This window comes from Paraburkholderia phenazinium (genome assembly GCF_900142845.1).
GTDB classification, from domain to species: Bacteria; Pseudomonadota; Gammaproteobacteria; order Burkholderiales; family Burkholderiaceae; genus Paraburkholderia; species Paraburkholderia phenazinium_A.
In genome coordinates, this window is sequence record NZ_FSRU01000001.1 from 512579 (window position 1) to 627921 (window position 115343).

At 63.3% G+C, this 115343-nt stretch carries 95 protein-coding genes (2 of these 95 running past the window's edge); 58 read left to right on the top strand and 37 right to left on the bottom strand.

Annotated elements, in window-relative coordinates; translation table 11 throughout:
* The 6 genes from BUS12_RS02325 to BUS12_RS02350 form a co-directional block, all read left to right on the top strand.
* Positions 1–889: the 3' portion of a DUF1254 domain-containing protein gene (locus BUS12_RS02325; RefSeq protein WP_074294060.1), read on the top strand. Its footprint begins 527 nt before the window's first position; 889 of the gene's 1416 nt are visible here — the last part of the coding sequence; its start codon lies off the left edge, out of view; its stop codon occupies positions 887–889.
* Between the two features lie 278 nt (positions 890–1167).
* Complete coding sequence (locus BUS12_RS02330) at positions 1168–5082, top strand: DUF748 domain-containing protein (RefSeq protein WP_074294061.1); 3915 nt, start codon at positions 1168–1170, stop codon at positions 5080–5082.
* 446 nt (positions 5083–5528) lie between these two features.
* Entirely contained in the window at positions 5529–6590 is a 1062-nt protein-coding gene (locus BUS12_RS02335; protein ID WP_074294062.1) for an OmpA family protein, read from the top strand.
* A gap of 28 nt (positions 6591–6618) precedes the next feature.
* On the top strand, positions 6619–7254 hold the full coding sequence (locus BUS12_RS02340; RefSeq protein ID WP_074294063.1) for a response regulator transcription factor: 636 nt from the start codon (positions 6619–6621) through the stop codon (positions 7252–7254).
* Positions 7255–7367: 113 nt separating this feature from the next.
* The gene (locus BUS12_RS37745) at positions 7368–8828 is read left to right on the top strand and encodes an ATP-binding protein (protein WP_171991581.1); all 1461 of its coding nucleotides are present in this window, start codon (positions 7368–7370) and stop codon (positions 8826–8828) included.
* 14 nt (positions 8829–8842) lie between these two features.
* The gene (locus BUS12_RS02350) at positions 8843–9721 is read left to right on the top strand and encodes a hypothetical protein (protein ID WP_083640206.1); all 879 of its coding nucleotides are present in this window, start codon (positions 8843–8845) and stop codon (positions 9719–9721) included.
* Positions 9722–9826: 105 nt separating this feature from the next.
* Here the strand turns inward: BUS12_RS02350 and acnA are convergent, their stop codons facing one another.
* From acnA to BUS12_RS02380, 6 genes are all read right to left on the bottom strand, one after another.
* A complete protein-coding gene (gene acnA, locus BUS12_RS02355; protein ID WP_074294065.1) occupies positions 9827–12544 on the bottom strand; it encodes an aconitate hydratase AcnA in 2718 nt (905 codons plus the stop codon).
* A gap of 40 nt (positions 12545–12584) precedes the next feature.
* A complete protein-coding gene (locus BUS12_RS02360) occupies positions 12585–14036 on the bottom strand; it encodes a bifunctional 2-methylcitrate dehydratase/aconitate hydratase (protein WP_074294066.1) in 1452 nt (483 codons plus the stop codon).
* A gap of 20 nt (positions 14037–14056) precedes the next feature.
* Positions 14057–14578, bottom strand: a complete 522-nt coding sequence (locus BUS12_RS02365) for a hypothetical protein (protein WP_074294067.1) — start codon at positions 14576–14578, stop codon at positions 14057–14059.
* 103 nt (positions 14579–14681) lie between these two features.
* Positions 14682–15869, bottom strand: coding sequence for a bifunctional 2-methylcitrate synthase/citrate synthase (gene prpC, locus BUS12_RS02370; RefSeq protein ID WP_074294068.1), 1188 nt, complete (start codon positions 15867–15869; stop codon positions 14682–14684).
* A 25-nt stretch (positions 15870–15894) separates the two neighbouring features.
* Positions 15895–16911: an HpcH/HpaI aldolase/citrate lyase family protein gene (locus BUS12_RS02375; RefSeq protein WP_074294069.1), complete on the bottom strand. Its 1017-nt coding sequence runs from the start codon at positions 16909–16911 to the stop codon at positions 15895–15897.
* 99 nt (positions 16912–17010) lie between these two features.
* Positions 17011–17994, bottom strand: a complete 984-nt coding sequence (locus BUS12_RS02380) for a malate dehydrogenase (RefSeq protein ID WP_074294070.1) — start codon at positions 17992–17994, stop codon at positions 17011–17013.
* Positions 17995–18505: 511 nt separating this feature from the next.
* Here BUS12_RS02380 and BUS12_RS02385 point away from each other — a divergent pair.
* From BUS12_RS02385 to gltA, 7 genes are all read left to right on the top strand, one after another.
* Positions 18506–19309 carry a GntR family transcriptional regulator gene (locus BUS12_RS02385; RefSeq protein WP_074294071.1) on the top strand — a complete coding sequence of 268 codons (804 nt, stop codon included), beginning with the start codon at positions 18506–18508 and terminating at the stop codon, positions 19307–19309.
* Positions 19310–19502: 193 nt separating this feature from the next.
* Positions 19503–19919, top strand: coding sequence for a succinate dehydrogenase, cytochrome b556 subunit (gene sdhC, locus BUS12_RS02390; RefSeq protein ID WP_074294072.1), 417 nt, complete (start codon positions 19503–19505; stop codon positions 19917–19919).
* Positions 19920–19923: 4 nt separating this feature from the next.
* Positions 19924–20292: a succinate dehydrogenase, hydrophobic membrane anchor protein gene (sdhD, locus tag BUS12_RS02395; protein WP_074294073.1), complete on the top strand. Its 369-nt coding sequence runs from the start codon at positions 19924–19926 to the stop codon at positions 20290–20292.
* Between the two features lie 4 nt (positions 20293–20296).
* The gene (gene sdhA / locus BUS12_RS02400) at positions 20297–22072 is read left to right on the top strand and encodes a succinate dehydrogenase flavoprotein subunit (RefSeq protein WP_074294074.1); all 1776 of its coding nucleotides are present in this window, start codon (positions 20297–20299) and stop codon (positions 22070–22072) included.
* A gap of 24 nt (positions 22073–22096) precedes the next feature.
* The gene (locus BUS12_RS02405; protein ID WP_074294075.1) at positions 22097–22801 is read left to right on the top strand and encodes a succinate dehydrogenase iron-sulfur subunit; all 705 of its coding nucleotides are present in this window, start codon (positions 22097–22099) and stop codon (positions 22799–22801) included.
* A gap of 1 nt (position 22802) precedes the next feature.
* A complete protein-coding gene (locus BUS12_RS02410) occupies positions 22803–23072 on the top strand; it encodes an FAD assembly factor SdhE (protein WP_074294076.1) in 270 nt (89 codons plus the stop codon).
* Positions 23073–23144: 72 nt separating this feature from the next.
* Positions 23145–24446: a citrate synthase gene (gltA, locus tag BUS12_RS02415; protein ID WP_074294077.1), complete on the top strand. Its 1302-nt coding sequence runs from the start codon at positions 23145–23147 to the stop codon at positions 24444–24446.
* A 144-nt stretch (positions 24447–24590) separates the two neighbouring features.
* Here the strand turns inward: gltA and BUS12_RS02420 are convergent, their stop codons facing one another.
* On the bottom strand, positions 24591–25676 hold the full coding sequence (locus BUS12_RS02420) for a helix-turn-helix domain-containing protein (RefSeq protein WP_074296999.1): 1086 nt from the start codon (positions 25674–25676) through the stop codon (positions 24591–24593).
* 198 nt (positions 25677–25874) lie between these two features.
* Here BUS12_RS02420 and BUS12_RS02425 point away from each other — a divergent pair, with 198 nt between their 5' ends.
* From BUS12_RS02425 to BUS12_RS02505, 18 genes are all read left to right on the top strand, one after another.
* Positions 25875–27134 (top strand): DUF1479 domain-containing protein, encoded by a 1260-nt coding sequence (locus BUS12_RS02425; RefSeq protein ID WP_074294078.1) that lies wholly within the window; start codon positions 25875–25877, stop codon positions 27132–27134.
* 193 nt (positions 27135–27327) lie between these two features.
* Positions 27328–28737 (top strand): 3-isopropylmalate dehydratase large subunit, encoded by a 1410-nt coding sequence (gene leuC, locus BUS12_RS02430; RefSeq protein ID WP_074294079.1) that lies wholly within the window; start codon positions 27328–27330, stop codon positions 28735–28737.
* 78 nt (positions 28738–28815) lie between these two features.
* Complete coding sequence (gene leuD, locus BUS12_RS02435; protein WP_074294080.1) at positions 28816–29466, top strand: 3-isopropylmalate dehydratase small subunit; 651 nt, start codon at positions 28816–28818, stop codon at positions 29464–29466.
* 75 nt (positions 29467–29541) lie between these two features.
* A complete protein-coding gene (gene leuB, locus BUS12_RS02440) occupies positions 29542–30609 on the top strand; it encodes a 3-isopropylmalate dehydrogenase (RefSeq protein WP_074294081.1) in 1068 nt (355 codons plus the stop codon).
* 157 nt (positions 30610–30766) lie between these two features.
* On the top strand, positions 30767–30895 hold the full coding sequence (locus tag BUS12_RS39595; protein ID WP_290439557.1) for a hypothetical protein: 129 nt from the start codon (positions 30767–30769) through the stop codon (positions 30893–30895).
* An 83-nt stretch (positions 30896–30978) separates the two neighbouring features.
* Positions 30979–32100, top strand: a complete 1122-nt coding sequence (asd, locus tag BUS12_RS02445) for an aspartate-semialdehyde dehydrogenase (RefSeq protein ID WP_074294082.1) — start codon at positions 30979–30981, stop codon at positions 32098–32100.
* 183 nt (positions 32101–32283) lie between these two features.
* Positions 32284–34839 carry a FimV/HubP family polar landmark protein gene (locus BUS12_RS02450; RefSeq protein WP_367117592.1) on the top strand — a complete coding sequence of 852 codons (2556 nt, stop codon included), beginning with the start codon at positions 32284–32286 and terminating at the stop codon, positions 34837–34839.
* The gene (gene truA / locus BUS12_RS02455) at positions 34839–35660 is read left to right on the top strand and encodes a tRNA pseudouridine(38-40) synthase TruA (protein WP_171991582.1); all 822 of its coding nucleotides are present in this window, start codon (positions 34839–34841) and stop codon (positions 35658–35660) included. Before BUS12_RS02450 ends, truA begins: the two co-directional genes overlap by 1 nt.
* On the top strand, positions 35636–36385 hold the full coding sequence (locus tag BUS12_RS02460; protein ID WP_253189985.1) for a phosphoribosylanthranilate isomerase: 750 nt from the start codon (positions 35636–35638) through the stop codon (positions 36383–36385). Before truA ends, BUS12_RS02460 begins: the two co-directional genes overlap by 25 nt.
* Positions 36386–36442: 57 nt before the next feature.
* On the top strand, positions 36443–37636 hold the full coding sequence (trpB, locus tag BUS12_RS02465) for a tryptophan synthase subunit beta (RefSeq protein WP_074294084.1): 1194 nt from the start codon (positions 36443–36445) through the stop codon (positions 37634–37636).
* 11 nt (positions 37637–37647) lie between these two features.
* Complete coding sequence (locus BUS12_RS02470; RefSeq protein WP_074294085.1) at positions 37648–38616, top strand: DNA-methyltransferase; 969 nt, start codon at positions 37648–37650, stop codon at positions 38614–38616.
* Positions 38617–38733: 117 nt separating this feature from the next.
* Positions 38734–39549, top strand: coding sequence for a tryptophan synthase subunit alpha (gene trpA, locus BUS12_RS02475; RefSeq protein ID WP_074294086.1), 816 nt, complete (start codon positions 38734–38736; stop codon positions 39547–39549).
* Positions 39550–39632: 83 nt separating this feature from the next.
* On the top strand, positions 39633–40505 hold the full coding sequence (gene accD / locus BUS12_RS02480; protein WP_074294087.1) for an acetyl-CoA carboxylase, carboxyltransferase subunit beta: 873 nt from the start codon (positions 39633–39635) through the stop codon (positions 40503–40505).
* A 170-nt stretch (positions 40506–40675) separates the two neighbouring features.
* Complete coding sequence (gene folC, locus BUS12_RS02485; RefSeq protein WP_074294088.1) at positions 40676–41986, top strand: bifunctional tetrahydrofolate synthase/dihydrofolate synthase; 1311 nt, start codon at positions 40676–40678, stop codon at positions 41984–41986.
* Between the two features lie 29 nt (positions 41987–42015).
* Positions 42016–42936, top strand: a complete 921-nt coding sequence (locus BUS12_RS02490) for an SPOR domain-containing protein (protein ID WP_074294089.1) — start codon at positions 42016–42018, stop codon at positions 42934–42936.
* Between the two features lie 7 nt (positions 42937–42943).
* Positions 42944–43438, top strand: a complete 495-nt coding sequence (locus tag BUS12_RS02495; protein WP_074294090.1) for a CvpA family protein — start codon at positions 42944–42946, stop codon at positions 43436–43438.
* 111 nt (positions 43439–43549) lie between these two features.
* Entirely contained in the window at positions 43550–45097 is a 1548-nt protein-coding gene (gene purF / locus BUS12_RS02500; protein ID WP_074294091.1) for an amidophosphoribosyltransferase, read from the top strand.
* 333 nt (positions 45098–45430) lie between these two features.
* Positions 45431–46621 carry an O-succinylhomoserine sulfhydrylase gene (locus tag BUS12_RS02505; protein ID WP_074294092.1) on the top strand — a complete coding sequence of 397 codons (1191 nt, stop codon included), beginning with the start codon at positions 45431–45433 and terminating at the stop codon, positions 46619–46621.
* A gap of 12 nt (positions 46622–46633) precedes the next feature.
* Here the strand turns inward: BUS12_RS02505 and BUS12_RS02510 are convergent, their stop codons facing one another.
* Together BUS12_RS02510 and BUS12_RS02515 are read right to left on the bottom strand one after the other, a co-directional pair.
* Complete coding sequence (locus BUS12_RS02510; RefSeq protein ID WP_074294093.1) at positions 46634–47431, bottom strand: helix-turn-helix domain-containing protein; 798 nt, start codon at positions 47429–47431, stop codon at positions 46634–46636.
* A 16-nt stretch (positions 47432–47447) separates the two neighbouring features.
* Entirely contained in the window at positions 47448–47789 is a 342-nt protein-coding gene (locus BUS12_RS02515; RefSeq protein WP_074294094.1) for an FKBP-type peptidyl-prolyl cis-trans isomerase, read from the bottom strand.
* A gap of 211 nt (positions 47790–48000) precedes the next feature.
* Between BUS12_RS02515 and BUS12_RS02520 the strand changes: the two genes are divergently transcribed.
* The 3 genes from BUS12_RS02520 (at position 48001) to BUS12_RS02530 (ending at position 51109) form a co-directional block, all read left to right on the top strand.
* Positions 48001–48798 carry a sensor histidine kinase gene (locus tag BUS12_RS02520; protein WP_074294095.1) on the top strand — a complete coding sequence of 266 codons (798 nt, stop codon included), beginning with the start codon at positions 48001–48003 and terminating at the stop codon, positions 48796–48798.
* A 130-nt stretch (positions 48799–48928) separates the two neighbouring features.
* On the top strand, positions 48929–50272 hold the full coding sequence (locus tag BUS12_RS02525) for a hemolysin family protein (protein ID WP_074294096.1): 1344 nt from the start codon (positions 48929–48931) through the stop codon (positions 50270–50272).
* Positions 50273–50386: 114 nt separating this feature from the next.
* Positions 50387–51109, top strand: coding sequence for a sulfite exporter TauE/SafE family protein (locus BUS12_RS02530; RefSeq protein ID WP_074294097.1), 723 nt, complete (start codon positions 50387–50389; stop codon positions 51107–51109).
* 26 nt (positions 51110–51135) lie between these two features.
* Here the strand turns inward: BUS12_RS02530 and BUS12_RS02535 are convergent, their stop codons facing one another.
* Positions 51136–52626: a dipeptidase gene (locus BUS12_RS02535; RefSeq protein ID WP_074294098.1), complete on the bottom strand. Its 1491-nt coding sequence runs from the start codon at positions 52624–52626 to the stop codon at positions 51136–51138.
* A gap of 111 nt (positions 52627–52737) precedes the next feature.
* On the bottom strand, positions 52738–53394 hold the full coding sequence (locus BUS12_RS02540; protein WP_074294099.1) for a TetR/AcrR family transcriptional regulator: 657 nt from the start codon (positions 53392–53394) through the stop codon (positions 52738–52740).
* 136 nt (positions 53395–53530) lie between these two features.
* Here BUS12_RS02540 and BUS12_RS02545 point away from each other — a divergent pair, with 136 nt between their 5' ends.
* On the top strand, positions 53531–53995 hold the full coding sequence (locus BUS12_RS02545) for a nuclear transport factor 2 family protein (RefSeq protein ID WP_074294100.1): 465 nt from the start codon (positions 53531–53533) through the stop codon (positions 53993–53995).
* Positions 53996–54022: 27 nt separating this feature from the next.
* Here the strand turns inward: BUS12_RS02545 and treY are convergent, their stop codons facing one another.
* The 8 genes from treY to BUS12_RS02585 form a co-directional block, all read right to left on the bottom strand.
* The gene (gene treY / locus BUS12_RS02550; RefSeq protein ID WP_074294101.1) at positions 54023–56875 is read right to left on the bottom strand and encodes a malto-oligosyltrehalose synthase; all 2853 of its coding nucleotides are present in this window, start codon (positions 56873–56875) and stop codon (positions 54023–54025) included.
* Positions 56872–59067: a 4-alpha-glucanotransferase gene (gene malQ / locus BUS12_RS02555; protein WP_074294102.1), complete on the bottom strand. Its 2196-nt coding sequence runs from the start codon at positions 59065–59067 to the stop codon at positions 56872–56874. The genes treY and malQ overlap by 4 nt, the downstream gene beginning before the upstream one ends.
* Positions 59064–60986: a malto-oligosyltrehalose trehalohydrolase gene (gene treZ, locus BUS12_RS02560; protein ID WP_074294103.1), complete on the bottom strand. Its 1923-nt coding sequence runs from the start codon at positions 60984–60986 to the stop codon at positions 59064–59066. Before treZ ends, malQ begins: the two co-directional genes overlap by 4 nt.
* A gap of 48 nt (positions 60987–61034) precedes the next feature.
* Positions 61035–63251, bottom strand: a complete 2217-nt coding sequence (glgX, locus tag BUS12_RS02565) for a glycogen debranching protein GlgX (RefSeq protein WP_074294104.1) — start codon at positions 63249–63251, stop codon at positions 61035–61037.
* A 70-nt stretch (positions 63252–63321) separates the two neighbouring features.
* A complete protein-coding gene (gene glgB / locus BUS12_RS02570; protein ID WP_074294105.1) occupies positions 63322–65538 on the bottom strand; it encodes a 1,4-alpha-glucan branching protein GlgB in 2217 nt (738 codons plus the stop codon).
* Positions 65531–68986 (bottom strand): maltose alpha-D-glucosyltransferase, encoded by a 3456-nt coding sequence (gene treS / locus BUS12_RS02575; protein WP_074294106.1) that lies wholly within the window; start codon positions 68984–68986, stop codon positions 65531–65533. The genes glgB and treS overlap by 8 nt, the downstream gene beginning before the upstream one ends.
* The gene (locus tag BUS12_RS02580; protein WP_074294107.1) at positions 68986–72429 is read right to left on the bottom strand and encodes a maltotransferase domain-containing protein; all 3444 of its coding nucleotides are present in this window, start codon (positions 72427–72429) and stop codon (positions 68986–68988) included. The genes treS and BUS12_RS02580 overlap by 1 nt, the downstream gene beginning before the upstream one ends.
* Positions 72430–72838: 409 nt before the next feature.
* The gene (locus BUS12_RS02585) at positions 72839–73498 is read right to left on the bottom strand and encodes a DUF1345 domain-containing protein (protein ID WP_074294108.1); all 660 of its coding nucleotides are present in this window, start codon (positions 73496–73498) and stop codon (positions 72839–72841) included.
* Between the two features lie 278 nt (positions 73499–73776).
* On the opposite strand from BUS12_RS02585, the gene BUS12_RS02590 reads away from it, so the two are divergent.
* The 4 genes from BUS12_RS02590 (at position 73777) to BUS12_RS02605 (ending at position 78398) form a co-directional block, all read left to right on the top strand.
* On the top strand, positions 73777–74358 hold the full coding sequence (locus BUS12_RS02590) for a sugar dehydrogenase complex small subunit (RefSeq protein ID WP_074294109.1): 582 nt from the start codon (positions 73777–73779) through the stop codon (positions 74356–74358).
* Positions 74359–74461: 103 nt separating this feature from the next.
* The gene (locus BUS12_RS02595; RefSeq protein ID WP_074294110.1) at positions 74462–76063 is read left to right on the top strand and encodes a GMC family oxidoreductase; all 1602 of its coding nucleotides are present in this window, start codon (positions 74462–74464) and stop codon (positions 76061–76063) included.
* A 22-nt stretch (positions 76064–76085) separates the two neighbouring features.
* The gene (locus tag BUS12_RS02600; protein ID WP_074294111.1) at positions 76086–77507 is read left to right on the top strand and encodes a cytochrome c; all 1422 of its coding nucleotides are present in this window, start codon (positions 76086–76088) and stop codon (positions 77505–77507) included.
* Positions 77508–77660: 153 nt separating this feature from the next.
* Positions 77661–78398 (top strand): metallophosphoesterase, encoded by a 738-nt coding sequence (locus BUS12_RS02605; RefSeq protein ID WP_083640209.1) that lies wholly within the window; start codon positions 77661–77663, stop codon positions 78396–78398.
* 29 nt (positions 78399–78427) lie between these two features.
* On the opposite strand, the gene BUS12_RS02610 is transcribed toward BUS12_RS02605, so the two are convergent.
* Together BUS12_RS02610 and BUS12_RS02615 are read right to left on the bottom strand one after the other, a co-directional pair.
* Positions 78428–79129 (bottom strand): RES family NAD+ phosphorylase, encoded by a 702-nt coding sequence (locus tag BUS12_RS02610; RefSeq protein ID WP_074294113.1) that lies wholly within the window; start codon positions 79127–79129, stop codon positions 78428–78430.
* The gene (locus tag BUS12_RS02615; RefSeq protein WP_074294114.1) at positions 79126–79563 is read right to left on the bottom strand and encodes an MbcA/ParS/Xre antitoxin family protein; all 438 of its coding nucleotides are present in this window, start codon (positions 79561–79563) and stop codon (positions 79126–79128) included. Before BUS12_RS02615 ends, BUS12_RS02610 begins: the two co-directional genes overlap by 4 nt.
* A gap of 133 nt (positions 79564–79696) precedes the next feature.
* Here BUS12_RS02615 and BUS12_RS02620 point away from each other — a divergent pair, with 133 nt between their 5' ends.
* Positions 79697–80095, top strand: a complete 399-nt coding sequence (locus tag BUS12_RS02620) for a hypothetical protein (protein WP_074294115.1) — start codon at positions 79697–79699, stop codon at positions 80093–80095.
* 9 nt (positions 80096–80104) lie between these two features.
* On the opposite strand, the gene BUS12_RS02625 is transcribed toward BUS12_RS02620, so the two are convergent.
* Positions 80105–80959, bottom strand: a complete 855-nt coding sequence (locus BUS12_RS02625) for a LysR substrate-binding domain-containing protein (protein ID WP_074294116.1) — start codon at positions 80957–80959, stop codon at positions 80105–80107.
* Positions 80960–81057: 98 nt separating this feature from the next.
* On the opposite strand from BUS12_RS02625, the gene BUS12_RS02630 reads away from it, so the two are divergent.
* Positions 81058–81447, top strand: a complete 390-nt coding sequence (locus BUS12_RS02630; RefSeq protein WP_074294117.1) for a tautomerase family protein — start codon at positions 81058–81060, stop codon at positions 81445–81447.
* A 25-nt stretch (positions 81448–81472) separates the two neighbouring features.
* Here the strand turns inward: BUS12_RS02630 and BUS12_RS02635 are convergent, their stop codons facing one another.
* A complete protein-coding gene (locus BUS12_RS02635) occupies positions 81473–82366 on the bottom strand; it encodes a transcriptional regulator GcvA (RefSeq protein ID WP_074294118.1) in 894 nt (297 codons plus the stop codon).
* Positions 82367–82525: 159 nt separating this feature from the next.
* On the opposite strand from BUS12_RS02635, the gene BUS12_RS02640 reads away from it, so the two are divergent.
* Positions 82526–83119: a LysE family translocator gene (locus BUS12_RS02640; RefSeq protein WP_253189986.1), complete on the top strand. Its 594-nt coding sequence runs from the start codon at positions 82526–82528 to the stop codon at positions 83117–83119.
* 141 nt (positions 83120–83260) lie between these two features.
* Positions 83261–84919: a CHAD domain-containing protein gene (locus tag BUS12_RS02645; RefSeq protein ID WP_074294119.1), complete on the top strand. Its 1659-nt coding sequence runs from the start codon at positions 83261–83263 to the stop codon at positions 84917–84919.
* A gap of 89 nt (positions 84920–85008) precedes the next feature.
* Here BUS12_RS02645 and BUS12_RS02650 read toward each other — a convergent pair whose 3' ends face one another.
* A complete protein-coding gene (locus tag BUS12_RS02650) occupies positions 85009–85719 on the bottom strand; it encodes a phosphatase PAP2 family protein (RefSeq protein WP_074294120.1) in 711 nt (236 codons plus the stop codon).
* Positions 85720–86133: 414 nt separating this feature from the next.
* Here BUS12_RS02650 and BUS12_RS02655 point away from each other — a divergent pair, with 414 nt between their 5' ends.
* Complete coding sequence (locus BUS12_RS02655) at positions 86134–87324, top strand: extracellular catalytic domain type 1 short-chain-length polyhydroxyalkanoate depolymerase (RefSeq protein WP_074294121.1); 1191 nt, start codon at positions 86134–86136, stop codon at positions 87322–87324.
* Positions 87325–87466: 142 nt separating this feature from the next.
* Positions 87467–87643 (top strand): DUF3563 family protein, encoded by a 177-nt coding sequence (locus BUS12_RS02660; RefSeq protein WP_074294122.1) that lies wholly within the window; start codon positions 87467–87469, stop codon positions 87641–87643.
* Positions 87644–87703: 60 nt separating this feature from the next.
* Here the strand turns inward: BUS12_RS02660 and BUS12_RS02665 are convergent, their stop codons facing one another.
* From BUS12_RS02665 to BUS12_RS02680, 4 genes are all read right to left on the bottom strand, one after another.
* Positions 87704–89203, bottom strand: coding sequence for a cryptochrome/photolyase family protein (locus BUS12_RS02665; RefSeq protein WP_074297006.1), 1500 nt, complete (start codon positions 89201–89203; stop codon positions 87704–87706).
* An 81-nt stretch (positions 89204–89284) separates the two neighbouring features.
* Positions 89285–90091 (bottom strand): BPSS1780 family membrane protein, encoded by an 807-nt coding sequence (locus tag BUS12_RS02670; RefSeq protein ID WP_074294123.1) that lies wholly within the window; start codon positions 90089–90091, stop codon positions 89285–89287.
* Positions 90082–91077, bottom strand: a complete 996-nt coding sequence (locus BUS12_RS02675) for a homoserine kinase (protein WP_074294124.1) — start codon at positions 91075–91077, stop codon at positions 90082–90084. Before BUS12_RS02675 ends, BUS12_RS02670 begins: the two co-directional genes overlap by 10 nt.
* A 172-nt stretch (positions 91078–91249) precedes the next feature.
* Positions 91250–91645 (bottom strand): hypothetical protein, encoded by a 396-nt coding sequence (locus BUS12_RS02680; protein WP_074294125.1) that lies wholly within the window; start codon positions 91643–91645, stop codon positions 91250–91252.
* A gap of 199 nt (positions 91646–91844) precedes the next feature.
* Between BUS12_RS02680 and BUS12_RS02685 the strand changes: the two genes are divergently transcribed.
* Entirely contained in the window at positions 91845–93371 is a 1527-nt protein-coding gene (locus BUS12_RS02685) for an AMP nucleosidase (protein ID WP_074297008.1), read from the top strand.
* 46 nt (positions 93372–93417) lie between these two features.
* Here BUS12_RS02685 and BUS12_RS02690 read toward each other — a convergent pair whose 3' ends face one another.
* The 5 genes from BUS12_RS02690 to BUS12_RS02710 form a co-directional block, all read right to left on the bottom strand.
* On the bottom strand, positions 93418–94038 hold the full coding sequence (locus BUS12_RS02690; protein WP_074294126.1) for a flagellar biosynthesis sigma factor: 621 nt from the start codon (positions 94036–94038) through the stop codon (positions 93418–93420).
* Complete coding sequence (locus BUS12_RS02695; protein ID WP_074294127.1) at positions 94038–95048, bottom strand: DUF2515 family protein; 1011 nt, start codon at positions 95046–95048, stop codon at positions 94038–94040. The genes BUS12_RS02690 and BUS12_RS02695 overlap by 1 nt, the downstream gene beginning before the upstream one ends.
* A gap of 280 nt (positions 95049–95328) precedes the next feature.
* Entirely contained in the window at positions 95329–95721 is a 393-nt protein-coding gene (locus BUS12_RS02700; RefSeq protein WP_074294128.1) for a hypothetical protein, read from the bottom strand.
* Positions 95722–96233: 512 nt separating this feature from the next.
* Entirely contained in the window at positions 96234–96764 is a 531-nt protein-coding gene (locus BUS12_RS02705) for a chromate transporter (RefSeq protein WP_074294129.1), read from the bottom strand.
* Positions 96761–97342 carry a chromate transporter gene (locus BUS12_RS02710; RefSeq protein ID WP_074297011.1) on the bottom strand — a complete coding sequence of 194 codons (582 nt, stop codon included), beginning with the start codon at positions 97340–97342 and terminating at the stop codon, positions 96761–96763. The genes BUS12_RS02705 and BUS12_RS02710 overlap by 4 nt, the downstream gene beginning before the upstream one ends.
* Before the next feature lie 98 nt (positions 97343–97440).
* Here BUS12_RS02710 and BUS12_RS02715 point away from each other — a divergent pair, with 98 nt between their 5' ends.
* A complete protein-coding gene (locus BUS12_RS02715; RefSeq protein WP_074294130.1) occupies positions 97441–98349 on the top strand; it encodes a transcriptional regulator GcvA in 909 nt (302 codons plus the stop codon).
* Between the two features lie 80 nt (positions 98350–98429).
* Here the strand turns inward: BUS12_RS02715 and BUS12_RS02720 are convergent, their stop codons facing one another.
* Positions 98430–99173 carry an LOG family protein gene (locus BUS12_RS02720; protein ID WP_074294131.1) on the bottom strand — a complete coding sequence of 248 codons (744 nt, stop codon included), beginning with the start codon at positions 99171–99173 and terminating at the stop codon, positions 98430–98432.
* Between the two features lies 1 nt (position 99174).
* Between BUS12_RS02720 and polA the strand changes: the two genes are divergently transcribed.
* The 3 genes from polA to BUS12_RS02735 all read left to right on the top strand — a co-directional run bounded on the left by polA (position 99175) and on the right by BUS12_RS02735 (position 104534).
* Positions 99175–101940, top strand: a complete 2766-nt coding sequence (gene polA / locus BUS12_RS02725; protein ID WP_074294132.1) for a DNA polymerase I — start codon at positions 99175–99177, stop codon at positions 101938–101940.
* A 164-nt stretch (positions 101941–102104) separates the two neighbouring features.
* A complete protein-coding gene (locus tag BUS12_RS02730; protein WP_074294133.1) occupies positions 102105–103457 on the top strand; it encodes an NAD(P)/FAD-dependent oxidoreductase in 1353 nt (450 codons plus the stop codon).
* Positions 103458–103661: 204 nt separating this feature from the next.
* Complete coding sequence (locus tag BUS12_RS02735; RefSeq protein ID WP_074294134.1) at positions 103662–104534, top strand: dienelactone hydrolase family protein; 873 nt, start codon at positions 103662–103664, stop codon at positions 104532–104534.
* Positions 104535–104600: 66 nt separating this feature from the next.
* Here BUS12_RS02735 and BUS12_RS02740 read toward each other — a convergent pair whose 3' ends face one another.
* On the bottom strand, positions 104601–105470 hold the full coding sequence (locus BUS12_RS02740) for a sulfurtransferase (protein ID WP_074294135.1): 870 nt from the start codon (positions 105468–105470) through the stop codon (positions 104601–104603).
* Positions 105471–105648: 178 nt separating this feature from the next.
* Positions 105649–106755, bottom strand: coding sequence for an aromatic ring-hydroxylating oxygenase subunit alpha (locus tag BUS12_RS02745; RefSeq protein ID WP_074294136.1), 1107 nt, complete (start codon positions 106753–106755; stop codon positions 105649–105651).
* Positions 106756–107042: 287 nt separating this feature from the next.
* Between BUS12_RS02745 and BUS12_RS02750 the strand changes: the two genes are divergently transcribed.
* From BUS12_RS02750 to folE2, 4 genes are all read left to right on the top strand, one after another.
* Entirely contained in the window at positions 107043–107351 is a 309-nt protein-coding gene (locus tag BUS12_RS02750; RefSeq protein WP_074294137.1) for an exodeoxyribonuclease VII small subunit, read from the top strand.
* Positions 107348–108229 carry a polyprenyl synthetase family protein gene (locus BUS12_RS02755; RefSeq protein ID WP_074294138.1) on the top strand — a complete coding sequence of 294 codons (882 nt, stop codon included), beginning with the start codon at positions 107348–107350 and terminating at the stop codon, positions 108227–108229. Before BUS12_RS02750 ends, BUS12_RS02755 begins: the two co-directional genes overlap by 4 nt.
* A gap of 85 nt (positions 108230–108314) precedes the next feature.
* Positions 108315–110213 carry a 1-deoxy-D-xylulose-5-phosphate synthase gene (gene dxs, locus BUS12_RS02760; protein ID WP_074294139.1) on the top strand — a complete coding sequence of 633 codons (1899 nt, stop codon included), beginning with the start codon at positions 108315–108317 and terminating at the stop codon, positions 110211–110213.
* 275 nt (positions 110214–110488) lie between these two features.
* Complete coding sequence (folE2, locus tag BUS12_RS02765; protein ID WP_074294140.1) at positions 110489–111298, top strand: GTP cyclohydrolase FolE2; 810 nt, start codon at positions 110489–110491, stop codon at positions 111296–111298.
* A 150-nt stretch (positions 111299–111448) separates the two neighbouring features.
* Here the strand turns inward: folE2 and tsaD are convergent, their stop codons facing one another.
* Positions 111449–112477, bottom strand: a complete 1029-nt coding sequence (gene tsaD / locus BUS12_RS02770; RefSeq protein WP_074294141.1) for a tRNA (adenosine(37)-N6)-threonylcarbamoyltransferase complex transferase subunit TsaD — start codon at positions 112475–112477, stop codon at positions 111449–111451.
* Positions 112478–112622: 145 nt separating this feature from the next.
* Here tsaD and BUS12_RS02775 point away from each other — a divergent pair, with 145 nt between their 5' ends.
* From BUS12_RS02775 to dnaG, 4 genes are all read left to right on the top strand, one after another.
* Positions 112623–113852, top strand: coding sequence for a BaiN/RdsA family NAD(P)/FAD-dependent oxidoreductase (locus BUS12_RS02775; RefSeq protein WP_083640210.1), 1230 nt, complete (start codon positions 112623–112625; stop codon positions 113850–113852).
* A gap of 94 nt (positions 113853–113946) precedes the next feature.
* A complete protein-coding gene (rpsU, locus tag BUS12_RS02780) occupies positions 113947–114159 on the top strand; it encodes a 30S ribosomal protein S21 (protein ID WP_074266548.1) in 213 nt (70 codons plus the stop codon).
* Positions 114160–114395: 236 nt separating this feature from the next.
* A complete protein-coding gene (locus BUS12_RS02785) occupies positions 114396–114842 on the top strand; it encodes a GatB/YqeY domain-containing protein (RefSeq protein ID WP_074294143.1) in 447 nt (148 codons plus the stop codon).
* An 81-nt stretch (positions 114843–114923) separates the two neighbouring features.
* On the top strand, positions 114924–115343 hold the 5' portion of the coding sequence (dnaG, locus tag BUS12_RS02790; RefSeq protein ID WP_074294144.1) for a DNA primase. 1446 nt of this gene lie beyond the right edge of the window; 420 of the gene's 1866 nt are visible here — the first part of the coding sequence; it begins with the start codon at positions 114924–114926; the stop codon falls past the right edge of the window.

Consider the following 115343-nt stretch of genomic DNA (forward strand, 5'->3'; position numbering starts at 1 on the left):
ACCGACCCGCAACGCGTGGGTGACGGTGCGAATCCAGTCGAACGCCGGGCGTGACATGACCTTGGTCCGCAAACTGCAACGCGGCATTCGCCTCGTGCCGCTGAGTGCCTACGCGAGCGATGCGCGCTCGGCGATCGCGCCGGGCGGCAATGCCGCGGCCGCTGCGGCGTTGGCGGCATCCGGCTCGCCGGCTGCGCAGGTCGCTGCGCTCGACGCGGGCGGTTTCTTTAGCCGGCTGGCGGAGGGCATGCAGGACAACCCGCCGGTGCCGGACGATCCGCACGCGCTCAAGTTCCTCGCCGACCTCGGCGTGAAACCGGGCGAGCCGGTCAAACTGCCCGACGCCAGCGACGCGATTACGTCGGGCCTCAGCGATGGCCGCGAGCGGGTGGTGACGCCGCCGCCCAATCTGCTGAGCGTCAATGGCTGGAGCTGGTTCGGCGACGGTGTCGGCAACTACGGCCCGGACTACGCGCTGCGTGCCTATGCGGCGTACGCGCAGCCGGGCATCGGCACAAAAGACGACGAAGTGCGTGCCACCTTGACGCTGGATAGCGACGGCCATGCGCTGAACGGCGCGAACCGCTATGTGATCCACTTCGCGCCGAACCAGTTGCCGCCGGTACGCGGCTTCTGGTCCATCACCGCTTATACGAAGGAAGGCGCGCTCGGCGAAAGTGCGCCGGCGCGGCTGGCGGTGGGCGATCGCAACGGTGCGCACCGCAATCGCGACGGCTCGCTTGACGTGGTGGTGTCGTCGGTGCGGGTGCGGGCCGCTAACTGGCTACCGGCGCCGCGCACCGACCTGCAGCTTGTGCTGCGCCTGTATGCACCGAAGCCGCAAGCCACGGATGGCACCTGGCAGCCGCCGGCGGTCGTGCGCCAATAGTGACGGAGTGTGCGTCGCGCGAATGCGACGCACACCGTTGCGGGCGCAAAGGCCCGCAAGGCGATTGTTTCCGAATCCGCAACGCGGGTTCGCGGCGTTGCAGCGAGCGTCACAAAACGCGCCACCTCTGCTCGTTTCACACTCTGTTCATGCGCGTCGGGTGATTGTTTGCTTTCCGCTTACATTCCTATCCCGTACACGCCTCAAGACATATACTTGCCCGAGGCAAGACTTTAGTTATCGCGGCGGGCTTGCCGCCGCATCACCCATGACCGAGCATGGCAAGCCTCAATAAAGCAACCTTGGCATCTTCCCTGCAGGCCGTGCGCGGTGTCGCGCAGGCTCGTCGTACGCGACGTGTTGTGATCGGCCTGCTGATCTTCCTCGTCGTATTCGGTTTGCTCGGCTTTTTCGCGGCGCCGCCGCTGATTCGCCATATTGCCGAGCAACAACTCAGCAAGCAGCTCGACCGGCCCGCCACCATTGGCCGCATCGCGCTCAATCCCTATACGCTCAGGCTCGAAGCGGATCGCATCCATGTCGGCGAGCGCGGCGGCCAGGGCGACTTCGTCGATATCTCGCGGCTGATCGTGAAGCCGTCGTGGAGCTCGCTGTTCCGCGGCGCGCCGATCGTCGATGAGGTGCAGCTCGATTCGCCGCGTTTCAACATCATTCGCTATGACGCGCAGCGCTTCAATTTCACGGACCTGATCGAGAAGTTCGCCAGGCAGCCGTCCAAACCGGATAGCAAGCCGACGCTGTTTTCGGTGTCGAACATCCGTCTCGAGAACGGCCAGATTACCTTCGACGACCGTTTGCTCGGCGTGAAGCACGTGATCGATCAGTGGAAGCTCGGCATTCCGTTTATCGCCACGCTGCCGTCGAAGACCGATATCTTCGTCGAGCCGCTGTTGCGCGCGCGCATCGACGGCAGCCCGCTCGCGATCGACGGCAAGACCAAGCCGTTTGCTGCTTCGCGTGAGTCGGAAGTGTCGCTGCGTTTCGACGGGCTCAATGTGCCGCAGATCCTGTCGTACGCGCCGGCGAAACTGCCGGTGACGGTGCAGACGGGCAAGCTGTCGACCGACCTGAAGCTCAATTTCGTCGTGTCCGACGACGCGCCGTCGCTGCGCGTGACGGGGACCGTCGATCTGAACGATATCGATGTGCTCGACGAGAACAAGCAGCCGTTCTTTGCTGCGCACGCGTTGCATGTCGCGGCGGCGACGCTCGAGCCGCTGAAGAGCGTGTATCACTTCGACGAGATCCTGCTTGATACGCCCACCGTCAATCTGGCGCGCGACAAGGACGGTGTGCTGAGTGTGGAGCGCACGTTTGCGCCGGCGGTAGCGCCTGCGGCGACCAGTGCAACGGCGCAGCCCAGTGCAGCGGCATCGGCAAGCGAGGCTTCGTCCGCCGCGAGTAGTGCGAGTGCGGCAGGCGCGGCAAGTGCGCCGGAGGGGGCATCGGCCGCAACCGGCACAGCGGCGAAGGCTCCGGCGCCGCTCGACCTGGCAATCAAACGCTTCGCGCTCAATGACGGGACCATCAACGTTCAGGACGACGCGGCGGCGAGGCCCGTTGCGTTGGGTTTGAAGGGCCTGGCGGTCTCGCTCGCGGACTTCTCGACGATTGCCCCGGCGCCCGCTCACTACACGGTGAGCACGCAATTCAAGGACAACCCCGGCTCGCTCGATGCAGCGGGTTCGCTCGGTCTGGTGGCAAAGAGCGCCGATTCGAAGCTCGACCTCAAGACGTTGTCGCTGCCGATGTTGCAGCCGTATCTCGACAGCGTGACCGCTGCCCAGGTGACCGACGGTGCACTCTCCGCGACGGCCAACGTCAGCGCGAACTGGTCGAAATCGCCGCCGGACATTCAGGTCGGCGAGAGTCAACTGGACCTGCAATCGTTGAAGCTGGCGGCGCGCGGCAACAAGGAGCCGGTTGTCGCGCTTGCGCAAGGCCAGGTGAGCGTGAAGGCTGTCGACGTCTCGGGCCGTAATGCGGACATCACCGGCGTCGACGCCACAGGCCTCGTGATCAATGCGCAGCGTCTGAAGGACGGCAGCATCGATCTCGCCGCGCTTGCCGGACCCCACCAGGAAGCGCAGCAACGCACGGCGATCCATGCAGTCAAGAAGGCCGAGGAACAGGGGCCGGCCTGGCACTACAAGATCGGCGAACTGAACCTGAAGGACGCGACAGCCAACTTCACGGATAACACAACGCCGCGTCCCGTCAAACTCAACATCGCCCCGCTGCAGTTGAAAGTGCAGCAGATCAGCGACGATCTGAGCAAGCCCCTGCCCATCGATCTGCAAGCGACGCTGAATCGCAAGGGCACGTTGGGCGTAAAGGGCGACGTCACGGCCACGCCGCTCAAGCTCGCCCTGAAAGTGGACGCCAACCGGCTCGACGCGGCGGCGTTCGAACCGTACTTCGGCGGCAAGCTCAATGCGACGATTGCCAGCGCGCTGCTGAACATGAACGGCGATCTGGCGGCGTCCCAGGTGTCGAAGGCGTTCAAGGCGTCGTATCGCGGTAACGTGGCGCTCGTCGACGTGCGCATGCTCGACAAGGTGACGTCCGACTCGTTTGCAGGATGGGGATCGCTCGCCCTGACGAACCTGAAGGCGAACTATGACGAACACGGCACGGATGTCGACGCTGCACGCGTCACCTTTTCGAACTTCTACGGCCGCGTGCTGCTGGACCCGCAGGGCAAGCTGAACCTCACGGACGTGGTCGCCCATGAGGGCGATTCCAAGCAGTCGCTCACGCGCAGCAAGAGCACCACGGAACCGGTGCCGCTGACGCCGGGGACTGGCAGTGCTGCCGGCGCTGCCGCGGTCGTGCCGGGCTCGGCTGCTGATGCGGTGCCTCCTGTTGCCATTGCTGAGGCCTCCGCGCCTGTGGCCGCTTCTGCGCCGTCTGCTGCAGCCTCTGCTTCAGGCGCTTCCGCGAAGGCGAGCACGGCCTCCGCTGCTGCGCCTCCGTCTGCTCCGGTGAAACTGCACTTCGGCCAACTGGTGCTGCAGCAAGGCCGCGTGACCTACACCGATAACTTCATCAAGCCGAACTTCACGGCTAACCTGGTCGGCATTCAGGGGACCATTGGCGCGTTCGGCACACAATCGACGACCTCCGCGCCGGTGGACGTGGCCGCCAAGCTCGCCGCGAATGGACCGCTGTCGATCCGTGGATCGGTCAACCCGCTGATTGCCAAGCCGGCGCTCGACCTGACGGCGAGCGCCCATGACATCGAACTGACCAACCTCACGCCGTACTCGGCGAAGTACGCGGGCTATCCGATCACGAAGGGCAAGCTCAACGTCGATCTGCACTACAAGCTGGATAACGACCAACTGACCGCGAACAACCACATCTTCATCGATCAGTTGACGTTCGGCGATCACGTGGACAACGACACGGCGACCAAACTGCCGGTGCGTTTCGCGATTTCGCTGCTGAAGAATTCGAAGGGCGAAATCGACGTGAACATTCCGGTGTCGGGTTCGCTGTCGAATCCGGAGTTCAGCATTGGCGGGCTGATCTGGCATGCGGTGCTGAATCTGTTGGAGAAGGCCGTGACGGCGCCATTCTCGTTGCTGGCGAACGCGTTCGGCGGCAACAGTGAGGAGATGGGCTACGTTGAGTTCGACGCAGGGTCGGCAAAACTGTCGGATGCCGACAATCAGAAGCTCGATACCATCGCCAAGGCGTTGGCCGACAAGGCGTCGATTCGCATCGATCTGATCGGGCGCGTCGATCCGGCTGTCGATGCGCCTGCTTTGCGCACGGCATACGTCGAAAAGCTGGTCAAGCAGGAGAAGGTCAAGGACGTGGTGGGCAATGGCGCGAGCGTCGATCTCTCGACGGTCAACGTCGATCCCAAGGAGTACGACAAGTACCTGGCCAAGGCTTATAAAGATGCCGACTTCAAGAAGCCGCGCAATTTCGTGGGGCTGACGAAATCGCTACCCGCCGATGAGATGAAGAGCGCGCTGGCGGAACACGCGCCTGTCGACGATGCCAGTTTGCGTGAGCTGGCGCAGCAGCGTGCACAGAGTGTGCAGCAATACTTTGACGGCAAGATCGACAGCAGCCGGGTGTTCATCGTCGCGCCGAAGCTCGATGCGCAAGGTATCAAAGATAAGGGCGCAACGACGCGGGTGGATTTTGGGTTGAAGTGAAGGGGGAGGGTGCGTACGATGCTCGCGTGTCGCGCTCTGCGCCTTACCCGCTACGTGGAGAACCGCTGCCGCAAGGCGGTCACGACGCGTGCCAGCACGTCGTCCCAGTTACCGCGCTGTGCCTGCGTGAAGAGTTGAACGGCCAGGCAAGCGGCCATGACATTCTGCAGGGCGTGTGGAACACGTCGGCGGTAACGCGATCGCTATCGATCGCCGATTATCCTGTTTGATCGGGTGGCTGGACTCTAGGAATGTTCCGAAACGAAAAATGCCGGGAGCGCGATGTCCTTCGCGCTGCGCTCGTTCACGAGCTTTGCCGTATGCGGTGCCGGTCACATCGACAACCATTTTGATACCACTCTAAGAATTTTCCCATTCCAGTCCTGGACGCCTCTCCCCATACTCTCGGCTCTTACAGCGAGAATGCGTTTTAACGCAGGGAAGAGATGAAATTTCAGCAAACGATGGTGGCGTGCGCGCTGGTCTTAGCCGGCTGTGCGAATCAGGCCCAACGTGACCGACTGGGCATCGAAGATCCCACCTTATTGAAGACTGGCATTGGCGCGGCGCAAGATACCGCCTCCGGCGCAGTTACGCCGCAATGGTTGAGTACCTACGCTCCGATCGCGAGCGGTGGCGAGGCGCTTGCAGCGCTGCAACAGCGGCTCGACAAATTGCCTGTCGGCCAGAACACCTATTTCCATGCGAAAGCGCAATGCTGGATCGACGCCGCGCAAACGGAGTGGCGCGCCCATGATCAGTGGGGCTTCGTCGAGGAGGCGATCGGGCAGGCTGCGATGATCACCTTCGGTCTGGAGAACGATGCGTCGCTGTCCGCCGCGAATCCGGAACTGCGCACGGTGTCGACCGTACGTCCGGATTTGTGGAAGATCGTTAATGTCATCAAGAGCGATCCAGCCACCGCACGGTGCCCGGAGGCACAAGTGCCGCTGGCCTGTGCCGAAGTCGAACTTATGCTGGCCGGACACTACGCGTGGAGGCATGATTTCTCTGCTGCTGAGAAGGCGTTACCCGGTATTCAGGGCAACTTACGCAAGGCGGCGGAGGCGGGCTTGCAGTGCGCCCAGCCAAACATTCCGACACCCACCACGCCGACGCACACACCCGCACCGGACATCACGTTAAGAGCTGATTCGGCCTTCCGCTTCAATGGCAGCGACCTCGCCGCTTTATTGCCGAACGGCAAGAACCAACTCAACGCGATAGCGGCTGGATTGCAAAAAGTGAAGGGTATCCGGCAACTCAACATCAGCGGTTACACAGATCGTCTCGGCAGCGATGCGTACAACCAAAATCTTTCACTTCAACGCGCACTGACGGTGAAGGCATATCTGGTCAAACGCGGTGTGACGGTGCCGATCACCGTTACAGGGATGGGCAAAACCAAACCAGTGGTGGAATGTGATCAGAAGGACCGCAGTGCACTGGTGCAATGTCTCGCGCCAAACCGGCGTGTTGAAATCGATTTTGTTCGTGGTAGCGAGTGATTCGATATATGTTTAGGAGAACATCAGAATGACCACCATTATGATCGTGGACGACCACCCCGCGTTTAGGCTTGTTACCAAGACGCATATTGTGCAGCTCCTCGGCGTATCTGATGTCTTCGAGGCCGAGAATGGGCAGGCGGCTGTCGAGTTGGCCCGGCTGCATTTGCCGGATCTCGTCATTCTCGATCTCGACATTCCGCGTATCAACGGACTCGAAGTCATTCCGCGTCTGAAGCTGGCTCACGCTGGTGTCCGCGTTCTGGTGCTATCAGGCCAGGACCCCTCGGCCTTCGCCCCACGCGCCATGCGTTCAGGGGCGCAGGGTTTTGTCGCCAAGTCGCAGGAAATGAAGGAGATCATGCGCGGGGTCGAAGCGGTGCTGGCTGGCTATACCGTATTTCCGATGAATGTTGGCGGTGCCGGAGCAGGTTCGTCTATATCCGCTGACCAAGAAGAAGAAAGCCTCAAGCTGCTCTCCGATAAAGAGTTGATGATCCTGCAAATGCTGTCGAAAGGAATGTCAAATAAGGCGATCGGGGACGCGCTTTTCATGAGCGACAAGACGGTGAGTACGTACAAGAGTCGCATCCAGGAAAAACTTGGCTTGTCCTCGCTCGCCGCGCTAATCGAATTTGCATCGCTGCAAAAGCTTATCGATTGAGTCCGGCAAGTATGAACATGACTACCCAGCCTGATTCCCGGGCGGGTGCGCGCGAATTCGCGCACTGGTCCTCGCGCTCGGCGCGAACGGGTTCGATCCGGTGCGCAACTGCATTGGCTAGCATCGTCGCATTCGCGTTGCTGGGCCCCCTTTCGATGCGTGCAGACGCAGCAACTGCAGTTGACGTTGGCCAAGGGGACTCTGGCGTTTCTCTAAGTGACGTGGCTTGGCATACTTCGGTGGGTGCGCTGTTCGCGCTAGCCGCACTGTTAGTTGTCGCGCTTGGTGGATGGTGTCGCGCACGCATCGCATTCGATCGGGTCATCATAAGACTGGTCGGAGTCGAGAGCGAGTGGCAACGTCGCTATGCTGCCGTCGAGGCCCGGGAGCAGGCCGCACACGCATTGGCCGCCGCACATGCTGAGGCCGCTGCCGGGCGTGAGCGCGACCGCATTCAAAGCGCAATGCGCTATTTCATAAGCGGACCGCTGTCCGCATTAACCTCCTTGTTGGGGACGCTCCATAGCGTCGCTCTAACGCCGAACGAACGTTCCTTGGCCGGCAAGATCCACTTAGGCATGCGTACCACGCTTCGTGCACTGGAAGACGTGCTCTTGAGCTCGCATGTCGAATCACGCGCTATTCTTCTCGCCAAAAATGTGGTGAATGTGCGTGAACTTATCGAAGGCGTTGCTGCGTTGTTCGCTCCTACCGCCGCGCGGAAAGGCTTGCATCTGAGCGTGAGTATCGACCGGTCGATCGACACGCGCGTTCTTGCCGATAGTGATCGGCTCGGTCAAATGGTCTTCCATATGCTGAGTCGCGCGATTCGTTGCGGTGAAAGCAGTGTGATCACGATTGTCGCGCGGGCGGAGTGGCTGAATGCCGGATCGCAGCGGATTTCTATCAGCGTGAGGCACGTCGCGTCGGGAGAGACCGAATCAGCAAGTTCTCTACAAGAGCAGTTTCCTTGGTGGTTCAGCACGAACGCCCAATCAGCGGAAGTTTGCGAGGACGTCGAGTCAGGTCTGTCGCTTTGTCGGCTGCTCGCGCAACATATGCGAGGAGAACTTACGGTTGAGAACGCGTTGGGCTTCGGCTCGCGATGCACATTTAGCGCGCCGTTCACTATTGAGAGCGTGCACGCACCCGTGTCGCCGGCCAACGCTCAAGACTCGGCGGCTGGCTTTGCTCTCGCGGAGCGACAGATTGCTCATTCGCCACAAGCAGCGACCGAGTCCTTCGACCGAGCCTATCTCGAGGCGCTGTCGAATGAGGGAATCGATCTCCGTACGTTCGTAGGTAGTTGGTGCCAATCGGTGCAGGAAGACTTGCAGCGGATGCGCGGCTTGCGCGAGTTGCCTGACGCCGGCGCTCTGCGGGGTGTACTGCACAGACTGAGCGGCGCTGCAGGACTAGTTGGCGCTCGCGGTCTGATGGAGGCGCTGCAGCGTTCCAGCGTAGCCCAACCTGAACCCGAAGCAGACGCACTCGACATGCTCGAAAAGCGCAGCGAAGCGCTGATGAAGCAACTCTGCGAAGCGATCGATCTACACGGGAGCAATCTGCCATGACTCGACCGCTAGCGTTGATCGAAGGCGATCTGACCATTCCGTTGCCGCGTCCTTTCGACGGTTTGCCGCCGCCTTTCGGCGTGCGTCGGCGTCTGTTGCGTGAGGCGGTACATCAGGCCATTGAGGAACCCGCTCAACCGGCCTGGCGGCCCGGCATGGTTCCGCCTGGAGTGAAGCACATTCTCTCCTACAAGATTCCACAGAGGAAAGTCGATACGTACAAAATCGACGTCGCATTGGCGGAGGCCAAGCGTTATCTGGAAATGAGTACGGTTCGTCCACGTTCGTCGCGGTCCGATCATGTGCTCGCGGCGTCAATTTTCGCGGGTTGCACAATAGCGCTGACGTGGTTGCTAGTGACCTGCTCGATAAAAGACGCCGAAAGCACGAAGGCCGTTTTGGTGAAGCATCCGGTGCTTGTCGCCGACAGTTCGCGTAGCGGCCAACCGGGAGCCACGCCCCAAACCGCGACCGGGAATACACGGACGGAAATCGCAGTGAAGACGATTTCAAACCCTGTTGCAAGCGCTTCGAGCGTTGCACCAACTGTGCTAGCGGGAACCAAAAACGCGCCAGTTGCAACCAGGCGTGTTCACGTGACGAGCCTTGGCGAAGTGCATGTGAAGGAACGTGTGAAATTGAGTCAGGCGACCCGCCCGGCAGTGCGTCCCACGGTGTCGGTGCAGCCCGAGTGGCGCGCCGGCGTGTCGCGTCCGGATGTGGAAGCCTCGGTGGACGACGCACCTTGGCTGAATTGGGCGGCGCAGCGACATAGCTTACCCGCGACTACGCGCGCAACCACGCCAATCGACAATAGCTGGAACGGTCATATGATCCAGCGTCGCATCACCGACGATCCCGCCGCGTTCCACGTGGACCGCCGCGGTCAATAAAAAAAGCCCGACCAAAGTCGGGCTCTCAAATCGGCTGCGTCCTTTTGCAAGGACGCAGCACCTGCAAACCAGCTTAACTCTACCGTTTGCGCTAACAGAACAGCCTTAAGCCGCCAGCAGCGAACGCAGCACGAACGGCAGAATCCCGCCGTGCTTGTAGTAGTCCACCTCAATCGGCGTATCGATACGCAGCAGCACGGCCACACGCTTTTCCTTGCCGTCCTTGCCACGAATCACCAGCGTCACTTCTTGTTGCGGCTTGAAGTCAGCGCCAAGGCCTTCGATGTCGTACGTTTCTTCGCCGGTAATCCCCAGCGATTGCACGCTATCCGAACCCTTGAACTGCAGCGGCAGCACGCCCATACCCACCAGGTTCGAGCGGTGGATCCGCTCGAAGCTGCGTGCGACCACAGCCTTCACGCCCAGCAGTTGCGTGCCCTTCGCCGCCCAGTCGCGCGACGAGCCCGTACCGTACTCTTCACCCGCGAACACGATCGTCGGCGTACCTGCGTCGATGTACTTCATCGCTGCATCGTAGATCGACTCTTGTTCACCGCTCGGCTGGTGAATCGTCAAACCGCCTTCAACACGCGTGCCGTCAGCCTTCGCCGGGATCATCAGGTTCTTGATCCGGACGTTGGCGAATGTGCCGCGCATCATCACGTCGTGGTTGCCGCGGCGCGAACCGTAGCTGTTGAAGTCGGCCTTCTGCACGCCGTTTGCCTTCAGCCACTTGCCTGCCGGCGAGTCTTCCTTGATCGAGCCTGCCGGGCTGATGTGATCGGTCGTGACCGAGTCACCGAAGATGCCCAGTGCACGCGCGTTCTTCACGGCGGCGATGCTGTCTGCCGGCGTCATGGAGAAGTCCTTGCCGAAGAACGGCGGCTCAGCGATGTAGGTCGACTTCGGCCAGTCGTACACTTGACCTTCTTCGCCTTCGATCTTGCTCCACAGGTCGCCCTTTTTGGTGAGCTGTGCGTAGTTCTTGCGGAACGCGTCGGCGTCCAGCGCGAACTTGAGCAGGGCGTTGACTTCGTCGCTGGTCGGCCAAATGTCGCCCAGGTAGATGTCCTTGCCGCCCTTGCCCTTGCCGACCGGCTCGGTCATCAGGTCGCGCGTGATGTTGCCGGCAATCGCGTAAGCCACAACCAGCGGCGGCGAAGCCAGGAAGTTGGCGCGGATGTTCGGGTGAATACGCGCTTCGAAGTTACGGTTGCCCGACAGCACAGCCGCCGCGACGATGTCGTTCTTCGTGATCGCTTCGTTCAGTTCCGGCGTCAGGTCGCCCGCGTTACCGATACAGGTCGTGCAGCCATAAGCCGCCAGTTCGAAGCCCAGCTTCGACAGGAATGGCAGCAGGCCGGTCTTTGTCAGGTACTCGGTGACGATACGCGATCCCGGCGCAAGCGACGTCTTGATGTGCGGCGCAACCGTCAGGCCGGCTTCCACCGCCTTCTTCGCCAGCAGGCCGGCGGCCAGCAGCACGCTCGGGTTCGACGTGTTCGTGCACGACGTGATAGCCGCGATCAGGATGTCGCCGTTCTTCACGTTGACGCCGTTGGACGTCGTGTATTGCGCGTCCAGATCCGCCGCCTTCTTCGCAAAGCCGTTTTCGCCGACCGGCTTCGAGAACAGGTCGCCGAAGGTCGACTTCACGTGACCGATTTCGATACGGTCTTGCGGACGCTTCGGACCTGCCAGCGACGGCGTCACCGTGCCGAGATCCAGCGTGACGACCTTGGTGTAGTCGATCTGGCCAGCCTTCGGAATACCGAACAGGCCTTGTGCCTTGAAGTAGTTTTCGAAGGCGGAGATTTCTGCGTCGGTGCGGCCTGTGCCCTTGAAGTAGTCGATGGTTTTTTCGTCGACCGGGAAGAAGCCCATCGTTGCGCCGTATTCCGGCGCCATGTTGCCGATCGTCGCGCGATCCGGCAGCGACAGCGACTTCGTGCCTTCGCCGAAGAACTCGACGAACTTGCCGACAACCTTTTCCTTACGCAACAGTTCGGTCACGGTCAGGACCAGGTCGGTCGCCGTCAGGCCTTCGCGCAGCTTGCCCTTCAATTCGACGCCCACCACGTCCGGCGTCAGGAAGTACACCGGCTGGCCGAGCATGCCGGCTTCCGCTTCGATGCCGCCCACGCCCCAGCCCACCACGCCGATACCGTTGATCATCGTCGTGTGGCTGTCCGTGCCGACCAGCGTATCGGGGTAGTACACGGTGTCGCTGCCGTCAGCCTTCTTGTGCACGCCGCGTGCGAGGTACTCGAGGTTCACCTGGTGAACGATACCCACGCCCGGCGGCACGACCTTGAACGTGTCGAATGCCTGCATGCCCCACTTCATGAACTGGTAGCGCTCGTTGTTGCGCTGGAATTCCAGTTTCATGTTCAGGTCGAGTGCATCCTTTTGACGGAAGTAATCGATCTGCACCGAGTGGTCAACCACCAGATCAACCGGGACCAGCGGTTCGATCGACTTCGGGTTCTTGCCGGCGCGTTGCGCGACACCGCGCATCGCTGCGATGTCGGCGAGCAGCGGCACGCCGGTAAAGTCCTGCAGCACGACGCGCGACACCACGAACGGGATTTCGTCGACGCGCGCGGCGGTCGGCTTCCAGTTCGCCAGTTGCGTGATGTGTTCTTCGGCGATCTTCTTGCCGTCGTAATTGCGCAGCACTGACTCCAGCACGATACGGATCGAAACCGGCAGGCGGTCGATCTTGATGTTCAGTGCCTTGCCGAGTTGCGGCAGCGAATAAAACTTGCCTTTGCCGGAACCGCTGTCGAATTCCTTGAGCGTTTTGTGGAGGTTGTGGGCCATGGTGTTTTCCTTGGTTTGATCGCGGAACTACAGTACTGAACTAGATGACAAACAGATCGACGTATTCATTGACCGGCATGGCTTCGAGCCTTGCCTGATCCAGCGACACATCGAGAATCGCTTGTTGCTGCTTGACCGGAAACTTGCGCGCGAGGTTGGTCCTGAACTTCTCGACCAGCAACGGGATGCCGTCTGCACGGCGGCGCTTGTGTCCGATCGGGTATTCGACCACTACCTCGTCGAATGTCGACCCGTCGTTGAATTCAATCGTCAGTGCATTGGCGATCGAACGCTTCTCCGGATCGTGATAATCCTTCGTGAACTGCGGGTCTTCCACGCAGGTCATCGTGTTGCGCAGCGCGTCGATGCGCGGGTCCTGCGCGACGGAATCTTCGTAGTCCGCGGCCGTCAGTCGGCCGTAGATCAGCGGCACCGCGATCATGTACTGGATGCAGTGGTCGCGGTCGGCCGGGTTGTTCAGCGGCCCTGTCTTGTCGATGATACGGATCGCCGCTTCGTGTGTGCGAATCGTGATCTTGCTGATGTCTTCCACCGTCTTGCCGGCCGCGCGCAGTTGCGCATGCAGCGTCATGGCTGCTTCCACCGCGGTTTGCGAGTGGAACTCGGCGGGGAACGAAATCTTGAACAGCACGTTTTCCATGACATACGAACCGTACGGGCGCTGGAATTTGAACGGCTGGCCCTTGAACAGCACGTCGTAGAAGCCCCACGTCTTCGCGCTCAGCACCGACGGATAGCCCATCTCGCCGGTCTTTGCGATCAACGCAAGACGCACGGCCCGCGAGGTGGCGTCGCCCGCGGCCCACGACTTGCGCGAGCCGGTGTTCGGCGCGTGGCGGTAGGTACGCAACGCCTGGCCGTCGACGAGCGCCAGGGAAATGGCATTGATCAGCTCGTCGCGCGTGAGGCCCAGGAGCCGGCCAACAACGGCGGTCGAGGCGAGCTTCACAAGCAGTACGTGATCGAGCCCAACCTTGTTAAACGAGTTTTCCAGCGCAATGCAGCCCTGGATCTCGTGCGCCTTGACCACGGCAATCAGGACGTCTTTCATCGCCAGCGGCTTTTTGCCGGCGGCGATGGCGGTCCGCGAGAGCCAGTCGGCCGTGGCGAGAATGCCGCCGAGGTTGTCCGACGGGTGGCCCCATTCGGCGGCGAGCCACGTGTCGTTGAAGTCCAGCCAGCGGATCATGGCGCCGATATTGAAGGCGGCCTGAACCGGATCGAGCTGGAACTGCGTGCCAGGCACCCGGGCGCCGTTGGGGACGATCGTGCCGGGCACGATTGGTCCCATCAGCTTGGTGCAGGCGGGATAGGTGAGCGCCTCGAGTCCGCAGCCGAGCGTATCGAGCAGGCAATGACGCGCCGTTTCCAGCGCGAGCGTGCTGTCGATCGGGAAATCCAGTACGTAGTCGACCATATCGACCAGGACTGAGTCCGGGTCGGGCCGTACGTTGGATATCGGAGCGGACATCGAAGTTTTCCTGGTGAAAATCAGTTCTGCGGGTTCTTGATCAGCTCGTTCGACTGCGTCGGAGCCGGTGCGCCTTGCGACATCTCAGCCGTCTTGCACTCGTCAGCCAGACGCGAACCGTCGTTGTCCGAGAACAGCATGGCCTTGGTCGGGATCACGACCAGGTCCAGACCCGAAGCGGCGTCGTGGAAGCGGTCAGCACCCGTCGTGGTGGTTTCGCGCGGCAGGTTGTAGTTCTTGTTCGCCCAGTGAACCGTGACGATCTGGTCGCGCTTCATGTCACCCTTCAGGTCGAACGCCAGGCCTTCGTTACACGACCACTTCACCGCGCCGTCCGGTACCGGATCGACCTTGGCTTCCTTGGCCGGATTCGGCTTGCGCTTGATCAGGCGCTTCGGAGCCGGCCGTTTCGCCACGGCCTTCTTGGCGGGGGCCGAGGTCGCGGCGGTGCCCGACGCCGTTTGCGCGGAAGCGTCCGTCGCGGCGATCAGCATTGTCGAGGACAAGGCGCCGACTACGGCGGCGATCAGCAGCTTTTTCATGGAGTTTGCCTTTCTATCTAATATTGGTTGAACAGTGCGCGGCTGCTGGTGGGGGCAGCCGCCAGGGTGGAACTGCACGCGCCCTGAAAGCGCACAGCGGACGCTATTTTCTCCTATTTAGCGCCACGAACTTCAAATTCTCTGGACCGGTGTAATTCGCGCTCGGCCGGATGATCTTGTTGTCGATCCGCTGCTCGATGATGTGCGCGCTCCAGCCGGCTGTGCGGGCAATCACGAAGAGCGGCGTGAACATCGCGGTGGGCACGCCCATCATGTGATACGAGACCGCGCTGAACCAGTCCAGGTTCGGGAACATCTTCTTGGCGTCCCACATCACGGTTTCGAGCCGCTCGGCGATGTCGAACAGCTTCGTGCTGCCGGCTTCCTTCGAGAGCTGCTTCGCCACTTCCTTGATCACCTTGTTGCGCGGGTCCGAGATCGTGTACACCGGATGGCCGAAGCCGATCACGACTTCCTTCGCCTCGACGCGGCGGCGGATATCCGCCTCAGCCTGGTCGGGCGTCTGGTAGCGCGACTGGATTTCAAACGCCACTTCGTTGGCGCCGCCGTGCTTCGGGCCGCGCAGCGCGCCGATCGCTCCGGTGAGCGCCGAGTAGATGTCCGAGCCCGTGCCGGCGATCACGCGGCCGGTGAAGGTCGAGGCGTTGAATTCGTGTTCGGCATACAGGTTCAGCGACGTATGCATCGCCTCGACCCACGACTTCGACGGCTCCACGCCGTGCAGCAGATGCAGGAAGTGGCCGCCGATCGAATCGTCGTCGGTTTCCACCTCAATGCGCTTGCCATTGTGCGAGTAGTGGTACCAGTAGAGCAGCATCGAGCCGAGCGAGGCCATCAGCTTGTCGGCGATATCGCGCGCGCCGGGCAGGTTGTGGTCGTCCTTCTCGGGCAGCACGGTGCCGAGCACCGAGACGCCGGTGCGCATCACGTCCATCGGATGGGCGGCCGCCGGGATCCACTCCAGCGCGGCCTTGACGTTGGCGGGCAGGCCGCGCAGCGCTTTCAGCTTCGTTTTGTAGGCAGTCAGTTCGGCCTGGGTGGGCAGTTTTTCGTGCACCAGCAGGTAGGCGATTTCCTCGAATTCGCAGGTGCTGGCGATGTCCAGAATGTCGTAACCGCGGTAGTGCAGGTCATTGCCGGTCTTGCCGACTGTGCACAGCGCGGTGTTACCCGCCGTCACGCCCGACAGCGCCACGGATTTCTTCGGTTTGAATGCGCCTGGGGCTCCGCTCTCGCCTGGTGCGCCTGCGGCTTGCGTCTTGTCGCTCATCTCCAGCAGTCTCCTGTATGTCCGCTCATGATGCGGACTCTTGGGTGGAACCGGTTGTAGCAAAGAGCGGCGCGGCCTCGGCAGGCACCGCACGCCCGGTCGAGCGCGCGCGGCGCAGCACCGACCAGTAGTAGCGGTAGCTCGCGCGGTCATGCAGCGTGTCGCGATGGCGCGTCGGGCCCCATTGGGCGGACTGCGCGGCCAGCAGGATCTCGGTCGCGGTGACGATCTCGTCTTCGCGCGGCGCGAAGGCCGCGACGATGGCCGGCACCTGCGCCGGATGGATGCTCCACATGCGCGTGTAGCCGAACTCGTTGCGGGCGCGTGTGGCGTCGTTGGCCACCACGCTCATATCGCGCACTTCGGTGCTGACGTTGTGCGACGGCACTTTGCCGTGCGCGTGGCAGGCTGCGGCGATTTCCAGCTTCGCGCGCCGCACCAGCGGGTGATCGAACTGGCCGGGCGAGCGCATGGCGCTGTCGGGAATCGCGCCGTCGTGCGCGGAGACGAAATCCATCAGGCCGAAGCTGAGTGCTTCGACGCCCGGCAGGGCGGCAAGATCGAAGGCCCGCGCCAGCGCGCCATGGGTTTCGACCAGCAACTGCACCGGCACGGGTTGAGTCATGCCGAGTTCGCGCCGCGTCGCTTCGATGTACGCGCACATTTCGGCGGCATCGGGGACGTTGCGGATCTTCGGCAGGGTAATGAAGGCGGGCGCGCGTTTGGCGGCGCGCAGGATCAGGCGCACGTCGTCGCGCCAGTGCGTATGATTGAAATCGTGAATCCGCACACCGACGCGGCCAAAGCGGTCGTGCTCGCTGCCCAGAAGCGACGCCACCAGCTCCGCATGCTCCGCCTCGTGGCCGACCTGGGCGCCGTCTTCGCAATCGAGCGTGATGTCGAATACCGGTCCCAACTCCTGCTGCAAAGCGAGCGATTTCAGCATCAGCTTCTCGCTGCCGGCGTAGTGATCGCAGGCAGGCAGGACTGTGGGCGGCGCTTCGCCGTCAAACAGCACTTCGGCGGGTGTCAGGGCGCGCATCTTCGGCGTCAGGGGTGTGGGTTCTCGTTGAGGAATCGGATGTAAAAAGCCGGAACCCGTCGGCAAGCAACGGAGTCCCGGCTGGTCTGCATCGGGCGCTTAGCCGAGCAGGTGCTGAACGCCTTCGCGCTCTTCGAGCAGTTCGTTCAGCGTAGCGTCCATCTTTTCGCGCGAGAACGCGTCGATTGCCAGACCTTCGACACGCTTGTACTCGCCGTTTTCGCACGTCACCGGCACGCCGTAGATGATGTCTTCCGGAATGCCATACGAGCCGTCCGACGGAATACCCATCGTGACCCACTTGCCGTTCGTGCCGAGCACCCAGTCACGCACGTGGTCGATCGCTGCGTTCGCCGCCGACGCTGCCGACGACAGGCCGCGCGCTTCGATGATCGCTGCGCCGCGCTTGCCGACGGTCGGGATGAACGTGTTGCGGTTCCATTCGTCGTCGTTGATCAGCTTGGTCAGGTCTTGACCTTCTGCCGTTGCAACGCGGAAATCCGGGTACATCGTCGGCGAGTGGTTGCCCCACACTGCCAGCTTTTCGATCGAAGCGACCGGCTTGCCCGATTTGGCCGCCAGTTGCGACAGCGCGCGGTTGTGGTCCAGACGCAGCATGGCGGTGAAGTTCTTCTTCGGCAGATCCGGTGCCGACTTCATCGCAATGTAAGCATTGGTGTTGGCCGGGTTGCCGACCACCAGCACCTTGACGTCGCGGCTGGCGACTTCGTTCAGCGCCTTGCCTTGCACCGTGAAGATCTCGGCGTTGGCCGACAGCAGATCTTTACGTTCCATGCCTTTCGAACGCGGGCGTGCGCCGACCAGCAGGGCCACGTCTGCATCCTTGAATGCGACCTTGGGATCGTCGGTGATCACGACGCCCTGCAGCAGCGGGAATGCGCAATCATCCAGTTCCATCACGACGCCTTTGACGGCGCCTTGCGCTTGCGGCAGATCGAGCAGTTGCAGGACCACCGGTTGATCCTTGCCGAGCAGGTCGCCATTGGCGATGCGGAACAGCAGGGAGTAAGCGATTTGACCTGCGGCGCCGGTGACGGCAACGCGCTTTGCGGGCTTAGCCATTGAGAATTCTCCAGGACGATGCGTTAGACGCTAGGGAAAACGCCATTCTATATGCGCGTTAGGCGAAGCGTTGTGAAACACGGCGGAATTCACTGTTACGCGGGGCCTCAAGCTGAAAGCCGGGGCCGGAAAGCGCGTTGCGGCAAGACCGCCATGCCGGAAACCTGTGCAGCGGAACGAGGTGCGCGGGGCACTGCTGGCCGCTGCATGGTGCCGGGCGCCTGCAAGGGTGTGTTTCCGAAGCGTCTGACGGGACAAAGACCGGCGAATCGAAAGCGGGACCGCGAGAGACAACAGCATGGTGCAGAGCGGCTTTCGGTGCATGGCGGCCTGCCAGGAGTACCCATGGATACTCGGGAAAAGCCGTCGGATTTGCCCCCGAACCCTTGCTCGCCCTGGAGTGTAGGATTCGGCCCACACAAAGTCAACAGTATCTTATGTCTTATATAAGACATATCTATTGCAGGGAAAGCTCTGGACGCCGGACAGGCCTTTATGATGAAATGCGCGGATGAATTCGAACCCGGCGAGCACTGCGAATCCTATCGTCCCTGGGGGACCAGGCGAGGGTGCGCCCGCTGCTGCTGCGCCCGCTACATCGCCCACTTTCAGCCCCTTGTATCAGCAGATCAAGGGGTTGATTACACAGAGCCTCGAGTCGGGTGAATGGAAGCCGGGTGAAATCATTCCCAGCGAGGTCGAACTGGCCGCCCGTTTCAAGGTGAGTCAGGGGACGGTGCGCAAGGCGATCGACGAACTGGCCGCGGACAACCTGCTGGTGCGCCGCCAGGGCAAGGGTACTTTTGTTGCGACGCACAATGAAGACCGTGCCCAGTTTCGCTTCCTCAGGTTACTTGCCGATGACGGCGCCGAACATCCCCACGTCAGCCGCCTGCTTGAATGCCGCCGCCTGCGCGCGTCGGCCGATATCGCGCGTCAGCTCGACCTGAAGCCGGCCGACCCGGTGGTGCTCATCAAGCGGCTTTTGCAGTTTGATGGTGAAATCACGGTGCTGGACGAGATCTGGTTACCCGGCATGGTGTTTCGCGGGCTCACGCTCGAGCGGCTTTCGGAGTACAAGGGGCCGCTCTACGCGATGTTCGAAACGGAGTTCGGAACCCGTATGATCCGGGCCACCGAGAAGATCCGGGCGGTGGCAGCCGACCCCACGGTCGCCGATCTGTTGCAGGTGCCGGCCGGATTTCCGTTGCTATCGGTGGAGCGCGTGTCCTATACCTATGGAGACCGTCCCGTCGAAGTGCGGCGTGGATGGTATGTCACAACTGGGTACTACTATCAGAACGATCTGAGCTGAAACCGGGTTGTCGGAGACCCGCATGGTCAGGCTGGATCAGTGTGCTTAAGGGTGAGCGGCGTAGCGCGCGGCACCCTCTTGAAGCCGCCATTATCGCGTGAGCAGTAAAGGACCTGTGGGGTTTTTCGCTGCAGCGCGATATAAAAAGGCGCTAAAATTGCGGATTAGTGTTACTACATAGTAGGGGTCTAGCATGGCTGAAGCCGTAAAAAAACCGAGACCGGAGTTCCGGAACATCGGTATCGGGCAAATATTGACGGCGTATCGCCTCCCACTAGCGGGGCGTGTGTCGATTCTCCATCGCCTAAGCGGTGGGCTGCTGTTTGTTTTTCTTCCGTTCCTGCTGTACCTCTTCGATCAAAGCCTTACGTCAGAGCTCAGCTTCGATGTGTTCAAGGGCTTCCTCTCCAACATCATCGTCAAGCTCATCACGCTGGTTCTCGCGTGGGCCTTCCTGTTCCACTTCTGCGCCGGTGTACGTCACCTGTTCATGGACACGAGCCACAGCCTCACGACTAAAGAGAAGGGCAAGCAAACCTCCATCATCGTGCTGGTCGTCTCGTCGCTTCTGACGATTGCATTCGCGCTCAAACTCTTCGGAGCATTCTAAAAAAATGGCAGCTAACAACCGAATCGGCCCGAAGCGTCTCGTCGTCGGCGCGCACTACGGTCTGCGCGACTGGCTCGCACAGCGCATCACCGCCACCATCATGGCGATCTACACGATCATCCTGCTCGTGTGGTTCTTCGGCGCACAAGATTTCTCGTATGACGGCTGGGCGTCGATCTTCGCGACGCAATGGATGAAGCTCGCCACCTTCGTGACGCTGCTGTCCCTGTTCTACCACGCGTGGGTGGGTATTCGCGACATCTGGATGGACTACATCAAGCCCGTCGGTGTGCGCCTCACCCTTCAGGCCCTGACGATCGTCTGGCTGCTGGCGTGTGCCGGCTACGCTGCGCAGATTCTCTGGAGAGTATAAAAGAATGGCTGCAATCAAGAATTCTCTGCCGCGTCGCAAGTTTGACGTGGTTATCGTCGGCGCAGGCGGCTCGGGAATGCGCGCCTCGCTGCAACTCGCGCGCGCCGGTCTGTCGGTTTGCGTGCTGTCCAAGGTGTTCCCCACGCGTTCGCACACAGTGGCGGCTCAGGGCGGCATCGGCGCTTCGCTCGGCAACATGAGCGAAGACAACTGGCACTATCACTTCTACGACACGATCAAGGGTTCCGACTGGCTCGGCGACCAGGACGCGATCGAGTTCATGTGCCGCGAAGCACCGAACGCCGTCTACGAACTGGAACACATGGGCATGCCGTTCGACCGCAATGCGGACGGCACGATCTATCAGCGCCCGTTCGGCGGCCACACGGCCAACTACGGCGAAAAGCCGGTGCAACGCGCTTGCGCGGCTGCTGACCGGACCGGTCACGCGCTGCTGCACACGCTGTACCAGCAGAACGTTGCAGCGAAGACGCAGTTCTTCGTCGAATGGATGGCGCTGGACCTGATCCGCGACGCCGAAGGCGACGTACTCGGCGTGACCGCGCTGGAAATGGAAACGGGCGACGTCTACATCCTCGAAGGCAAGACCACGCTGTTCGCTACGGGCGGCGCAGGCCGGATCTTCGCAGCTTCCACCAACGCGTTCATCAACACTGGTGACGGCCTGGGCATGGCTGCGCGTTCGGGTATCGCACTGCAAGACATGGAATTCTGGCAATTCCACCCCACCGGCGTGGCCGGCGCGGGCGTGCTGATTACCGAAGGTGTGCGCGGCGAAGGCGGCATTCTGCGTAACTCGAACGGCGAGCGTTTCATGGAACGCTACGCGCCTACCTTGAAGGATCTGGCGCCGCGCGACTTCGTTTCGCGTTCGATGGACCAGGAAATCAAGGAAGGCCGCGGCGTAGGTCCGAACAAGGATCACGTGCTGCTCGACCTGTCGCACATCGGCGCCGAGACGATCATGAAGCGTCTGCCGTCGATCCGCGAAATCGCACTGAAGTTCGCGAACGTCGATTGCATTAAAGAGCCGATCCCGGTTGTGCCGACCATCCACTATCAGATGGGCGGTATTCCTACGAACATTCACGGCCAGGTGGTGGGCACGTCGAAGGGTCACGAAGATCCGGTCAACGGCTTCTACGCGGTCGGCGAATGCTCGTGCGTGTCGGTCCACGGCGCGAACCGCCTAGGCACGAACTCGCTGCTCGACCTGGTGGTGTTCGGCCGCGCGGCCGGCAACCACATCGTCAAGCACGTGAAGGAAATCAAGGATCACAAGCCGCTGCCGGCCGATGCGGCTGACTTCGCGCTGTCGCGTCTGGACAAGCTGGACAAGTCCTCGTCGGGCGAATACACGCAGAACGTCGCGAACGACATCCGCGCCACGATGCAGGCGCACGCCGGCGTGTTCCGTACCTCGAAGCTGCTGGCTGAAGGTGTGGAGCGCATCCGCGAAGTGGCTGAGCGCGTCGACAACATCCATCTGAAGGACAAGTCGAAGGTCTTCAACACGGCACGTGTCGAAGCGCTGGAACTGGCGAACCTGATCGAAGTGGCACGCGCCACGATGGTGTCGGCAGAAGCGCGTAAGGAAAGCCGTGGTGCGCACGCACAAGACGACTTCGAACATCGTGACGACGAAAACTGGCTGCGCCATACGCTGTGGTTCAGCGAAGGCGATCGCCTCGACTACAAGCCGGTTCACATGCAACCGCTGACCGTCGAATCGGTGCCGCCGAAAGCGCGTACCTTCTAAGGCACAAGTCAAAGGAATTCAGAAATGGCCAAGCGTACATTTGAAATCTACCGCTACGATCCGGACAAGGACGCAGCACCGCGCATGCAATCGTACGAGATCGAAATCGACTCGCACGAACGTATGCTGCTCGACGCGCTGCTCAAGCTGAAAGCAGTGGATGAAACGCTGTCGTTCCGTCGCTCGTGCCGTGAAGGCGTGTGCGGTTCGGACGCAATGAACATCAACGGCAAGAACGGTCTGGCGTGCCTGACCAACATGAACGACCTGCCGCAGAAGATCGTGCTGCGTCCGCTGCCGGGCCTGCCCGTCGTGCGCGACCTGATCTGCGACTTCACGCAGTTCTTCAACCAGTATCACTCGATCAAGCCGTACCTGATCAACGATACGCCGCCGCCGGAAAAGGAACGTCTGCAGTCGCCGGAAGAACGCGAAGAGCTGGACGGCCTGTACGAGTGCATCTTGTGCGCAAGCTGCTCGACGTCGTGCCCGAGCTTCTGGTGGAATCCGGACAAGTTCGTCGGTCCGGCAGGCCTGCTGCAAGCCTATCGCTTCATCGCGGATAGCCGCGACGAAGCGACCGGCGAACGTCTCGACAACCTGGAAGACCCGTACCGTCTGTTCCGTTGCCATACGATCATGAACTGCGTCGATGTGTGCCCGAAGGGCCTCAACCCGACGAAGGCGATCGGCAAGATCAAGGAATTGATGGTTCGCCGTGCAGTCTGAGATGGAGCAATCGCATCAAGCCGACCCGCTTCGGCGGGCGCGCCTTCGCTGGCGCGCCCGGCGTGGCCTGCTGGAAAACGATCTGATTTTCGAGCGTTTTTTCGGCAAATACGAGCATGACCTCAGCGACGCCGATGTAGGTGCCCTCACGCGCCTGCTTGAGCTGAGCGATAACGACCTGATGGACTTGCTACTCGCGCGCAAGGAACCGGAAGGCGACCTTGCAGACCCGGATGTGATCCGGGTGCTGGAGCTGCTGCGAACTGCTTGAGAGAAGCCAGTCCGTTGTTCCACGCGTGCAATTATCGAAACCCTGTTTCCATACTTCGATTGAGGATGTGCCATGACCCCGTCAGATGTTAAAGCCACGCTATCGTTCAGCGACAACTCGCCGAGCGTTGAAATGCCGATCTACAAGGGCACGATGGGCCCGGACGTGATCGACATCCGCAAACTGTACGGCCAGACCGGCAAGTTCACGTACGACCCGGGCTTTATGTCGACGGCGGCGTGTAACTCGGCTATTACGTACATCGATGGCGACAAGGGCGAGCTGCTGTACCGCGGCTACCCGATCGACGATCTCGCGCAGAACGCGGACTTCCTCGAAACCTGCTTCCTGCTGCTGAAGGGCGAACTGCCGAACGAAGCGCAGAAGAAGGAATTCGTCGACACCGTCACGAAGCACACGATGGTGCACGAGCAGATGCACTTCTTCTTCCGCGGCTTCCGTCGCGACGCGCACCCGATGGCGATTCTGGTGGCTGCAGTCGGCGCGCTGTCGGCGTTCTATCACGACTCGCTGGACATCAATAATCCGCGTCACCGTGACGTGTCGGCCATTCGCATGATCGCGAAGCTGCCGACGCTGGTGGCGATGGCGTACAAGTACAGCATCGGTCAGCCGTTTGCGTACCCGAAGAACGAACTGTCGTACAGCGCGAACTTCATGCACATGATGTTCTCGAACCCGTGCGAAGAGTACAAGGTCAACGACGTGCTGGTGCGCGCGCTGGACCGTATCCTGATCCTGCACGCGGACCACGAACAGAACGCGTCGACTTCGACGGTGCGTCTGGCCGGCTCGTCGGGTGCGAATCCGTTTGCATGTATCGCAGCCGGTATCGCCTGCCTGTGGGGCCCGGCACACGGCGGCGCAAACGAAGCGGCACTGAACATGCTGGAAGAGATCGGCTCGGTCGACAACATCCCTGAGTTCATCAAGCAGGTGAAGGACAAGAACTCGGGCGTGAAGCTGATGGGCTTCGGTCATCGTGTCTACAAGAACTACGACCCGCGTGCGAAGCTGATGCGCGAAACCTGCCACGAAGTGCTGGAAGAGTTGGGCCTGCATGACGACCCGCTGTTCAAGCTGGCCATGGCGCTGGAAAAGATCGCGCTGGAAGACGAGTACTTCGTGTCGCGCAAGCTGTACCCGAACGTCGACTTCTACTCGGGCATCGTGCAGCGCGCGCTGGGCATCCCGACCTCGATGTTCACGTGTATCTTCGCGATGGCGCGTACGGTGGGCTGGATTGCGCAGTGGAACGAAATGATTGCCGATCCGGAACAGAAGATTGGCCGTCCGCGTCAGCTGTTCGTCGGCGATACGCCGCGTGAAGCGAAGCCCATTTCGGCACGCTAAGCGGTTGATGGCCGCTGCATTTGCGTAGGACGTCGTGGCGGTTTAGGCCGCTGTGAGTTGTGCGTGAGGCTGCCGCTGAGGTTAAAAGGAAACGCCCCAACGGGTTGAACGTTGGGGCGTTTTTTTATGGAGCGCACAAAGGCGCTAGCTGGATCGCATTCCGGGGCGCGTCTTCGCCTTCACCTTCACCTGCTCCAACGACGGTGGTCTCGTTTGCAACCCCGGCTGAGCGACGGCCTGCGGCGCATGCCCATGGGTTTCGAAGAAGCCGCGATACGCTCTAGGCGTCATCCCGCGCGCCGACAAAAACAGACGATTGAAATTGGCGAGATTGGGAATCCCGGCTCTGACGGCGATGACTGAAATCGGCCACGTCGTATCGGTCAGTTGCCGCGTTGCATAGCTGATGCGCAGCCTTGTCAGATGCCGGCCGACGCTTTCGCCGACGTGACGCACAAAATGCCGATGCAATGAGCGTTCCGACAGATTCGCAACCGCGCACAACTCTGCGATCCGCAATGGCTCGCTAAAGCGCCGGTCGAGCAAATCGAGTACACGATTCAGGCGCTCCGCTTCGGAGGCCGTGCCGCCCGCCCTAAACGCCGTGGAGGAGGCGTTGCGTGGTCGGGGCGTCGTGCCGTCCCCCGCTTCGTCGCCGAGGCCACGCACAGAGCCAACGCCGATCTCGCGCGACCCGGCGCGCGGGGCAGCCTTCAAATGCGCCGACGGAGACGCTAGCGGTTCCGCCCCCGCCTCGGCCAGTTGCGCCAAAATCTCCAGCACGGCCGCCAGCCGCACCCGCGGTTCCGCATCCAGCAGTCCGTGGACCTTCGCACGCACCGACGCAGTGGCGTCCCGACCAAAGTGCAGTCCGGGCGCGCCACGCCGCAACAGCTTGCGCAGCAGCGCGAACTCAGGACAGCAATCGGCCATTCGCCTCGCCCAATCACCGCTGAACCACACCACGATCGCCACCTGAGGCGACTCAGAATCGATCGGGTCAGACGACGCCCACGTGTGCGGCATGTCCGGCGGCACCAGCACCAGATCGTCGCCCGCGTAATCGGCGATATGGTCGCCCACGAAACGACGGCCGCGGCTATTCATCGTCAGCGTCAGTTCGTATTCGGGGTGGTGGTGCCATTCGAACGGAATCTGCGCGAGCTGGCGGTGATACACGCGCACTGAGCAGCCGTCGGGGATCGTGACGCGTTCGTATTGGGGTTTCATGGCAAGCACCCGGCCGCGGAGGGGAGACGGCGATGTCTGAATTGTATCGATAGTTGGCCGAATGGTATGCGCTGCCGGGGCCGAAGCTGCCTAATCTACCCAAACGCGCTACCCAAACGCGCTACCCAAACGCGCTACCCAAACGCGCTACCCAAACGCATTACCCATACGCGCCAAACAAACCCAAGGAGACAAGCCATGCCGCTGATCATCGACGACCTGCCCGAGGCGATCCGTACGACCAAACGCGCCCTGCGCGCCGCGTTGCCGAACTACGCGCAGGTGTTTCGCGAAGTCGAAGGTGCAATCAGGCAGCAGGTCGACGCCATCCACCGCGATCGCAACATGCAGCACGATGCGATTCCCGTGTTCGGCTACAAGTCGATTGTCTCCAACGACGTGGATCAGCGAACCATCGAACAGATCAAAACGCGCGGCGCATGTGTGGTGCGACGTGTGTTCGATCCGGGCCAGGCGAGCGACTGGAACGATGAAATCGCGCACTACGTGGAGCGGAACAACCTCGACGACAAGCTCGCGCATCGCGCGGAGGACAAGTATTTCGGCAGCCTGTCCTCGAGCAAGCCGCAAATCTACGGTGTGTACTGGTCGAAGCCACAGGTCGCCGCACGGCAGTCCGAGCCGCTGACCCACACACGCGTGTTTCTGAACCGCCTGTGGCGCGCAGAAAGCGAAGGACGCCAGCATTTCGATCCGCAGCGCGTGCCTGCCTACGCGGACCGCGTTCGCCGTCGGCCGCCGGGTTCGGAGTCGCTTGGTTTGTCGCCGCATGTGGACGGCGGTTCGGTCGAGCGCTGGCTCGATCCGAATTTCCGCCAGGTGTTTCGTCATGTGCTGTCGGGCAACTGGCGCGCCTACGATCCGTTCGACGCCGCCTTCCGTCCCGATGTGCAGGAAATTCCCTCGCCCGCCGTGTGCTCGATGTTCCGCACGTTTCAGGGCTGGACGGCGCTCACGCCGCAAGGCCCGGGCGACGGCACGCTGCAATTGATCCCTATCGCGAACGCCATGGCCTATGTGGTGCTGCGCGCGCTGCAAGACGACGTCCCTGAAGACGAACTGTGCGGTGCACAACCGGCGCGTGCGTTGTCGATCAAACCTGAATGGCACAGCCTGTTGCTGGAAGCCGTCACGCCGATTCCGCACATGCAGCCCGGAGATGCCGTGTTCTGGCACAGCGACGTTGTGCATTCGGTGGAAGACGTGCATCGCGGCAGCGGCTACAGCAATGTGATGTACATCGCGTCCGCGCCGTGGTGTGCGAAGAACGAAGCTTACTTAAAGCGGCAATTGCCAAGCTTCCTGCGCGGCGAGAGCCCGCCGGATTTTCCTGCGGATCACTTTGAAACGGACTTCGTGGGACGCGCGCAGGAGAGCGATTTGACGGCGTTGGGGCGTACGCAACTTGGCTTTGCAGCGGGCCAGGATTTCGAATGACGGGCCAGGCATCAACGGCAGTTTTGCCACCTTCCCCGGTTAACGGGCACCCCCGATACAGGTATCGCTACTACCACCCAACTCCCTGTTTTTTCTGGGTTTTTCCGCTAAACAGCGCGCAAAAAACGGGATCAGCGTGGCATAATCGATCGCACACACAGCTTGCCCGCAGTCACCACAACCCCCGCATACCATGGCACAGACTCTCTACGACAAATTGTGGAACACGCACGTGGTCCACACGGAAGAAGACGGTACGACGATTCTTTATATCGACCGTCACCTGCTGCACGAAGTGACGAGCCCGCAGGCGTTCGAAGGCCTGAAGCTGGCTGAGCGTCCGGTGTGGCGTATCAGCGCGAATCTGGCCGTTTCCGACCACAACGTGCCCACCACCGACCGTAGCCATGGCATCGCCGATCCGGTGTCGAAGCTGCAAGTGGACACGCTCGATTCGAACTGCGACTCGTACGGCATCACGCAGTTCAAGATGAACGACCTGCGTCAAGGCATCGTGCACATCATCGGGCCGGAGCAGGGCGCCACGCTGCCGGGCATGACCATCGTCTGCGGCGACTCGCATACGTCCACGCACGGCGCGTTCGGCGCGCTCGCGCACGGCATCGGCACCTCGGAAGTCGAGCACGTGCTGGCCACGCAAACGCTCTTGCAGAAGAAAAGCAAGAACATGCTGGTGAAGGTCGAAGGCCAACTGCCGCGCGGCTGTACCGCGAAAGACATCGTACTCGCCATCATCGGCAAGATCGGCACGGCGGGCGGTACGGGTTATGCCATCGAGTTCGGCGGTTCGACAATCCGCGCGCTCACCATGGAAGGCCGCATGACCGTCTGCAACATGGCGATCGAAGCGGGCGCGCGCGCCGGCATGGTCGCGGTTGACGACACCACCGTCGAATACCTGAAAGGCCGGCCGTTCTCGCCGGAAGGCATCGAGTGGGAGCACGCGGTCGAATACTGGAAGCAGTTCAAGTCGGATGACGGCGCGAATTTCGATCGCGTCGTCGAACTGAACGCTGCGGAAATCGTGCCGCAGGTAACGTGGGGCACGTCGCCGGAAATGGTGACCGCAATTGACGGCCGCGTGCCGGATCCGGAACGCGAAAAAGATCCGGTTAAACGCGACGCCATGGAACGTGCGCTCAAGTACATGGCGCTCGAACCGAATCTGCCCATTGAATCGATCAAGCCGGACAAGATTTTTATCGGCTCGTGCACCAACGCGCGTATCGAAGATCTGCGCGCAGCGGCCTACGTCGTGCGCAAGCTGGGCCGCCGCGTGGCGCCGAGCATCCGTCTCGCGATGGTGGTGCCGGGCTCGGGCCTGGTGAAGGCGCAAGCCGAGCGTGAGGGCCTCGACAAGGTGTTCACCGACGCCGGCTTTGAATGGCGCGAACCGGGCTGCTCCATGTGCCTCGCCATGAACGCCGACCGGCTCGATCCGGGCGAGCGTTGTGCGTCGACTTCGAACCGCAACTTCGAAGGCCGTCAAGGCGCAGGTGGGCGTACCCACCTCGTGAGCCCGGCCATGGCAGCGGCTGCCGCCATCGAAGGTCACTTCGTCGATATTCGCAAGCTCGGCTAAGCCCGCGCTACTTTCGAATCCACCGGCGGCGCGCATTGCGTCGCAGCCGCCGGTCTCTACTCTGGTGGGTGATGGGCCATGGATAAATTCATCGTACATACCGGCGTCGTGGCGCCGTTGGATCGCGAGAACGTCGACACGGACGCGATCATTCCGAAGCAGTTCCTGAAGTCGATCAAGCGCACCGGCTTCGGCCCGAATGCGTTCGACGAATGGCGTTACCTCGACCACGGCGAGCCGGGTCAGGACAACTCGAAGCGTCCGCTGAATCCGGATTTCGTGCTGAACCAGCCGCGCTATAAGGGCGCGTCGGTCCTGCTGGCGCGCAAGAACTTCGGCTGCGGCAGCTCGCGTGAGCACGCGCCGTGGGCGCTGCAGCAATACGGCTTCCGCGCCATCATTGCGCCGAGCTTCGCGGACATCTTCTACAACAACTGCTTCAAGAACGGCCTGCTGCCGATCGTGCTGACCGAGCAACAGGTCGATCATCTGTTCAACGAGACCTACGCGTTCAACGGCTTCGAGCTGACCATCGATCTCGAGGCGCAAGTCGTGCGCGTCGGCGCCGGCACGGAGTATCCGTTCGAAGTCGCGGGCTTTCGCAAGTACTGCTTGCTGAACGGTTTCGACGACATCGGCCTCACGCTGCGCCACGCCGACAAGATCCGCCAGTTCGAAGCAGAGCGTCTGACGAAGCAGCCGTGGCTCGGCCACCGCATCGTCGGTTAAACACGCGTTGTTCGCGGCGGGGTTGAGTTTGTGCGCTCAGCGCCGCTTCAAGAGAAAACAATCAAGGAAATTCGCATGAAGATCGCAGTGTTGCCCGGCGACGGCATCGGTCCGGAAATCGTCAAGGAAGCCGTCAAGGTTCTGAATGTGCTCGGCGAAAAGTTCGAGCTCGAAGAGGCGCCCGTCGGTGGCGCGGGTTATGAGGCGAAGGGTCATCCGCTGCCCGATTCGACGCTCGCATTGGTGAAAGAAGCCGATGCGATCCTGTTCGGCGCCGTCGGCGACTGGAAGTACGATTCGCTCGAACGCGCCCTGCGTCCTGAACAGGCCATTCTGGGTCTGCGCAAGCACCTGCAACTGTTCGCGAACTTCCGTCCGGCGATCTGCTATCCGCAACTGACGGCCGCTTCGTCGCTGAAGCCGGAAATCGTCTCGGGCCTCGACATCCTGATCGTGCGCGAACTGAATGGCGACATTTACTTCGGCACGCCGCGCGGCGTGCGCGAGGCGCCGGACGGTCTGTTTGCCGGTGCGAAGGAAGGCTTCGACACGATGCGTTATTCGGAGCCGGAAGTGCGCCGCATTGCGCACGTCGCGTTCCAGGCGGCGCAAAAGCGCAGCAAGAAAGTGACCTCGGTGGACAAGGCCAACGTGCTGGAAACGTCGCAGTTCTGGCGCGACATCATGATCGACGTGTCGAAGGAATACGCGGATGTCGAGCTGTCGCACATGTACGTCGACAACGCCGCCATGCAGCTTGTGAAGGCGCCGAAGTCGTTCGACGTCGTGGTGACCGGCAACCTGTTCGGCGACATCCTCTCGGACCAGGCCGCCATGCTGACGGGTTCGATCGGCATGCTGCCGTCGGCTTCGCTCGACAAGAACAACAAGGGCCTGTACGAGCCGTCGCACGGTTCGGCGCCGGATATCGCCGGCAAGGGCGTGGCCAATCCGCTGGCTACCATCCTGTCCGCCGCGATGATGTTGCGTTTTTCGCTGAACAAGGCCGAGCAGGCTGACCGCATCGAAACGGCGGTGAAGAAGGTGCTCGAGCAAGGCTTGCGCACCGGCGACATCCTCACGCCGGGCTGCCAGCAGGTCGGTACCGTGGCGATGGGCGATGCCGTCGTCGCCGCGCTTTAAGGTCGTTGCGGCGGTGTTGTCAAAGCGCCGTACAGTGTCGCGGCGCTTTGTGAGTTGAACAGGGTAGTCAAGCGTGAATGGGCTGCAATCCGGCCCATTCACGCGCAAAAGCGGTCAATCAGACCGCCTAAATCCGGTTTTCGTGTAGACTGTGCCGATGGCGACGATTCCCCAAATCACCTCGATTTCTATCCACCACGGCAAAACGGCCCGTGTGGTTGAGCTCGCCATCAGCATCAAAACGCTCGTCAAAACGATTACCCCGAAAACGATCACGATTCGCTGATCGTCCGTCGTGCCCGCCCATCTTCCCCGCGCGGTCACTGCGGGCAAAGATGCGGGGAAGCCTCCACTCGAAGGGTAAGTGTCATGAACGTAGGTCTCGTAGGTTGGCGCGGCATGGTCGGCAGCGTCCTGATGCAACGTATGCAACAGGAAGGCGATTTCGATCTGATCGAACCGGTGTTTTTCAGCACCAGCAACGCGGGCGGCAACGCGCCGTCGTTCGCTAAAAACGAGACCAAGCTCAAAGATGCCTCGAGCATCGACGACCTGAAGAAGTGCGACGCCATCATTTCCTGCCAGGGCGGCGACTACACCAATGACGTGTTCCCGAAGCTGCGCGCAGCGGGCTGGAACGGTTACTGGATCGACGCGGCTTCGTCGCTGCGCATGAAGGACGACGCGGTCATCATTCTCGATCCGGTCAACCTCGACGTCATCAAGAACGCGCTGGTGAAGGGTCAGAAGAATTTTATCGGCGGCAACTGCACGGTCAGCCTGATGCTGATGGCGCTGGGCGGTCTGTTCCGCGAAAACCTCGTCGACTGGATGACGGCCATGACGTATCAGGCCGCATCGGGCGCGGGCGCGCAAAACATGCGCGAACTGCTGCAGCAGATGGGCACGCTGTACGGTTCGGCCAAGGAAGATCTGGCGGATCCGTCGTCGGCGATTCTGGACATCGACCGCCGCGTGCTGGCTGCCATGAACAGCGACCGCATGCCGACCGATCACTTCGGCGTGCCGCTCGCCGGCTCGCTGATTCCGTGGATCGACAAGGACCTCGGCAACGGCATGTCGAAGGAAGAGTGGAAGGGCGGCGCGGAAACCAACAAGATCCTTGGCAAGCCGGCTATGGGCACACCGGGTTCGATTCCGGTGGACGGCCTGTGCGTGCGCATCGGCGCCATGCGCTGCCACTCGCAGGCGCTGACCATCAAGCTGAACAAGGACGTGCCGCTCGACGAAATCAACAGCATCCTCGCCTCGGCCAACGACTGGGTCAAGGTGGTGCCGAACGAGCGTGAAGCGTCGATCCGCGATCTGTCGCCGGCCGTGGTGACGGGCACGCTGACGGTGCCGGTTGGGCGCCTGCGCAAGCTCGCGATGGGCGGCGAATATCTGTCGGCATTCACGGTTGGCGACCAGTTGCTGTGGGGTGCTGCTGAACCGCTGCGTCGGATGCTGCGCATTCTGCTCGACAAGTAAAGTAAACTACGCGCCTAAGACGCGTAAAAACTCAAAAAGCGTCGCGCTCGCGCGGCGCTTTTTTCATTGTGTGCTCCGAAAATCTTGTCCCAATTCAACTGCAAACAAGGGCTGAGCGCTGACGCGCCTGTCGTCCCGATGATCGTTCGACTCTCTTCCCTTCACGCTACGTCACGTGGCCGTGTGTGCCGGATCGCAGCTGCGGCGGCGCTTGCATGGACCTTGACCGGTGGATCCGGCGCGCAGGCCGCGACGGCGGACGCGGCGAGCGCGGCGGCCGCAGTTGCGGCCTCGGCGCCGCTCGAAGCCGGCAGCCAATATACGATTCGCCCGGGGCAGTCGCTCAACGACGTGGCGATTGCCGCCACGCAGTCGCACGACCGTGCGACGTTGGCGCGCGCTTCCAAGGCCTTGTTCGATGCGAATCCCAATGCGTTCATGTCGCACGATCCGAGCCGCTTGCGGTTGGGCGCGGTGCTGACGATTCCGGTGCTGGATGCGACGGGTGCGGCGGTGGGGGCTTCGGGTGCGGCGGCCGGTTCGGGGGCTGCGGTGGGTTCGACGGCTGCGGCGGCGCCTGCATTGTCGGCTGCGGCTACGGCTACGCCGGCCAGTGCCGTGGCGCAGTCGGTTGCGGCGGCTCAGGCGAATGGTGCAAGTGCTGTGACGCACGCGGCTCCGGCTGCGACCGTTGTTGCAAGCGCACCGCTTCAGGCGAGTTCGGCGACGGCCGCTGTCGCGAGCGCGCCGCTGGCGGGCAGTGCGCCGGGTGCGGTCGCTGAAGGTGCTGTTTCGGCGGCTGCGTCTACGCCTGTAGCTGCCTCGTCAGCGGTGCCTGCTACCGCGTTGCCGCCAGCGCAAGCAAGTGGCGCGCACGTCTGGACGGGCGCTATCCAACCTTCGACTAGCGCGCCGGCGGCGGGTGCATCGGCGGCGCTGCCGTCCGCGCCTTCCGCAGCCGCGCCGGTGGCGCAAGCTCCGACTCAGGTTTCCAGTCTCCAGCAGTTGCTGGCGCTGAAGAGCCGGGTGCTGATGGAATTGCAAAAGCACGGCATCGGCGGCAAGCCGGCGCAGCCCGCGCAAGCGGGCGGTGTGGCGACGGCAGGTACTCAGGCAACAAGTGCTGCCGCAGTGACAGCCCCCGCCTCCAGCTTGCCGGGCAATGGCGGCATGGCGACTTCGCATGTGACCGTGGGCAATGTGGACTTGTCCCCAGTGGACTTGGGTTTTGCTGCGGCAATCGGGGCGGCCTTGGTGGCGTTGCTCGCCGCGTTCGGACTGCGTCGGCGTAAGAAACGCGTGACGCCGGCGGAGGCTGTTGCCACCGCACGCGCTGGAGGCGATGGATCTGATGCGGTTGTTTCGCGAGACGACGTAGCGCCGCATGAAGACATTGGCGCGCATGAGCGCGCCCTGGCCGATGACGAGGATGCGCGCGACGTAGCGGCCGTGGCCGCGGTATCGCCGGAAGCGGCGGCTCGTGAAGCGGCGGAGCGTGAGGCGGCCGCGCGGGAGGTGGCTGCGCGGGAAGCGGCTGCGCACGAATCGTCCGTGCAGGAGGCGGCGGAGCGAGAAGCCGCTGCACGTGACGCAGCGCTGCGTGGCGCGACGCTGGACCAGCAACCGGCCCCGCTTCCACACGACGCACCGGCCCACGAAACCTCGTTCGTCAGCGAAAGCGCGCCGCAGACGCACGGCGATGCATCCGATCTGGACGCACTAGCCGCGCCGTCGGCATTCGAGGCCGCTGAGTACGCGTCCTCCGAAGCGTCGCCGTCGCAGTTCGACCACGCGGCCGAACAAGCCGCCGAACAATCGAGCCACGCCACGCCGTCCGACGCTGACCAATGGAACCCGGCCGCAGCCCATTCGCCTGAGGAAATTCCCGACGGCCAGCAGGAAGCAAGCCACAACCCGCCGCTGCCGCAAATGGATTTCGGCGCGCCGGCGCCGCTTGGCGAGCCGCAAATGGATTCCCCGTTCGACGAAACCCTCCGTGACGAGCCGGCGTTCAACCCCACGTCGTACGAGCACTTCGATACGACTGCGGCGCATTTGGAAGCACCGGAAGCACCCAGCGCGCTCGACCCGGCACCTCACACAGAAGCCCCTTCGCAAGAACCTGCCGCTCCGCACGCCGCTGACACCGCTTTCCCGTCGGCACCAGAACCGGAGCCGGAGCTCGGGGCCGAGGCAGAAGCAAACGCACAAGCGCCGTTCACGGACATCCCCGCTGAACCGACCGCGACAAACAGCTTCCCGCGCGCCGCAGTCGACGCATTCAGCAGCCTCGACATGGGCTTGCCGCCCCGCATCGAGCCGCCAGCGCCGTTGACCCCGCCGGCCTCGCTCTCGACGCAACCGGTCGTCGAACCCGAGATCACGGCCCAGCAGGCCGTCCCGCCGCAACCCGCCGAGCCTCGCCATGCTGGCGACGAAATCGCTGCCGGCACCGCAGGCTCGGCCGCAGTCGCCGGGCTGGGCGCGGCGCACTTCGGCGCGCTGAATCTGGACTTCGATCTGGAATTGCCGCCAAGCCCCGCGCAGCCGTTGCCGTCGTTCACGCCGCAGGATCTCGTCAGGATTGCCCGCAACAAGCTCGATCTGGCCTCGGAATACATCGAACTGGGCGATCTGGCCGGCGCGCGGGCGCTGATCAACGAAGTCATCGCTGCGAACGACGCCGCCACGCGCACCGAAGCGCGCGCGTTGCTGTCGACGCTGTCGCCCCTGTCGTAATGCCGGCCGTGACGCGGATTGCGCTAGGGATCCAGTACGACGGCTCGGCCTTTTGCGGCTGGCAGTCGCAGCCGCATGGCAAGACGGTTCAGGACGCGCTGGAGCGGGCGCTGCGCGAATTCGCGCAGACGCCTTTGCAGACGGTGGTGGCCGGTCGTACGGATACCGGCGTGCATGGCCTCGGCCAGGTGGTGCATTTCGACACCGAACTCGATCGCACGGATTTTTCGTGGGTGCGCGGCACCAACGCGTTTTTGCCGAAGACAGTCGCGGTGCAGTGGGCCAAGCCCATGCCGGACACGTTCCACGCGCGCTTCTCGGCGTTCGAGCGGACCTACTACTACGCGCTGTATGTCCACCCGGTGCGCTCGCCTATGCTGGCCGCCCGTGCCGGCTGGATACACACGCCGCTCGACGTCGAAGCAATGCGCGCCGCAACCGGCCACCTGATCGGCGAGCACGACTTTTCCGCGTTCCGCTCGTCGGAATGCCAGGCGAAGACACCGGTCAAGCACCTCCACCAGATCGACGTGCGGCAGCAGGGCGACTTCATCCACTTCCGTTTTCGCGCCAACGCGTTCCTGCATCACATGGTGCGCAACCTGATGGGTTGCCTGGTGGCGGTCGGGCGTGGCCGGCATCCGGCCGCATGGATGGCCGAGGTGCTGGCGAGCCGCGACCGCAACCAGGCAGCGCCCACTTTCATGCCCGACGGCCTGTATCTCGCGCAGGTGGGCTATCCTGAGGAATTCGCGGTGCCCGCCGCGCAGTCGGGAAGTGTGCCGTGGAGCACCGTATGGACCGAGTCACCGGAATCATGAATACAAGCAATCTGATCCAGCCGGCCGCAGCCGGCGCGCCCCAGCAGCAGGACACGCCGCGCGTCGCGGCGCCGCATCGGACCCGCATCAAACTATGTGGGCTCTCGAAGCCCGAAGACGTGGCGCACGCCATCGACCTCGGTGCGGATGCGATCGGCCTGGTGTTCTATCCGCCCAGCCCGCGCTCGGTCAGCGTCGCGCAGGCGGTGGAACTGGTGCGGGACGTGCCGCCGTTTCTGTCGGTGGTGGGCTTGTTCGTGAATGCGTCACCCGAATGGATCCGCGAGGTGGTCAGCAATATTCCGCTCACCCTGCTGCAGTTCCACGGCGACGAGACGCCCGAGCAGTGCGAGGCGCTCGCCAATGTTGCGGGTTTGCCTTGGTTGCGCGCTTTGCGCGTTGGGGCTGATACTCAGCAAGCCGATTTGGTAAAATCGGCGCTTAACTATGCGGCAGCCAGCGGCCTTCTGTTCGACACCCATGTCGAAGGCTATGGCGGCGGCGGGAAGGTTTTCGATTGGTCACTTATTCCAGCAGAGCTCGCGCGTCGGGCCGTTTTGAGTGGTGGGTTGAACGCGCAAAACGTCAGTGATGCGATTCATCGCGTGCGCCCGTACGCGGTCGATGTCTCGAGCGGCATCGAAGTAGCGGGCGCGAAGGGCGTCAAAGATCACGCCCGGATGGCGGCGTTCGTACGCGCAGTGCGCGCGGCGGACGCAGAGTGATTCAGCCGGCGGCAGGCTCCGAACGGAGCCGCCCGGCACACTGAGAAGAGTGACATCATGTATAACTTGCCCGATGAACGAGGCCATTTCGGCCAATTTGGCGGCGTATTCGTCGCTGAAACGCTAGTCCACGCACTCAACGAGCTGCGTGAAGCCTACGAAAAATTCCAGAAAGATCCCGAGTTTGTCGCCGAATACGAGCGCGAACTGAAGTATTTCGTTGGCCGCCCGTCCCCCATTTATCACGCACAGCGTTGGAGCGAACTGCTCGGCGGCGCGCAGGTGTTCCTCAAGCGTGAGGATCTGAACCACACCGGCGCCCACAAGATCAACAACGTGATCGGCCAGGCATTGCTGGCCAAGCGCATGGGCAAGCCGCGCGTCATCGCGGAAACCGGCGCGGGGCAGCACGGCGTCGCCACGGCGACGATCGCCGCGCGCTTCGGCATGGAATGCGTGGTCTACATGGGTTCGGAAGACGTGCGCCGCCAGGCCGCCAACGTCTACCGCATGAAGCTGCTGGGCGCGACGGTGGTGCCGGTCGAGTCGGGCTCCAAAACGCTGAAGGACTCGCTTAACGAGGCGATGCGCGACTGGGTCACCAACGTCGAAAACACCTTCTACATCATCGGCACGGTTGCGGGTCCGCATCCATATCCGATGATGGTGCGCGATTTCCAGCGCGTGATCGGCGACGAGTGCAAGGTGCAGATGCCGGAACTGGTTGGCCGTCAGCCGGACGCGGTGATTGCGTGCGTGGGTGGCGGATCGAACGCAATGGGCATCTTTTACCCGTATATCGACGATAAAGACGTGCAGTTGATCGGCGTTGAAGCGGCCGGCGATGGTCTGGATACGGGCCGCCATGCGGCTTCGCTGATCGGCGGCAGCCCGGGCGTGCTGCACGGCAACCGCACCTATCTGCTGCAGGACGAAAACGGCCAGATCATCGAGACACATTCGGTGTCGGCGGGGCTGGACTATCCGGGCGTCGGTCCCGAGCATGCCTGGTTGCACGAAACCGGCCGTGCGCAATACGTCGGCATCACGGACGAAGAGGCGCTCAAGGCGTTCCACGATTGTTGCCGGATCGAAGGCATCATTCCGGCGCTCGAATCGAGCCATGCGCTGGCCTACGCGGCCAAACTCGCGCCGACCTTGCCGAAGGACAAGTGCCTTCTGGTGAACCTGTCGGGCCGCGGCGACAAGGACATGCACACGGTCGCCGAGCGATCGGGTATCACGTTCTGAGCGCCGCGACGATGCGCGACGAGTTCGACGAGCCGCAACCGGCAATCGAAGGCACCGAGGCTGAAACGGCCGAAGCCACGACGGCGCAAGCCGTGATGGCCCAGGCCGGAGAAGCCGCCCAGATCGAAGCCACCGAAGCGCCCGTACCGGCGCTTTCGGCGGCGTTGCCTGTGGTGCCTGCCGGTATTCAGCTCTTGAACCGCGATTTTCTGACCGATGTGGCGAACCTGCCGGACGGTTCGATCGACCTGATTCTTGCCGACCCGCCGTATGGGCTCGGCAAGGACTATGGCAACGACTCCGATATGCGCTCGGGCGACGACTTTATCGCCTGGACGCGTAGCTGGCTCGAGCTGGCGATCCCGAAGCTCAAGCCGTCCGGTTCGCTGTACATCTTTTGCACGTGGCAGTACGCGCCGGAGATCTTCTGCTTCCTGAAGACCCGCCTCACGATGGTCAACGAGATCATCTGGGACCGGCGCGTGCCGAGCATGGGCGGCACCACCCGCCGCTTCACGTCCGTGCACGACAACATCGGCTTTTTCGCGGTGTCGAAAGATTATTATTTCGATCTCGATCCCGTCCGCATCCCGTACGATGCCATCACGAAGAAGGCGCGTTCGCGCAAGTTGTTCGAAGGCAGCAAGTGGCTGGAGCTTGGCTATAACCCGAAGGACGTCTGGTCGGTGTCGCGGCTGCATCGGCAACATGCCGAACGCGTCGATCATCCGACCCAGAAGCCTCTGGAAATCGTCGAGCGGATGGTGCTCGCGAGCTGCCCGCCGGGCGGCCGCGTGCTCGACCCGTTCATGGGGAGTGGCACCACCGCAGTTGCTTGTGCACGTCAGAAGCGCGAATTCGTCGGCTATGAAATCAATGAAAGTTACTGCGCGATAGCGCGCGAACGCGTCAGCGCGGCCGCGCAGGCTGCGCCAAACGAAACCGTCGCGCCGGTCGCCTCTGTGGCTGCTGAAACCTGAGCAAGGCAGGGTGAAGCGCCGAACGGCGTCGAACCTGGTCAAAAAACGCTCCAAGTAGCAGCAAATGCGCAGCAAACAGCGGCGAACGCGCAGTAAACCATTTTCGAGAGAATTTCCATGTCCCGTATCAAGAGCACGTTTGCAACCCTGGCTGAGCAGGGCAAGAAAGGACTGATCCCGTTCATGACGGCTGGCGATCCGGACCCGGCCCGCACCGTCGAATTCATGCATGCGCTCGCCGCCGGCGGCGCGGATGTGATCGAACTCGGCGTGCCGTTTTCGGACCCGATGGCCGACGGCCCGGTGATTCAGGCGTCGTCGGAACGCGCGCTGGCGCACGGCGTGTCGCTGCGTCACGTGCTGGCTGACGTGAAAAAATTCCGCGAGCGCGACGAAAAGACGCCGGTGGTGCTGATGGGCTACGCCAATCCGATCGAGCGAATGGGCGTCGATGCATTCGCGGCCGCGGCTAAGGACGCCGGTGTGGATGGCGTGCTGGTGGTCGATTACCCACCGGAAGAGTCGGTGGTTTTCGCCGAAAAGATGCGATCTTCCGGTATCGATCCGATCTTCCTCCTTGCCCCCACCTCGACCGACGAACGCATCGCCGAAGTCGGCAAAATCGCCAGCGGCTACGTCTACTATGTGTCGCTCAAGGGAGTCACCGGAGCGGCAAATCTGGACGTTTCCAGCATCGCGAGTAAAATCCCGGCCATCAAGTCGCGCGTTCCCCTGCCGGTGGGCGTCGGTTTCGGCATCCGTGACGCCCAGACGGCGCGTTCGGTGGCCGAAGTCTCCGATGCCGTCGTGATCGGCAGCCGTATCGTGCAATTGCTCGAAAAAGCCTCGCCGGACACCGCCGCCGAAACCCTCACGGGTTTCATCGCGGAAGTGCGCGAGGCGCTGGACAGCATTGGCGCGACCGCCCGATAACCGTTACTTTTTGTCTGCTGTAGGCTTGCGGCGGGGTTTCGTCCCCGCCGTTATGCGTATCGAAGACCCAGGAAGGAATCAATATGAGCTGGCTCGACAAGCTGCTGCCGCCCAAAATCAAGCAAACCGATCCGAAAAACCGTAAAGGGATTCCGGAAGGCCTGTGGATCAAGTGCCCGTCGTGCGAAGCGGTGCTGTACCGCAACGACGTCGAGGCCAATCTACACGTTTGCCCGAAGTGCGACCATCACATGCGCATTGGCGCGCGTGAGCGGCTCGACGGCCTGCTCGATCCGGAAGGCCGCTACGAAATCGGCCAGGAAATCGTGCCGGTCGACGCGCTCAAGTTCAAGGACAGCCGCAAGTATCCTGACCGTCTGAAAGAGGCGATGGAAGAAACCGACGAAACCGACGCCATGGTCGTCATGGGCGGCGCGATTCACACGCTGCCGTGCGTGGTGGCCTGCTTCGAGTTCTCGTTCATGGGCGGCTCGATGGGTTCGGTGGTCGGCGAGCGCTTTGCGCGCGGCGCGCAGAACGCGCTCGAGCAGAACGTGCCGTTCATCTGCTTCACCGCTTCGGGCGGCGCGCGGATGCAGGAAAGCCTGTTGTCGCTGATGCAGATGGCCAAAACCACCGCAATGCTGACCAAGCTGTCCGACGCCAAGCTGCCGTTCATCTCGGTGCTGACCGATCCGACCATGGGCGGCGTGTCGGCGAGCTTCGCCTTCCTCGGCGACGTGGTGATCGCGGAACCGAAGGCGCTGATCGGCTTTGCCGGCCCGCGCGTGATCGAGCAGACCGTGCGCGAAAAGCTGCCGGAAGGTTTCCAGCGCGCCGAATTCCTGCTGACGAAGGGCGCGGTCGACATGATCGTCGACCGTCGCAAGCTGCGTGAGGAAATCGCTCGCCTGATGGCGCTGATGTCCCGCCAGCCGGCCGACGCGGTAGCCTGAGCGCCGTCCGCACCACCTCAGCATTGACGCCGTGCTCCAACGCACGGCGGAGCAAAAAACAGCGCGCCGCGAGAGGTCATCAAGCGGCGCGCAGTCATTTCCGGGATAATCGCGGTCTCGCCGCGATGCGATCCGCGCAACCCAGCCTCACCGCCTAACCGACTCATCCGATGACCTCATTCCCCACTCTCGACGCGTGGCTCACGCACCTTGAATCCGCGCATCCGGTCGGTATCGACATGGGTTTGACGCGGATCGGCAAGGTGCGCGACGCGCTGCAACTGTCGTTCGACTGTCCGGTGATCACGGTGGGCGGCACCAACGGCAAGGGCTCGACCTGCGCGATCCTCGAAACGATCCTGCTGCGCGCCGGCTACCGCGTGGGCTGCCATACTTCGCCGCACCTGCTGTCGTTCAACGAGCGCGCGCGCGTGAACGGTGCCGTGGCCAGCGACACCGACCTGCTGCCGCATTTCGAAGCGGTCGAGGCGGCCCGTCTGAGCCTGGCCGAACCGGTCACCCTGACGTATTTCGAATTCACGACGCTGGCGATCATGCATCTGTTCGCCTCGCGCGGCCTCGATGCGGTGATTCTAGAGGTGGGTCTCGGTGGCCGGCTCGACGCGGTCAATATCCTCGATACCGACTGCGCGATCATCACGAGTATCGACATCGATCACACCGAATACCTCGGCGATACGCGCGAGAAGATCGCTTTTGAGAAGGCCGGCATCTTCCGCCCCGGCAAGCCGGCGATCTGCGCCGACCCCGTGCCGCCGCAGACGCTGATCGACCACGCGGAGCAGATCGGCGCCGATCTGTGGCTATTTGGCCGCGATTTCCGCTACGAAGGCCAGGCGGGCAGCGAGCGTCAGCAGTGGAGTTACGTGGGCCGTACCATGCGCCGCTCGGCGCTTGCGTATCCGGCGCTGCGCGGCGCGAACCAGCTCATCAACACCTCGGCGGCGCTGGCGGGCCTCGAAGCCTTGCGCGACCGTCTGCCGGTTTCCGCGCAGGACATTCGCCTCGGCCTCGCCAACGTCGAACTGGCGGGCCGCTTCCAGGTGCTGCCGGGCAAGCCGGCGATCGTGCTCGACGTCGGCCATAACCCGCATGCCGCCGCCGTGTTGTCGCAGAATCTCGGCAATATGGGCTATTTTCCGTACACGTACGCCGTATTTGGCGCGATGCACGACAAGGACATTGCCGGCGTGGTCGAACACCTGAAAGGCGAGGTCGACCACTGGTGCGTCACAGACCTGCCCAGCCCGCGAGCGGCGTCCGCGCAGGATCTCGAAGCGATTTTGCGGGAATCTGGCGTGTCCGATGGCGCGGATAGCAGCGTCACGCGCTACGTTTCACCCGCGGAGGCTTTTCAAGACGCGCTAAAACGAGCCACGGAGAATGATAGAATCGTGGTTTTCGGCAGTTTCTATACGGTAGCCGGCGTGATGGCCTACCGTAAATCGCAGCAACACTGAACGGGCGGCAGCCTCGAACCAAGCCATTCATGGGAATTTTCTCGTTCGGCAAGAAAGACGACGCGCCTACCCGGCGTAGCGCAAACACCAGTTCCACCCGGGCCGCCCGTGGCGAGCGCGTGGAGCGGCGAACCCGCCGCACGGAACGGCCCGACGCCGATGCGATGCTGCTCGACCCCACGCTGCCCGAAAAGCAGCGCGCGCGCCGCCGCCTGGTAGGCGCCATCGCGATGGTGGTCGCCGCCGTGGTGATTCTGCCCATGGTGCTCGATTCGCACCCGAAGCCCGTTACGGACGATATCGCTATCGATATCCCCAATCGTCCGGCGCCCAAAGCGGCCGCCGACGATGTAGACACCCAGGCGGGTGTCGCCCCCGACAATCCGGCGCCGGACAACGCCAATAGCTCGCTCGCAGCCTCTGGCGTGGCCCCAGCCCCGGCAGCCCCGGCCACCGCGAATGCGATGACGCAGCAAGGTACGGCTGCGGCGCCGGCCGGCAAGAGCAGCAAGCCGCAAGCCCCGGCAATCGCCGCGAACAAGTCGCCGGCTGCAACGGCAGCGTCCGCTTCGGCCAAGGCCGCGAAACCGGTCAAGACACCGCCCGCGCCGGTCCAGAGCGCCGCCAACCAGACCAGCGCCAACACAGCCAACAGCACCGATGCCGCCGCCGCAGATGCCGATTCCGGCACGCCGGCGTCGCCGCCGGGCAGCCGTTTCGCCGTACAGTTGGGCGCGTTCCCGGACGACGCCAGCGCAAAAGCCTGGGCGGTCAAGTTGAAAGCGGCGGGCGTGCCCGCATATACCGAACGTCGGAAGCAGACGGATGGGACAACCCAGACACTGCTGCGCGCCGGCCCGTTCGCCGACCGCGCGGCCGCGACGGCGGCCATTGCGAAGGTTCGCGCAGCCGGGCTGACGTCCGGCGCGAACAGCGGCTTGGCACAGTAAGTCAGCGATGTTCACTGCCTTCGACTACGCTGTAATGGCGGTGATCGGTTTGTCGGCCCTGCGGGGCACCTGGCGCGGTTTCCTGTCCGAGGTATTCGGGCTGATCGGCTGGGTTGCAGCGTTTTTGATCGCGTGCCGTTTCGTCGGCTATGTGGTGCCGTATATGCCGGCCAGGTGGCCGGGCGGTGCGCTGACCCAATGGCTGCTGGCTTTTGCTCTGCTGGTCATCGGCGTGATGCTGGTGGTGGGCGTCGCCAACGCGCTGCTGAGCCGGCTCGTGCAGGCCTCCGGTTTGAGCGGTGTGGACCGCTCGCTGGGTTTGATGTTCGGCCTCGTACGCGGGGTCATCCTGGTGCTGATTCTGGTCGCCCTCGCAGGCCTGACCGAACTGCCCCAGCAGGAATTCTGGCGCAACGCCTTGCTGCGGCCCTACGCGGTCGAAGGCGTGCACGAACTGAAACCGCTGCTTCCCGAGACACTCGCTGCTTACGTCCGTGTGTGACGATTACAGGCAAACGAGCTGTTCAGGGCAACACGCAGGACATCGGCGCGACCCGGATGCTTCCCCGGCACCGGCCGCCGTGATGAATTTCGTACCTTTGAAGGACATGCCATGTGCGGCATCGTAGGCGTAGTTTCCCAATCCCCGGTCAATCAGCTGATCTATGACAGCCTGCTGCTCCTGCAGCACCGCGGTCAGGACGCAGCCGGCATTGCGACGGCGAACGGTAGCAATTTCCACATGCATAAGGCCAACGGCATGGTGCGCGACGTGTTCCGCACGCGCAACATGCGCAGCCTGCCCGGCACCAGCGGTATCGGCCAGGTGCGTTACCCGACGGCCGGTTCCGCGTCGAGCGAAGAGGAAGCCCAGCCGTTCTACGTGAACGCGCCGTTCGGCATCATCCTTGCCCACAACGGCAACCTGACCAACTGGCAGCAACTGAAAGACGAGATGTTCCGCGTCGATCGCCGCCACATCAACACCAATTCCGATACCGAAGTGCTGCTCAACGTGCTCGCGCACGAACTGCAGCTCTCCACCTCCGGCCTGCAAATCGATCCGGCCTCCGTGTTCAAGGCCGTCTCGGGCGTGCATCGCCGCGTACATGGCTCGTATGCGATCGTTTCGCTGATCGCCGGCTACGGCCTGCTCGCTTTCCGCGACCCGTTCGGTATTCGCCCGCTGTGCCTCGGCAAGCAGGAAACGGCGCATGGCGTCGAGTGGATCGTGGCTTCGGAATCGGTGGCGATTGAAGGTATCGGCTTCGAATTCGTGCGCGACGTGGCGCCGGGCGAAGCGCTGTTCATCGACGTCGAAGGCAATCTGCACTCGCAACAGTGCGCGCCGAACGCCAGCCTGAACCCGTGCATTTTCGAACTCGTGTACCTCGCGCGTCCGGACTCGGTGCTCGACGGCGTGCCGGTCTACAACGTGCGTCTGCGCATGGGCGATTACCTCGCCGAGAAGATCAAGCGCGAACTGCCGGATGTACCGATCGACGTGGTGATGCCGATTCCCGATTCGTCGCGCCCCGCTGCGATGCAGGTTGCCAAGAAACTCGGCGTCGAGTATCGCGAAGGCTTCTTCAAGAACCGTTACGTCGGCCGCACCTTCATCATGCCGGGCCAGGCGGTGCGCAAGAAGTCGGTGCGCCAGAAGCTCAACGCCATGGCGATCGAATTCAAGGGCAAGAACGTGCTGATCGTGGACGACTCGATCGTGCGCGGCACCACCTCGCATGAAATCGTGCAGATGGCGCGCGATGCCGGCGCGAACAAGGTCATCTTCGCTTCGGCCGCACCGCCGGTGAAATTCCCGAACGTCTACGGTATCGACATGCCGACGCGCGGCGAACTCGTCGCGCATGGCCGCACGGATGACGAAGTCGCGCGCATGATCGGCGCGGATCACCTCGTGTACCAGGACGTCGAAGCACTCAAGCAGGCTGTGCGCGATACCAACCCGGCGCTGAAGGAATTCGAGGCTTCGTGCTTCGACGGCAACTACATCACCGGCGACGTCACCACCGAGTACCTCGACCGCATCGAGACGGCCCGTCTCGCGCCGCAGGCGCAATCGGACCGCGACGCGGCCAGCGAAGCGATGGAAGGCGGTGCAGCCCGTTCGCAACTCCACCTGCAGTTGTCGGTGGAGTAAGTCGGCGCCTGACCGGCAGAGCGGCGCGCAGCGGCCATTCACGCAGCGCGCCACGCATGTTAGGATGACGGCTTGCGTCGATTTGATCTCAGCTTGCGGACGCGGGGCAACCCAAAACAGCTAAAGCGAACGGTGGAGAAAAGCAGCAACCGTCCGCCGCCGCTCCAGCTTTCCCCCGCACATGAAGCCCGCTTATGCCGACGCAAAGCGGGCTTTTTTGTTGCCGGCGCGTTTGACGTTCATGCAGCCTTACGGTGAACGTCGAGCGGTAAGCGCCGGCCTGGAAAACGTGGCAACACGTGACGACACGTGGAAAATGGAACTAGAACCAACATGGACGAATCCCTGAACTTCGACACCCTCGCAGTCCGCTCGGGCACGCTGCGCAGCGACTTCAACGAGCATTCGGAAGCGATTTTCCTCACGTCGAGCTTTGTGTTTGCAAGCGCCGCCGACGCCGCGGAACGCTTCAAGAACTCCGAGGACTATTACACGTACTCGCGCTTCACGAATCCCACGGTCACGATGTTCCAGGACCGTCTGGCCGCGCTCGAAGGCGGCGAGGCGTGCATGGCGACGGCTTCGGGCATGGCCGCGATCATGTCGGTGGTGATGTCGGCCCTGCAGGCGGGCGACCACCTCGTCAGCTCGCAGAGCCTGTTCGGTTCGACGCTCGGCATGTTCTCGCAGATCTTCAGCAAGTTCGGCATCACGACCACCTTCGTCGATCCGACGGATCTCGACGCGTGGAAAAACGCCGTGCGTCCCGAGACGAAGATGTTCTTCCTCGAAACGCCGTCGAACCCGCTGACCGAAATCGCCGACATCGAAGCGATCGGCAAGATTGCGAAGGCCGCGAACGTGCTGTTCGTGGTGGACAACTGTTTCTGCAGCCCGGCCTTGCAGCAGCCTTTGAAGCTCGGCGCGGACGTCGTGATGCATTCGGCCACCAAGTTCCTCGACGGCCAGGGCCGCGTGCTCGGCGGCGCGCTAGTCGGGTCGAAGAAATTCATCATGGAAAAGGTGTTTCCGTTCGTGCGCAGCGCCGGACCGACGCTGTCCGCGTTCAACGCTTGGGTGCTGCTCAAGGGCATGGAAACGCTGTCGCTGCGGGTGGAAAAGCAGTCGGAGAATGCGCTGGAAATCGCCCGTTGGCTGGAAACGCATCCGGCGGTGAATCGTGTGTTCTATCCGGGGCTGGAGTCGCACCCGCAGTTCGAGATTGCCAAACGTCAGCAGAAAGCGGGCGGCGCGATCGTGTCGTTCGAACTGAAGGGCGATACGCCGGAAGCGCAGCGCGCCAACGCATGGCGCGTGATCGACAGCACCAGGATCTGCTCGATCACCGGTAATCTCGGCGATACGCGTACGACGATCACCCATCCGGCCACCACGACGCACGGCCGCATCACGCCGGAAGCGCGCGCGGCAGCGGGCATCACGGAAGGGCTGATCCGTCTGGCGGTCGGGCTGGAGAATGCGGGCGATATCCGCAACGATCTGGCGCGCGGTCTGGCGGGTTAAGCCGCGATTCCATCAATGGCGCACGGTGCGCCATTGACCGGGTGCTAGCCCGAAGCGCCGCGTGAACGCATGGGTGTAGGCGCTCTGATCGCCAAAGCCCACTTCAAGCGCGATGTCGGTCAGCGAACGCCGCGGATCGGCGAGTAGCGTGATCGAGGTATCGAGCCGCAGACGCTGCAGATAGCGATGCGGCGTCTCGCCGAACGCTTCGATAAACAACTGATGGAAACGCCGCATGCCGAAGCCGCAATGCGCGGCGAGATCGGCGATGCGCAGCGGCTCCGAGAGATGCGTGCGCAGCCAGCGGTCGATGCGCACGAAGTCAAGACCGGCGCCAGGCGCGCCGTCGCCGCCGAGCGCGGCGGATTGCGTCGTGCCGGCGTCCGCCAGCATGGCCGCGCACAGGCGCGCGGCGGCATCCCAGTGAAAACGCCGCACGGCGAGGTCGTCGCCGGCTTGCATGCCGCCCGTCGCGCGGGCGGCAATGCTATGCACGAGCTGCGTCAGCGACGCATCCACTGAGACAGCCCGCGCGCGGTCGAACAAACGTTCCGGCACCGCGAGTGACGTCGCAGGCAGATCCAGCACGAGTTGCCGGTTCTCGCCGATCCCCGCGTAGTCGTGCTGCGCGCCGGCGGGAATCAGCCACGCCGAACCGGCATCGATCAATTGACCGACCCCGTCTACGCTCATCTCCATTGCGCCGTCGAGCCCCAGCACGACCTGATGAAAGTCGTGCACATCCGACGCCTCGATTGCGCCATAGCGGCGCAACGAAACGCTGGGAGCGGCGACGGCAGCGTGGCTCATGGGCAGTCTGAAACGCTTAAACGTCGAGCAGTTCGACTTCGAACACGAGCGTCGCATTCGGCGGAATCACGCCGCCTGCGCCGCGCACGCCGTAGCCGAGTTGCGGCGGGATCGTCAGCTTGCGCACGCCGCCCACCTTCATGCCCTGCACGCCTTCATCCCAGCCCTTGATGACCATGCCGCCACCCAATACGAAGGCGAACGGATCGTTACGGTCCTTGCTCGAGTCGAACTTCTGGCCGTCGGTCAACCAGCCCGTGTAGTGGACGCTGACCGTTTTGCCGGCGACGGCTTCAGCGCCGGTGCCTTCGGTCAGGTCTTCGTATTTGAGGCCGGATTCGGTAGTCACGGTCGACATGAGTTGCTCCTTCATACAGGTCGTAAAAAGCGACATTGTAGGCGTGTTGGCAGCGTGCCGCCCAGATCACCCGGGTTTGGCCGAGCGTTCGGACGCGCAAGTGAGTTTGCAGAGACCTGCACTGGGCGGGTACGCGCCCTGCTTCACGAAGGAGGGTGCCTATAATGGCACTTCCGTCCAATCCCATGCACTGCCTGAGAGGGCCTCGATCGTGACAACCTCTTCCACCGGATCTGGCAGCGGCCAGCAGGGCGCTTCCAGCGTCTCCCTGTCCGAACGCACCGCGCATCTTTGCGCGGAGGCCGCGCTCTTCATGCGCGACCACGTGCTCTCCCTGGTGTCGCACGATTTGCGCGGCCCGCTCAATGCGATCCATAGCTGGGCCTACGTGCTCGAGCGCAAACTCGACGCCAACGACCCGGCCGCGCAGCGCGCCATCGTCGGCATCCGCAGTGGCGTGGATCAGCAGGTCAAGCTGCTGGAGTCGATTGTCGATACGACCCGCGCCGGCACCAAAACGCTGGCGCTCGTGCGCGAGCCGTTCGCGTTGCAGGCATTGTTCTCGGATTCGGTGGACGAGGTTCGCGCAGGACTCGCGAGGTCGCGCGGTGTGTCGGTCGCGTTCGAATCGGAGCTTTCCACCGAGCAGTTCAACGGCGACCGCGAGCGTCTCGCCGCGGCGCTCTGGCTGATGCTCACCTTCGCGGTGGAGGCCGGCGCGAACGGCGCCAAGGTCACGCTCGCATCGGGCGCCGACGCCCGCGCGTGGCACGCTGTGGTCTCCTATGAGCCGACGCTGGCCGCATTCGACGATGCCTCCGTGTCTCATCTGCTCGAACCGTTCGCGCGCACCCAGGCGCGGGCGCCGCGCGAAGCGGGGCGGATTGCGTGGGTGCTGGCGCTGTGCAAGCGCGTCGCGGAAGCGCATGGCGGCACCTTCGAGCAAGGCGAGATGCAGGACGGTCAGGCCGCGACGCTGGCGCTGCGCATCCCGCTCGTCGCGGCCTGACATCTCGACGACGGCGCTAAGCGGCTCGACGGGCCAGGCGGCGGCAATCCTGCCGCCTGTGCCGCGATAAAACTTTCACGTAGCTTTCGCACTCTATACTGACAACTTTTCGTTGCCGGAGCCCTTTCTCTTGATTCAGGTTGTCGCCCTTATCGGTGCGTTGCTGCTCGTCGCGCTCAATGGATTCTTCGTTGCCGCCGAATTCGGTCTGGTGAAGCTGCGGCAGACGCGGGTGCAGAGTCTTGCCGCGCAGCACGGCATGCGTGGCCGCCTGCTGGCGAAGGTGCACGGGCGTCTCGATGCCTATCTGTCCGCCTGCCAGCTCGGCATCACGCTCGCCTCGCTAGGGCTGGGCTGGATCGGCGAGCCGGCTTTTGCGGACCTGCTGACGCCGCTGTTCCGCCTGCTCAACATCGAATCGGAGAACGTGATCCACGGCGTCTCGCTGTTCTTCGCGTTCTCGTGCATCTCGTTCCTGCATATCGTGGTGGGTGAACTGGCGCCGAAGTCGCTCGCCATTCGTCAGTCCGAGAAGGTGTCGCTGTGGGCCGCCACGCCGCTTTATGGGTTCTACTGGGCGATGTATCCGGCCATCTGGCTGCTGAACACCAGCGCGAACGCCGTCCTTCGTCTGGCGGGCCTGACGGCGGATCACGGCGGTGATGCGCATTACTCCACCGAAGAGCTCAAGCTCATCCTGCGCGGCCGCCACGCCAACGTGGCGAGCGGCATCGGCGCGGCGGACGGCGCGTATAGCCAGGACGAATGGAACACCATCGCGCACTCGCTGGATTTCTCGCGCATGACGGTCTCGGATCTGATGCGGCCGGCCTATGAGATGGTCGGACTGAGGCGCGACTTGCCGTTGCGCGAGAACATGCAGGTGGTCGCACGGCACCGCTTCAGCCGCTATCCGTTGTTCGAGGATGCCGCGGGCGAGCGCGTGGCCGGCATGATCCATCTGAAGGACCTGTTGTTGGCGCGCCAGGCGGGCAGCACGCTCGACGATCTCTCGAAGTATGTGCGGCCGGTCCAGTACGTGAAGCCGGATATGCCCGCGCTGGAACTGTTCCGGCGCTTTCGCAAGGGCGCGCCGCATATGGCGCTCGTCGGACACAAGAACGCGGCGCCGATCGGCTTTCTCACGCTCGACAATCTGCTCGGCGCGCTGGTCGGGCAGATCCACGACGAGTTTCGCCAGGGCGATGCCGACTGGACCCGCATGGACGACGGCACCTTGATGGGCAAGGGCAGTTTGCCGGTGGTGTCGCTGGAGCGGGCGCTGGGGATCGACATTGACGAAGGCCGGGCCGAATCGGTGGGCGGGCTGGTGATTCAGGCGCTCAACGATCTGCCGAACGAAGGGCAGCGGGTCGAGTTCGACCGCTTCGATATCGTCGTCAAGAAGATGAAGGGGCCGCGTATTCTGCTGGTGCGGGTCTATCCGAAACACTTCGATGACGAGGGCGGTTGATCGACGTTGAGGGTGCGGGCGAGCGGCAATGCCTGGCCTGCGCTCTCCTCGCCGCTGCTCGCACATTCCCGAGCCCGGTTAAAATCGTCTGCCAAAACACCATTTGGGGACACCGTGGGATATCTGCTCGTGTTGTGCGTAGGGCTGGTGGCAGGCATGCTAAGCGGCGTGATCGGCACAGGCTCGTCCATGCTGCTGATGCCCGTGCTTGTGATGCTGTTCGGCCCGCAACAGGCCGTGCCGATCATGGCGATCGCTGCAATCATGGGCAATCTGGGCAAGATCCTGGCATGGTGGCGTGAAGTCGACTGGCGCGCGTGTGCCGCCTATTGTTCGACGGCCGTGCCCGGCGCGGCGCTGGGTGTGCGGACGCTGCTCGCGTTGCCGCCGCATGCGGTCGAACTCGCGCTCGGTCTCTTCTTTCTCGCCATGGTCCCCACGCGTCGCTGGCTGGCGCGTCGCTCGATTCAATTCTCGCTGCTGCATCTCGCGCTGATTGGCGGCGTGGTGGGCTTCCTGACCGGCATCGTCGTATCGACCGGACCGATCACCGTACCGGTGTTCATGTCGTACGGGCTCGTGAAAGGCGCATTTCTCGCGACGGAAGCGGCCGGGTCGCTCGCGGTGTACGGCACTAAAGTGGCTGTGTTCAAGCACTTTGGCGCGTTGCCGTTGCATGTGGTGTTCGATGGCCTGATCACCGGCTCGGCACTGATGGCGGGCTCGTTTGCGGCGCGCTATGTGGTGGTTCGCATGAGCCCGCGCACCTTCAAGCTGGTGGTCGACGGTTTGATGCTGTCCTCGGGACTGTCGCTGTTGTGGGCCGCCGGGCGGTAAGCGGCGAACCGCTGACCACTCGCCCGTCAGCCCACCGAGGCTTCGAACACGCGCCGGTAGTTGCCGCCCAGAATCATTCCCACCTCTTCCTGGCTGAAGCCGGCGGTCAACAACGCGTCGGCTAATGCCGGCAACTGCTCATAGCTGCGGAACACCGGCGGGTTGATGAAGCCGAGCATGTCCGTGCCCAATCCGACATGCTCGACGCCGACCACGTCCGCCATGCGCTGCATGCCATGGGCCATGCCCTGCAAGTCGCGATACGTCCCGGAGCTTGGCCACACCCCGATCACACCACCGGTGCCGGCAATCACCCGCGCATGGTGCGGTGTGATCAGACGGCTGCGCGCCGATGGATGCGTCGCCAGGGCGGTATGCGACAGGATCAGCGGCTTGGTGGTGGTGTCCGCCGCGCGCTTGACGAGGTCAAAGGTGCCATGCGCGACGTCCACGACAATGCCTAGCTGATTGCATCGGCGCACCACGTCCGCGCCGAAGTCGGTGAGACCGCCGTGCACGGGCGGCTCGGTCTGGATGTCGCCGAGTTCATTGACCCGGTAGTGGGTGAGCTGCAGATGACGCAGTTGATGCTGCGTATACGCTTCGTCGACGCGCTCGAGCCGGCCTTCCAGAAAGTCGGCGCCTTCGGAGGCAATAATCGCGCAAGGTCCTGTTTTGCTGTTCGCGGCAAGCGACGCCGCGTTCGTCACCACCTGCATCTGCTCGCGTTGGATCAACTCGTGCACGCGGACGAACTCGGCCTGGCCCAGGGCATATAGTTCGCCATCCTGAGGAGTTCGCCAGGCCTCGATGCGCTTGCGATCGGCGGTGACGTGCGTGACGGTGGTGTCGGTAACGATCGCGAGGCAGATGACGTTCATGCCGCCCGTGCGCATGGGCCCCGCGAGAGGAAGGAACGGACGATTGGCGTCAATGGCCGGGTCGCGCGAGACGATCACCCGGCCGGCATGGCTGTGCATGTCCATGGTAAGCGTGTCGGCGGTGCGCCAGGTGGATGCGTCGTCGGATGCGTGTGCGGCAGGCGTCTGTGCATCCGCTGTTTTTGCGTCCGCGTTCTGAGCGGCGGCGTCCGGCTTTTCGGTGTAGCTCGCGAAGCGGCCAGGCGCACAGGCCGCAAGGCCCAACGCCGCACCCGACGCGAGGAACGCGCGGCGACTCGCGCTGCGTGGCGCGTGTTCCGACGGCAGGTCGAGCGGACGCGCGTCGACGAGTTGATAGCGCCAGCCGGCGGGGTCGTCGGTGAGGCGCTGCAGGCGTCCTCTGAAGGTGACGGCCTGCTCCTGTGGTGCGCAGGGCACCGCGGCAAACACTTCCACGCACGACAGCGGATTGCGCGGCAGGCAGCCGCCGCAGCAAGGGGCATCCGCTGCGAGCACAAAGTAATCGGCTTCGTCGGCGACGGGATCGAGCGGAACGATCCAGCCGCATAGTTCGACTATCGCGCCGTGCAGTGAGTCGGCTTCGCCTGTTCGGATACTCAACCAGTCAAGAGGCATGGGCGTTCCCGTGGTTTCAGTGGCAACCTGGATTTTGCAAAGCGTAGTACCTTCCGATGAAGCAGGCGTGTCCTTCCCGGACTCCGCGCGTTTGCACGCGACAGACTCACTTCATCGGGACGCTGCGCGTGTCCGCCCCGTCGCGGCACGGACCGTGCGGCGCTTGCCCGCGGTCAGCGTCGTCAAGGTCTGCTCGACGATAGCCAGCGCCTCGGCCTTAAGCGCCGCCGGATCATCCGCATCGTCAAGCAGCAGCGCCGCTTCGCACACCATGCGGCCGATCATCCGCGCCGCAAGGTAGGGATTCGCGATGGCCGGTTCGCCTTGCGGACCAGCGCCCGACAGTCCCGCAATCAGGAGCCCGTAAATATGCGCGTCCTCGATCTCCCGGCAGCGTGCGGCGCCGAGTACGGCAGGCGCGGCCTCGATCACGAGGTGACGGTAGGCCGGCTCGGAGCAGACCTCCAGGAACTCGCGAATGCCGGCGCGGATGCGCTGCGCCTTCGGCGCGCCCCCGGCGACGCCTCGCACGCGAGCCGCAGCCGCAGTCTGTAGCGACACCACGAGGGCATCGAATAGCTCCGCCTTGTCGCTGAAGTGATGATAGAAGGCGCCGCGCGTCACGCGCGCCTTGCGGGCAATCGCCTCGATGCCGACCTGCTGGTACCCCTCCGACGTGAACAATTCCCCAGCCGCGACGACCAGCGCTTCGCGCGTGGCGTCGGCGTATTCCTCGCGACGTGTTTTGAACGGACCGACGTTTTCCATAGGGCTTCTATCCAGCGCTTGACTTTTCACCTTCGCATCGTAGTATACATACATAGTGTATGTGAAATTCATGGCGTATGTCGTCGTGAAGGATGAAACCTGCGTCGTTAGCCGACGCTCTTTCGGGAGATTTGCAATGACTGGTTCAACGAATACCGACGTGAAGTACGTCCCGCCTTCGGACGAGCAATGGCAGAGTGCCCGCGCTGTGGTCAACCGTTTCGCCGAGCACTGGCGTCATCCGGTCGCAGACGATCTGCGCGACCTGATGCATCCGGACACGCGCAATCTGATTCCACCCATGACCGTGCCGGCGGATCGGGAAGGCGTCGTCGAGCACTTCAGGCAAGTGCTGAATCAATTGCCGGATCTGAAAGTGGAGGTGCTGCAGTGGGCGCCGACGGGCGATGCCGTACTGATCGAATGGCGCGCGTCGGCGAGTGTGGGCGGCGAGGCGCTGTCATGGCAGGGCGTCGACCGCTTCAATGTCCGCGGCGAGCGCATGTATCAAGGGCAGGTGTACTGGGACACGCGGCGGGTGGCCGAGCAAATGGCCGATGCGGCGCGACGTGCAACCGAGCGGCGCGCCGCTGCTTCCTGATCTCGGGATAACGGGTGCCGCGGCGCCTCAAGCGCGCGGCACGCCGTCTTCCACCAGCACGGCCACCGGCATCGTCGCGAGCGCATCGCGCAGGAAGAGCGAACCGTCATCCTCGACCTTGGGGGCGGCGGTGCTCATCCAGTCGAACAGTGCGCGCGAGGTCAGCTCGGCGGGCATCTCGACCGCCGTGTCTTCCCACTGCGCGGCATTGACGAGCGGCACGTCGCCGCCCTCGTCGAGCAGTCCAGCCGCCAGATGCGTCACGATGATTACGGCCCACGCGTTGGCGTGTCTGCGCGCGAACGCGACCACCTGTGCCGCATGCTTGCCCTTGACGGTCAGCGGCAAATACGTGCCCTCGCTCAGCAGCGCCGGCAAGTGCGCGCGCAGCGCCAGCAAGCGCTGCACGACGGCCAGCTTCACGCGTCCATTGCGCCACTCGGACAGCAAGTCCGACGGCGGCGTTTCGACCAGCCATGCCGCACGCTGTGCAAAATCCACCGGACGCCGGTTGTCTGGATCCACCAGAGTGAAGTCCCACAACTCGGTGCCTTGGTACAGATCCGGGACGCCCGGCGACGTGAGTCGCAGCACGGTCTGCTGCAAGCTGTTGATGGCGCCGGCCTGGCCGATCCGGGCGACCAGTGCGGATAGCGCGTGCAGGAAACCGTCGCGCCGCTGCGGCGCGAGGATATCGAACAGGAAGTCGCGGCAGGCCTTCTCATACGTCTCGTCGGGCGCGAGCCAGGACGTGCGCAGCTTCGCCTCGCGCAGCGCCTTCAACTGCCACTGCGCGACCCGTTCGGCGAGTGCCTTGACGCCGGCGTCGTCATCGGGTGCGAGCTCGGGCGGCCAGCAGCCCACCAGGGTTTGATACAGCATTGCCTCTGCTGCCGGGCCCGGCGCCCAGTCGTGATCGAGTGCGGCCAGACTGCCGTCGAGCGCGCGGCGCTGCGGTGCGTTCAGCGTCGACCATGCGCGCAGCGTCGCGCTCCAGTCATGCGCGATCTCGCTGAGTACGGCAAGCCGTGCGCGCACGTCTTCACCGCGCTTGTGATCGTGGGTGGCGGTCGCCAGCATCGCATGCGGAAAACGGCGTGCGCGTTCGAGATTGGTGGCGTGAAACTGCTCGACCGAAAGTGCGAATTCGCCTGGGTCGGAACCCACCTCGTTGCGCGACAACAGGCGGCCGTAGCGATAGCAGGCTGTGTCCTCGACCGCTTTCGCCGCCACCGGTGCGGTCAATTGCGAAAACAGCGTCTGCGCCGTGCGGCGAGACGATCCCGCGTGATTGAACGGCTGACCATTCGCGCCTGCCTGCGCGTTGGCGGCCGAACCCTGGCGAACCAGTGCGGCGTCCTCGGCTGTGCCGCTACCCAACCAGGCATCGACCTGGTCCAGCACGGCGTAATCGGCAGGCGAGAGCGCTTGCTTCGCGCCGGCTAGCGCCTGATTGAAATAGACGTTGTCGGCCTCTGTGCGTACGCCGTTTTGCGGATAGATGCGATACACCGGAAAGTGCACGACGAGTTCGGTCAGCACGCGGTGCAGCGCGGTGAAGGTGAAGTCGCGTGTGGTGATCGAATCGCGGGCAATCCGATGCAAGGCGCGCGCGGCGCGGTCCAGTTCCGCAGAGAGATTTTCCGCGAGAATCTTGCGCCGCGCGGCCAACGCTTCATCGGCGAAGCGCGCGCTGCGTCCGGTCAGCTCGGCCCACGTCGCGGCGAGCGGTTCGGCGCCCGCCGGATCGTGCAGCAGCGCGCCGACATCGTTCATGAAGTCGTAGCCGGTGGTGCCGTGGACCGGCCAGTCCTCGCGCAACGGCTCGCCGCGCGCGAGGATCTTTTCGACCACGATATACGGCTCGCCGTCGCGCAGCTCGTTTAGGCGTTGCCGCAGCCGCTGGCAATATTCGCGTGGTTCGGCGAGACCGTCCACATGGTCGATCCGCACGCCGTCGATCAGGCCTTCCGTATAGAGGCGAAACGGCAACGCGTGCACGGCGTCGAACACCTCGGGCCGTTCGACGCGGATGCCGGCCAGCGTGCTGATGTCGAAGAAGCGCCGCCAGTTCACTTCGTCCGACGCCGTGCGCCACCACGCGAGCCTGAAATGCTGGCGCTCGAGCAGCCGATGCAAACGGTCGCGCGTCACGGATTCGCCGGGCGCATAGTTGGCTAGCGCGGCGTCGACGGCCGACCTGCCGTTCTGCGCCACGAACTCGCGCAACAACTCGCGCCCTTCGGCGGCGCGTGGCTGGTCGGCCGGTTGCGTGGTGAGTCCCTGGAAGCGTTCGGCGAGCGCACTGAGATCCGCGCGCTCGGCGCTTTGCAGGATCGCCGCGTAATCGATCGGGCACACCGGGCCGACGTGCGGTCCGTAGGCCGCATAGAAGTGCCCCGTCTGCGCAGCGAAGCGCAGTTCGATCCGGCCGGCGGCGAGTTCGTCTCCATACGATGCGCCCAGGCACGGCATCAGCACTTTGCCGCGCAGGGCAGGATCGGGCGAATGCCAGTCGATGTCGAAGTGCCGTGCATATGCGCTATGGCGTCCCCATTCGAGGATATCGAGCCACCACGCGTTGCTCGACCCGCCGACGCCCATGTGATTCGGCACCACGTCGATAATCAGCCCCATGCCGCGTTCGTGCAGTTTCTCGACCAGCCGCTTGAGTCCCGCTTCGCCGCCGCATTCCGCGCTGATCCGGCTGTAGTCGACGGTGTCGTAGCCGTGCATCGAACCCGGCTCGGCCGTCGTCACCGGCGATGCGTACAGATGGCTCACGCCGAGCGCAGCAAAGTACTCGACGTGCGCGAGGGCGTCGTCGAACGTGAAGCCCTTGTGGAACTGCAGCCTGAGGGTAGAACGCGGGACGGTCATGGTGTGTCGGGCCCCGAAGAAGCGGTAGTGGATGCAGAAGCAGCAGTGGCGCCGACGCTGCGCGCGCGTTCAACCGCGAGCAGGCGGTCGCTGAACGCGGGCTCGGCGAACAGTTCGTCGATCGGCAGTGCGAGGCGCCGCCGCCAGTTCGGATGCTCGTCGATCGAGCCCGGCAGATTCGGCTGGTCTTCTAGCGCGAGGAGATCCTCGAGCGGATACGTGACGAGCGGCGAGGGCGTGGCGGCGACGAAGGCGAGCGCTTCATCTACCGGCGCGCTGTCGATCGGCGGCGGGGGCACGCCATGTGCGGCGACGCCGGCCCACTGGAACGCGTCCCATAACGCCGCGCGTTCGTTCGCACGCTCGGCCAGCGCCACTTCGACGGGATCGCGTCCGTCGGCACGCGGCAGGGTCTGTCCGATCTGATTGCGCCACACGATATCCGCTCCGCGCCACCATCCGGTGACGGTGGGCAGATCGTGCGTGGTGGTGGTCGCCACTGCGTTGCGGTCCCAGTCCCGCGGCATCTTGAAGTCCTTGCCCGACGCGCCGTTTTCGAACCACAACACGCGAATACCGGCAATGCCGTGTTCGTCGAGCCGTTCCCGGAAGCCGGGCGGCACCGTGCCAAGATCCTCGCCGATCACAATCGAGCGGTGTCGCCACGATTCGAGCGCAATCAGCCGCAGCATGTCTTCGAGCGGGTAGCGCAGATAGGCGCCATTGCGCGCGCTTTCGCCTTCGGGTACGAGCCACAGGCGCCGCAGGCCGAGGATGTGATCGATGCGGATGCCGCCGGCGTGAGCAAACGCGGCGCGCAGCATGTCGATAAAGGCCACGAAGCCCTGGTTGCGCATGGCGCGCGGCGAGAACGTCGTGAGTCCCCACGCCTGGCCGGCCTGATTGAACAGATCCGGCGGCGCGCCGACCGACACGCCTTGCAGCATGTCGTCGCGATACGACCACGCGTGACTGCCGGCGCTATCGCAACCGACGGCGAGGTCCGCGATCAAGCCCACCGCCATGCCGGCATCGCGGGCCGCGTGCTGGGCATGCGAGAGTCCCTTGGCCGCGAGCCATTGCAGGAACAGATGAAATTCGACCTCGTGCCGATGCGCGTTCGCAAACGCTTCGACCTCCGCACTACGCGGATCGCGCAACGCCTCGGGCCAGGTGCGCCAATGTCCGTTCGGCTCCGCCTGGGCAAGCTGAACCGCCTGCAATGCTTCGAAGCGCGCGTGGTCCTCAAGCGAGCGGCCGCCTTGCACGCAGAACGCGTTGAATTCGAGTGCACGGGGCGCGTCCTGAGCGCGGTCGTGGATGCAGAACTGCTCGAAGAGCGTGCGCAGGACCTTGAGCTTGAGCCGCACAGCCTGCGGCCAGTCGATCAGCGTCAGACGTTCAAGCTGCGACCATGTTTCGGCGCCCTGATGAGCGTCGATGGCGGCGCGTGCCGCCTCCGCACCGAACACGGCGGCCGGATCGATATGCGTGACATTGAGCCACAAGCGCGACGACGGCGAATACGGACTAAAGCGTTCCGGCTCGGCGCTGAACATCGCATGGGTCGGGCTGACGGCGAGCGCATGCGCGCCGCGCTTCGCGCTTTCCACAGCGAGTTGCGCGAGCGCCGAGTAGTCGCCAATGCCGCCGTCGCCCGTGCGGCGCAAGCCATAGAGTTGCGCAGCGATGCCCCACAACGGCGGCACGGGCGTGTTCTGCATGGCCCGCCACGCATCGGCGGCGGTATAGCAGCGCGAGGGCGCCACCGCGAGCGTGATGCGGTGGTCGTTGATAAAGAGCGTGTGATAACCGGGTTCGTCGATAGGCGACAGCAGCGCTGCTTCACCTTTCGGCGCAGTGAAGCGACCGTCGATCTGCGAACCGCTTTCCAGTTCGATCCTATAGTGGCTGCCCGATCTGATCGCCGCCGCCGGCAGCGCGATGCCGCGCTCGCATTCGGCGGTCATCAGCGGCGGCAGCTTGCGGCCGGACAGTTCCGCTTCGAGCGCGGCGGCGCTCTGGCGGATCTGGACCGCGCTGCCGCACGGCAGTCCCATGCGTTCGAGCAGCACGCTGAGCGTGCTTTCGGGAACCTGCTGGATGAGGTGATGCGCGTCTTGCCATTCGACTTCGAAACCGGCGCGAGCGGCCAGGCTATTGATGGACTCGGAGCGTCGGGTGGCGTTCATGCGTGCCACTCCCGTTCGATGACCTTGCGCGCATCGTGCGTGTTTGCATACTCGCTGACGTCGCCGGTCAACCACGCGATGAAGGCGTAGGGCGGCAACTGCTGCCCGGCGAGATGGTCCCGCACGCGTGGCGGGGTTTCGAAGACGATCTTGCCTTTGGGCATCAACGTCTCCGTTTGCGCAAACGGCACGGCAGCGTCGCCGAGGTTCAGCGCGATGGCGAGCGTTTCCCCATCGTCGAGCTGCCAGCGTGCGATGAGCGCGTTGGCGTCACTTCCGTTCTGCGCGGCTAGCACACTTGCCCCCAATGCCTTCGCATGCGCGAGGCGCGGCGTAATCAGCTTTGCCCGCACCGTCAGCGCGGATTTGTAGAAGTGCATCCAGTCGAGCCGTTCGTGTGCATCGGGTTGCGCGGCGGCATCCGTTGGCGGCGACGACGCGGCGAAGGTCTGCGGATGATTCGGATCCGGAATCTGCGCGCGGCGCTTTTCGTCGCTGAAGGACGCGAAGCGCGCGAATTCGCGGCGGCGTCCTTCGCGGACCGCATCCGCGAGATCGCCGGTGTAGTCGGTGAAAAACAGGAACGGCTGATCGGAACCGAACTCTTCATCCATGAACAGCAGCGGAATCTGCGGCGAGAGCAGCAACAGGCCCGTGGCAGCCCGCAGCGCATCCGGCGAGCACAGCTTGCGCAGCCGCTCGCCGAATGCGCGATTGCCGATCTGATCGTGGTTCTGCAGAAACATCACGAACGAGGTGGGCGGCACATGCCCGCTCGGTTCGCCGCGCGGCTTACCGTCGTGGATCGGCGAAGGCTCGCCCTGATACACAAAGCCTTCGCTGAGCACCCGCGCCAGCTTGCGGATCGGCTCATCCGCGAACGCGTGATAGTAGCCTTCCGTCTCGCCGGTCAGCAGCACGTGCAGGGTGTTGTGCGCGTCGTCGTTCCACTGCGCGTCGAAATGCGTTTCGAGCAGGTTGGCGGTGTTGTGCTCGTTTTCGAGGACCAGATGCACATGACGTCCGTGCCGCACCTTGGCGCGAATATGGTCCGAGAGTTCGCGTAACCATTCGTGATTGTCGATGGCATGCACGGCATCGAAGCGCAGGCCGTCGAAGCGATATTCGTTGATCCAGTAGAGCGCGTTGTCGCAGAAGAAATCGCGGACCTCGGTGCGCTCGAAGTCGATGGCCGGACCCCAAGGCGTATGCGTGCCTTCGCGAAAGAACGGCTTCGCATACCGATGCAGATAATTGCCGTCCGGGCCGAAGTGGTTATAGACCACGTCGAGGAACACGTTCAGACCGAGACCGTGGGCCGCATCGATCAGTGCTTTCAGTTCGTCCGGGCGGCCATAGGATGAGTCGGGTGCATACGGCAGTACGCCGTCGTAGCCCCAATTGCGCTGGCCGGGAAAATCGTTCAACGGCATCAGTTCGATGGCGGTCACCCCCAGTTCGGCGAGCGCGGGCAGACGCTGCATGACACCCGCATAGCCGCCCAGCGTGCCCACATGCAATTCGTACAACACCGTTTCTTCCCAGGGCCGGCCATGCCAGTGCGCGTGTTGCCACGTATAGGCGCGTGGATCGATCACTTCGCTCGGGCCGTGTACATCCTGCGGCTGAAACCGCGAAGCGGGATCGGGCACCGCCAGTTCGCCGTCGAGCCGGTAGCGATACAGCGTGCCTGCGCCGCAATCGGCTTCGGCTTCGAACCAGCCGTTGCCGGTCGGCGTCATCTCGAGCTTGACGGGCGCAGCCGGCCCTTCGATCTCCACCTGCACCGACTGGCACGACGGCGCCCAAAAACGAAAGCGCGTGCGCGGTCTCGCGCTCGCCGCACCTAGCAGCTGCGCGCCGAACGGCAGGCAATGCGCATGATGACGCGCATGAGGATCAATCGGACTTTCGGACATGATTCATCACCATTCGGTTTTGCTCCGCCGCCTTGTGTTCCGGCAACCCTACGTGTGCGATTCGCCGTCGGCGGGCAGGACTGTGCCCGGGTCCGGCGGCAACGCGGTCAGGAGCCGCGGGCCGTGCTGCGGCCCGGCTTGCCAGCCGGCCTGCCAGTCTGCGTCGCCCACCGGCCGCGCGGCCAGCATGACGAGACCGTGACCGGCCACTTCCACTTCCGATGCCGCCAACGGACGAGGCGGTGCGTCGGGGTCTGCGGTATCCAGCAGCACGTGCCATTCCAGATGCGGCGCGGGCGGCGCGAAACGCAACATGCCGCCGGACGCGTTCAGCATCATCAACAATACTTCCGTTTCACCGTCGAGTCCTGGACCTGCGCGGCGCAGCGTCAGCGCGCGTCCTTCCGGGTCCTGCCAGGCCTCGATGGTCAAGGGAAAGCCGCGTTCGTCGAACCAGCCGATGTCGTACAGGCCGGGCAACACCTCACGGTCGCCGAACAGGAAGCGCGTCTCGCGCAGCAGCGGATGCTGCTTGCGCAAGGCAATCACGCGCGAGACGAACTCGGTCATTCTGCGACCTTCTTCAGACCCGGCGCGTTCCCAATCGATCCATGATAGTTCGTTGTCCTGGCAGTACGCATTGTTATTGCCGTGCTGGGTGCGGCAGGATTCGTCGCCGGCCAGCATCATCGGCGTGCCGAGCGCCATGAACAGCGTCGCCATCAGCGAGCGGGCCACCCGTGCACGGGTTTCGAGAATCGCGGGATCGTCGCTCGATCCTTCGACACCCCAGTTCGAACTGCAGTTCTCGTTGTGGCCGTCGTTGTTATTTTCGCCGTTGGCTTCGTTATGCTTTTGCTCGTACGCGACGATGTCGGCAAGCGTGAAGCCGTCGTGCGACGCGACGAAATTCACCGAGGCCCACGGTTTCCTGAAGCGGCGGTTAAACAGATCCGCGGAGCCGGTGAGGCGCGCCGCAAGATCGGGCCGCAGGCCAGCGTCGCCACGCCAGAAGCGCCGTACGGTATCGCGAAAGCGGTCGTTCCACTCCGCGAAGCCGGGCGGATGATTGCCGAGCTGATAGCCACCCGGGCCGATGTCCCAAGGCTCGGAAATCAGCTTGCGTTGCGACAGGATCGGGTCCTGGCGCAAGGCGTCGAAAAAGCCGGAGCCGGGATCGAAGCCGTTATGTTCGCGGCCGAGCGTCACGCCGAGATCGAAACGGAAGCCGTCGATGTTGAACGCCGTCGACCAGTAGCGCAGCGAATCCATCACCATCTGCAGCACGCGTGGATGCGGCAGGTTCAGCGTGTTGCCGCAGCCGGTGTCGTTGATATGGTGACGTTCGTCGCCGGGCACGAGACGATAGTAGCTGGCGTTGTCGAGGCCGCGCCACGATACGGTCGGACCCATTTCGCCGCCTTCGCACGTATGGTTGTAGACCACGTCCAGAATCACTTCGATCCCTGCCGCATGCAGTTGCCGAACCGCGATGCGCATTTCGTCGAGCCGATGCGTGCTCAGATACGACGGCTCCGGCGCAAAGAAAGCCGCGGTGTTGTAGCCCCAGTAGTTGCGCAGACCGCGCTCCACGAGGAAGCGGTCGTTCAGAAACGCATGCACCGGTAACAGTTCGACCGCGGTGACGCCGAGCTTCTGCAGATGCTCGATAAACTCCGGCGACGATAGCGCGGCAAACGTGCCACGTTCGTGCGCGCGCAGATTGGGGCGCAGCATCGACGCGCCGCGGACGTGGGCTTCGTAGAGAACCGTTTCGCCCCAGGGCACGTTAGGCCGCGTGTCGTGCGACCAGTCGAAGGCCTCGTCGATCACGACGCACTTCGGCATGGCCGGCGCCGAATCGCGCCGGTCGATGGACAGGTCGAGCCGGTTCGAATGCACACGGTAACTGAAGAGCGCATCCGACCAGCGAAACTGTCCGACGAGCTTGCGCGCGTACGGGTCGAGCAACAGCTTGTGCGGGTTGAAGCGATGCCCGTTCTGCGGCTGGTAAGGGCCATGCGCGCGAAACCCATAGGCCGTACCGGGATGCGCGTTAGGCAGGTAGCCGTGCCAGATCTCGTCGGTGCATTCGGGCAGCGTGAAGCGCTTCATCTCCTTGCGACCGGTGGGATCGAACAGGCACAACTCGATCCGCTGGGCATTGGCCGAGAAAACCGCAAAGTTGACGCCGAGTCCGTCCCAGCTCGCCCCGAGTGGATAGGGCGAGCCCGGCGACAGCCGGTCGGGCAATACATGCGACATGGTTCCCGTCCTTGTTCTGATGGTTCGCTTCTTCGCGGGGCATTCCTTTAAGCGATTCGTCGGCGGCGTCTCACGTGTCGGCGCGCAGCACGATCGTCGCGAGCGGCGGCAGGATCAGCGAGGCCGATTGCGGCTTGCCGTGACTCGCGATGTCCTCGGTGTAGATCAGGCCAGCGTTGCCGACGTTCGAGCCGCCGTACACGCTGGCGTCGGTGTTGAGAATCTCGCTCCAGCGTCCGGCGAGCGGCATGCCGAGGCGATAGCCGAGGCGCGGCACCGGTGTGAAGTTGCAGACGATCACCAGTTCGCGGCCCGCGCCGTCGACGCGCCGGAAAGCGAACACGCTGTTCTCGCTATCGTCGCCGATCAGCCATTCGAAGCCGCCGGGTTCGCAGTCGAGCGTGTACAGCGCCGGTTCGTCGCAATAGAGCAGGTTGAGGTCGCGCACCAGTTTTTGCGCGCCGTGGTGGAGTGGATCGTCGAGCAGATGCCAGTGTGGCGAACCGTCGTGATCGAATTCGGCCATCTGCCCGAACTCGCCGCCCATGAAGAGCAGCTTCTTGCCGGGATGCGTCCACATGAAACCGAAATACGCGCGCAGGTTCGCGAAACGTTGCCAGCGGTCGCCCGGCATCTTGCCGAGCAGCGAGCCTTTGCCGTGCACCACCTCGTCGTGCGAGAGCGGCAACACGAAGCACTCCGAATAGGCGTACACCATGCCGAACGTCATGTTGTGGTGATGGTAGCGCCGGTACACCGGATCTTCTTGCAGGTAGTGCAGCGTGTCGTGCATCCAGCCCATGTTCCACTTGAACTCGAAGCCGAGCCCGCCGTCTTCGACGCGCGCCGTGACGCCGGGCCACGCCGTCGATTCTTCCGCAATGGTGATTGCGCCTGGCACGCCCGGCACGTAGCCGACTTCATGATTGAGCCGCTTGAGAAACGCAATCGATTCGAGATTCTCGCGCCCGCCGTAGATGTTCGGCACCCATTCGCCCGCCGCGCGCGAATAGTCGCGATACAGCATCGAAGCCACTGCATCCACGCGCAGGCCATCCACGTGATAGCGCTTGAGCCAGGCCAGCCCCGAGGCGACCAGGAACGCGCTCACCTCGTTGCGGCCGAGGTTGTAGATCATCGTGTTCCAATCCTGGTGATAGCCTTCGCGCGGATCGGCATGCTCATAGAGCGGCGTGCCGTCGAAGTCGATCAGACCGTGTGCGTCGTTCGGGAAGTGTGCCGGCACCCAGTCGAGAATCACGCCGAGCCCGGCTTCGTGGGCCCGATTGACGAACTGCGCGAACTGCTCGGGTTTGCCGAAGCGCGCCGACGGCGCGAATTGCCCCAGCGGCTGATAACCCCACGAGCCGCCGAACGGATGCTCGGCGATCGGCATGAATTCGACGTGTGTAAAGCCCATGCCCTGCACGTAGGGGATCAAACGGTCGGCCAGCTCGGACCAGTCGAGACTGCGCTGACCTTCTTCCGCGATACGCAGCCAGGATTCGGCGTGCACTTCGTAGATGGAGATGGGCGAGCGCGGCGTTTGGTTGGCGCCGCGCGAGTGGATCCAGGCATCGTCGGTCCACGGAAACTGTTCGATCTCGTCGACATGCGCGACGACCGACGCCGTCGCCGGCGGCCGTTCGGTTTGCATGGCGCAGGGGTCGGCCTTCAGCGGCAACGGATGACCGTCGCGAGCCAGCAGTTCGTATTTGTAGCGTGTGCCTGGGCCGACGCGCGGCACGAACAGTTCCCACACGCCAGCCTGATGACGTAGCCGCATCGGATGGCGGCGGCCGTCCCACGAATTGAAGTCGCCGACCACCGAGACGCGCCGTGCATTCGGCGCCCATACGGCGAAGCGCACGCCGGGCACGCCGTCGATTTCCATAGGACGCGAGCCGAGGCATTCGAGTACCGCGTACGGGTCGCCGTGCGCGAGCCGATGCAGTGGTTCATCGCCCAGCACGGGACCGAACGAATAGGTGTCCTCGATTTCCTGGAGAGGGCCATGCCAGTCGATGCGCAGCCGGTACGGCACGGCGGCGCTGACACGGCCGATGAACAGTCCGTTGGGATGGACCTGTTGCAATTCGCCGAGCGTCTTGCCATCGGCGCGCGCAATCACCGTGACGTGCGCGGCATTCGGCAGCAGTGCGCGCACCACCGGTCCCGCGTCGGTCTCATGCATGCCCAGTTGCGAAAACGGATCGGGGTGGCGTGCCTCGACCAGCGCATCGAGATCGAGCGGTTGCAGGCCGGCGGTCGGATCGTACTCACTCATAATCGCCCTCAGCCGGGTTAGGCGGTGTGGCGCCGGTCGAGCCGGACGCCGATGGATCGTGGGGAGTGCCTGTGTCGCCGAGCAGCCGGCTCGCGAGCGCGGCGAGACCGCGCACCGGCAAGCCGAGCCACGTCGGACGATTGGCCGCTTCGTAGCGGATCTCGTAGGCGGCTTTTTCGATCAGGAACAGATCGAGCAGCGCCTGCTCCGAAGCCGGCGCGACGAGCGGTTGATCCACCGCGACGATGGCTGCGCGGTAGGCCTCGAGGAAGCTCTCGGCCGCATAGCCGCGGAAGCGGTCGAACAGCGCGCGCTTGCGATCGGCGGTCTGCTGCGGCGCGCTTTCCGTGGTGGATTGCGCCGCGGCGCTGGCATACGAGTACGAGCGCAGCAAACCGGCGACGTCGCGCATCGGGCTCGACTTCTGGCGACGTTCTTCGAGCGAGCGCGCCGGTTCGCCCTCGAAGTCGATCAGATACGCGTCACCTTGTGCGACCAGCACTTGCCCCAGATGGAAGTCGCCGTGAATGCGCGTGCGCAGTGCGCCCGCGTCGGCGGTCACCAGCTTCGCAACGGCTTCGGTCAATGCGGCGCGCCGCTCGAGCAGACTGCGGGCCAGGTCGTGCGTGTCGTCGGTCAATTGATCGACACGTTGTGCCAGCAGATCGAGCGCGGACGTGAGCAAGGCCAGCGTGCCGTCGATCCATGCCTGCACCTGCTCGGGCGTGGCGGTTTCGGGCGCGAAGGCCGGATCGTCGGAAGGCGAGGCGAGCGCGACATGCAGCTCGCCGAGGCGCTTGCCGATCGTGGCCGCCATGCTCTGATAGCCTTCGATGGCCTGCGCTTCCTTCTCGCGATCGGGCGCGGCGTCGTCGGCATCGACCGCGAGCGCGAGGTCGTCGATCGTGCGGCGCAGGTAATCGAGCGCCCAGTTCCACGCGTCGCCCTGGTTGTCGATGAAGCCTTGCAGGATGCACAGCGTGTGCGGCACGCCGGCCGGATCGATACGCACCACTTCGCCGTAGAGCGGCGCCGTGTTGGCGTAACCGATCTTCGTCAGATAGCGGCTGATTTCGGCTTCGGGATGGATGCCGCTCACGAGCCGCCGCACCAGCTTGAGCACGATCGCATCCGCGATGATCAGCGAACTGTTGCTCTGCTCAGCGGCGAGCCAGCGAATTTCGGGGCGGTCGCCGAGGTCGATCTCGGCGAGCCGGTCGGTGGGAATGAAGCAGATCTCGCTCTTTTGCACCGTTGGCACGACCGCACGTTCGCGCAGCTTGCGCAGGACGTTATGCGCGAAGATCGGCAGGGCGAAGGCGTCGGTCAGATGACCGACGTTGCGGCCGCGGCGCACGCGCGCCAGCGCCAGTTGCATGAACAACGGCGTGGTGGTCTCGCCGCCCCACGTGATGGCGATGGGCAGCACATAGCGCTCGGTGTGGTCGCCGACGTCCGCTTCGATCTCGGTGAAGGCGAAGCCGCCGTTCGGGATCGTCGTGAGGGCCGCCAGGCGCACCGCGTGCAAGGGCTGGTCTTTGGACGCAAACCAGCGGCGCCGGCTCAACCACGAAGGCAACACTTCGGATTCGAGCAGCCGGACGTTTTCCGGCGTCGGGCCTGCCTGACCTTCGCGGATCACAATCGTCACGAACTCGGGCAGCGGCTCCGAGTGGGCCTGCGCCCAGGTGGGACGCTGATTGCCCGGGCAGATGAGGAACCACAGAAAGCCGTAGGGCGGAAACGTCAGCAGATAGGTGAGCTGACCGATTGCGGGGAACACGGAGTCCGCGGTCATTTCGATCGGCACCGAGCCTGCGAATTCGGACAGATCGAGTTCGACCGCCTGCGGGGCGCGCGAGAGATTCGCGACGCACAGAATAGTCGGCTCACCCGGCAACTCGCGCAGATACGCCAGAATCTTGCGGTTGGCCGGCTTCAGGAAGCGGATCGTGCCGCGCCCAAAGGTCTGCTTGGCGCGGCGCGTGGCGAGCATGCGGCGCGTCCAGTTCAGCAGCGAGTGCGGATCGCGGCTCTGCGCTTCGACGTTGACCGCATCGAAACCGTAGAGCGAGCCCATCACCGGCGGCAAGACCAGTTGCTCCGGATCGGCGCGCGAGAAGCCGCCGTTACGGTCCGAGGACCATTGCATCGGCGTGCGCACGCCGTCGCGGTCGCCGAGGTGGATGTTGTCGCCCATACCCAGTTCGTCGCCGTAATAGATCACGGGCGTGCCGGGCATCGACAGCAGCAGCGAGTTGATCAGCTCGATGCGCCGGCGGTCGCGCTCCATCAACGGCGCAAGACGGCGCCGGATGCCAAGGTTCAATCGCGCGCGGCGATCGCTCGCGTAGGTGTTCCACAAATAGTCGCGCTCCGAATCCGTGACCATCTCGAGCGTCAGTTCGTCGTGATTGCGCAGGAAAATCGCCCACTGATTCGTTTCCGCGAGATCCGGCGTCTGCCGCATGATGTCGGTGATCGGGAAGCGGTCTTCGCTCGCGATCGACATGTAGATGCGCGGCATCAGCGGGAAGTGGAACGCCATATGGCATTCGTCTTCGTCGCCGAAATATTCCTTCACGTCTTCCGGCCACTGGTTCGCTTCGGCGAGCAGCATCCGGTTCGGATATTCGGCGTCGATGGTGGCGCGAATCTTCTTCAGGATCGCATGCGTTTCCGGCAGGTTCTCGTTGTTGGTGCCCTCGCGTTCCACGAGATACGGCACCGCATCCAGCCGGAGACCGTCGATGCCCATGTCGAGCCAGAAGCGCATCACCTGCAGCACTTCCTTCAGCACAGCGGGATTGTCGAAGTTCAGATCGGGCTGGTGCGAATAGAAGCGGTGCCAGTAATACGCACCCGCCACCGGATCGTGCGTCCAGTTCGAAGGCTCGCTGTCGATAAAGATGATCCGCGTGCCGGTGTATTTCTCGTCCGTATCGGACCAGACATAAAAGTTGCGATGATTCGAGCCGGGCTTCGCGCGCCGTGCGCGCTGAAACCACGGATGCTGGTCTGACGTATGGTTGATGACCAGTTCGGTAATCACACGAATACCGCGTGCGTGCGCTTCCTGAATGAAGTGCTTCACGTCGGACAATTGTCCGTAGTCCGGATGGACGTTGCGATAGTCGGCGATATCGTAGCCGTCGTCGCGACGCGGCGACGGATAGAACGGCAGCAGCCAGATCGCGTTCACGCCGAGTTCGGCGATGTAGTCGAGCTTGGCAATCAGCCCAGGAAAGTCGCCGACGCCGTCGTTGTTCGCATCGAAGAACGACTTGATATGCACCTGATAGATGATCGCGTCTTTGTACCAGAGCGGGTCGTCGCTCAGGGCCGATACCTTGCCGCGCCGGGCCGGCTTTGCTTTCGCGATGCGGCTGCTGGCGGCCACTGCGGCGTGGGCTTGCGACGTGCTCTCGGTCGGATCGTCACGTTTCATTACGCACCTTCGGTCGGGGGTTGGTAGCCAGCGTCTGCATGGCTGCCGCTGTCGTCGTCTGCGCTGGGGGGCTCGGCCGGCAGTCCGCCAACGGGCGCGATGCGCCAGATGGCGAACGGCATCGCACCGGGATTGAGCCGCACGTGCTGCCAGCGGCCATACCATTCGAAGCGCGCGCCGGTCATCTGGTCGACCACTTCGAGCGCTGCCTGATCGTGCAGATGCCAGTGGGCAAAGGTGGCCCAGGAAAGCTCCACGTCGGCGCCCTGTTCGTTGAACGGATCGAGATTGATGGCGACGACGACCACGTTGTCGCGCGCTTCGGTGGCTTTCTCGAAGAACAGGATGTGGTCATTGTGCGCCGTCAGAAACGTGACGCCCAGATGCGATTGCAGTGCGGGGTTCGCACGCCGGATCCGGTTCAAGGCGCTGATCTCGCCGACGATATTGCCGGGCCGGTTCCAGTCCCACGCACGCAGTTGATACTTTTCGGAGTCGAGATATTCCTCGCTGTTCGGCAGCGCGGCGGCCTCGCACAGCTCGAAACCGCTATACACGCCCCACAGTCCCGAGAGCGTCGCTGCAAGGGCGGCGCGAATCAGGAAGCCGGAGCGTCCCTGGGACTGCAGATGCCGCGGGTTGATATCCGGCGTGTTGACGAAGAAATTCGGCCGGTAGTACTCGCGGACATCGGTCTGCGTGAGCTCGGTCAGATACTCGGTGAAATCGCGCTTCGACTCGCGCCACGTGAAATACGTGTACGACTGCGAAAAACCGATCTTGCCGAGCCGGTACATCATGCGTGGCCGCGTGAAGGCTTCCGCGAAGAAGATCGTGTCGGGATGGCGGGCGCGCACGTCGCCGATCATCCATTCCCAGAACGGCAGCGGTTTCGTATGCGGATTGTCGACGCGGAAAATATGCACGCCCGCTTCGATCCAGAACAGGATCACGTCGCGCAACGCGAGCCACAAATCGGGCTTGGCGTCGTGCGCATAGAAATCCGGGTTGACGATGTCCTGGTACTTCTTCGGCGGATTTTCCGCATAGCGCAGCGTGCCGTCCGGACGCCAGGCGAACCAGGTGGGATGCTCTTTCAGCCAGGGGTGATCCGGCGAGCACTGGATCGCGAAGTCGAGCGCGATCTCAAGGCCATGCTCGTGCGCGGCGGCGAGCATCTGCTTGAAGTCGTCGAGTGTGCCGAGTTGCGGATGAACGGCCGTGTGGCCGCCTTCCTCGCCGCCGATCGCATACGGGCTGCCCACGTCGCCCGGCTGTGCATTCAAGGTGTTGTTGCGGCCCTTGCGGTTGGCGACGCCGATGGGGTGGATCGGCGGGAAGTACAGCACGTCGAAACCCATGTCGCGGATGCGCGGCAGTTTCTTCGTGACATCCGCGAAGGTGCCGTGGCGCGCTTCGTCGTCGCTCATCGAACGCGGGAAGATCTCGTACCAGCTCGCGAAGCGCGCGGCGGTCCGCTCGGCGTCGATCCGGTAGATGACCGGGTCGCGCGTCAGGAACGGCCGGTGGCGCGCCGCCGCCATCGCCTTGGCGGTGGTGGGTGCGAGCAGCAGCGCGATGCGTGTGTCCAGGTCCGCTTTGGCGAAGACCTTGACGATATGCTCAAGCGGCTCGGTCACCGCGCCTTCCACCGTTTCCACCTCGGCCAGCACCAGCGCAAACAGGTGGCTGGCTTCATCCACTTCGAGCTCGACGGTTTGCCCGGCCTTCAGTTTCTTCTGCACGTGCTCGACCAGCGAGGCGAAGTCGTCGCGCCACGCGATCACGGTGAATTCGTGCCGGCCCACCCGTTCGAGCGGGATGCGCGTGTGCCAGAGGTCGAGGCCGGCGGGCGGCGCGGGGAGCATCGGGACTTCGTGCCAGGCGGTTTCATCGGCGGCGCGCCATACCACGGCGGCCGCGATCTTGTCGTGCCCTTCCGCGAAGATCGCGGCCATCACCTCGGCCCGCTCGCCGACCGTGCGCTTGACGACGAAGCGTCCATAGTCGACCGACGGCGTCACGCTTTCGATCGCCACGCGCGGCGCGGCAATCGCCTCCAGCACGGATTTACGGCCGCTGCGCTTGCTGCCCGCCTTGTCGATGGGCGGCGCGAGCCGCACCGGCTTGTCGGCCTGCGCGGCGAACAGGCGGCAGGCACCCGGCGCCAGCGTGAAGGTCGGTAGGGCGGCAGGAGTCGCATGCCCCGCGGCGTCGAGCGACACAAAGCGGGTGAAATTGCCCGGCACGCCGGCGAGAAAGCGCGCGGGATCGACCGGCACCGGCATGCCGAGGTCCGGGTTGATGACGATCAGCGTCGCTTGCTGGCTGTCGCGCAGATCGAGGTTATCGCCTCGCAATAGTACGGCGGCAGGGGTACTCGGCCCGCTGAGCGCGCGCAGTTCGCCGACGCTTTGCAGCGCTGGGGAATCGCGTAAGACGGCGTTGGCATGCCTGATCGGCTCGGAGAGGTCGAAACGCGGCGCTTTGCACAGCTCGGCGAACTGCGCGGCGTGCCCACGGGTGTAGGACATCGATTGCGCGATACCGTATTCGAAGCCCATCGGGATCAGCCAGCCGGTGCCGGTCGCCGCAGCAGTGAAGAGCGCGCGGCGGTAGGCGCGTTCGAGCATCGAGGCGTCGTGCACGTCGTCGAGGTCGGCGGCGAGGCGGCTGCCGTAGGGCGCTTCCGGGAAGGCGATCGGCGCGCCGATGCGACTCAGCGCGGCATGCTCGTCCGTGAGCCAACTGGCGCGGAAGTCCCACCAGCGCACGGAAGAAAACACGCTGTCGAAACCCGCTTCCTCCAGAGGCAGCAGATCGCCGCGCGCCAGACCGGGCGTCGCCGCGAGAAAGCGCACCTCGGGGTACTGCGCCCGTACGGCTGCACCAAGCTGGCGCCAGAAGGCGGCCGGCACGCGGTGCGGCGAGTCGAAACGAAAGCCGCTGACGCCGGCTTCCGCCAGCGTGAGCAGTTCGCGGGTCCACCAGTCGAGCAGCGCAGCCGTGTTGCCTTCGTTGCCGAAGTTCACATAGGCAACGTTGTCTTCACGATGCGCATGGCGCGGATCGAGCCGCGCCTCCTCCGATTCGAACGGGTGGAACCAGTCCGGATGTTCGGCGAACAGCACGCCATCCGCGGCGACCCGATCGATTACGAGGTCGGCGAGCAGGCTCAGGCCGTGTTGACGCGCGGCGCCAGCGAGGCTGCGCAGCGCTTCGGGCCCGCCTTGCTGCGCCTCGAACACGGGGTGCAGATGACGGTGATCGCTGACGATCTGCGCATGCCCAGCCCGTCCGGGCTGGAACAGCGCGCCGATCAGGACGTGATCGAAGCCCAGCGCGGCCGCGTGCGCGAACTGCGCCGGCCATGCATCAAGCGGCCCGACCAGGAGAGAGTGGAGAAAATAGATCCGCGGCGCATACCTTTGTGAAGGTTCCATCGGTCGTTTCCAGATTCGTCCTGCCGCGATATGGATGCATCGAAATGCGATCACACCGCTCATTGGGGCTTCCAGAGCCGGAGGCCGCGCGCTGTGAAAAATCAGCGCGCGTACTGGTCAATGTAGTGCAAAGATCGATTGCCCGCAGGGCAGTAACGAACACTACGCACGCGCATGCGCCAGTCACGCGGTTCTGGACCAGGTAAATACAAGGCTTTCAGCAAGCGTTGTGCCAGCGAGACAGGTTGCGGCGAAAAAGGAAGGGAGGGGCGCGTGGGCGGGGGACGCCGCCGGGGCGTCTCGCTTTCAGCCGGCGTGTAAGGCGTGGCGCGGTAGGGCGGTTTTACACAGAAGGGCGAGGATTGCCGGTAGCGTCCTGACAGCGGGCTGCTGCAGGACGCTGCTTGCATTACGAACCGAGCAGGCCGGCTGCGATATTGACACACAGGCCCAGCACGGCCACGTTGAAGTAGAACGAGAGGATGGATTGCGCCAGCGCGGCACGGCGGATCGAGCGCGAGCGGAGCACGACGTCCGACGTCTGCGAGGCCACCGCAATCGTGAACGAGAAGTACAGGAAGTCCCAATAGTTCGGCTTCAGCTTGCTATCGGGGAACAGCAACGCGGTCTCGTCCGGGTTGGCGTAGTAGAGCCGTGCGTAATGCAGCGTGAAGATGGTCGGAATCAGGAACCAGGCACCGAACATTGTCAGGCCGGTGAGCAGATAGTGCGCGAGCGTCGACGCGGCGCCAAGGTTTTTCGCCGACGCCAGTTCGAGGACGATGGCCGCAATGCTCGCCAGAGTGGCGAGGCAGATCACGAACAGCACGACGCCGGCGTTTTCGTCGTCGCGTTGCGCGAACTCGAGGACCTGGTCCTCATGGGCGGTGGCCATGTGAATCCAGATGAGCACGAGGTACGTCCATATCGCGAGGTCCCACGCGGCGAGCACGCGCACCATTGGCCGCATGTGCGAGGGCACCGCCAGGGCGACGACGATGCCGATGACAAGTGCGGCGACCATGCGCGGTCGGTTGCGTAGAACCTGCGGATAAATATTCGTTGGCATGGGCTATCAAGGTGAGGCTGCGCTGTACCGGCGCAGCACTGTTAAGCAGAATTGAGCGTCGTTGATTCTACCCTGCGCCTCGGGCACCAATTGTCGAATGGTCGCGAGACGGCTATAGTCTTTCGCAACGGCCTTGCGTTGGGCTTTCAATGACGAATGAGACCGCTTGAGCGGCACAGACCAGGTTTGGGGCGGACAACCGGAAACCCGTAGCGGCAGCATGCCGTTGTCTTGCGAGTGGGCTGGTTGAACATTGACTCATCATCTGTGGAGCGCCCATGACAGATGTTCAAGAGAAAGATGAGAACGCTGCGCACCGTGAGGTGACGCATGCCCATTCCGCCGGCCGCCGCACCTGGCTGCTCGGCGCATGCGCGGCCGCTGCCGCGCTGGCGTTCACCAGCGCCGGGCGTTTCGCGACGCCGTTCGGACTCACCCCAGCTTTTGCCGACGCGCCCGCAGGCGGCGGCCTCGACGCTTTCCTCGCCCTTTCGCAGCATCTCACCGCTCGCACCGGCTTCGACCCGGTGCTCAGCAAGCGCGTCTACGATGCTTTGGCCCGTTCCGACAGCCAGTTCACGCAGAACGTCGCCGCTCTCAACACCTGGCTGCAAAGCCACGGCGGTGTGCCCTCGGATACGGTGACGCAAGCCTTGCAGGCCGATCAGCCGGCGCTTGCAAAGACGGTTAGCGCCGTCATGCGCGGCTGGTATCTCGGCCTCGTCGGCGAGATGCCGCATGTCCAGGTGGTGGCCTACGAAAGCGCGCTGATGTTCGATCCCGTCAAGGACGTGCTGACGATTCCGTCGTATTGCCGCGACGTGCCGTTCTACTGGACGCAAAAGCCCGCCGGCGCTTGAAGCACGGCATGCCTCTCGAGCGTGCCCTGCGTCGTGTCATGTGTCATCCGCGACCACAGCATGCGTCAATCAGCAAGCAACGATAAGCCAGCAGAGGGCAACAATGGCAAATTCCAATTCCGCCGATATCGTCGTAGTCGGCTCGGGCGTGGCGGGCGGTCTGGTCGCGCATCAGATGGCGCTTGCCGGCGCATCGGTGATCCTGCTCGAAGCCGGGCCGCGTATTCCGCGCTGGCAGATCGTCGAGAACTTTCGCAATTCACCGGCCAAGTCCGATTTTGCGACGCCTTATCCTTCGACGCCCTACGCGCCTCATCCAGAATATGCGCCCGCCAACAACTACCTGATCCAGAAAGGCGACTATCCCTACAATTCGCAGTACGTGCGACTGGTGGGCGGCACCACCTGGCACTGGGCTGCGGCTGCATGGCGGCTCTTGCCGTCCGATTTCCAGTTGAAGAAACTCTACGGCGTGGGCCGCGACTGGCCCTATCCGTATGAAACACTCGAGCCGTGGTACTTCGCCGCTGAAGTGCAGCTTGGCGTGTCCGGTCCCGACAGCACGATCGATCTCGGCTCGCCGCGTTCGAAGCCTTATCCGATGAGCCAGTTGCCGTTGTCGTACATGGACCAGCGCTTTAGCGACGTGCTCAACGCGCAAGGCTTCAAGGTGGTGCCCGAGCCGGTGGCGCGCAACAGCCGGCCTTACGATGCCCGCCCAACCTGTTGCGGCAACAACAATTGCATGCCGATCTGTCCGATCGCTGCCATGTATAACGGCGTGGTCCACGCGGAGAAAGCGGAACAGGCGGGCGCGAAGCTGATTCCCGAAGCGGTGGTGTACCGCGTCGAAGCCGACAACAAAGGGCTCATCACCGCGGTTCACTACAAGGATCCGAACGGCAACAGCACACGCGTGACCGGCAAGCTGTTCGTGCTCGCGGCGAACGGCATCGAAACGCCCAAGCTGATGCTGATGTCGACCTCCGACAAATTCCCGCATGGTATCGGCAACAGTTCGGACCAGGTGGGCCGCAATCTGATGGACCATCCGGGCACAGGGGTGACCTTCCTCGCCAACGAGCCGTTGTGGCCAGGGCGTGGGCCGATGGAAATGACCTCGGTGGTGAACTTCCGCGACGGCGCGTTCCGCTCCGACTACGCGGCGAAGAAGCTGCATCTCTCCAACGGCGTGCCGACAATGTCCGTCACTGCCGATCTGATCAAACAGGGTGTCACGGGCGCCGAACTCGACCGTCAGATTCGCGACCGTGCCGCGCGCACGCTGAACATCAACAGCTTCCACGAACATCTGGCCGAACCGCAGAATCGCATCGTGCCGTCGGCGGATCACAAGGATTCGATCGGCATTCCGCAGCCGGAGATCTACTACTCGATCAACGACTACGTGAAGAAGAGCGCGGCGAACACGCACGAACTGTATGCGCAGATTGCGAGCCTGTTCGGCGGCGCCGAAGTGTCGTTCGACGATACCTTCGCGCCCAACAATCACATCATGGGCACGACGATCATGGGCAGCGATCCGGCGGATTCAGTCGTCGATGCGGATTGCCGTACGCACGATCATTCGAATCTGTTCATCGCGAGCAGCGCCGTGATGCCCACCGCCGCGTCGGTGAACTGCACGCTGACGATTGCCGCCTTGTCGCTGAAGCTGGCCGACAAGCTGAAGCATGAAATCTGACCCGAGCCCACGGAGAGCCACCATGACGAACAAGACGTCTCGCGTGCAGCCGGCCGGATCGCTTGCACAGGTCGCGCGCCGCCGCCGCGTCCGGATGGCGACGCTCGCGGCTGCGTTCTCGCTGTTTGCGTTGTACCTCGCCTGGCATGAGGCCTACGATCCGCCGACGCGCCATGACGACGAATCGCCGATCACGCAGGCGCTGGCCGACGACCCGGCGCAATCCACACAGCCGGCGGCGACGGCCGCGGCCGATCCGGGTCTGGTGAAGCGCGGCGAATACCTCGCACGCGCCGGCGATTGCGTGGCCTGTCACACGGCCGACAAGAGCCGCCCGTTCGCCGGCGGCCTGCCGATCAACACGCCGTTCGGCACGATCTACACACCGAACATCACGCCGGATCCGGATACCGGCATCGGCCAGTGGACCGACAGCGATTTCATGCGGGCGATGCAGCAAGGCATCGGCAAGGGCGGCGAGCGGCTCTATCCGGCGTTCCCGTATGTCGAGTACACCAAGGTCACCGGCCAGGATGTGCTGGCGATCCGCGCGTATCTGAACACGCTCGCGCCGATCCATTACGCGCCGCCGCGCAACCAGATGAGCTTCCCGTTCAACCAGCGCTGGCTGATGGTGTTCTGGAACATGTTCAATTTCACCGAGGGCCGCTTCGTACCCGATCCCAAGCAGAGCGCGGAATGGAATCGCGGCGCGTATCTGGTGGAAGGGTTGGCGCACTGCGAGGAATGCCATACGCCGCGCAACATCCTGCAAGGATTGAAAACCAGCGACCGCTTCTCCGGCGCCACCCAGGCCGGCTGGCACGCCTTCAATATCACGCCCGACAAGAACAGCGGCGTGGGCAACTGGAGCGATGCGGAACTGGCCGGCTATCTCTCGACCGGCGCGGTGCCGGGCCGTGCAAATGCAGCGGGGCCGATGGCTCAGGTCGTGGAGGACAGCACGCAGTATCTGACCTCTGAGGATGTGACCTCGATCATCATGTACTTGCGTTCGGTTGCGCCTGTGATTGGCGGCGAGACGCATCCACGCGACCAGTGGGGCATGCCCGCTCACGACGTGACCGCGCTGCGCGGCACCGAGGTTACGACCGTGAACGGTGCGCAACTGTTCGTCGCCAATTGCGCGTCGTGCCACAACTGGACCGGGCAAGGTGTGGGCGCGAGCGCGGCCGGCGCGTATCCGGCGCTGATCCACAACACGACGGCCGGCGCGAGCGATCCGAACAACCTGGCGATGGTGATTCTGCACGGCGTCAGCCGCACCACGAAACAGGCCGACGTGCTGATGCCCGCATTTGGCGCAGAACTGACCGACGATCAGGTGGCCGCGATCACCAACTACGTGACCAAACAGTTCGGCAACCCGCAAGCCATTGTGACCGTCGATACCGTGGCCAAGTTGCGGGCTCAGCAACAATGACCGCTTGACGCCGCACCAGAACGGCGCAATCCGGCAGGGTTTTCCGGATTGCGCCGTCGAGTCGGAAAACGCGGGGCGGGGTGCCCGTCAAGCGTCGGAGAAAAGATAGAAACCTCGCATACGCGCTTTGCGTTCGCGTTCTATCATGGTCGCATGGCATCCACACTCGTCACCGCTGTCGAACATCATCCCGTCAACCGCACCGGTCGCGACTTTGTCGTGGGCGATCTGCATGGTTGCGTGGATGCGTTGCGCTATTTGCTGCGCGAGGCGGCCTTCGATCCGTCGCGCGACCGGCTGTTTTCGGTTGGCGATCTGATCGATCGCGGCACGCAGTCCGAAGAGGCGCTGGCCCTGCTCGACAAGCCCTGGTTCTATGCGGTCCTCGGCAATCACGAAGACACGCTATGCGCCGTGGCGGAAGGGCGCTTGCGCCGGCAGTGGTGGTACGGCATTGGCGGCACGTGGGCGGCCCAATTGTCCGATGAGAAGCTGCGCCATTATGCGCAGCGGCTGAGCGGCTTGCCGCTTGCGCGGGTGATCGGCAGCGGCAATGAGCGCTTCAATGTGCTGCATGCCGAATTCTTCGGAACCGATGCCGATCTCGATACCGGCGAGTTTTCCGCCGACGAGCGGCAGCAACTGCTATGGGGACGTCAGCTCGCCATGGGCAACGGCGATCCCACGCGGCAGCTCAGTCTGTCGCTGACTTACTGCGGGCATACGCCGATGCGCAGCATCCAGCAGATCGGCGCGCAGGTGTTCATCGATACGGGCGCGTTCGGGCCGGGCGGCAAGCTGACCATGGTCGAGGCCCGCAAGCCGCAGCGCTGGTCCGTGACGGTGGACATGGCGCGCGCGGAAGGCGCCGCGGCGCTGGCGTTGCCTTGAGCGCGTTGGCTTGACCGGGGTGTCTTGACCTACCCCACCTGATTCAGCTCGAACACCATATCGACGGCGCTGCCGTTCCAGTTGTATTCCAGATACGCCGCGTGATGGCAGTCCCTCAGCAGCGCGGTTCTGAACGCCGCAAGGCATTCGCCGCCGGGATCTCGCACGGACGGATACGCGATCCCCGGCGCTCCCGCTGCGCGCACCGCGCGCCCAATCGCTTGCCCCGGAAGATAATCGTGCGGCGAGAGGACCGCGGGATCGAGCGACGCGTCGTCGCGCAAATCCACCACCTCGCCACTCGCGATCACCGTGTACAGCCGCATCTGTTGACGCGTTGGCGCTTCGGCGGTGGCCGCGAGGAATTGACCCGTGTGATAGCGCGTTTCCGCAATCGCGGTGGCGCGCGAACGGGCGCAGTAGAACACACCGTAGCTGCCATCCGAGAAGCGGCTGCCGAGCGGATTCAGATGAGTCAACGCGGCCATGATCGGTCCGTAGCCCGGACCGAATCGCCGCTCTTCGCGTGGCACCAGTTCGAGCTCACCCACTTCGGTGCGCAGACGGTCGTTGGTCATCGCTTCGAGCGCGTAAAGCGCATCGAAGTCTTCGGGAGTGGCGACGCGGTCGAACAGATTCACCGCCGGAAAACGCGTGGGAATCACGCGATACGCGGGCGACCAGTCGAGCGGCGCGACGCGCCAGCGGTCCTGCCAATGCAGTTCAGTCACGCCCAGCCGCCTCGCATTGCGTCGAGATACTGGCGTACGGCGACGAGGTCGCTGATATTGCCGGCGAGCATCCGGTCGAGCGCGCGGCGCCCGCCGAACGGCGGCGCGCTATTGGGACGTTTGACCCAGCCGTCGGCGGCGGCCGGTTGTGGCAACAAGATCTGCAGTGCTTTGTAAATGCCGAGCAGCAGCGAAAGCCGCTCGAGCGTGTCGCGCCCCAGGCGGGCGGTTTGCGGTTCCGCCTTCCACTTGAAGAAGGTCGAGCGGCCCGGCGAGCCGAGCAGGACGATCTGTTCCTCCGTGTTCAAATCCCAGTCGCCGGCGATCTTGAAGAACGCACGCAGGCCCGCCGCCGACATTTCGGTCAGCGAGGGTTCCGTGACGGGCCGGCGTAGCGGCGGGTCGTCATGGGAGACACGGGCGGCGTGTGGCATGGAGGTTGGTCCTTATCTGTACTTTGTATCAATATTAGTCCAGATGTGGATTATTGCAAGGACAAATTGGGTATAATCGCGTCCCAGCAGGATAGATGCGAGACAGGTAATCGACGATCAGGAGCGGCAGGTGATGTGGGTGCGAGCAGTGGCGGTAGCGGTGGTGGCAGTAGCGTGTTGTGCAGTAACGGCGCAGGCAGCGCAGTACGCCGAGGTGTGGAATCCGCCTGAGGCCAGACACGCGCCGAAGCGGGTCAAGGGGCATGCGCCGGCGAGCACGAAGGTGGCGGCCAAGGCGGTGGTGACCGGCAAGAGCAAGCGGCTGAAGGTTGAGCCGAAGAAGAAGCCGTCGCTGCACGCCGCGCATCAGGTTAAACCTCATGGCAAGCTCGTGGCGAAGAGTGCGGCGGGTAAGCCGGTCAAGACTGTGCGGAGCAAGGGCGTGCCGAGCAAGGCGGTCAAGATGGCGAGCGCGAACACCGCGACGAACTCCGCCGCCGGGGCCCGCAATCTACCGCCGATCCTGCATTGAATCCGGGGCTCAGCCCCCGCTCCCCAACCCCTCCGTCAACAACCGCAACGTCTCCAAAGAGCGCGGATCGCGCAACCGCGAATGCAGCGCCACGCGCGATTCAGGCAATGTCGGCAAGCCGAGCCGCGCGCCGACGTCGATCAACCCGCGCGGCGCTACCCGTCGCGCCAACGGCGCCACGGCGAGCCCAGCCGCAGCCGCTGCGCCGACAGTCGCCACCCCGCCGCCGATAAACGCCTCGCGCCATGCCACACCCGCTTCATCCAACGCATGGATCGCAACCGCCCGCACATTGCACGGCGCCGTCAGCAGCGCGAGCGGCAGTGGTTCGCCGACGCGCGGTAGCCATGCCGGCGCGGCCAGCCAGACGAGCGGTTCGCTGAAAAGCACGCTCGCATCGTCACGCGGCGCCTCGTCCGGTGTGGAGCGGACGATCACCGCGTCGAGCCGTCGTTCGTCGAACTGCGCGAGCAGCGCTGTCGACGTGCCGAGATGCAATTCGATCACCAATCCTGGATCGTAAGCGTTCAGCTTCGCCAGCAGATCCGTCAGGTCGGTGCTCGCGACGTGCTCGCTCAGACCCAGCGCGAGCCTGCGCCGCTCCACCGACAGCGCGCCGAGCGCCCGTTCATGCGCGTTCAGCAGGTCGCGCGCGGCGCCGAGAAACGCGGTGCCGTCTGCGGAGAGCCGCACCACCCGCGGTGTCCGTTCCACCAGTTGCTTGCCGAGATGCGCCTCCAGCCGTTTGAGCTTCAGGGAGACGGCGGATTGCGTGGTGTCGAGCGCGTCGGCCGCACGCGTAAAACTGTGCAGATCGGCGACCAGAACGAAGGCGCGTACCGCATCGAGATCGAGTACTTTCATTTCAATTGAAAATAAATGAAATAGCTATTGATGTCTGTCCATTATGGACGAGGTGGCCTAAGCTGGGTACTCAATCTTCTTCGAAAGGAGTGTTCATCATGCCGTTCACCCGAATTGCAGTCCGCGCCGGCAAGCCGGCGGCTTACCGGAAAGCGCTCACGCAGGGCATCCAGCGTTCGCTGGTCGAGATTTTCAACGTGCCGGAGGACGATATCTTCATGGTCGTCACCGAACACGATCAGGACAACTTCTTTTATGGCAAGCACTACCTGGACATTGATCGCAGCGACGATCTCGTGCTGATCCAGATCACCGCGAACAATACGCGCACCGTCGAACTCAAGAAGGCGCTGTACAAGCGGATCGCGGAGCATCTGGCGGAAAGCCCAGGCGTGCGGCCGGAAGACGTGTTCGTCAACCTCGTGGATGTGCCGAAGGAGAACTGGTCGTTTGGGAATGGCATCGCGCAATACGCGCCTCCTGCCTGACGCGTCTTTCGACCCGCGCGCCGCGCTACGCTGACCGGGCCGATCTTGCTTCCGACAGCAACCAGCCCCGGAACGCCGCCACATCCGGCCGTTCGGCGGCGGCGCGCGGATAGACGAGCCAGTAGCTGTAGTCGTTGGGCAGCGTGATGTCGAATGGCTGGACGAGGTGGCCCGCGGCGAGATCGTCGGCCGCCAGCATGAGTCTGCCGAGCACCACGCCCTGACCGTCCACCGCGGCCTGCAGCGCGAGACTGGCGTCGTCGAACGACGCGCCGCCCGCTTGCAGATCGATCCCCGCGACGCCGGCGTGCTCGCACCAGTGACGCCAGGCACTCCCAGGTTCGTCGTGCAGCAACTCGACATGACGCAGATCGGACGGCGTGTGAAGCGGTGGTGGTCCTGCTGCGACGGCGGGACTGCAGACCGGGCTCAGGCTTTCCTGGGCGATCAGATCTGCCTTCAGGCCGGGCCAGCGGCCGAGGCCTGAGCGAATGGCGAGATCGAAACGGTCCGTCGAAAAATCCCACAGATCGGCGGAGCTGGCGAGCTTGACATCCACCTGCGGGTGCAGCGCGCGGAATCTGCCGAGGCGCGGCACCAGCCAGCGCGATGCAAACGACGGCAACGCGGTAATGCGCAGCGGGCCGTCGCTGCGTTCGCGCAGGCGCAACGTCGCCGCCGACATGCGATTGAAGGCCTCGCTTAGCTCCGGAAGATAACTGCGGCCCTTGGTGGTCAGCGTCAGGACATGGCCGCGACGCTCGAACAGGCTGAATCCGAGCCAGCTTTCCAACTGGCGAATCTGATGGCTGATGGCGGCCTGCGTCACGCATAGCTCGTTGGCGGCGACGGTAAAACTCAGATTGCGCGCAGCGGCCTCGAAGGCGCGGAGCGCGCCGAGCGGGGGGAGGCGGCGCATGAGATCGATTAGCTGGCTTTATCGAGACCCTGACGATAACTCGTTTGGCCGCCGCGTGAAAGTCACTTCTAATCAGGCATCCGAAACCAGAGGCGTGGGGCGATCGCCCCGCTCCGTTTCAATGCGAGGGAGCCGATGATGGGCCTGATTGGATGGGATATGTGGATTCTGTTTTTTGGCTATGCCATTCCGATGGTGATTAGCCCGGGACCGGGCAATACGATTCTGGCCGCTTCCGGCGGCCGCTTCGGCATTCGCGGTTCGTTGCGGTTCTGGGCTGGGTTTGAAGTCTCGAATCTCGCGCTTTGCCTGCTTTATGGGTTGGGCCTCGGCCGCGCCTTGCATCGTTACCCGGAGGTGCACGAGGCGCTCAAGTGGACCGGCACGGCTTATCTGCTTTACCTCGCATGGGGCTTCTTCCGTTCGTCCACCACGGCCACGGCCGCGAGCGACAGGACGATGACGCGCTTGACGTTTACCGATGGCCTGGTTTCGGTGGCACTCAACCCGAAGATCCATTCGATGATTCTGGTGATGTTTTCGCAGTTTCTCGATCCGTCGAAATCGCCTTCCGTGCAGGTGGTTCAATTTACGGTCGCTTTTCTGCTGGTGTGCGTGGGTTGCCACTTCCCGTGGATTTACGGCGGCAAGGTGATCCTGGGCCGCTTCTCTTCGGAGCGCGCGGTGCGCATCCAGGGTCGTGTTTTTGGCGTGTGCATGCTGCTGGTGGCCGCGTACATCGCATTTGCCTGAGCGGCTGCGCGGGATGGGTTCTTCGTCAGAGGGGATTTGACGTGGGTACAGCCGCTTGGCTTGCGGGCCATGTAACATGAACAGGAGGCATCGCCTTTTCCTTCTGCGCGCGGCCTCCTTTGCTCAGACGATGGGGAGTCCATGGGCCGCGTCCTCGTAATCGTGCTTGATGTTCCGCAGTCGGCATTGCATGCGTGGTCCGTGCAGCGTGAACGGAGCCATCGCTCCCGCGTGGCGAACCGGCTCGATGCCGCTCTGGTCAAGGCGCTTGGCGATTTGCCGCAAGCCGAGCGCGTGGCGCGCAAGGGTTCGCGTGGCGCCGTCCTCCCGCGCTCCCCTGCGAAGGTAACGAGCACCCGCTTCGAACAGACTGCGAAGATGGCCGCGGCCGGCTTGCAGGTCACGCTCGAAACATCGCCGCGCGTGCGGCGCGTTGTGGCGTGCCAGCAAATGGACTACGCCCCGGGTGTCACGGTGCGCGAGATCCTCTACGAGGTACCGCTGGGTGCGGAAGCGCCGGTCAGCTCGGCATTTGCAGCCGCACCCGAGAAACACCGGCACGTGCTGACCGAGGCCGGCGATCTCGCGCCGCTCACGACGTTTGTCTGTGAGCGCGATAGCTGGCGCTGGCCGGTGGCGGATGGGATCGTCGTCGATATCGTCTTCAATCGCTTTCATGCTTCGACGGAAGGCGATGCGCCACCGTCCCGCGAACTTCATCTGACTACGCCATTCGTCGACGACGCACCTGGCGCGTCGTTGGCCGCGTTGTTCGCTGCTGCGTATGCGTTGGTTGCCGCGTTGCCTGCCTTCCCGGTTTTGCGCACGGCGCTTGATCGCGCTTGCTGTGCCGCCGACGCTTCCCCCGTCGAGGCCACCGCCGCCGACGCACACGAAGCCACGACGCCCATACGTGCCGCGCCCATTGATCTGGCCGGTGTTTCGACGCCCCAGGCCGCATTGACGACGATCGGCTGTAACGTCGCGGATCAGTGGTTCGGCAATGACGCCGGCGTGCGCGACGCCGTCAGCACCGAGTTCGTCCATCAGATGCGTATCGCGCAGCGGCGTCTCAGGACGGCGCTGCGAATCTTCCCGCACTGGCAGGACGAAGTGTGGACGGCGCGCATCGCACCGGACCTCAAATGGTTGGGCAGCGTGCTCGGCGAGGCGCGTGACTGGGACGTGTTCGTCGATTCGACCTTGCCCGCGCTGGCGGCTGCAGACGCTGACAGCACGCGCTGGATCGCGATCTGCGAGCGCGCCGACGCGCGGCGTCTTGAAGCCCGCACGGCCTTAAAGACCGCCATGGGCTCGGCGCGCTACGCGCAGCTTGCCCTGGCGTGGCTCGAATGGCTGAGCGGATTGCCCTCACGCGAGCCGCCCGCAAAGGCCGCGGATACTTCGCTGCGCGCCTATGCGCAAAAGCGCGTGCAGAGGTACTACAAGCGGTTGATTAGGGCACCGAAACTGACGACACTCGACGAGCAAGCGCGTCACAAGGAACGCATCCAGGCGAAGTACCTGCGCTATACGCTGGAATTCTTCGAGTCGATCGCCTCGCAGAAAACGCGCAAGGAGAGCGCGAAGACGGTCGCGCGCATGCAGAGCGTGCTCGGCGACGGCAACGATGCAGCCGTTGCTTTGCGCTACCTCGAGCAGGTCGATGCGCCGCCTTACCAGGCGGGTTTTGCACACGGTTGGTGTGAGGCGTCGAAACGCTACACGGCGCAGGAAGGCGAGCGTTTGCTGCGCAGATTGCGCAAGCCGAAAATCACGGGCGGGGCGGGTGGTGGATAGCAGAGGCGGCCGATCCCGCGGCCTCAGCGCCTATCCGTGAATCACCGGTCAGGTTGTACGGGCAACCGGCGGTCGTGCCGCGTTACGCGTTACGCGTCGCGGTCGTCCGGCAGAGTGGGCGCTACCAGCGTATTTTGTGTCTGCGACAGCGGCGCGGCGTTCGGCGAATTGTAGTGTCCCGCCTTCCAGCGCGCGCGAATGAATGGCCGTTCGTGGCCGGAGACCTTAAGGGCGATATGGGTGACCCAGCGTTGCGTGGGCAGATGGACGCCGTGCAGCCCGACGGTCAGCATCATGAGACTGACGGCGACGGGCACGGCGGACAGCCGGCCGGGTTCCGCATCCCACGACCAGCGCACGAACATCAGCGCGGTCACGGCGCCGACGATGCAGCCGGTAATCGCCTCGGACGGCGAGTGCGCATCCAGCACCACCCGCGACAGGCCAACCGCAATGCCGGCGGCCAGCCCGATCACCACGCCCACGAGGCGAAACGCGGGCCGTGCGGGCAGCAGCATCAGAAACAGGGCGACCGGGTAGACCGCCGTGGAGAGGACCGCGTGACCGCTCAGCCCGGTGAAATCCAGTTCTTTCACGCCGACGCCCCAGCCGAGAAAGGCCAGCTTGGTGATCGTGACGACCACGATCGCCGCTCCCAGCAGCAGTAGCCAACCCGCTGCCATGCGCCAGGAGTAGCCGAGCGCCAGCCAAAGCGCGATCGCAATCGCGAGCGGCAGCGTCAGACCGGCGCCGCCGAGGCTGGTGATCGAATACCAAAGGTGATAGGGCAAGTCAGGCATGGAAAGAAGCGCGACAGGCGCCGCGTAGAATCAGGACCGTGATTGTTTAACGCGCCAGCCATCCATCTGGCCGACAGAAGATTGAGACACGCTGTACGTGTTTCATGGGTATGACTGTCAGTATAGACGGGAGTGCCCGTCGGAGCTTGTGGCGCGACGCTATGGCACCGCCTATGGCGTTTCGCGCCGATGCCGTGGCGGCGCCCGACTGCGTATGAAACACCTCGCAAAATGATCTGGCAATACGGCGGCCGGCGACTGACCGGCATGGGCCGGCGTGGCGCCTACTAACGATTTTGGCTGCACTATGCGCTCAGCATCGGGTCAGGATTGGTGTTATTGTGCAATGCACAACGACTTGCCGTTCTAGTTCTACAGAACAGTAGCGGTCCCTTTTTGCGAGGTCATCATCCAATGGCAAAAAGTCTGACAAAAATCTGGCTGGGCGGTCTGAAACGCCTGATCTCGATCCAGGCTAAACACGCGCGCGACGTCAAGCGCAACGCTGCACGACCCGTGCGGCCGGCGGGCAAACTGTCCGCCAAGCTCAAGCCGGTCAAGCCGGCGACCACCCTTCGCTCACCCGCCAAACGTGAAGCGCCGCGACCGGGTGCCCGCGAATCCCGGGTCCGTCCACGGGCGGCCGCCTGGGCGAGCGGGTCGTGGACGCGCTCGTTTCATTCGGCGCCCGTGGCGCCGGGGCGTCTCGTCAATCATCTGCAATACGGTTTGTACGTGCCCGCCGGGGCGGCGTCCGCGCCGATGCCGCTCGTCGTGATGCTGCACGGTTGCAAGCAATCCATCGACGAATTCGCCGAAGGCACGCGCATGAACCTGCTTGCGGACCGCTACGGCTTTGCGGTGGTCTACCCCGAGCAGTCCAAGCATGTCCACGCACACCGGTGCTGGCATTGGTACGACAGTAGCGACGCCGCTGGCGGGGCCGAGGCGCGCGCGGTGGTGTCGCTGGTCGATGAGCTGGTCGCCGAACATGGCTTCGACGGCGAGCGAATCTATCTCGCCGGGTTGTCGGCGGGTGCCGGGTTGGCAACCTTGCTCGCCACGCGCTATCCGGAGCGGTTTGCGGCCGTCGCGTTCCATTCCGGGCCGGCGTTCGGCGAAGCTCGTTCGGGAATCGCGGCGATGGACGTGATGCGGCGGGGCATGCGGCACGACCCGGTTGTGCTGATTGACGAAGCGGTCGACGTCGCAGCTTATCCTGGCGTGCCGGCCATCGTTATTCACGGGGATGCGGATCATGTGGTCGCGCCCGCCAACGCGGAGCAACTGACAACCCAGTTCTTGCGCCTGAACGGACTGGTGGACGCCGCGGGCGAACGAATAGCCGGCGAGGAGCGCGAGGAGCGCAAAGCGGGCGTGGTGATGCGCGACTATGTCCGTGGCGGCCGGCGCGTGGTGCGCTTGTGCCGGGTCCAGGCCTTGGGCCATGCGTGGAGCGGTGGCGACGACGCCGTGCCGTTTCATTCGTCTAAAGGGCCGGATGCGAGCGCGCTGATCTGGGAGTTTTTCAGGTATCAGCGTCGCGCCGTCAAGTCTCGTGAAACCGAGAGCATCGCCGCGGGAGCCGCGTCGGGCGCGGCTTAGCGGGCGTTGGACGGGTTCGGATGGAGGGACAGGCGGCGGTAGAGCAACACTTCAGAAAAGATCACTTGGCATGACCTAGGGTTTTCCCTATAATCAGGGTTATCCACTAGGCAGTAACCCTAGACTCTTTTCGAGGTTGATCATGTATCTTCTGAGCCGCTTGTTCCTGTTCCTGACGAAATCCGCTGACCAGATGGCCAAAGAGCGTAGCGACGCTTACCTGGCTGAAGCTACGGATCTGTACGATCTCGAGTTCCGCATGCGCAAGATCGACCGCGAAGCAGCGGTTCGTCGTCCGGCATGGATGACCCAGCACTAAGCTGGAGCTCAACGAACCGCCGGCTTTGCCGGGGTTCTGGCATGTAAGTGCCCACTATCGTCACTTGCCGAAGCGCGCCAGAGTGCGTTGCCTTGCTTCCGCATGGTCGACAATCGGCGCTGCGTAGTCTCTTTCGAGCGTCACGCCGAAGTCCGTTAGCCGCTCAACGCCTGCCAGCCATGGCGCGTGAATCCACTTCGGTGGCACGTTCGCCAGTTGCGGGAGGTAGCGCTTGATAAAGCGCCCCTCCGGATCGAATTTCTCCGATTGCGTCACCGGATTAAAAATCCGGAAATACGGCTGGGCGTCGCAGCCCGTTGATGCTGCCCATTGCCAGCCGCCGTTATTCGCCGAGAAGTCGAAGTCGTTCAATTGCTCGGCAAAATAACGTTCGCCGAGCCGCCAGTCGATTCCCAGATCCTTCACCAGAAAACTCGCCGTCACCATGCGCAGACGGTTGTGCATGTAGCCCGTCCGATTGAGCTGCAGCATGGCCGCGTCGACCAGTGGGTAGCCGGTGCGTCCTTCGCACCATGCTGCAAACGCGGCGTCAGCGTGTGGGCCGGTTTCCCAGCGCAGTGCGTCGTACTCGGCCTTGAACGCCGCGCCGCTCGCCAGCCTGGGATGGTGCGACAGGATCATGAAGTAAAAATCCCGCCAGATTAACTCCGATAGCCAGGTTGCCGCCCCTTGGCCGTCCGGTTGCAACGAGAGTTCGTGTGCGAGCCGGGCCAATGTACGGATCGACACCGTGCCGAACCGCAGATGCATCGACAGATAGCTGGGTCCTTTCGCGGCCGGAAAGTCGCGCCGGTCGCCGTAGCTATCGATGCGGGTGAGGAAGTCGTCGAGCAACTGCTGGGCGCCGTTCATCCCGGTGGGCAGCCGCAAATCGGCCAGATTGCTGGGTGCGAAGCCGAGTTGCGCGAGCGTGGGCCGGCCACGATCCAGGGCGGCAGGCGGTGGCGCCAGATTCGCGAGGTACGTTTCGACCGGATACGGTTGTAGATCGAAGGCGTTGAGTTGCTTCAGCCAGGCGTTCTTGTAAGGCGTGAACACAGTGAACGACTTGCCTTGCCCCGTGAGAATTTCGTCGCGCTCGAAGATCACCTGATCCTTGAATGTGAGCAGCTCGCGGCCCTTTTCGGCCAGTTGCTCGCGCACGGCTTCGTCGCGCTCGATCGCGGCAGGCTCGTAGTCGTGATTCGTAAAGACGGCTTCAACGCCGAGTTGCTCCGCCAACGCGGGGATCGCGGCGCGCGCGTCGTCGTGTAGCACGATGAGGCCGCCGCCATGTTGCCGCAACGCCTGATCCAGTTCCTCCAGCGCGGCGAGGATGAATTCGATGCGCCGGTCTTCAGGCGTGCGATCCGGCCGGCGAATGCGCAACGTATCGAGGATTGGCTGCAGGATGGTCGTGTCGAGGACGAAGACGCACCAGACTCGCTCGCAATGCTTCAACGCATAGTAAAGCGCGGCCTGATCGGTGCTGCGCAAGTCGCGGCGAAACCAGACGAGGCCGGTGTCGAAGTGGGTGTTCAGGCGTCGGACGCGCGTCATGATGATCGGTTGGTGATGGGGCGCGTCGCGTGCTGCAAACGCCGGGGCGCTGACGAAACCCGCCTCCGGCATACGCGCCGATCAATTAACTGGCGTGGTGGGCAGATCGGGCGTGTCGGGCGTCGGCACGCCGAAGCAGCCGCGATAGGTCGCGTAGAACGAGCAATAGAGCATCGTCGTGACGATGATGGTGGCGGGCATCAGCACGGCAACCGCGAAGTCGCCGGCGCCGAGCGCCTGCATCAGCGTGGTCAGTCCAAACATGACGATGGTTTCCACCACGAACCACAAGGCGCCGAAGACGACGAACGCGCCGCGGTTGCGCCAGCAACTGACGATGCTGAAGAACATCGCCTTGACGGGCGGCACGTCATGCCATGCCGTGAGGACAGGCGAGAACCAGAACAGCATAGCGACCGGAATATAGAACGCCATGGCCGCGAGGACGCCCATCATGATGTTGCTGTTGAGAACGGTCTCGGGATCCATGGCGGTGGTGCCCAGCATGACTTTCAGCAGCATGCCGTCGTCGGCGAGCGCCGAGCCGGCCAGCACCAGCCCCATGGCGACGAGGTAAAAACCGCCCAGCGCCAGCAGCCGCCTGGCGACGACCGAGCCGTACGAGCGAAAGCCGTCCACGAGAATGGTGGGAAACACCGGCTTGCCCGCGATGGTGTCGCGGCACGCCGCCATGAAGCCCACCGCGACACCTGGAACGAAGGCGAGCGGCAGTACGCCGCCTACGTAGGGGATCTGCGCGACCAGCGTCATCACTAGCAGATAGGCGAAGAACAGCGTCAGGAAGGCGAGCGGGTTCTTGCGGAACAGCCAGATGCCTTGCCGGAACCATACATAGCCGGTCTTCGCGGGAACTTCAATTAGTTGCATGAGGTATGGATGCCTGGAAGTGCAACGCCCGAAAGGCGTTCGCGCAGAATGCGCTCGAAATGGCCCGGGTCGTGCGGCTTGAGCAGTTCGGCCGCACGCGGCATATGAAAATCATACAGGCGCGACACCCAGAAGCGGTAGGCGCCTGCGCGCAGCATGTCACCCCAGTGCCGGTTCTCTTCCGGCGTGAACGGGCGCACGGTCTGATACGCGCGCAGCATGGCCTCGACGCGGGTCTCGTCGAGCTTGCCGGTGGCCAGATCGGCGCACCAGTCGTTGACTGTCACCGCCACGTCGAAGAGCCATTTGTCGCAGCCAGCGAAATAAAAGTCGAAGAAGCCGCCGAGGCGCACCTGATGACCGCTGCCCGGCGCCGCGTGGGCGAACAGCACGTTGTCGCGGAACAGGTCGCAATGGCACGGCCCCTCGGGCAGCGCCGCGTAATCGGCCGAGGCGAAAAACGCCTCCTGGTGCGCGAGCTCCGACGTCAGCAGGTCGCGCTGCGCACCGCTGAGAAACGGCAGCACGCTGGGCACCGTCTCCTGCCACCACGGCAGGCTGCGCAGATTCGGCTGATGGCGCGCGTAGTCGCGCCCGGCGAGGTGCATGCGCGCCAGCATCTGACCTACTTCGATGCAGTGCTCGACGCCCGGCGCCAGTTCCGGACCGCCGTCGAGTTTCGTCACGATGGCGGCGGGCTTGCCTTGCAGCATGCCGAATAGCGCGCCGTCTTCGCGCGGCATCGGATCGGGTACCGGCACTCGGTGAGCCGCCAGATGCTGCATCAGATCGAGATAGAACGGCAGTTGCTGCGCCGTCAGCTTTTCGAAAATCGTGAGGACGTATTCGCCGCGCGTCGTCGTCAGAAAGAAGTTGCTGTTTTCAATCCCGGACGAGATGCCGCGAAACTCGACGACTTCGCCGAGATCGTAATGCCGCATCCATTGTGCGAGTTGGGGTTCGGTGACAGCAGTGAAGACAGCCATGCGGGAGACGTCGGATCAGGTGGTCGGGCTGGCGCGGTGCGGCCAGTGCGGCAAGGTATGGGTAATCAGGGCAAGCAAGCGGGATCAACAGACTGAAGGCCCGGCCAGCGGGCCATGCAGGGCGCGAGCGGGGCGAGCCGGCGCCCCGCCGCAGGGCAAAGGATCAATCAGATCAGTAGGTCAGGCTCACGGACGGCAGACGCGTGCTGGGATGGCCGCTGTTGTTGGCGCTCGGTGACGTGTCGAGCGGCGCGCCCATGTGATAGCTCGTGCCGAGATTCGAGTGCACGTTGATTTCGACCGGCTTGCCCTTGTCGCGGTACTCGGTGATTTCCGTGCCGTTCGGGCTCTTTTCGTAGAAGCTCGGCAGGCGCGGCTGGTTGATTTCGACCTTCGAGCTGACCTCAGCGGCCGGACGGTTGATCGCGGCCAGGTCCGGCAGACCGGCCTGTTCGTTGGCGGACATGGGGTGGTCGGCTGGCGGCGGTGCGTCAACGGGCTGGGCAGCCATCGCAGTGTTGGCGACGGCAAGCGCCAGCGCAACGGCGACGGGAAGGAGCGGCTTCATGGTGATTCTCCAATAGGGTGCCCCGATTCTAGCAAATCCAGCCTTGCCCACGGGCGCGATAGCCTTATTTTGCGCCGCTTTCGTACGGCGTGTGCGCGCGGCATGCGCGCAATCTGACAGACGCCGGCTGGTCGGGCCCCGATGATCAATCTTTCAAGGTTCCGTGGTAATGTGGTTTCATCAATCGAGGCGAATGAAGATGAACAACAACACCAATCAGCGCGCGGTGCAGACGCCCGCCAATGACTTCCCGACCGAGGCCTTCGACGACGCGACAGACGCCGTCACCCACCTGTCCGCCATCTACGAAGCGAACACCTCTTTCTTACGCGACGCCTTTGCGCGTTACAGGCGTAATGAGCCCTTCGATCACCGGGTGCGCGCCTGTTATCCGTTCGTCAGGGTGTGCACCGAGGTCAATACGCATATCGACTCGCGCCGCTCATACGGCTTCGTGGCCGGTCCCGGCGTGTTCGAAACCACTGTGACGCGACCGGATCTGTTCGGCAACTATTATCGCGAGCAGCTCCGGCTGCTGGCGAAGAACCATCATGTGCAGATCGAAGTGGGTGTGTCGGACCAGCCCATTCCGGTTCATTTTGCGTTCGCGGAAGGCATCCATCTGGAAGGTGACCTGGATCGCGAGCGGCTGCTCGGTATCCGCGATGTGTTCGATACGCCGGACCTGCGCTTTCTCGACGACCGTATCGTCAACGGCACGTACGAGCCGGGACCCGGCGAGCCGCATCCGCTCGCGCTGTTCACGGCGGCGCGGGTCGATTTTTCGCTGCACCGTCTCAAGCATTACACGGCGACTTCGCCCACGCACTGCCAGAACTACGTGCTGTACACGAACTACCAGTTCTACATCGACGAGTTCGTCAAGCTGGGCCGCACGATGATGGCGCACACGGACGACGAAGAGCTGCGCACTTATCGTAGCGAGTACACATCGTTTGTCGAACCGGGCGATGTGATCACGTACAACGCGAATCTCGGCGAGCAGGCCGACGAAGGCACGCCGCCGCCGCGTCTGCCGCAGATGCCCGCGTATCACCTGAAGCGCGCCGACGGCAGTGGCATCACGATGATCAACATCGGCGTGGGGCCGTCGAATGCGAAGACGATCACCGATCACATTGCCGTGCTGCGTCCGCATGCGTGGATCATGCTCGGTCACTGCGCCGGTCTGCGTAATACGCAGCGCCTGGGCGACTATGTGCTGGCGCACGGCTATGTGCGCGAAGATCACGTGCTCGACGACGACCTGCCTTTGTGGGTGCCGATTCCGGCGCTCGCGGAAGTGCAGGTGGCGCTGGAGCGCGCGGTCGCGCAGGTGACGCAACTGGATGGCGTCGAACTCAAGCGCGTGATGCGTACCGGCACGGTGGCGAGCGTCGACAATCGCAACTGGGAGCTGCGCGATCATCGCGAGCCGGTGCAGCGTTTGTCGCAAAGCCGCGCGATTGCGCTGGATATGGAGAGCGCGACGATTGCCGCGAACGGTTTTCGATTCCGGGTGCCTTACGGCACCTTACTTTGCGTCTCGGATAAGCCCTTGCATGGCGAACTGAAGCTGCCGGGTATGGCGGACCAGTTTTATCGGGCGCAGGTCGATCAGCATTTGCAGATCGGCGTGAAGGCGATGGAGTTGCTGCGGATGAACGGTTTGCATCGCTTGCATAGCCGGAAGCTGCGTAGCTTTGCGGAAGTGGCGTTTCAATAACAACAGATTGTCCGGTGGGCCTTTACGGGTTCCGCCGGACTGCGCTTTAGTCGCCAGGTCTATCATCGTCGAAGACAGGCGGGCCGAGATCCAGTGTTATCAGGTAGCGCTCGTCGGTTGGGCGGTCTTCGGACCGAAAGCAGCGGATGTTGAGCGAGACTTGATACTTGGTGTCGGCCTGCCAGTAACTTGTCGGAGCGGAGCACTTTCGAATCTCGGCGCGCCTCGCCGGCGTGTCTTCGATAGGCTGGCTTCGCTCTCCTCTGAATGGTTTCCATCCTCCTCGTCGAAGCTGAGCCTGTAAGTCCACGAGAATGGCCATCGCATCGTCGAGGGGTAATGTCGCCGCTTGGGGGGATAGCGAAACGGAATCGACATTGCCCGCGCTGTCGTAATGTACCGCCAGGAATTTCGCCGCACGCGTGACAAAGCCAAACTGGGGGTCGACGAAGTGCAATCGAGTGAGGCGGCTCACGGAGCCGCCCCAGTTTGCGTTGAACTCGATAGCAGGCAAGGTTGAGTGAGACTGCCGTCGTACCTGTTCGTACGATTCACCTATGGAAAGCACGACTTCATCGACTGGCCGCGCCATGGCGTAGATGCCCCATAGGACGGTAATTGCAAGCCCGAGGCAAGCAAAGCGCCAGCTAAATCTCCTGATTGTCATTAGCCGCCTCCGTGCGCAATGAGGAACAGAGAATTCTCCACGAAATGCCGCTGGATTGGATCATGCAGCAGATCATTGAACCGCTGTGCAGCGCGTAGAACGAACGCCATCCTTTGGCTGCCATCCGCAAGATTCGCCAAGGGTTGCTTGCTGAATCTCTCGTATATCGCATTGGCGCCGGTGACTGTGCACTGATTGGCAAGAGTCAACTGGATCTCCCGAGCCGATCCGGTTGGAATATTCAATGCCCACGCGAACTGATTGGCTCGCATCAAAAGCGCGAAGGTCGGATCGTCGTACATGGCTGGTTGCAGGATGCTCATCTGTTCATGCCACGCCAGCAATTCGACGCTTTTACTGATATTGCCCGCATCGATCGCTTCAAATCCCTGTACAACTTGCGGTCTGGTAAGGCCAAACGGAACGCTCCTGGCAATCGGCCATACAACCGATCCCTCTAACAGTTGACGCTCCGGCAGACATCGCTTAAACCGCTGTAACCCGAATTCCTTGTAGAACATGTGCAGCGGCCAGATATCCAGAAACAATGATGTGTTGCCCTTAGCGAGCATTTGATACACCTGCTCCGCTCCGGCGCCGTTCGCCTGATCCGGTATGGGCATCCTTGGCGACCCGTAGGGTGCCATCCGTTCGAGCGGGGAGCTTTGTCTTTCCCATTGTTGGTAGGCGTCACGTTCCCGGTTTGACTTGTTGACGAGTTCCGCTGCGTTAAGTAACCCGCAACCGACCTGTTTGGATGCGAATGCGGCCAATCCTGCCCACTGAAAGCGCCGGTCGCTTAGCCACAATTGCGCGTAAGCCGCATTGATGCGCCGGTTACGGGAAATCGGATTGTCAGCGGATGCGATCGCCTCGGCCTTCTTTTGAAGGGAGCGCCAGCAGTTGATGCAATCCTGTTTGTCGTCTTCCGCCCGCTTCTTTGCGGCTGCCTCCTCCTCTTTCCAGTTCGGGTAACAAGTTGGACACCTTGGGTTATCGCATTTCGGCATGGAACTGATTTGTTTTGGTTGGTTTCGTTTTCGTCGCGGGTAATATCAACGCGGCTGTAAACTTACCAAATATTTTGGAGTCCTTGTTTATGGGATAGGGTGAGGTGGGCTTGTGAGTGACGAATCAACGGGAGGCTGGTTTCGCGCGAGATCACGACCGTGTCGGTGCATCAATTGGTGGAGTCGGACATTAACCAGAGGTGTATGGTTTGGCCGAATATCTCGGTGCGCTGGATGCGATGCGGTTGATCGAGTTGGCGACACTGTCTCGCCGGAGCTATCAAGAAAGACGGGGCAATGCCGATTCACGCAATCTGACTTCGCCGATGTACTGTCTTCGGTCGGCGTTCCAGTAGAGATCGAGTTGACGCGTCGGTATTTGTATCAATTCCGCTGCTTGCTCGCCGCCAATATCGAATTCGATTTCCGTAAGCTTGCGGTTTCCCCTGCCAGCTACGGTTGCGAAGATCTCAACCCTGTATGTGCCGCTTTCGTACAGGAGCGCATCAGGCGCTCCCCGAAGATTAAAGTGATGATCGTTGGCGACCCCAGTCGGCCCGACGAATAACCCACTGCCGAGGGTCAGGTGTCCGCTATCCGTATGTCCCCAGAAATCGAATAGATAGCTTCGTCCGTCCTTGTGGACGCGCAAAAAGAGGTTTTCGACAGCCATCCCCTTTGCCCCGGTCGAGTACAAGCATGTTCGAATGAAAAGCTTGGGCCAATTTGGACCCGCATCCCGTTTTAGGCAGACATAGGTTGGGCGAGTCATCTGAACGGCTTACAGGCGAGTGGTTTTTGCTGGAGTTGCCCGCGCCCGAATCCAGCTGCGCAGATGTCCTTGCAGCGGTTGATCTTCTGGGTCTGACCGTGGGGAAAGGGATATTGGATCATTTCAATCCTGCGACGGGCAGCCGGCTAGAAAATCCGATCTTCAACTCTTTTGTGTCTCCGTGGATTTGCTGGCACCCCATAATGTCAAGCAGACGCCATCTGGTCCTTAAGGGTTTTGCAAATCATTGATTTATAAGGGGTCGTGGCGTGCCGTAAAGCTCCGAAGGCAGCGCTCAAGCAACGTCAAGGAGGTGAGCAACGCTGCTAACTTGCGTCAATAGAATACTGTAGTGCGGTACGCCGGCACGGGCCGAAGCGGGTGCCTTGCGCCCGCTCGATCCGACCTCCGCCCTAAAACTGCCCAAACCCCGTCAACCCAATCAAACTCCCCGCCGCCAGCAACCACAACGGATGAATGCGGGTCTTAATCGCCAGCACCGCGCAAACCGCAGTAATTGCCCATGCGATCAGCGTCGTATCCGACGCATGCGCAATCAGCGCCGCGCTCGCAGCCACCAACCCCGCAGTCACCGGCACCAGTCCAGCTTGTGCATAGCGCCGCCACGGCCGATCCTTAAAGCGCTCCCATGCCTTAAGCGCGAGAATCGTCACAATCGACGAAGGCCCGAATTTCGCCACCGACGTCACCAGCATCCCCGCCCAGCCAGCCACATGCCAACCCACCAGGGTGACAACCATCAGGTTCGGCCCAGGCGCCGCCTGCGCCAGCGCGAAGAGCGCGCTGAACTCGCTGGCCGGCATCCAGTGATGCACGTCGACCACCTGGCGTTGCATCTCCGGCAGGATCGTATTGCCGCCGCCGAAAGCCAACAACGACAACTGACTGAAGATGATGGCGAGTGAGATCAGGGTATCGTTCATCGTACGGTCCTCGAGGCGAGGTAAATGCTCAGCGGAGTCAGGACCAGCATCGTAGGCAGCAGCGGAAAACGCAGCAGCGCGATGGCCAGAAAACCCAGCACGGCGATAATCGCCCCAGCAGGTTTGCGCCACAGCGGCAACACGATCTTCACCGCCATCGAGATCAGCAATCCGGCCGCGGCCGCAGCGAGGCCGGCAAACAGATGACGGATGTGCGGATCGTTCTGCGTGTGCTCATACAGCACGCCTAGCCCGATCACCACCAGCGACGGACCCGCGATCAACCCGAGCAGTCCCGCGAGCGCCCCGGACAGCCCGCGAAAGCGCATGCCAATCGCCACGGACAGATTGATCACATTGCCGCCCGGCAGGAACTGGCACAGACCCAGCAGATCGGTGAAGTCGGAGGCGGAGAGCCAGCGGCGCCGCTCGACGATCGCGCGCCGCGCGAGCGGCAGCGCACCGCCGAACGAGATCAGCCCGAGCCCGAGAAAGCCGCTGAAGATCTCGCTGACAGTGGGCGGCGGCGCGAGGCCGGTGTCGGCCGCGGTTTGCGCGTCGGTGAGGTTTGAGTTCATATCGTGAGCCGTCTTGTTCATGCTCGGGAGGTTAACGCCGTTTTGGCTTCGGGCAAAACGATTTCTCGGGCGCTTCCTTGTGATCTAGAATCACAAGCATGGCTCGAAATCTTCCTCCCTTTCCAGCGCTACGCGCCTTCGAAGCGGCGGCGCGGCACAATAGTTTCACCGCGGCGGCGAACGAATTGCATGTGACGCACGGTGCAATTAGCCGCCAGGTCGCGGCCTTCGAGGCGTGGGTCGGCGTGCAGGTCTTTCACCGCATCGGCAAGCGCGTGCGCCTCACCGACGACGGGCGCCGCTATCTGGCGACCGTCCAGGCTGCCTTCGAAAGTATTTCCGTCGCCACCAGCCAGCTACGCGATACCGGCGTGGTGCATGTGCTGCGCGTCAACGCGCTGCCCACGTTCGCCATGAAGTGGCTGCTGCCGCGGCTCAACCAGTTTCAGCGCAAGATGCCCAACGTGGAACTGCGACTGTCGACCTCGACCTCGGACTTTCCGGCCGAGTTGGTGGAAGGCTACGACGTGGCGATCAGGCGCGGTCCGGCGCATTGGCCGAACTGCGTGAGCGGGCATTTCCTTGGCGAAAGCGAGTTGCCGGTGTGCAGTCCTGCGTTATTGCAGCGCTCGCCGATCAAGGTGGCCGACGATCTCGCGCGCCACGTCCTGCTGCATTCGGATACGCGACCGGACGCCTGGCGCAACTGGCTCAGCGCGGCGGGCGTGAAGGCGAAGTGTCGCAAGAAGCAGTCGTTCGATCACTTCTATCTGGCGTTGCAAGCGGCCGTGGATGGACTCGGCGTTGCGCTGGGGCCGCTACCGATGCTTGCGGACGAACTGGCTTCGGGGAGGCTCGTGATGCCGCTCGAAGGTCCGCGTGTCGACGCGCGCGGCTACTGGTGGGTCGCGCGGCGCGAAGTCGCGCAAGCGCCGCTCGTCGAGCAGTTTTGCCGCTGGCTGCAGGAGCAGGGCGATCAGGGTGATGAAGCAGTGGCGCGCGCCTGAGAGGCATCGCCCAAACGAACAAAGCCGGGTGGCGGCACGCCGCCCGGCTTCTTCGAATCAGAATCACACCGCCTCACGCCTTACAGATAGAACATCCGGTCTTCATCGGACTTCGCGGGATGCGGTTCTACCTCGTCTCGGTCTTCGTAGAACTTCAGCACCGCTTCGAGCACCTGGTCCGGGTCGTCGATCACCTGCATCAGGTTCAAGTCGTCCGGATTGATGAGGCCCATCGGCACCAGCGATTCCTTGAACCAGCCGAGCAGGCCTTTCCAGAACTCGCCGCCCACCAGGATGATCGGCACGTGGCGCGACTTCTTGGTTTGAATGAGCGTGAGCACTTCCGCAAGCTCATCCAGCGTGCCGAAGCCGCCCGGCATCACGATCACCGCATCCGAGTTCTTCACGAACGTGACCTTGCGCGTGAAGAAGTGACGGAAGCGCAGCGAGATGTCTTGCCACTGGTTGCCCGATTGCTCGTGCGGCAGTTCGATGTTCAGGCCCACCGACGGCGCCTTGCCCGCATGCGCGCCCTTGTTGGCCGCTTCCATGATGCCGGGGCCGCCGCCGGAGATCACCGCAAAGCCCGCGTCCGACAGCTTGCGCGCGATCTGCGTGGCCAGTTTGTAGTACGGCGAGTTCGATTTCAGGCGCGCTGAACCATAGATGCTGACAGCCGGGCGAATCTCCGAGAGGTACTCGGTCGCCTCAATAAACTCTGCCATAATCGTGAACATCTGCCACGATGCGCGGGCCTTTTTGGCTGTCGCGCGCTCTTGATCTGCGAGTGATCGCAGACTCGGAATCACTTTTCTCTTTGTCATAATGCCTGAAGAACGAGTCCTGGAAACTAAGCTGGGCACCGAGCTGGAAGGGAAGACCCTGCTATTGGTCGACGGTTCGAGTTATCTGTACCGGGCCTACCATGCGATGCCTGATCTACGCGGCCCCGACGGCGGACCTACGGGTGCGCTCTACGGGATCATCAATATGCTGCGGCGCATGCGCAAGGAAGTCACAGCAGAGTATAGCGCGTGCGTGTTCGACGCCAAGGGCAAAACGTTTCGCGACGACTGGTACGCCGACTATAAGGCCAACCGTCCGTCGATGCCCGAAGACCTCGCGCAGCAGATCGAGCCGATCCATGTCGCGGTGCGTGCGCTGGGCTGGCCGCTGTTGATGATCGAAGGCGTCGAAGCCGACGACGTGATCGGTACGTTGAGCGTCGCTGCCGAAAAGCTCGGCATGAACGTGATCGTCTCGACGGGTGACAAGGATCTGGCGCAACTCGTCACGGATCGCGTCACGCTCATCAACACGATGACCAACGAGACGCTCGACCGTGCCGGCGTGCTGGCTAAATTCGGCGTGCCGCCGGAGCGCATCGTCGATTACCTGTCCCTGATCGGCGATACCGTCGACAACGTGCCCGGCGTCGAGAAGTGCGGTCCCAAGACCGCGGTCAAATGGTTGAGCCAATACGAAACGCTCGACGGGATCGTCGAACACGCGGCGGAAATCAAGGGCGCGGTGGGCGACAACCTGCGCAAGGCGCTCGATTTTCTGCCCTTGGCGCGCAAGCTCGTGACGGTCGATACGGCATGCGATCTGACGCAGCATCTGGTGTCGATTGAGGAGAGCCTGTCCACGCGTCCTGAGGCGCGTGACGAACTGCGCGATGTTTTCGCGCGGCATGGCTTCAAGACCTGGCTGCGCGAAGTCGAAGCGGCCGAGGTGGTGGAAGGCCCGGGTGCGGGCGAGGACGTCGCCCCTGTGATCGACGGCGAGCGTCATTACGACACCGTGCAGACGTGGGAGCAGTTCGACGCCTGGCTCGCGAAGATCGACGCCGCCGAGCTGACCGCCTTCGACACGGAGACTACCGCGCTCGATCCGATGCTGGCGCAACTGGTCGGCATTTCGCTGTCCGTCGAAGCCAACTCCGCCGCTTATATTCCGGTGGGACACCGTGGGCCGGATCATCCGGAGCAACTGCCGCGCGACGAAGTGCTCGCGAAGCTCAAGCCCTGGCTCGAAAGCGCCGACCACAAGAAGGTCGGCCAGCACATGAAGTACGACGAGCAGGTGCTGGCGAACTACGGCATCGCCATGAACGGCATCGAGCACGATACGCTGCTGCAATCGTATGTGCTGGAGTCGCATCGTACGCATGACATGGACAGCCTCGCGCTGCGCCATCTCGGCATCAAGACGATCAAGTACGAAGAGGTGGCGGGCAAGGGCGCGGGGCAGATCGGCTTCGATGAGGTCGCGCTCGCTCAGGCCGCCGAATATGCCGCGGAAGACGCCGATATCACGCTGCGTCTGCATCAGGCCTTGTATCCGCAAGTGGCGGCGGACGAGGGCTTGCAGCGCGTCTACCGCGACATTGAGGTGCCCACTTCGCGCGTCCTGCGCAAGATGGAGCGCACCGGCGTGCTGATCGACGCGGAGAAGTTGCGTCTGCAAAGCAATGAAATCGCCACGCGTCTGATCGAGCTGGAAACGGATGCCTATACGCTGGCCGGCGGAGAATTCAATCTCGGCTCGCCGAAGCAGATCGGGCAGATCTTCTTCGAGAAGCTGCAGTTGCCGGTGGTCAAGAAGACGCCGAGCGGCGCGCCGTCCACCGATGAAGAAGTCCTGCAGAAGCTGGCCGAAGACTATCCGCTGCCGAAGCTGCTGCTCGAGCATCGCGGCTTGTCGAAGCTGAAGTCCACCTATACCGACAAGCTGCCGCGCATGGTCAACGCGCAGACGGGCCGCGTGCATACCAACTATGCGCAGGCCGTGGCGGTTACCGGGCGGCTTGCCTCGAACGATCCGAACCTGCAGAACATTCCCGTGCGCACCGCGGAAGGCCGCCGCATTCGCGAGGCGTTCATTGCGCCGCCGGGTCATAAGCTCGTCTCTGCGGATTATTCGCAGATCGAACTGCGCATCATGGCGCACATCTCCGGCGACGCATCGCTGTTGCGCGCGTTCGCGCAGGGCGAGGACATCCACCGCGCCACCGCCGCGGAAATCTTTAGCGTGACGCCGCTTGAAGTCTCGAGCGACCAGCGGCGCGTGGCGAAGGTGATCAACTTCGGCTTGATCTACGGCATGAGCGCTTTCGGTCTTGCCGCAAACCTGGGTATCACGCGTGATGCGGCGAAGCTTTATATCGACCGCTACTTTGCGCGCTATCCCGGCGTCGCAAACTACATGGACGAAACCCGCCTGAGCGCGAAGTCCAAGGGCTACGTCGAGACCGTGTTCGGCCGCCGCCTGTGGCTGCCGGAGATCAATGGCGGCAATGGGCCGCGCCGCCAGGCCGCGGAGCGCGCCGCAATCAACGCGCCGATGCAGGGTACCGCCGCCGATCTGATCAAGATGTCGATGATCGCCGTGCAGAACTGGCTCGAGGCGTCGAACACCGGCACGCGCATGATCATGCAGGTGCACGACGAACTGATCCTCGAAGTGCCGGACAGCGAACTGTCCGAGGTGCGCAAGCGTTTGCCTGAACTGATGTGCGGCGTTGCCGCGCTGAAAGTCCCGCTGGTCGCAGAAGTGGGGGCCGGCGCCAATTGGGAAGAGGCACATTGACGCAGCCCTGAGTTCTGGCGATATCGTCGTGCGCATGTCACACATGCGCACGGATGGCTTGTGGCAAACCGTGCCGCTCGCGGACAATCTCTGACAGACGGCCCCTACAGGGATGACCTGGACCGTCTCGACGCATAACCGATCGGCAAACACGGAGAACTACGATGCATCGTTTTATCGTCGTTGGTGGAGGTGCGGGTGGGCTGGAACTGGCGACGCGTCTTGGCGATCGCTATGCCCCACGTAAGAACAAGGGCGAGGTGCGCGCACAAGTTACGCTCGTCGATCGCAATCCCACCCATATCTGGAAGCCGCTGCTGCATGAGGTGGCCGCCGGCAGCATGGACCCGTTCACGCAGGAGCTCGAATATGCCGCGCAGGCGCGCTGGCATGGCTTCGAGTTTCAGCAGGGCGAGCTGACCGGGCTCGATCGCGCGGCGAAACGCATCACGCTCGCACCGGTCATCGACGACGACGGCGCAGAGTTGCTGCCGCAGCGTGTGCTCGACTACGACACGCTGGTGGTAGCCATCGGCAGTACGACGCATTTCTTCGGCGTCAAAGGGGCACCGGAGTATTCCCTCGCGCTCGACACGGTCAGTCAGGCCGAGCGCTTTCGCAAACGCCTGATCGCGGCCTGCATGCGCGCGGAGCATCAGGCACACGAACCGGTGGAGTCGACGCCTGACGCGTCCGTGCCGTCTACGGAGCCGCGTGTTCAGGTGGCGATTGTCGGCGCCGGCGCGACCGGGGTCGAATTGTCTGCGGAATTGCGCAATACGGCGCAGGTGTTGTCCGCGTATGGGCTGCATAAGCTCGATCCGCGCCATGACGTGGGTATTGTGCTGATCGAGGCGGGGCCGCGTATTTTGCCTGCCTTGCAGGAGCGGGTGTCCACCGCCACGGCGGAACTGCTGACGAAGCTCGGTGTGAAGCTGATGACCGGCGAGACGGTGGCGGAAGTCGCGCCGGGCGTCGTGCGGACCGCGAGCGGCAAGGCGATTCGCGCCGACCTGACGGTATGGGCCGCGGGCATCAAGGCGCCGGCGATCCTGAGTCAGCTCGACGGCCTGCCGGTCAACCGGCTGGGTCAACTGATCGTCCGCCGTACGCTGCAGACCGAGGTCGACGACAATGTTTTCGCGCTTGGCGATTGTGCGGCGTGTCCGTGGCCGGGCAACGAACGCAACGTGCCGCCGCGCGCGCAAGCCGCTCACCAGCAGGCGAGCTTCCTGCTGAAGGCACTCGCCGCAAGGCTCGAAAATCAGCCGCTGCCGGAATTCACCTATCGGGACTTCGGCTCGCTGGTGTCGCTTGGGCATTTCAGCGCGGTGGGCAATCTGATGGGCGGGGTGATCGGCGGCAACATGCTGATCGAGGGCCTGTTTGCGCGCTTCATGTACATGTCGCTGTACCGGCTGCACATTGCCGCGCTGCATGGCTACGCGCGGATGGTGCTCGATACCTTCGCGCATTGGCTGCGTCGTACGACGTTGCCGCGGGTCAAGCTGCACTGAGGGGCGTCTTTGCTCTTTGCCTTTGCCATTTGCATTGGCAAGACACGGCACGGCGGCGGTTTGAGCGGTCCCTGCGCGTGCCGTCGCGAGGTGTGAAAATGCGGTTCGTCAGGCTTCTGCAACAGGACACGCACGAGGCGTATCCTGTTGCCTTTCGCCCTGTCGTTTGCTGCTTTTCATCGCCCTTCATTCAAGGAGTGCCGCATGCTGAAACCTGAAGTCGACAGCCTGGTCCCGCACGTTCCGTTCAGTCGGCGCACCTTCATCAAGGCCGCGCTCGGTACAGGCTTTGCCGCTGCCGTGATGCCGGTGTCCGCGCAAACCATCCATACCGATAGCGAAGGGCTCGAGGCCGGTGAAGTCGCCGTGCATTCGGGCGACACGCTGGTGCCGGCCTACCGCGCGCAGCCTTTGGGCAAGACGCACTTGCCGGTGATCATCGTCGTGCACGAGGTTTTCGGTGTGCACGAGCATATCGCCGATGTGTGCCGGCGCTTCGCCAAGCTCGGTTATCTCGCGATCGCACCGGACCTCTATGTGCGGGAAGGGGATGCGTCGGTGTATCCGACGATCCAGCAGTTGAACGACCAACTGGTGAGCAAGGTGCCCGACGACCAGGTGCTGGCCGATCTCGACGCCACCGTCGCCTGGGCGGGCGCGAACGGTGGCGATCTGAACCGTTTGGGCGTCAATGGCTTCTGCTGGGGTGGGCGTATTACGTGGCTGTACGCGGAGCACAATCCGCGCGTGAAGGCGGCGGTGGCCTGGTACGGCCGGGTAGCCGGCGGTCACACGGCAAACAACCCCGCCAATCCGCTCGACCGGGTTGCCGACCTGCATGCGCCGGTTCTCGGACTCTACGGCCTGCAGGATCCGAGCATCCCGCAGGACACCCTCGCGCAGATGAAGCAGGCGATCGCGCAGGGACCGGAGGCGGGACGCGGCTCGCAGTTCGTCGTCTATGACGATGCCGGTCACGCGTTCTTTGCGGACTATCGGCCCAGCTACAAGAAGGCCGATGCGGAAGACGGCTGGCGCCGCGTGCAGGTCTGGTTCAAGCAGCACGGCGTGGCGTAGGGGCTGCGGCGGCGCGTGGTTTTGATTACGGCCACCGCCGCCTTGCCTCTGCTGCTGCCGCTGCCGTTACGGATTCGGCCCGGTCGCAACCGGCCGTGCCGGATTGGACGTCCACTCGCTCCACGATCCCGCGTAAAGCGCCGCGCCATGCAGGCCGGCGACTTCCATCGCCAGCGCGTTGACACAGGCCGTTACGCCGGAGCCGCATTGCAGCACGACGTGATCCGGTGCAATGCCCGGCAACAATGCCTGGAATTCTTCCCGTAACGAATGGGCCGGCTTGAACCGCCCGTCGGCCGTGTAATTGTCCTTGAAGAAGCGGTTCAGCGCGCCCGGAATGTGCCCGCCCACCGGGTCGAGGGTCTCGTTCTCACCGCGATACCGGTCCGCGGCGCGCGCGTCGATCACGACCCGCTCATGCGTACTCAGATTGCGCTCCACGGCCTGCACGTCGAACGTGACTGCGAGCGGCGCGCCCGCCTTGAAGTCGCCGGTGCTGTGCGGGGCCACTTCCTGCGTCAACGGTTGGCCGGCTGCTTGCCAGGCTTGCAGCCCACCGTCGAGCAAGGCCACCGCGTCGTGACCCAGCCAGCGCAGCAGCCACCAGGCGCGCGCGGCGTACATGCCGCCTTGCGCATCATAGGCAACGACCTGCTGACCTTGCTTGAGGCCGCGTGCGGCGAACAGGGCGGCGAGCTTCGTCCGGTCCGGCAGCGGATGGCGGCCGTTGGTGCCGGTCTTCGGGCTCGACAGATCGTGATCCAGATGCAGATACTGCGCACCCGGCAAGTGACCGGCTGCGTAGGCTTTCGTGCCGGCTTCGGTATCGGCCAGATCGAAACGGCAGTCGATCACGAATACGCTGCCAGGGGCCGCGGCGAGCCGTTCGGCGAGATTCGCCGCGGAGATCAGTGTGGTGTAGTGAGTGTGTGGCATGACGGTCCCATGCAAGATGGTTGCGAAACGGGAGATTTCGGCACGGCCCGAGCGAGCGACGAGGCGCACTCAAGCAGTTCGACCGAATGATGTTGTTAGTCTAAACAAAAAAAGACGGGCCGAAGCCCGTCTTTCCGTGATTGCTGTCAGCCCGCGGGCTGTATGGCGCTTGCGCCGTTCAGATCGTGCCGAGCTCGCGCCGCAGGAACTCGTGGAAGTGCTGCATGCCGTCTTCCATCGGGCTTTGATACGGTCCGACCTGCGACTCGCCGCGCTCCATCAGCGCGCGGCGGCCGGCGTCCATGCGCTCGGCGATCTCGTCGTCTTCGCGCGCCGTTTCCATATACGCGGCACGTTCGGCTTCGATGAACTCACGCTCGAACAGCGCAATTTCCTCAGGGTAATAGAACTCCACGACATTGGTGGTCTTCTGCGTCCCGCGCGGAATCAGCCATGACACAACCAGCACATGCGGATACCACTCGATCATGATGCCTGGGTAGTACACCATCCAGATGGCGCCGAACTCGGGCGCCTTGCCGTCGCGGAAGCGCAGCACTTCGTCGTGCCACTTGCGATACGTCGGGCTGCCCGGTTGTTCCAGATCCTTGTGGACACCCACTGTCTGCACGCTGTACCAGTCGCCGAATTCCCACGTCAGGTCGTCGCAATTGACGAAGCTGCCGAGGCCCGGATGGAACGGCGCGACGTGGTAGTCCTCGAGGTAGACCTCGATGAAGGACTTCCAGTTGTAGTTGCATTCATGGACTTCGACGTGGTCGAACATGAAGTTCGAGAAGTCGAAATGCTGCTTGGTGCCGAGGCGCGCCAGATCCTTCGCGACGTCGCGCCCCTGGGCTTCGAACAGCAACCCTTGCCAGTTCTGCAGCGGCGTGGCGCCGAGATTCAGGCAGGGGTTGTCAGCGAAATGCGGCGCACCGAGCAACTGGCCGTTCAGATCGTAGGTCCAGCGGTGCAGGGGGCAGACGATGTTCTCCGCCTGGCCGCGGCCGTTGAGCATGATGGCTTGCCGGTGGCGGCACACGTTCGACAGCAGTTCAACCTGTGACTGCTTGTTACGGACGAGCACACGCCCCTCGCTCTCGCTGGGCAAGGCAAAATAATCCCCCGCATCCGGCACCATGAGTTCGTGCCCGATGTAGCGAGGACCTTTCTTGAAAAGGGTTTCGATTTCGCGCGTTAGAAGCGCTTCGTCAAAGTAAGCCGTGACTGGCAGCTGGCTGTGTACAGACCGCAACTGCAATGCATTGCTCAGATTGGACATTCCCACTCCCGTGAAGACGTGAAAGCAGTGAACAACCCAACCATCGAAGGTTTCGATTTAGGGAGCCCGCGATTATACCCGTTTACCCCTCCATGGGGCGACTAAGTGTCTGATTTGGGTCAAAATTGTGAAGATGGTTCACTGCTTTCGTGCGAGCAAAAAGGATTTTTTTCTGTCAGGCTCTGGGTGGGCCGTAAGGGAAGCACGTGGGACGGGAGACGGCAAGCGGATCGGTTTGGTCGCTTTTGCCGTAGAATGTCCGACTTGTTTTAATTTTGCGACCATTCATGGCGAAGACCGCATCGAAAGATACCGCTGCAACGGCCGCCGAGGGCGCTGACAGCACACCGCTGCCCGAGAACTACGAAGCGGCGCTGGCGGAGCTGGAAGGACTCGTTGCGCGGATGGAAGGCGGCAGTCTGAGCCTCGAGGAATCGTTGTCCGCCTATCGGCGCGGCGCGACCCTCGTGACGTTTTGCCAGCAGCAACTGGAAAAGGTCGAGCAGCAGGTACGGGTTCTCGATGGCGAGACCCTCAAGCCGCTGCCCATGAGTGGCGCAGGCACAGCCGCTACAGAGAGCGGGGACGACCTATGACTTTCGAACAATGGATGCACTCGGTACTCGGGCGCGTCGAGACGGCACTTGAACACTATCTGCCGGCGCCTTCTGTCGAACCGGCGCAACTGCATGAAGCCATGCGTTATGCGGTGCTGGGCGGCGGCAAACGGGTGCGCCCTTTGCTGTGCCACGCGGCTGGGGAACTGACGGGCGCACGCGCCGAATGTCTCGATGCGGCAGCGGCGGCGCTGGAAATGATCCACGTGTACTCGCTGGTGCATGATGACATGCCGTGCATGGACGACGACGCGCTACGGCGCGGCAAGCCCACCGTGCACGTTAAGTATGATGAACCGACGGCGCTGCTGGTGGGCGACGCGCTGCAGTCGCAAGCTTTCGTTGCGCTGACGGCCGAGGTGCTGGCGCCGGCGCAACAGGCCGCGCTGGTGCGCGAACTGGCGCTGGCGAGCGGTTCGGTCGGCATGGCCGGGGGCCAGGCCATCGATCTGGCGAGCGTCGGCCATAAGCTGACGCGGCCGCAGCTCGAAACGATGCATCGCATGAAGACCGGCGCGCTGCTGCGCGCCGCGGTGCGCATGGGCGCACTGGCCGGCGAAACGCCCAGCGCGGACGCGATGCGTTCGCTCGACGCGTACGCGGCTGCGGTAGGCCTCGCGTTTCAGGTGGTGGACGATATTCTCGACGTCACGACCGATTCCGCGACGCTCGGCAAAACGGCAGGCAAAGACGCGAAGGACGGCAAGCCGACCTACGTGTCGATCATTGGGCTCGAAGCGTCGCGCGAACTCGCAGCGCAACTGCGCACCGATGCCCACGCTGCGATTGCGCCATTTGGCGCGCGTGCGCAGCGTCTTGCCGAACTGGCTGATCTGGTGGTGAACCGGGTTAGCTGAACGCGAAAGCCCGCCGCCGCGCGTTCGTTACGACGAATGCGTGAATGAAGTGCGGGCGCGTAAGTTTTCCTACAATGGAACGACGATGTACGACTTGCTGAAAACCATCGACGACCCGGCGGCCTTGCGCCGCCTCGATCGCCGCCAATTGCAACCGCTTGCAGACGAGTTGCGTGCCTTCGTGCTCGACAGCGTCTCGCAGACGGGTGGGCACCTGTCGTCGAATCTTGGCACGGTCGAACTGACGATTGCGCTGCACTATGTGTTCGACACGCCGCGCGACCGGATCGTCTGGGATGTCGGCCATCAGACCTATCCGCACAAGATCCTGACCGGTCGCCGCGACCAGATGCACACGCTGCGGCAGTACGGGGGCATCTCCGGTTTTCCGCGCCGCGACGAATCGGAGTACGACACGTTCGGCACCGCGCACTCCAGCACGTCGATCTCCGCGGCGCTTGGCATGGCGATCGCCAGCAAGCTGCAAGGCCAGAACAACATGGGCATCGCCGTGATCGGCGACGGCGCGATGACGGCCGGCATGGCCTTCGAAGCCATGAACAACGCGGGCGTCGAAGACGACGTGCCGCTGCTCGTGATCCTGAACGACAACGACATGTCGATTTCGCCGCCGGTGGGCGCGCTGAATCGCCATCTGGCGCGCCTGATGTCGGGCCGCTTCTACGCCGCAGCGCGTGCCGGTGTGGAGCGCGTGCTGCGCGTCGCACCGCCGATGCTCGACCTCGCTCGCAAGCTCGAAGAGCACGCGAAGGGCATGATCGTGCCGGCTACGCTGTTCGAAGAGTTCGGTTTCAACTACATCGGCCCGATCGATGGTCACGACCTCGATTCGCTGATCCCAACGCTGCAGAACATCAAGGAACTGCGTGGTCCGCAGTTCCTGCACGTCGTGACCAAGAAGGGCCAGGGCTACAAGCTGGCGGAAGCGGATCCGGTGCTGTACCACGGCCCGGGCAAGTTCAATCCGGCCGAAGGGATCAAGCCGTCCACGGCGCCCAGCAAGAAGACGTACACGCAGGTTTTCGGCGACTGGTTGTGCGATGCGGCCGAACTCGACTCGCGCGTCGTCGGCATTACGCCGGCCATGCGCGAAGGCTCGGGCATGGTGGAGTTCGAGAAGCGCTTCCCGGACCGCTACTTCGACGTCGGCATTGCCGAGCAGCACGCAGTGACGTTTGCGGGCGGCCTTGCAGCGGAAGGCATGAAGCCGGTCGTGGCGATCTACTCCACGTTCCTGCAGCGCGCCTATGACCAGTTGATTCACGACGTTGCCCTGCAGAACCTGCCGGTGGTCTTCGCGATAGACCGTGCGGGTCTGGTCGGCGCGGACGGTGCAACGCACGCGGGTGCCTACGATCTGGCGTTCCTGCGCTGCATCCCGAACATGACCGTGATGGCGGCGTCGGACGAAAACGAATGCCGTCAGATGCTCTACACGGCGTTGCAGCAGCCGAACCCGACGGCGGTGCGCTATCCGCGCGGCGCCGGCACCGGCGTCGCGACGGTCAAGCAGATGGCCGCGCTGCCGCTGGGCAAGGGCGAAGTGCGTCGGGAAACCGCGCAGCCGGCCGGCAAGCGGGTCGCGATTCTGGCGTTCGGCACGATGCTCGCGCCATCGCTGGCCGCCGCCGAGCAACTGGACGCCACCGTGGCGAACATGCGCTTCGTGAAGCCGCTCGACGCCGAGCTGGTACGCCAACTGGCGGAGACGCACGACTACATCGTCACGGTCGAAGAAGGCTGTGTGATGGGCGGCGCGGGTTCGGCTTGCGTCGAAGCCCTGCTCGCCAGTGGGGTTATGCGACCCGTACTACAATTGGGCCTCCCCGATCGTTTCATTGATCATGGGGATCCGGCCAAGCTGCTCGCGGAGTGCGGTCTGGACAGCGCGGGCATTGCTAAGTCGATCCGCGAACGCTTCCTGGATCACGCTGCCGGAAAGTCGGTCAAGCGCGTCGCTTAACAGCGTCAGTGAGCGCGTCGTAGGGCCGAGCCGGGCGCCGGGTTTGCGGGCGCTATCGCGGCTATAGCAATCTCCAACTTGAATCGGTGGGCCCTCGGGCCCATCATGCAACGCCGGCTTCAGCCGGCGTTCGCCGTTGCGTGCGTCGATCCGCCCGGCGGCCGAGCACCCCAATCTGTCGCTGTGCGACAGGCCCGTAGCGGGCAATTCCCTCGCGGGACTTCCTGCGGAGCGGAAATCCTGGGGCGGCTTGGCGCTTTCTAAAGGACAAGAAGATGAATCAGATGAATCCCGCCTTCGTGATGCCCGACGTGCAGAGTACGGTCGACACCCGCCAGATCCCGATTCAACGGGTCGGCGTGAAGGCCGTGCGCCATCCGCTGACGGTGCGTACCCAGGGCGGCGACGTGCAGCCGACGGTCGGCACGTGGAACCTCGATGTCCACCTGCCCGCCGATCAGAAGGGCACGCACATGTCGCGCTTCGTCGCGCTGCTTGAAGAGAACAAGGCGCCGCTGGAGCCGTCGACGTTCCGCACCATGCTGGCTGCAATGCTCGAGAAGCTCGAGGCCGAAGCGGGCCGGATCGAAGTCTCGTTCCCGTACTTCGTCAACAAGACTGCGCCGGTGTCGGGCGTGCAAAGTCTGCTGGACTACGAAGTGACGCTGACGGGCGATACCCGCAACGGCGTGACGCGCGTGTTCCTGAAAGTACTGGTGCCGGTCACGAGCCTGTGCCCGTGCTCGAAGAAGATCTCGCAATACGGCGCGCACAATCAGCGCTCGCATGTGACGATCAACGCTGAACTGGCTGGCGACGTGCCGGTGGAAGAGTTGATTCGGATTGCCGAAGAAGAGGCATCGTGCGAATTGTGGGGCTTGTTGAAGCGGCCGGACGAGAAGTTCGTCACCGAGCGCGCGTATGAAAATCCGAAGTTCGTAGAAGACCTGGTGCGCGATGTGGCGCAGCGTCTGAATGCGGATGCGCGGATTGTCGCGTATGTGCTCGAAGCCGAGAATTTCGAATCGATCCACAATCACAGCGCTTATGCTGTGATCGAGCAGGACAAGCGGGTCGCTCGCTGAGTCGCACTTCTCTGCCTTGATGTGAAAACGGCCGCTTAAGCGGCCGTTTTGCTTTGCTGCGAGGTATTTTCGTTCGATGCGGTTGGCTGCCACGCGTGACTGGCGCTCGCCGTTGCGGTTGCCTTTGCCCTTGACCGCCTCGCGATTCGCTCAGCGTGCGAGCGAGGTCAGATCCCAGCGCGGCTTGACCGTGAACGCGTAGTCCTTGGCCGATTGGTCAGGCCAACGCTGCAACCGTAACGCGCCGGCGAGCGCGATCATCGCGCCGTTGTCGGTGCAGAGTGCGAGATCCGGGTAATGCACGTCGAAACCGCGTTTCTTCGCAGCGGCGGAAAGCGCTTCGCGCAACTGCCGGTTGGCGCCCACGCCGCCAGCTACCACCAGGCGGTTGAGCTTCGTCTTCTTGAGCGCGGCCAGCGATTTGGCGGCCAGCACATCGACGGCCGCATCGACGAAGCCACGCGCCAGGTCGGCCTTGGCCTGTTCGCAGATATTTGCGCCGCCGAGCTTCTTCACATGCGTCAGCACAGCGGTTTTCAGGCCGCTGAAGCTGAAATCGAGGTCGCCGGAATGCAGCATGGGGCGCGGCAGAACCACCGCTCCAGGCGTGCCGAATTCCGCCAGCCGCGAGACTTCCGGCCCGCCCGGATAGCCGAGGCCAAGGAGCTTGGCGGTCTTGTCGAAGGCTTCGCCGGCCGCGTCGTCGAGGGTCTCGCCCAGTGTCTCGTAGACACCCACGTCTGTGACGCGCATCAGTTGCGTGTGACCGCCCGACACCAGCAGCGCCACGAACGGAAACGGCGGCGGCTCGTCGACCAGCAGCGGCGACAGCAAGTGCCCTTCGAGGTGGTGAATGCCGATGGTGGGTTTGTCCCACGCCATGGCGAGCGCATTGGCGATGCTGGCGCCGACCAGCAGCGCGCCGGCCAGCCCCGGACCTTGCGTATAGGCAATTGCGTCGATCTCGCCGCGCGCCGTGCCGGCGCGTTCCAGCACTTCTTCGAGCAACGGCAGCGCGCGCCGGATGTGGTCGCGCGAGGCGAGTTCCGGCACGACGCCGCCGTACTCCCGGTGCATGGCAATCTGCGAATGGAGTGCGTGCGCAAGCAGGCCGCGCTCCGTGTCGTAGAGCGCCAGGCCGGTTTCGTCGCAGGAGCTTTCGATGCCGAGAACGAGCATGATTCGAGGGCCGAAGGGCGCGGCAACATGCGGCTGAATGGCTGCCCGCGTGGACTCGCGTGCATGTTCAGGCGCCCTAAAAAGTGAAAAGGCAAGCCTGAAAGTATAGCAGTGCGGGGCAGGGGCCGCAGGTACAATGCGCGCCATGGAATCCTTCGATATCGCGGTCATCGGCGCGGGCGCGGCCGGCATGATGTGCGCGGCGGTTGCCGGGCAACTCGGACGGCGCGTCGTGCTGATTGACCACGCGCCGCGCCTCGCGGAGAAAATCCGCATTTCCGGCGGCGGCCGCTGCAACTTCACGAATCTGTACGCGGGACCGGCAAACTATCTGTCGGCGAATCCCCATTTCTGCCGCTCGGCGCTTGCGCGCTACACGCCGCGCGACTTCATGGCGTTGCTCAAGCGCCATCACGTCACGTGGCACGAGAAGCACAAAGGGCAACTGTTCTGCGATCAGTCGAGCGACGCGGTCATCGACGTGCTGAAGCGCGAGTGCGACGCCGGCAATATTGCGTGGCGCAGGCCGCTCGCCGTGGAGCAGGTGCGGCACGACGCAACCGAGGGCTATACCCTCGACACGCAGGCTGGCCCGATCCGAGCCCGGGCGGTCGTGGTAGCGACGGGTGGCCTGTCGATTCCGAAGATCGGCGCGACGGATTTTGCCTACCGGCTGGCCAAACAGTTCGGCCACAAGCTGATCGACACCCGCCCGGCTCTCGTGCCCCTCACGTTCGCGGCAGCCGACTGGGAGCCGTTTGCGGCGCTCTCGGGCGTCTCGGCGGAAGTGCAACTCGCGACCGGCAACAAGAAGACCGGCGCGGAATTCGTCGAAGACCTGCTGCTCACACACCGCGGGTTGTCCGGGCCGGGCGTGCTGCAGATCTCGAGCTACTGGCAGCCCGGCGAACCGATCCACATCAACCTGCTGCCGGAGCGGGACGCCACGACCGCGCTGCTGGAGGCGAAAACCAGCACCAAACGGCAGATCGCCAACCTGCTGGCCGAATGGGTGCCGACGCGCCTCGCCCACGTCTGGCTGGAGACGCACCAGATCCCGGCGGAGGCGCGCATCGCCGATTTGCCGGACAAGACGCTGCGCCGCGTCGGTGAGGCGTTGTCGCGCTGGACGCTCACCCCCAACGGTACCGAAGGCTACCGCAAGGCCGAGGTGACGCGTGGCGGGATCGATACGCGCGACCTGTCCTCGTCGACCATGATGAGCGCCCGCGCTCCCGGCCTGTTTTTCATCGGCGAGGCGGTCGACGTGACCGGCTGGCTGGGCGGTTACAATTTCCAATGGGCGTGGGCCTCGGGCGTGGCGGCAGGCCAGGCGGCCGCGGAATACGCCAGGGCCGGTGCGAGCCCGTCATAAGCGCGAACCGGCTCCAGGGGGCTTGACGCGGGCGTCTCTTTATGAGAAAGGTCTGCTATACTCCCCAACCTTTACGAAGTTCCGTTATTGAAAAATGACGATCATCCGCGTAAAAGAAAACGAGCCATTTGAAGTCGCAATGCGCCGCTTCAAACGCACGATCGAGAAGAACGGTCTCTTGACTGAACTGCGAGCGCGCGAGTTTTACGAAAAGCCCACGGCTGAGCGCAAGCGCAAGAAGGCATCGGCGGTGAAGCGCCACTTCAAGCGGCTGCGCAGCCAGATGCTGCCAAAGAAGTTTTATTGATTCTGACGTCGCTGCGGTTCCTACGGAGCGTCGGCACGCAACCGGTGGCGGCACAAAAGGCTGCCCCGTGCGGACAACCTGGCCTTCACGGCCACCTGGTCAAGCCGCATCTACTCCGCGCATATGCGTCAACCCGCGCGCCAACCCGCTTGAGGAAGCAGTCCCAAGCGGGTTTTTGTGTTGATGCACCGGGCATGGCCAGACCTTTTTCACATTCCAACGCATTCAGGTGAGTAATGAGTCTCAAGGATCGGATCAACGACGACATGAAGGCCGCCATGCGGGCCCGCGAAACCGAGCGTCTCGGCACCATCCGCCTGCTGCTCGCCGCGATCAAGCAGCGTGAAGTCGACGAGCGCATCGTGCTCGACGACGCCGCCATCACCGCGGTCATCGACAAGATGATCAAGCAGCGCAAAGACTCGATCAGCCAGTTCGAGGCCGCGGGCCGCACCGACCTGGTCGAGAAGGAAAGCGCCGAGCTCGCCATTCTCTCGGCCTATATGCCGGAGCAACTGTCTGACGCGGAAATCGCCGCCGAAGTGCAGGCTGCGGTCGCGCAAACCGGCGCTGCCGGCCCGCAGGACATGGGCAAGGTGATGGGCGTGCTCAAGCCGAAGCTCGCCGGCCGCGCCGACATGACCGCCGTGTCCGGGCTGGTCAAGGCTGCGCTCGCGAAGTAATGCGGTTTTCCCGGTCTGTGCGGCCTGTTCCTGGACAGGCGGGCCGCGCAGCCTTCTGGCTTTCAAGGTAGTGCCCCCACTGTGATTCCGCATTCGTTCCTGCAGGATCTGCTGAACCGCGTCGATATCGTCGACGTGGTCGGCAAGTATGTGCAACTGAAGAAGGGCGGCGCTAATTTCATGGGGCTCTGTCCGTTTCACAACGAAAAGAGCCCTTCGTTTACGGTTAGTCCGACTAAGCAGTTCTATCATTGCTTCGGTTGCGGCGCGCACGGCACGGCGATTGGCTTCCTGATGGAGCATGCCGGGCTGACGTTCCCCGAAGCGGTCAACGATCTGGCGCAGTCGGTCGGCTTGACGGTGCCGCAGGAGCCGTCGCCGAATCAGGGCGGCGGAGGCGGCGGGTATGCGCCGGCGGCTTCCAAGGCTGTGACCACCGCGCTGTCGGATGTGATGCAGACCGCATGCGACTTCTACCGCAAGCAGTTGCGCGGCGCGCCC

Coding starts and splice junctions, on each gene's coding strand:
- BUS12_RS02330 (WP_074294061.1), top strand. CDS start 1,168: ATGGCAAGCCTCAATAAAGCAACCTTGGCATCTTCCCTGCAGGCCGTG.
- BUS12_RS02335 (WP_074294062.1), top strand. CDS start 5,529: ATGAAATTTCAGCAAACGATGGTGGCGTGCGCGCTGGTCTTAGCCGGC.
- BUS12_RS02340 (WP_074294063.1), top strand. CDS start 6,619: ATGACCACCATTATGATCGTGGACGACCACCCCGCGTTTAGGCTTGTT.
- acnA (WP_074294065.1), bottom strand. CDS start 12,544: ATGGCCCACAACCTCCACAAAACGCTCAAGGAATTCGACAGCGGTTCC.
- BUS12_RS02360 (WP_074294066.1), bottom strand. CDS start 14,036: ATGTCCGCTCCGATATCCAACGTACGGCCCGACCCGGACTCAGTCCTG.
- BUS12_RS02365 (WP_074294067.1), bottom strand. CDS start 14,578: ATGAAAAAGCTGCTGATCGCCGCCGTAGTCGGCGCCTTGTCCTCGACA.
- prpC (WP_074294068.1), bottom strand. CDS start 15,869: ATGAGCGACAAGACGCAAGCCGCAGGCGCACCAGGCGAGAGCGGAGCC.
- BUS12_RS02375 (WP_074294069.1), bottom strand. CDS start 16,911: ATGCGCGCCCTGACACCCGCCGAAGTGCTGTTTGACGGCGAAGCGCCG.
- BUS12_RS02380 (WP_074294070.1), bottom strand. CDS start 17,994: ATGGCTAAGCCCGCAAAGCGCGTTGCCGTCACCGGCGCCGCAGGTCAA.
- BUS12_RS02385 (WP_074294071.1), top strand. CDS start 18,506: ATGAATTCGAACCCGGCGAGCACTGCGAATCCTATCGTCCCTGGGGGA.
- sdhC (WP_074294072.1), top strand. CDS start 19,503: ATGGCTGAAGCCGTAAAAAAACCGAGACCGGAGTTCCGGAACATCGGT.
- sdhD (WP_074294073.1), top strand. CDS start 19,924: ATGGCAGCTAACAACCGAATCGGCCCGAAGCGTCTCGTCGTCGGCGCG.
- sdhA (WP_074294074.1), top strand. CDS start 20,297: ATGGCTGCAATCAAGAATTCTCTGCCGCGTCGCAAGTTTGACGTGGTT.
- BUS12_RS02405 (WP_074294075.1), top strand. CDS start 22,097: ATGGCCAAGCGTACATTTGAAATCTACCGCTACGATCCGGACAAGGAC.
- BUS12_RS02410 (WP_074294076.1), top strand. CDS start 22,803: ATGGAGCAATCGCATCAAGCCGACCCGCTTCGGCGGGCGCGCCTTCGC.
- gltA (WP_074294077.1), top strand. CDS start 23,145: ATGACCCCGTCAGATGTTAAAGCCACGCTATCGTTCAGCGACAACTCG.
- BUS12_RS02420 (WP_074296999.1), bottom strand. CDS start 25,676: ATGAAACCCCAATACGAACGCGTCACGATCCCCGACGGCTGCTCAGTG.
- BUS12_RS02425 (WP_074294078.1), top strand. CDS start 25,875: ATGCCGCTGATCATCGACGACCTGCCCGAGGCGATCCGTACGACCAAA.
- leuC (WP_074294079.1), top strand. CDS start 27,328: ATGGCACAGACTCTCTACGACAAATTGTGGAACACGCACGTGGTCCAC.
- leuD (WP_074294080.1), top strand. CDS start 28,816: ATGGATAAATTCATCGTACATACCGGCGTCGTGGCGCCGTTGGATCGC.
- leuB (WP_074294081.1), top strand. CDS start 29,542: ATGAAGATCGCAGTGTTGCCCGGCGACGGCATCGGTCCGGAAATCGTC.
- BUS12_RS39595 (WP_290439557.1), top strand. CDS start 30,767: ATGGCGACGATTCCCCAAATCACCTCGATTTCTATCCACCACGGCAAA.
- asd (WP_074294082.1), top strand. CDS start 30,979: ATGAACGTAGGTCTCGTAGGTTGGCGCGGCATGGTCGGCAGCGTCCTG.
- truA (WP_171991582.1), top strand. CDS start 34,839: ATGCCGGCCGTGACGCGGATTGCGCTAGGGATCCAGTACGACGGCTCG.
- BUS12_RS02460 (WP_253189985.1), top strand. CDS start 35,636: ATGGACCGAGTCACCGGAATCATGAATACAAGCAATCTGATCCAGCCG.
- trpB (WP_074294084.1), top strand. CDS start 36,443: ATGTATAACTTGCCCGATGAACGAGGCCATTTCGGCCAATTTGGCGGC.
- BUS12_RS02470 (WP_074294085.1), top strand. CDS start 37,648: ATGCGCGACGAGTTCGACGAGCCGCAACCGGCAATCGAAGGCACCGAG.
- trpA (WP_074294086.1), top strand. CDS start 38,734: ATGTCCCGTATCAAGAGCACGTTTGCAACCCTGGCTGAGCAGGGCAAG.
- accD (WP_074294087.1), top strand. CDS start 39,633: ATGAGCTGGCTCGACAAGCTGCTGCCGCCCAAAATCAAGCAAACCGAT.
- folC (WP_074294088.1), top strand. CDS start 40,676: ATGACCTCATTCCCCACTCTCGACGCGTGGCTCACGCACCTTGAATCC.
- BUS12_RS02490 (WP_074294089.1), top strand. CDS start 42,016: ATGGGAATTTTCTCGTTCGGCAAGAAAGACGACGCGCCTACCCGGCGT.
- BUS12_RS02495 (WP_074294090.1), top strand. CDS start 42,944: ATGTTCACTGCCTTCGACTACGCTGTAATGGCGGTGATCGGTTTGTCG.
- purF (WP_074294091.1), top strand. CDS start 43,550: ATGTGCGGCATCGTAGGCGTAGTTTCCCAATCCCCGGTCAATCAGCTG.
- BUS12_RS02505 (WP_074294092.1), top strand. CDS start 45,431: ATGGACGAATCCCTGAACTTCGACACCCTCGCAGTCCGCTCGGGCACG.
- BUS12_RS02510 (WP_074294093.1), bottom strand. CDS start 47,431: ATGAGCCACGCTGCCGTCGCCGCTCCCAGCGTTTCGTTGCGCCGCTAT.
- BUS12_RS02515 (WP_074294094.1), bottom strand. CDS start 47,789: ATGTCGACCGTGACTACCGAATCCGGCCTCAAATACGAAGACCTGACC.
- BUS12_RS02535 (WP_074294098.1), bottom strand. CDS start 52,626: ATGCCTCTTGACTGGTTGAGTATCCGAACAGGCGAAGCCGACTCACTG.
- BUS12_RS02540 (WP_074294099.1), bottom strand. CDS start 53,394: ATGGAAAACGTCGGTCCGTTCAAAACACGTCGCGAGGAATACGCCGAC.
- BUS12_RS02545 (WP_074294100.1), top strand. CDS start 53,531: ATGACTGGTTCAACGAATACCGACGTGAAGTACGTCCCGCCTTCGGAC.
- treY (WP_074294101.1), bottom strand. CDS start 56,875: ATGACCGTCCCGCGTTCTACCCTCAGGCTGCAGTTCCACAAGGGCTTC.
- malQ (WP_074294102.1), bottom strand. CDS start 59,067: ATGAACGCCACCCGACGCTCCGAGTCCATCAATAGCCTGGCCGCTCGC.
- treZ (WP_074294103.1), bottom strand. CDS start 60,986: ATGTCCGAAAGTCCGATTGATCCTCATGCGCGTCATCATGCGCATTGC.
- glgX (WP_074294104.1), bottom strand. CDS start 63,251: ATGTCGCATGTATTGCCCGACCGGCTGTCGCCGGGCTCGCCCTATCCA.
- glgB (WP_074294105.1), bottom strand. CDS start 65,538: ATGAGTGAGTACGATCCGACCGCCGGCCTGCAACCGCTCGATCTCGAT.
- treS (WP_074294106.1), bottom strand. CDS start 68,986: ATGAAACGTGACGATCCGACCGAGAGCACGTCGCAAGCCCACGCCGCA.
- BUS12_RS02580 (WP_074294107.1), bottom strand. CDS start 72,429: ATGGAACCTTCACAAAGGTATGCGCCGCGGATCTATTTTCTCCACTCT.
- BUS12_RS02585 (WP_074294108.1), bottom strand. CDS start 73,498: ATGCCAACGAATATTTATCCGCAGGTTCTACGCAACCGACCGCGCATG.
- BUS12_RS02590 (WP_074294109.1), top strand. CDS start 73,777: ATGACAGATGTTCAAGAGAAAGATGAGAACGCTGCGCACCGTGAGGTG.
- BUS12_RS02595 (WP_074294110.1), top strand. CDS start 74,462: ATGGCAAATTCCAATTCCGCCGATATCGTCGTAGTCGGCTCGGGCGTG.
- BUS12_RS02600 (WP_074294111.1), top strand. CDS start 76,086: ATGACGAACAAGACGTCTCGCGTGCAGCCGGCCGGATCGCTTGCACAG.
- BUS12_RS02605 (WP_083640209.1), top strand. CDS start 77,661: ATGGCATCCACACTCGTCACCGCTGTCGAACATCATCCCGTCAACCGC.
- BUS12_RS02615 (WP_074294114.1), bottom strand. CDS start 79,563: ATGCCACACGCCGCCCGTGTCTCCCATGACGACCCGCCGCTACGCCGG.
- BUS12_RS02620 (WP_074294115.1), top strand. CDS start 79,697: ATGTGGGTGCGAGCAGTGGCGGTAGCGGTGGTGGCAGTAGCGTGTTGT.
- BUS12_RS02625 (WP_074294116.1), bottom strand. CDS start 80,959: ATGAAAGTACTCGATCTCGATGCGGTACGCGCCTTCGTTCTGGTCGCC.
- BUS12_RS02630 (WP_074294117.1), top strand. CDS start 81,058: ATGCCGTTCACCCGAATTGCAGTCCGCGCCGGCAAGCCGGCGGCTTAC.
- BUS12_RS02635 (WP_074294118.1), bottom strand. CDS start 82,366: ATGCGCCGCCTCCCCCCGCTCGGCGCGCTCCGCGCCTTCGAGGCCGCT.
- BUS12_RS02640 (WP_253189986.1), top strand. CDS start 82,526: ATGTGGATTCTGTTTTTTGGCTATGCCATTCCGATGGTGATTAGCCCG.
- BUS12_RS02645 (WP_074294119.1), top strand. CDS start 83,261: ATGGGCCGCGTCCTCGTAATCGTGCTTGATGTTCCGCAGTCGGCATTG.
- BUS12_RS02650 (WP_074294120.1), bottom strand. CDS start 85,719: ATGCCTGACTTGCCCTATCACCTTTGGTATTCGATCACCAGCCTCGGC.
- BUS12_RS02655 (WP_074294121.1), top strand. CDS start 86,134: ATGGCAAAAAGTCTGACAAAAATCTGGCTGGGCGGTCTGAAACGCCTG.
- BUS12_RS02660 (WP_074294122.1), top strand. CDS start 87,467: ATGTATCTTCTGAGCCGCTTGTTCCTGTTCCTGACGAAATCCGCTGAC.
- BUS12_RS02665 (WP_074297006.1), bottom strand. CDS start 89,203: ATGACGCGCGTCCGACGCCTGAACACCCACTTCGACACCGGCCTCGTC.
- BUS12_RS02670 (WP_074294123.1), bottom strand. CDS start 90,091: ATGCAACTAATTGAAGTTCCCGCGAAGACCGGCTATGTATGGTTCCGG.
- BUS12_RS02675 (WP_074294124.1), bottom strand. CDS start 91,077: ATGGCTGTCTTCACTGCTGTCACCGAACCCCAACTCGCACAATGGATG.
- BUS12_RS02680 (WP_074294125.1), bottom strand. CDS start 91,645: ATGAAGCCGCTCCTTCCCGTCGCCGTTGCGCTGGCGCTTGCCGTCGCC.
- BUS12_RS02685 (WP_074297008.1), top strand. CDS start 91,845: ATGAACAACAACACCAATCAGCGCGCGGTGCAGACGCCCGCCAATGAC.
- BUS12_RS02690 (WP_074294126.1), bottom strand. CDS start 94,038: ATGACAATCAGGAGATTTAGCTGGCGCTTTGCTTGCCTCGGGCTTGCA.
- BUS12_RS02695 (WP_074294127.1), bottom strand. CDS start 95,048: ATGCCGAAATGCGATAACCCAAGGTGTCCAACTTGTTACCCGAACTGG.
- BUS12_RS02700 (WP_074294128.1), bottom strand. CDS start 95,721: ATGGCTGTCGAAAACCTCTTTTTGCGCGTCCACAAGGACGGACGAAGC.
- BUS12_RS02705 (WP_074294129.1), bottom strand. CDS start 96,764: ATGAACGATACCCTGATCTCACTCGCCATCATCTTCAGTCAGTTGTCG.
- BUS12_RS02710 (WP_074297011.1), bottom strand. CDS start 97,342: ATGAACTCAAACCTCACCGACGCGCAAACCGCGGCCGACACCGGCCTC.
- BUS12_RS02715 (WP_074294130.1), top strand. CDS start 97,441: ATGGCTCGAAATCTTCCTCCCTTTCCAGCGCTACGCGCCTTCGAAGCG.
- BUS12_RS02720 (WP_074294131.1), bottom strand. CDS start 99,173: ATGACAAAGAGAAAAGTGATTCCGAGTCTGCGATCACTCGCAGATCAA.
- polA (WP_074294132.1), top strand. CDS start 99,175: ATGCCTGAAGAACGAGTCCTGGAAACTAAGCTGGGCACCGAGCTGGAA.
- BUS12_RS02730 (WP_074294133.1), top strand. CDS start 102,105: ATGCATCGTTTTATCGTCGTTGGTGGAGGTGCGGGTGGGCTGGAACTG.
- BUS12_RS02735 (WP_074294134.1), top strand. CDS start 103,662: ATGCTGAAACCTGAAGTCGACAGCCTGGTCCCGCACGTTCCGTTCAGT.
- BUS12_RS02740 (WP_074294135.1), bottom strand. CDS start 105,470: ATGCCACACACTCACTACACCACACTGATCTCCGCGGCGAATCTCGCC.
- BUS12_RS02745 (WP_074294136.1), bottom strand. CDS start 106,755: ATGTCCAATCTGAGCAATGCATTGCAGTTGCGGTCTGTACACAGCCAG.
- BUS12_RS02750 (WP_074294137.1), top strand. CDS start 107,043: ATGGCGAAGACCGCATCGAAAGATACCGCTGCAACGGCCGCCGAGGGC.
- BUS12_RS02755 (WP_074294138.1), top strand. CDS start 107,348: ATGACTTTCGAACAATGGATGCACTCGGTACTCGGGCGCGTCGAGACG.
- dxs (WP_074294139.1), top strand. CDS start 108,315: ATGTACGACTTGCTGAAAACCATCGACGACCCGGCGGCCTTGCGCCGC.
- folE2 (WP_074294140.1), top strand. CDS start 110,489: ATGAATCAGATGAATCCCGCCTTCGTGATGCCCGACGTGCAGAGTACG.
- tsaD (WP_074294141.1), bottom strand. CDS start 112,477: ATGCTCGTTCTCGGCATCGAAAGCTCCTGCGACGAAACCGGCCTGGCG.
- BUS12_RS02775 (WP_083640210.1), top strand. CDS start 112,623: ATGGAATCCTTCGATATCGCGGTCATCGGCGCGGGCGCGGCCGGCATG.
- rpsU (WP_074266548.1), top strand. CDS start 113,947: ATGACGATCATCCGCGTAAAAGAAAACGAGCCATTTGAAGTCGCAATG.
- BUS12_RS02785 (WP_074294143.1), top strand. CDS start 114,396: ATGAGTCTCAAGGATCGGATCAACGACGACATGAAGGCCGCCATGCGG.